103 protein-coding genes, 5 tRNA genes and 4 pseudogenes (1 of these 112 cut by a window edge) are annotated in these 113,725 nt (G+C 71.6%); 33 read left to right on the top strand and 79 right to left on the bottom strand.

Annotation, left to right across the window (positions count from 1 at the left end; all coding sequences use genetic code 11):
- The 5 genes in view from OO54_RS19785 to OO54_RS19765 are tightly spaced (at most 49 nt apart) and all read right to left on the bottom strand, a layout consistent with a single transcriptional unit that may run on beyond the window.
- Positions 1-18: the start of an ABC transporter permease gene (locus OO54_RS19785; RefSeq protein WP_017235893.1), read on the bottom strand. It extends 777 nt beyond the left edge of the window; the window shows 18 of its 795 coding nt (coding positions 1-18); its start codon is at positions 16-18; its stop codon lies beyond the left edge, outside the window.
- On the bottom strand, positions 18-944 hold the full coding sequence (locus OO54_RS19780) for an ABC transporter permease (RefSeq protein WP_017235894.1): 927 nt from the start codon (positions 942-944) through the stop codon (positions 18-20). Before OO54_RS19780 ends, OO54_RS19785 begins: the two co-directional genes overlap by 1 nt.
- On the bottom strand, positions 941-2,110 hold the full coding sequence (locus OO54_RS19775) for an ABC transporter ATP-binding protein (protein WP_033204823.1): 1,170 nt from the start codon (positions 2,108-2,110) through the stop codon (positions 941-943). Before OO54_RS19775 ends, OO54_RS19780 begins: the two co-directional genes overlap by 4 nt.
- Before the next feature lie 44 nt (positions 2,111-2,154).
- On the bottom strand, positions 2,155-3,402 hold the full coding sequence (locus OO54_RS19770) for an ABC transporter substrate-binding protein (protein ID WP_033204822.1): 1,248 nt from the start codon (positions 3,400-3,402) through the stop codon (positions 2,155-2,157).
- Between the two features lie 49 nt (positions 3,403-3,451).
- Positions 3,452-4,966: a gamma-aminobutyraldehyde dehydrogenase gene (locus tag OO54_RS19765; protein ID WP_033204820.1), complete on the bottom strand. Its 1,515-nt coding sequence runs from the start codon at positions 4,964-4,966 to the stop codon at positions 3,452-3,454.
- 175 nt (positions 4,967-5,141) lie between these two features.
- On the opposite strand from OO54_RS19765, the gene OO54_RS19760 reads away from it, so the two are divergent.
- Positions 5,142-5,690, top strand: coding sequence for a riboflavin biosynthesis intermediates N-glycosidase (locus OO54_RS19760; protein ID WP_033204818.1), 549 nt, complete (start codon positions 5,142-5,144; stop codon positions 5,688-5,690).
- A 174-nt stretch (positions 5,691-5,864) separates the two neighbouring features.
- Here the strand turns inward: OO54_RS19760 and OO54_RS19755 are convergent, their stop codons facing one another.
- Positions 5,865-6,554, bottom strand: coding sequence for a DUF4190 domain-containing protein (locus OO54_RS19755; protein ID WP_033204816.1), 690 nt, complete (start codon positions 6,552-6,554; stop codon positions 5,865-5,867).
- 75 nt (positions 6,555-6,629) lie between these two features.
- Between OO54_RS19755 and OO54_RS19750 the strand changes: the two genes are divergently transcribed.
- From OO54_RS19750 to OO54_RS19725, 6 genes are all read left to right on the top strand, one after another.
- Positions 6,630-7,661 (top strand): adenosine deaminase, encoded by a 1,032-nt coding sequence (locus OO54_RS19750; protein WP_033204815.1) that lies wholly within the window; start codon positions 6,630-6,632, stop codon positions 7,659-7,661.
- A 19-nt stretch (positions 7,662-7,680) separates the two neighbouring features.
- On the top strand, positions 7,681-8,370 hold the full coding sequence (locus OO54_RS19745) for a glycerophosphodiester phosphodiesterase (protein ID WP_033204813.1): 690 nt from the start codon (positions 7,681-7,683) through the stop codon (positions 8,368-8,370).
- Complete coding sequence (locus OO54_RS19740) at positions 8,367-9,158, top strand: SAM-dependent methyltransferase (protein ID WP_033204812.1); 792 nt, start codon at positions 8,367-8,369, stop codon at positions 9,156-9,158. Before OO54_RS19745 ends, OO54_RS19740 begins: the two co-directional genes overlap by 4 nt.
- Positions 9,158-10,324 (top strand): sensor histidine kinase, encoded by a 1,167-nt coding sequence (locus OO54_RS19735; protein WP_033204810.1) that lies wholly within the window; start codon positions 9,158-9,160, stop codon positions 10,322-10,324. Before OO54_RS19740 ends, OO54_RS19735 begins: the two co-directional genes overlap by 1 nt.
- Positions 10,321-11,004, top strand: coding sequence for a response regulator transcription factor (locus OO54_RS19730; protein WP_017235903.1), 684 nt, complete (start codon positions 10,321-10,323; stop codon positions 11,002-11,004). The genes OO54_RS19735 and OO54_RS19730 overlap by 4 nt, the downstream gene beginning before the upstream one ends.
- Before the next feature lie 129 nt (positions 11,005-11,133).
- Entirely contained in the window at positions 11,134-12,309 is a 1,176-nt protein-coding gene (locus tag OO54_RS19725; RefSeq protein WP_033204808.1) for a serine hydrolase domain-containing protein, read from the top strand.
- 39 nt (positions 12,310-12,348) lie between these two features.
- On the opposite strand, the gene OO54_RS19720 is transcribed toward OO54_RS19725, so the two are convergent.
- The 4 genes from OO54_RS19720 to OO54_RS19705 all read right to left on the bottom strand — a co-directional run bounded on the left by OO54_RS19720 (position 12,349) and on the right by OO54_RS19705 (position 16,205).
- Positions 12,349-12,885: a hypothetical protein gene (locus OO54_RS19720; RefSeq protein ID WP_033204806.1), complete on the bottom strand. Its 537-nt coding sequence runs from the start codon at positions 12,883-12,885 to the stop codon at positions 12,349-12,351.
- 30 nt (positions 12,886-12,915) lie between these two features.
- Entirely contained in the window at positions 12,916-13,449 is a 534-nt protein-coding gene (locus OO54_RS19715) for an HXXEE domain-containing protein (RefSeq protein WP_033204805.1), read from the bottom strand.
- Between the two features lie 12 nt (positions 13,450-13,461).
- A complete protein-coding gene (locus OO54_RS19710; protein WP_033204804.1) occupies positions 13,462-14,625 on the bottom strand; it encodes a polyamine ABC transporter substrate-binding protein in 1,164 nt (387 codons plus the stop codon).
- 143 nt (positions 14,626-14,768) lie between these two features.
- On the bottom strand, positions 14,769-16,205 hold the full coding sequence (locus OO54_RS19705; RefSeq protein ID WP_033204803.1) for a gamma-aminobutyraldehyde dehydrogenase: 1,437 nt from the start codon (positions 16,203-16,205) through the stop codon (positions 14,769-14,771).
- A 190-nt stretch (positions 16,206-16,395) separates the two neighbouring features.
- Between OO54_RS19705 and OO54_RS19700 the strand changes: the two genes are divergently transcribed.
- From OO54_RS19700 to OO54_RS19675, 6 genes are all read left to right on the top strand, one after another.
- The gene (locus OO54_RS19700; protein WP_033204802.1) at positions 16,396-16,902 is read left to right on the top strand and encodes an Lrp/AsnC family transcriptional regulator; all 507 of its coding nucleotides are present in this window, start codon (positions 16,396-16,398) and stop codon (positions 16,900-16,902) included.
- Positions 16,887-18,266: an aspartate aminotransferase family protein gene (locus OO54_RS19695; protein WP_193384142.1), complete on the top strand. Its 1,380-nt coding sequence runs from the start codon at positions 16,887-16,889 to the stop codon at positions 18,264-18,266. The genes OO54_RS19700 and OO54_RS19695 overlap by 16 nt, the downstream gene beginning before the upstream one ends.
- A gap of 231 nt (positions 18,267-18,497) precedes the next feature.
- Complete coding sequence (locus tag OO54_RS19690) at positions 18,498-19,226, top strand: ABC transporter ATP-binding protein (RefSeq protein ID WP_033204906.1); 729 nt, start codon at positions 18,498-18,500, stop codon at positions 19,224-19,226.
- Complete coding sequence (locus OO54_RS19685) at positions 19,208-20,356, top strand: hypothetical protein (RefSeq protein WP_033204800.1); 1,149 nt, start codon at positions 19,208-19,210, stop codon at positions 20,354-20,356. Before OO54_RS19690 ends, OO54_RS19685 begins: the two co-directional genes overlap by 19 nt.
- A 49-nt stretch (positions 20,357-20,405) precedes the next feature.
- Complete coding sequence (locus OO54_RS19680; RefSeq protein WP_033204904.1) at positions 20,406-21,545, top strand: LOG family protein; 1,140 nt, start codon at positions 20,406-20,408, stop codon at positions 21,543-21,545.
- 101 nt (positions 21,546-21,646) lie between these two features.
- Complete coding sequence (locus OO54_RS19675; protein ID WP_033204798.1) at positions 21,647-22,717, top strand: hypothetical protein; 1,071 nt, start codon at positions 21,647-21,649, stop codon at positions 22,715-22,717.
- A gap of 39 nt (positions 22,718-22,756) precedes the next feature.
- On the opposite strand, the gene OO54_RS19670 is transcribed toward OO54_RS19675, so the two are convergent.
- The 10 genes from OO54_RS19670 to rpsB all read right to left on the bottom strand — a co-directional run bounded on the left by OO54_RS19670 (position 22,757) and on the right by rpsB (position 34,183).
- Positions 22,757-23,776 (bottom strand): ABC transporter ATP-binding protein, encoded by a 1,020-nt coding sequence (locus OO54_RS19670; protein WP_033204797.1) that lies wholly within the window; start codon positions 23,774-23,776, stop codon positions 22,757-22,759.
- The gene (locus tag OO54_RS19665; protein ID WP_033204795.1) at positions 23,776-25,389 is read right to left on the bottom strand and encodes an ABC transporter permease; all 1,614 of its coding nucleotides are present in this window, start codon (positions 25,387-25,389) and stop codon (positions 23,776-23,778) included. The genes OO54_RS19670 and OO54_RS19665 overlap by 1 nt, the downstream gene beginning before the upstream one ends.
- Before the next feature lie 38 nt (positions 25,390-25,427).
- Complete coding sequence (locus tag OO54_RS19660; RefSeq protein ID WP_033204902.1) at positions 25,428-26,507, bottom strand: thiamine ABC transporter substrate-binding protein; 1,080 nt, start codon at positions 26,505-26,507, stop codon at positions 25,428-25,430.
- 237 nt (positions 26,508-26,744) lie between these two features.
- Entirely contained in the window at positions 26,745-27,851 is a 1,107-nt protein-coding gene (rlmN, locus tag OO54_RS19655; RefSeq protein ID WP_033204794.1) for a dual-specificity RNA methyltransferase RlmN, read from the bottom strand.
- Between the two features lie 64 nt (positions 27,852-27,915).
- Positions 27,916-29,535, bottom strand: coding sequence for an MFS transporter (locus OO54_RS19650; RefSeq protein ID WP_033204793.1), 1,620 nt, complete (start codon positions 29,533-29,535; stop codon positions 27,916-27,918).
- A gap of 131 nt (positions 29,536-29,666) precedes the next feature.
- Entirely contained in the window at positions 29,667-30,770 is a 1,104-nt protein-coding gene (locus OO54_RS19645) for a phosphatidate cytidylyltransferase (RefSeq protein WP_033204791.1), read from the bottom strand.
- Positions 30,770-31,327 (bottom strand): ribosome recycling factor, encoded by a 558-nt coding sequence (gene frr / locus OO54_RS19640; RefSeq protein ID WP_026057589.1) that lies wholly within the window; start codon positions 31,325-31,327, stop codon positions 30,770-30,772. Before frr ends, OO54_RS19645 begins: the two co-directional genes overlap by 1 nt.
- Before the next feature lie 97 nt (positions 31,328-31,424).
- Positions 31,425-32,189, bottom strand: coding sequence for a UMP kinase (gene pyrH, locus OO54_RS19635; RefSeq protein WP_026057590.1), 765 nt, complete (start codon positions 32,187-32,189; stop codon positions 31,425-31,427).
- A gap of 164 nt (positions 32,190-32,353) precedes the next feature.
- Entirely contained in the window at positions 32,354-33,190 is an 837-nt protein-coding gene (gene tsf, locus OO54_RS19630) for a translation elongation factor Ts (RefSeq protein ID WP_017235922.1), read from the bottom strand.
- Between the two features lie 102 nt (positions 33,191-33,292).
- Positions 33,293-34,183 carry a 30S ribosomal protein S2 gene (gene rpsB / locus OO54_RS19625; RefSeq protein ID WP_033204790.1) on the bottom strand — a complete coding sequence of 297 codons (891 nt, stop codon included), beginning with the start codon at positions 34,181-34,183 and terminating at the stop codon, positions 33,293-33,295.
- 254 nt (positions 34,184-34,437) lie between these two features.
- On the opposite strand from rpsB, the gene OO54_RS19620 reads away from it, so the two are divergent.
- Positions 34,438-34,917: a murein hydrolase activator EnvC family protein gene (locus OO54_RS19620; protein ID WP_033204789.1), complete on the top strand. Its 480-nt coding sequence runs from the start codon at positions 34,438-34,440 to the stop codon at positions 34,915-34,917.
- On the opposite strand, the gene OO54_RS19615 is transcribed toward OO54_RS19620, so the two are convergent.
- The 17 genes from OO54_RS19615 to OO54_RS19535 form a co-directional block, all read right to left on the bottom strand.
- On the bottom strand, positions 34,898-35,446 hold the full coding sequence (locus tag OO54_RS19615) for a TetR/AcrR family transcriptional regulator (RefSeq protein WP_033204900.1): 549 nt from the start codon (positions 35,444-35,446) through the stop codon (positions 34,898-34,900). The genes OO54_RS19620 and OO54_RS19615 overlap by 20 nt on opposite strands.
- 71 nt (positions 35,447-35,517) lie before the next feature.
- Positions 35,518-36,354, bottom strand: coding sequence for an RNA polymerase sigma factor WhiG (gene whiG / locus OO54_RS19610; protein WP_033204788.1), 837 nt, complete (start codon positions 36,352-36,354; stop codon positions 35,518-35,520).
- Between the two features lie 239 nt (positions 36,355-36,593).
- The gene (gene dprA, locus OO54_RS19605) at positions 36,594-37,826 is read right to left on the bottom strand and encodes a DNA-processing protein DprA (protein WP_033204787.1); all 1,233 of its coding nucleotides are present in this window, start codon (positions 37,824-37,826) and stop codon (positions 36,594-36,596) included.
- Positions 37,823-39,436: a YifB family Mg chelatase-like AAA ATPase gene (locus tag OO54_RS19600; protein WP_033204786.1), complete on the bottom strand. Its 1,614-nt coding sequence runs from the start codon at positions 39,434-39,436 to the stop codon at positions 37,823-37,825. Before OO54_RS19600 ends, dprA begins: the two co-directional genes overlap by 4 nt.
- On the bottom strand, positions 39,436-39,801 hold the full coding sequence (locus tag OO54_RS19595) for a YraN family protein (RefSeq protein ID WP_033204785.1): 366 nt from the start codon (positions 39,799-39,801) through the stop codon (positions 39,436-39,438). The genes OO54_RS19600 and OO54_RS19595 overlap by 1 nt, the downstream gene beginning before the upstream one ends.
- A gap of 130 nt (positions 39,802-39,931) precedes the next feature.
- The gene (locus tag OO54_RS19590; RefSeq protein WP_005311352.1) at positions 39,932-40,240 is read right to left on the bottom strand and encodes a DUF2469 domain-containing protein; all 309 of its coding nucleotides are present in this window, start codon (positions 40,238-40,240) and stop codon (positions 39,932-39,934) included.
- Positions 40,241-40,295: 55 nt separating this feature from the next.
- Positions 40,296-40,769: an NUDIX hydrolase gene (locus OO54_RS19585; protein ID WP_033204899.1), complete on the bottom strand. Its 474-nt coding sequence runs from the start codon at positions 40,767-40,769 to the stop codon at positions 40,296-40,298.
- 80 nt (positions 40,770-40,849) lie between these two features.
- Positions 40,850-41,614: a signal peptidase I gene (gene lepB, locus OO54_RS19580; RefSeq protein WP_033204897.1), complete on the bottom strand. Its 765-nt coding sequence runs from the start codon at positions 41,612-41,614 to the stop codon at positions 40,850-40,852.
- A gap of 54 nt (positions 41,615-41,668) precedes the next feature.
- The gene (lepB, locus tag OO54_RS19575; RefSeq protein ID WP_033204784.1) at positions 41,669-42,565 is read right to left on the bottom strand and encodes a signal peptidase I; all 897 of its coding nucleotides are present in this window, start codon (positions 42,563-42,565) and stop codon (positions 41,669-41,671) included.
- Complete coding sequence (gene lepB, locus OO54_RS19570; protein WP_033204896.1) at positions 42,534-43,523, bottom strand: signal peptidase I; 990 nt, start codon at positions 43,521-43,523, stop codon at positions 42,534-42,536. The genes lepB (OO54_RS19575) and lepB (OO54_RS19570) overlap by 32 nt, the downstream gene beginning before the upstream one ends.
- Positions 43,516-44,292, bottom strand: a complete 777-nt coding sequence (gene lepB / locus OO54_RS19565) for a signal peptidase I (protein ID WP_033204782.1) — start codon at positions 44,290-44,292, stop codon at positions 43,516-43,518. The genes lepB (OO54_RS19570) and lepB (OO54_RS19565) overlap by 8 nt, the downstream gene beginning before the upstream one ends.
- A 69-nt stretch (positions 44,293-44,361) precedes the next feature.
- Entirely contained in the window at positions 44,362-44,712 is a 351-nt protein-coding gene (gene rplS / locus OO54_RS19560; protein ID WP_017235933.1) for a 50S ribosomal protein L19, read from the bottom strand.
- A 126-nt stretch (positions 44,713-44,838) separates the two neighbouring features.
- Positions 44,839-45,660, bottom strand: a complete 822-nt coding sequence (trmD, locus tag OO54_RS19555; protein ID WP_033204780.1) for a tRNA (guanosine(37)-N1)-methyltransferase TrmD — start codon at positions 45,658-45,660, stop codon at positions 44,839-44,841.
- The gene (gene rimM, locus OO54_RS19550; protein WP_017235935.1) at positions 45,657-46,214 is read right to left on the bottom strand and encodes a ribosome maturation factor RimM; all 558 of its coding nucleotides are present in this window, start codon (positions 46,212-46,214) and stop codon (positions 45,657-45,659) included. The genes trmD and rimM overlap by 4 nt, the downstream gene beginning before the upstream one ends.
- 119 nt (positions 46,215-46,333) lie before the next feature.
- The gene (locus OO54_RS19545) at positions 46,334-46,573 is read right to left on the bottom strand and encodes an RNA-binding protein (RefSeq protein ID WP_005311361.1); all 240 of its coding nucleotides are present in this window, start codon (positions 46,571-46,573) and stop codon (positions 46,334-46,336) included.
- 2 nt (positions 46,574-46,575) lie between these two features.
- Complete coding sequence (rpsP, locus tag OO54_RS19540; protein ID WP_015036470.1) at positions 46,576-47,019, bottom strand: 30S ribosomal protein S16; 444 nt, start codon at positions 47,017-47,019, stop codon at positions 46,576-46,578.
- Positions 47,020-47,173: 154 nt separating this feature from the next.
- Positions 47,174-47,767 carry a hypothetical protein gene (locus OO54_RS19535; protein WP_033204778.1) on the bottom strand — a complete coding sequence of 198 codons (594 nt, stop codon included), beginning with the start codon at positions 47,765-47,767 and terminating at the stop codon, positions 47,174-47,176.
- Between the two features lie 403 nt (positions 47,768-48,170).
- Here OO54_RS19535 and OO54_RS19530 point away from each other — a divergent pair, with 403 nt between their 5' ends.
- Positions 48,171-48,896 (top strand): class I SAM-dependent methyltransferase, encoded by a 726-nt coding sequence (locus OO54_RS19530; protein WP_033204776.1) that lies wholly within the window; start codon positions 48,171-48,173, stop codon positions 48,894-48,896.
- A gap of 52 nt (positions 48,897-48,948) precedes the next feature.
- Here the strand turns inward: OO54_RS19530 and ftsH are convergent, their stop codons facing one another.
- From ftsH to nsdA, 6 genes are all read right to left on the bottom strand, one after another.
- Entirely contained in the window at positions 48,949-50,868 is a 1,920-nt protein-coding gene (gene ftsH, locus OO54_RS19525) for an ATP-dependent zinc metalloprotease FtsH (RefSeq protein WP_033204775.1), read from the bottom strand.
- A 133-nt stretch (positions 50,869-51,001) separates the two neighbouring features.
- On the bottom strand, positions 51,002-52,555 hold the full coding sequence (gene ffh / locus OO54_RS19520; protein ID WP_017235939.1) for a signal recognition particle protein: 1,554 nt from the start codon (positions 52,553-52,555) through the stop codon (positions 51,002-51,004).
- Positions 52,556-52,673: 118 nt separating this feature from the next.
- Positions 52,674-55,121, bottom strand: coding sequence for a [protein-PII] uridylyltransferase (locus OO54_RS19515; RefSeq protein ID WP_033204773.1), 2,448 nt, complete (start codon positions 55,119-55,121; stop codon positions 52,674-52,676).
- Positions 55,122-55,142: 21 nt separating this feature from the next.
- Positions 55,143-55,481 (bottom strand): P-II family nitrogen regulator, encoded by a 339-nt coding sequence (locus OO54_RS19510; protein ID WP_004924863.1) that lies wholly within the window; start codon positions 55,479-55,481, stop codon positions 55,143-55,145.
- Positions 55,478-56,824 carry an ammonium transporter gene (locus OO54_RS19505; RefSeq protein WP_033204770.1) on the bottom strand — a complete coding sequence of 449 codons (1,347 nt, stop codon included), beginning with the start codon at positions 56,822-56,824 and terminating at the stop codon, positions 55,478-55,480. The genes OO54_RS19510 and OO54_RS19505 overlap by 4 nt, the downstream gene beginning before the upstream one ends.
- A gap of 326 nt (positions 56,825-57,150) precedes the next feature.
- On the bottom strand, positions 57,151-58,626 hold the full coding sequence (gene nsdA, locus OO54_RS19500) for a transcriptional repressor NsdA (RefSeq protein ID WP_026057597.1): 1,476 nt from the start codon (positions 58,624-58,626) through the stop codon (positions 57,151-57,153).
- A 427-nt stretch (positions 58,627-59,053) separates the two neighbouring features.
- On the opposite strand from nsdA, the gene OO54_RS19495 reads away from it, so the two are divergent.
- Complete coding sequence (locus OO54_RS19495; RefSeq protein ID WP_033204768.1) at positions 59,054-59,707, top strand: bifunctional DNA primase/polymerase; 654 nt, start codon at positions 59,054-59,056, stop codon at positions 59,705-59,707.
- 66 nt (positions 59,708-59,773) lie between these two features.
- On the opposite strand, the gene ftsY is transcribed toward OO54_RS19495, so the two are convergent.
- Positions 59,774-60,991 carry a signal recognition particle-docking protein FtsY gene (ftsY, locus tag OO54_RS19490; RefSeq protein WP_033204766.1) on the bottom strand — a complete coding sequence of 406 codons (1,218 nt, stop codon included), beginning with the start codon at positions 60,989-60,991 and terminating at the stop codon, positions 59,774-59,776.
- An 87-nt stretch (positions 60,992-61,078) separates the two neighbouring features.
- On the opposite strand from ftsY, the gene OO54_RS19485 reads away from it, so the two are divergent.
- The gene (locus OO54_RS19485) at positions 61,079-62,533 is read left to right on the top strand and encodes a cytosine permease (protein ID WP_033204765.1); all 1,455 of its coding nucleotides are present in this window, start codon (positions 61,079-61,081) and stop codon (positions 62,531-62,533) included.
- Positions 62,534-62,585: 52 nt separating this feature from the next.
- Complete coding sequence (locus OO54_RS19480; protein ID WP_033204763.1) at positions 62,586-63,557, top strand: LLM class flavin-dependent oxidoreductase; 972 nt, start codon at positions 62,586-62,588, stop codon at positions 63,555-63,557.
- Positions 63,558-63,631: 74 nt separating this feature from the next.
- Here the strand turns inward: OO54_RS19480 and OO54_RS19475 are convergent, their stop codons facing one another.
- The 4 genes from OO54_RS19475 to OO54_RS19460 all read right to left on the bottom strand — a co-directional run bounded on the left by OO54_RS19475 (position 63,632) and on the right by OO54_RS19460 (position 69,853).
- Entirely contained in the window at positions 63,632-65,065 is a 1,434-nt protein-coding gene (locus tag OO54_RS19475) for a sugar porter family MFS transporter (protein WP_033204761.1), read from the bottom strand.
- 180 nt (positions 65,066-65,245) lie between these two features.
- Positions 65,246-68,797: a chromosome segregation protein SMC gene (gene smc, locus OO54_RS19470; RefSeq protein ID WP_033204759.1), complete on the bottom strand. Its 3,552-nt coding sequence runs from the start codon at positions 68,795-68,797 to the stop codon at positions 65,246-65,248.
- Positions 68,798-68,963: 166 nt separating this feature from the next.
- Positions 68,964-69,182, bottom strand: a complete 219-nt coding sequence (locus tag OO54_RS19465) for a hypothetical protein (protein ID WP_015036455.1) — start codon at positions 69,180-69,182, stop codon at positions 68,964-68,966.
- Between the two features lie 389 nt (positions 69,183-69,571).
- A complete protein-coding gene (locus tag OO54_RS19460; RefSeq protein WP_078905263.1) occupies positions 69,572-69,853 on the bottom strand; it encodes an acylphosphatase in 282 nt (93 codons plus the stop codon).
- Between the two features lie 180 nt (positions 69,854-70,033).
- Here OO54_RS19460 and OO54_RS19455 point away from each other — a divergent pair, with 180 nt between their 5' ends.
- Positions 70,034-70,969 carry a CAP domain-containing protein gene (locus OO54_RS19455; protein ID WP_033204758.1) on the top strand — a complete coding sequence of 312 codons (936 nt, stop codon included), beginning with the start codon at positions 70,034-70,036 and terminating at the stop codon, positions 70,967-70,969.
- Between the two features lie 114 nt (positions 70,970-71,083).
- Here OO54_RS19455 and OO54_RS19450 read toward each other — a convergent pair whose 3' ends face one another.
- Positions 71,084-71,668: a flavodoxin family protein gene (locus tag OO54_RS19450; RefSeq protein WP_033204756.1), complete on the bottom strand. Its 585-nt coding sequence runs from the start codon at positions 71,666-71,668 to the stop codon at positions 71,084-71,086.
- Positions 71,669-71,790: 122 nt separating this feature from the next.
- Here OO54_RS19450 and OO54_RS19445 point away from each other — a divergent pair, with 122 nt between their 5' ends.
- Positions 71,791-72,177, top strand: a complete 387-nt coding sequence (locus OO54_RS19445; RefSeq protein WP_017235952.1) for a winged helix-turn-helix transcriptional regulator — start codon at positions 71,791-71,793, stop codon at positions 72,175-72,177.
- Positions 72,178-72,190: 13 nt separating this feature from the next.
- Here OO54_RS19445 and mutM read toward each other — a convergent pair whose 3' ends face one another.
- The 9 genes from mutM to OO54_RS19400 all read right to left on the bottom strand — a co-directional run bounded on the left by mutM (position 72,191) and on the right by OO54_RS19400 (position 81,153).
- The gene (gene mutM / locus OO54_RS19440) at positions 72,191-73,048 is read right to left on the bottom strand and encodes a bifunctional DNA-formamidopyrimidine glycosylase/DNA-(apurinic or apyrimidinic site) lyase (protein WP_033204754.1); all 858 of its coding nucleotides are present in this window, start codon (positions 73,046-73,048) and stop codon (positions 72,191-72,193) included.
- 114 nt (positions 73,049-73,162) lie between these two features.
- A complete protein-coding gene (rnc, locus tag OO54_RS19435; RefSeq protein WP_033204752.1) occupies positions 73,163-73,957 on the bottom strand; it encodes a ribonuclease III in 795 nt (264 codons plus the stop codon).
- A gap of 19 nt (positions 73,958-73,976) precedes the next feature.
- A complete protein-coding gene (gene rpmF, locus OO54_RS19430) occupies positions 73,977-74,150 on the bottom strand; it encodes a 50S ribosomal protein L32 (protein ID WP_015036448.1) in 174 nt (57 codons plus the stop codon).
- 2 nt (positions 74,151-74,152) lie between these two features.
- Positions 74,153-74,878, bottom strand: a complete 726-nt coding sequence (locus OO54_RS19425) for a YceD family protein (RefSeq protein WP_234439328.1) — start codon at positions 74,876-74,878, stop codon at positions 74,153-74,155.
- A gap of 64 nt (positions 74,879-74,942) precedes the next feature.
- A complete protein-coding gene (locus tag OO54_RS19420; RefSeq protein ID WP_033204750.1) occupies positions 74,943-76,007 on the bottom strand; it encodes a F0F1 ATP synthase subunit B in 1,065 nt (354 codons plus the stop codon).
- Positions 76,008-76,117: 110 nt separating this feature from the next.
- Positions 76,118-76,597 carry a pantetheine-phosphate adenylyltransferase gene (coaD, locus tag OO54_RS19415; RefSeq protein ID WP_193384147.1) on the bottom strand — a complete coding sequence of 160 codons (480 nt, stop codon included), beginning with the start codon at positions 76,595-76,597 and terminating at the stop codon, positions 76,118-76,120.
- Between the two features lie 26 nt (positions 76,598-76,623).
- A complete protein-coding gene (rsmD, locus tag OO54_RS19410; protein ID WP_017235958.1) occupies positions 76,624-77,205 on the bottom strand; it encodes a 16S rRNA (guanine(966)-N(2))-methyltransferase RsmD in 582 nt (193 codons plus the stop codon).
- A 67-nt stretch (positions 77,206-77,272) separates the two neighbouring features.
- Positions 77,273-79,474, bottom strand: a complete 2,202-nt coding sequence (gene recG, locus OO54_RS19405; RefSeq protein ID WP_033204748.1) for an ATP-dependent DNA helicase RecG — start codon at positions 79,472-79,474, stop codon at positions 77,273-77,275.
- A gap of 59 nt (positions 79,475-79,533) precedes the next feature.
- Entirely contained in the window at positions 79,534-81,153 is a 1,620-nt protein-coding gene (locus OO54_RS19400; RefSeq protein ID WP_033204746.1) for a DAK2 domain-containing protein, read from the bottom strand.
- 236 nt (positions 81,154-81,389) lie between these two features.
- Here OO54_RS19400 and rpmB point away from each other — a divergent pair, with 236 nt between their 5' ends.
- Positions 81,390-81,575: a 50S ribosomal protein L28 gene (gene rpmB / locus OO54_RS19395; protein WP_003957616.1), complete on the top strand. Its 186-nt coding sequence runs from the start codon at positions 81,390-81,392 to the stop codon at positions 81,573-81,575.
- A gap of 136 nt (positions 81,576-81,711) precedes the next feature.
- Here rpmB and thiD read toward each other — a convergent pair whose 3' ends face one another.
- Together thiD and OO54_RS19385 are read right to left on the bottom strand one after the other, a co-directional pair.
- On the bottom strand, positions 81,712-82,512 hold the full coding sequence (gene thiD, locus OO54_RS19390) for a bifunctional hydroxymethylpyrimidine kinase/phosphomethylpyrimidine kinase (protein ID WP_033204743.1): 801 nt from the start codon (positions 82,510-82,512) through the stop codon (positions 81,712-81,714).
- Positions 82,509-83,471, bottom strand: a complete 963-nt coding sequence (locus tag OO54_RS19385; protein ID WP_017235962.1) for a thiamine-phosphate kinase — start codon at positions 83,469-83,471, stop codon at positions 82,509-82,511. The genes thiD and OO54_RS19385 overlap by 4 nt, the downstream gene beginning before the upstream one ends.
- 233 nt (positions 83,472-83,704) lie before the next feature.
- On the opposite strand from OO54_RS19385, the gene OO54_RS19380 reads away from it, so the two are divergent.
- Together OO54_RS19380 and OO54_RS19375 are read left to right on the top strand one after the other, a co-directional pair.
- Positions 83,705-83,938, top strand: coding sequence for an Lrp/AsnC family transcriptional regulator (locus tag OO54_RS19380; protein WP_017235963.1), 234 nt, complete (start codon positions 83,705-83,707; stop codon positions 83,936-83,938).
- Between the two features lie 23 nt (positions 83,939-83,961).
- The gene (locus OO54_RS19375; protein WP_051787041.1) at positions 83,962-84,453 is read left to right on the top strand and encodes a DUF3515 domain-containing protein; all 492 of its coding nucleotides are present in this window, start codon (positions 83,962-83,964) and stop codon (positions 84,451-84,453) included.
- A 30-nt stretch (positions 84,454-84,483) separates the two neighbouring features.
- Here OO54_RS19375 and OO54_RS19370 read toward each other — a convergent pair whose 3' ends face one another.
- From OO54_RS19370 to OO54_RS19360, 3 genes are all read right to left on the bottom strand, one after another.
- A complete protein-coding gene (locus OO54_RS19370) occupies positions 84,484-85,623 on the bottom strand; it encodes a D-alanine--D-alanine ligase family protein (RefSeq protein WP_017235965.1) in 1,140 nt (379 codons plus the stop codon).
- 97 nt (positions 85,624-85,720) lie between these two features.
- Positions 85,721-86,722, bottom strand: coding sequence for an NAD(P)H-dependent glycerol-3-phosphate dehydrogenase (locus tag OO54_RS19365; protein WP_033204741.1), 1,002 nt, complete (start codon positions 86,720-86,722; stop codon positions 85,721-85,723).
- The gene (locus tag OO54_RS19360) at positions 86,719-87,471 is read right to left on the bottom strand and encodes a lysophospholipid acyltransferase family protein (RefSeq protein WP_033204740.1); all 753 of its coding nucleotides are present in this window, start codon (positions 87,469-87,471) and stop codon (positions 86,719-86,721) included. The genes OO54_RS19365 and OO54_RS19360 overlap by 4 nt, the downstream gene beginning before the upstream one ends.
- Before the next feature lie 127 nt (positions 87,472-87,598).
- Between OO54_RS19360 and cofC the strand changes: the two genes are divergently transcribed.
- Both cofC and OO54_RS19350 read left to right on the top strand, forming a co-directional pair.
- On the top strand, positions 87,599-88,246 hold the full coding sequence (cofC, locus tag OO54_RS19355; RefSeq protein WP_033204738.1) for a 2-phospho-L-lactate guanylyltransferase: 648 nt from the start codon (positions 87,599-87,601) through the stop codon (positions 88,244-88,246).
- 10 nt (positions 88,247-88,256) lie between these two features.
- A complete protein-coding gene (locus OO54_RS19350; RefSeq protein WP_017235969.1) occupies positions 88,257-88,466 on the top strand; it encodes a hypothetical protein in 210 nt (69 codons plus the stop codon).
- A gap of 92 nt (positions 88,467-88,558) precedes the next feature.
- Here OO54_RS19350 and OO54_RS19345 read toward each other — a convergent pair whose 3' ends face one another.
- The 4 genes from OO54_RS19345 to leuC all read right to left on the bottom strand — a co-directional run bounded on the left by OO54_RS19345 (position 88,559) and on the right by leuC (position 91,763).
- Positions 88,559-89,263 (bottom strand): HU family DNA-binding protein, encoded by a 705-nt coding sequence (locus tag OO54_RS19345; protein WP_033204736.1) that lies wholly within the window; start codon positions 89,261-89,263, stop codon positions 88,559-88,561.
- 143 nt (positions 89,264-89,406) lie between these two features.
- A complete protein-coding gene (locus tag OO54_RS19340; RefSeq protein WP_015036430.1) occupies positions 89,407-89,634 on the bottom strand; it encodes an SCO5555 family protein in 228 nt (75 codons plus the stop codon).
- A 104-nt stretch (positions 89,635-89,738) separates the two neighbouring features.
- Complete coding sequence (gene leuD / locus OO54_RS19335; RefSeq protein WP_033204734.1) at positions 89,739-90,332, bottom strand: 3-isopropylmalate dehydratase small subunit; 594 nt, start codon at positions 90,330-90,332, stop codon at positions 89,739-89,741.
- 6 nt (positions 90,333-90,338) lie between these two features.
- Positions 90,339-91,763, bottom strand: a complete 1,425-nt coding sequence (leuC, locus tag OO54_RS19330; RefSeq protein ID WP_033204732.1) for a 3-isopropylmalate dehydratase large subunit — start codon at positions 91,761-91,763, stop codon at positions 90,339-90,341.
- Between the two features lie 140 nt (positions 91,764-91,903).
- On the opposite strand from leuC, the gene ndgR reads away from it, so the two are divergent.
- Positions 91,904-92,620 (top strand): IclR family transcriptional regulator NdgR, encoded by a 717-nt coding sequence (gene ndgR / locus OO54_RS19325; protein ID WP_017235973.1) that lies wholly within the window; start codon positions 91,904-91,906, stop codon positions 92,618-92,620.
- A 146-nt stretch (positions 92,621-92,766) separates the two neighbouring features.
- On the opposite strand, the gene OO54_RS19320 is transcribed toward ndgR, so the two are convergent.
- The 9 genes from OO54_RS19320 to OO54_RS19280 form a co-directional block, all read right to left on the bottom strand.
- Positions 92,767-92,839: transfer RNA gene (locus tag OO54_RS19320), tRNA-Glu, on the bottom strand.
- A gap of 40 nt (positions 92,840-92,879) precedes the next feature.
- Positions 92,880-92,951, bottom strand: a tRNA-Gln gene (locus OO54_RS19315).
- 14 nt (positions 92,952-92,965) lie between these two features.
- Positions 92,966-93,038, bottom strand: a tRNA-Glu gene (locus OO54_RS19310).
- 84 nt (positions 93,039-93,122) lie between these two features.
- Positions 93,123-93,195, bottom strand: a tRNA-Glu gene (locus OO54_RS19305).
- Positions 93,196-93,237: 42 nt separating this feature from the next.
- Positions 93,238-93,309, bottom strand: a tRNA-Gln gene (locus OO54_RS19300).
- Between the two features lie 94 nt (positions 93,310-93,403).
- Positions 93,404-94,123: an HAD family hydrolase gene (locus tag OO54_RS19295; RefSeq protein ID WP_033204730.1), complete on the bottom strand. Its 720-nt coding sequence runs from the start codon at positions 94,121-94,123 to the stop codon at positions 93,404-93,406.
- Between the two features lie 52 nt (positions 94,124-94,175).
- The gene (gltX, locus tag OO54_RS19290; protein WP_033204728.1) at positions 94,176-95,651 is read right to left on the bottom strand and encodes a glutamate--tRNA ligase; all 1,476 of its coding nucleotides are present in this window, start codon (positions 95,649-95,651) and stop codon (positions 94,176-94,178) included.
- A complete protein-coding gene (locus tag OO54_RS19285) occupies positions 95,644-96,429 on the bottom strand; it encodes a fumarylacetoacetate hydrolase family protein (protein WP_017235976.1) in 786 nt (261 codons plus the stop codon). Before OO54_RS19285 ends, gltX begins: the two co-directional genes overlap by 8 nt.
- Before the next feature lie 119 nt (positions 96,430-96,548).
- Positions 96,549-96,752, bottom strand: coding sequence for a hypothetical protein (locus OO54_RS19280; protein WP_017235977.1), 204 nt, complete (start codon positions 96,750-96,752; stop codon positions 96,549-96,551).
- Positions 96,753-97,320: 568 nt separating this feature from the next.
- On the opposite strand from OO54_RS19280, the gene OO54_RS19275 reads away from it, so the two are divergent.
- From OO54_RS19275 to OO54_RS41615, 7 genes and pseudogenes are all read left to right on the top strand, one after another.
- The gene (locus OO54_RS19275) at positions 97,321-101,124 is read left to right on the top strand and encodes a sensor histidine kinase (RefSeq protein ID WP_033204892.1); all 3,804 of its coding nucleotides are present in this window, start codon (positions 97,321-97,323) and stop codon (positions 101,122-101,124) included.
- Positions 101,121-101,513 carry a roadblock/LC7 domain-containing protein gene (locus OO54_RS19270; RefSeq protein ID WP_033204890.1) on the top strand — a complete coding sequence of 131 codons (393 nt, stop codon included), beginning with the start codon at positions 101,121-101,123 and terminating at the stop codon, positions 101,511-101,513. Before OO54_RS19275 ends, OO54_RS19270 begins: the two co-directional genes overlap by 4 nt.
- A gap of 157 nt (positions 101,514-101,670) precedes the next feature.
- Positions 101,671-101,979: pseudogene (locus OO54_RS43685) on the top strand (DUF742 domain-containing protein); the annotation flags it as partial.
- A gap of 1 nt (position 101,980) precedes the next feature.
- Positions 101,981-102,412: pseudogene (locus tag OO54_RS41620) on the top strand (GTP-binding protein).
- A gap of 351 nt (positions 102,413-102,763) precedes the next feature.
- Complete coding sequence (locus OO54_RS19260) at positions 102,764-106,342, top strand: nitrate- and nitrite sensing domain-containing protein (RefSeq protein ID WP_078905262.1); 3,579 nt, start codon at positions 102,764-102,766, stop codon at positions 106,340-106,342.
- Between the two features lie 92 nt (positions 106,343-106,434).
- A pseudogene (locus OO54_RS43680) lies at positions 106,435-106,932 on the top strand (DUF742 domain-containing protein); the annotation flags it as partial.
- Positions 106,925-107,398 (top strand): annotated as a pseudogene (locus OO54_RS41615) (GTP-binding protein). The pseudogenes OO54_RS43680 and OO54_RS41615, both read left to right, overlap by 8 nt.
- A 203-nt stretch (positions 107,399-107,601) precedes the next feature.
- Here the strand turns inward: OO54_RS41615 and OO54_RS19250 are convergent.
- The 3 genes from OO54_RS19250 to OO54_RS19240 all read right to left on the bottom strand — a co-directional run bounded on the left by OO54_RS19250 (position 107,602) and on the right by OO54_RS19240 (position 113,492).
- Positions 107,602-107,796 carry an acyl-CoA carboxylase subunit epsilon gene (locus tag OO54_RS19250; RefSeq protein ID WP_386252385.1) on the bottom strand — a complete coding sequence of 65 codons (195 nt, stop codon included), beginning with the start codon at positions 107,794-107,796 and terminating at the stop codon, positions 107,602-107,604.
- Between the two features lie 15 nt (positions 107,797-107,811).
- The gene (locus OO54_RS19245; RefSeq protein ID WP_078905261.1) at positions 107,812-109,395 is read right to left on the bottom strand and encodes an acyl-CoA carboxylase subunit beta; all 1,584 of its coding nucleotides are present in this window, start codon (positions 109,393-109,395) and stop codon (positions 107,812-107,814) included.
- A 236-nt stretch (positions 109,396-109,631) separates the two neighbouring features.
- Positions 109,632-113,492 carry an endo-alpha-N-acetylgalactosaminidase family protein gene (locus OO54_RS19240; RefSeq protein ID WP_033204723.1) on the bottom strand — a complete coding sequence of 1,287 codons (3,861 nt, stop codon included), beginning with the start codon at positions 113,490-113,492 and terminating at the stop codon, positions 109,632-109,634.
- Positions 113,493-113,725 lie beyond the last annotated feature (233 nt).

Raw genomic sequence — 113,725 nt, 5'->3', positions numbered from 1 at the left:
CTTGCGGATCCAGCGCATCAGACCAGGTCCTCCGTTCCGGCACGGCGGATGTACACGGTGACCATGCCGAGCACGATCGCCATGAGGATGAAGGAGAGCGCGGCCGCCGTCGGGTAGTCGAGCACCCGCAGGAACTGCGACTGGATGACGTTTCCGACCATCTTGGTGTCGGTCGAGCCGAGCAGTTCGGCGTTGACGTAGTCGCCGCTCGCCGGGATGAAGGTGAGCAGGGTGCCGGAGACGACGCCGGGCATCGACAGCGGGAAGGTCACCTTGCGGAAGGTGGTCGCAGGGGAGGCGTACAGGTCCTGCGCGGCCTCGTGCAGCCGGCCGTCGATCCGCTCCAGGGAGGTGTAGAGGGGCAGGATCATGAAGGGCAGGAAGTTGTACGTGAGGCCGCAGACCACGGCCATCGGCGTCGCGAGGACGCGGTCGCCCTCGGTCCAGCCGATCCAGCTGGTGACGTCCAGGACGTGCAGCGCGTTCAGCGCGTCGACCACGAGGCTGTCGTCGGCCAGGATCGTCTTCCACGCGAGCGTGCGGATGAGGAAGCTGGTGAAGAACGGCGCGATGACCAGGACCAGGAGCAGGTTGCGCCAGCGGCCGGCCTTGAAGGCGATCAGGTACGCCAGCGGGTAGCCGAGCAGCAGGCACAGCAGGGTCGCGGTCCCGGCGTACAGCACGGAGCGGACGAACTGCGGCCAGTACTCCTGGAAGGCGTCCCAGTAGGTCTGGAAGTGCCAGGTGACCTCGAAGCCCTTCTCCAGGGAGCCGGTCTGCACCGAGGTCGAGGCCTGGTAGACCATCGGCAGCGCGAAGAAGACGAGCAGCCAGATGATGCCGGGCAGCAGCAGCCAGTACGGGACGAGCCGCTTGCGCGTGGAAGGCTTGCGCAGAACCGGTTCCTCTATGGGGGGAGCCTCTTTCGTCAGGGTCGCGGTCACGAGGCGTCCTCCACCGTCTCCACACCCGCGTCGATGTCCTGCGCCGCGTCGAGCCCGAAGGTGTGCGCCGGGTTCCAGTGCAGGACGACCTCGGCACCGGGCACCAGGCGGGTGTCGCGCTCGATGTTCTGCTCGTACACCTGGAGCTCCGCGCCGGCGGGCGAGTTCACCACGTACTGGGTGGAGACGCCGATGAAGGAGGAGTCGGCGATCCGGCCGGTGACCCGGTTGCGGCCGTCGGCGATCGAGCCCGCGTCGTCGGCGTGCGCGAGCGAGATCTTCTCGGGGCGGACGCCCACGAGGACCTTGCCGCCCTGGCGGACGGCGGAGGTACAGCGGTCGCCGGGGACCCGGAGCTTGCCGCCGCCGGCCGTGACGAGCACGTCGGAGCCGGTCTCCAGGACCTCCGCCTCGATCAGGTTCGAGGTGCCGAGGAAGTTGGCGACGAAGGTGGTCTGCGGGTTCTCGTACAGGTCGGCGGGGGCGCCGAGCTGCTCGACCCGGCCGCCGTTCATCACCGCGACCTGGTCGGCCATCGTCATGGCCTCCTCCTGGTCGTGGGTGACGTGCACGAAGGTGATGCCGACCTCGGTCTGGATGCGCTTGAGCTCCAGCTGCATCTGACGGCGCAGCTTGAGGTCGAGGGCGCCGAGCGGCTCGTCGAGGAGCAGCACCTGCGGGTGGTTGATGAGCGCGCGGGCCACGGCCACGCGCTGCTGCTGGCCGCCGGAGAGCTGGTGCGGCTTGTGGTGCGCCTTGTCGCCGAGCTGGACGAGCTCCAGCATGTCGTCGACCTGCTTCTTCACCGACTTGATGCCGCGCCGGCGCAGGCCGAAGGCGATGTTCTCGGATATGTCCATGTGCGGGAAGAGCGCGTAGGACTGGAAGACGGTGTTGACCGGCCGCTTGTACGGCGGAAGGTCGGTGACGTCCTTGTCGCCGAGGAAGACGGTGCCGGTGCTCGGGTCCTCCAGGCCGGCGATCATGCGCAGCGTGGTGGTCTTGCCGCAGCCGGAGGCGCCGAGCAGGGCGAAGAAGGAGCCCTGCGGGACGGTCAGGTCGAGCGGGTGGACGGCGGTGAAGGAGCCGTACGACTTGCTGATCCCGGTGAGACGGACGTCGCCGCCGCCCGTGTTCTTTCCAGTGTGAGCAGTCTTGTCAGTCATGGGTTGCGGTCCCAGGGGAGTGAGAGAGGTGGACGACGTCGGGCTCAGGCGCCGATGAGCTTGGCGAACTTCTCCTCGTACGCCGTCTCCTCCGCGCTGGTGAGCGAGCGGAAGGCGTGCGACTTCTTGGCCATGGCCTTGTCCGGGAGGATCAGCGTGTTGTTCGCGAGCTCGGGGTCGATCTTGGCGAGCTCGTCCTTCACCCCGTCGACGGGGCAGACGTAGTTGATGTACGCGGCGAGCTGGGCGGCGACCGGGAGCTCGTAGTAGTAGTCGATGAGCTTCTCGGCGTTCGCCTTGTGCCGGGACTGCGCGGGGACGAGCAGGTTGTCGCTGGAGGTGATGTATCCGGCGGACGGGATGGAGTACCGGATGTCCGGGTTGTCCGCCTGGAGCTGGATGACGTCACCGGCCCAGGCGAGGCAGGCCGCCAGGTCGCCCTTGTCCAGGTCCGAGGTGTAGTCGTTGCCCGTGAAACGGCGGATCTGCTTCTTGTCGACGCCCTTCTGGAGCCGCCCGATCGCCTCGTCGTAGTCGGCGTCCGTGAACTTCCCCGGGTCCTTGCCGAGGTCGAGCAGGGTCATGCCGACGGAGTCGCGCATCTCCGTGAGGAAGCCGACCCGGCCCTTGAGGGAGGGGTCGTCCAGGAGCTGGGTGACCGAGTCGACCTTCTTGCCGCCGGTCGCCTTGACGTTGTACGCGATGACGGTGGAGATGCCGGTCCACGGGTACGAGTAGGCGCGACCCGGGTCCCAGTCGGGGCTGCGGAACTGGGCGGAGAGGTTCGCATAGGCGTGGGGCAGGTTCGAGGCGTCGAGCTTCTGCGCCCAGCCGAGCCGGATGATCCGGGCCGCGAGCCAGTCGGTCACGCATATCAGGTCGCGGCCGGTGTCCTGGCCGGCCGCGAGCTGCGGCTTGATCTTGCCGAAGAACTCGACGTTGTCGTTGATGTCCTCGGTGTACTTGACCTTGATCCCGGTGCGCTTGGCGAACGCCTCCAGGGTCGGGCGGGACTTCTCGTCCTCGCTGATGTCCATGTACTCGGTCCAGTTGGAGAAGGCGACGCTCTTCTCCTTGGCCGACACGTCGATGGACGCGGGGCCCTGGCCCTCCCGCTTGGCCGGCGGGATGCCACAGGCGCTCAGGCCGGCGAGGCCGCCGACGGTGAGCGCTCCGACGCCGCCCGCGCGCAGCATCGAACGGCGGCTGAGGGCGCCCCGGCCGCTCGTCATGCTGCGCCGTATCGCCGCGAGCTGAGCGGCGGACAGGCTGTCGGGCTCGTACTGCTCCATGCGCTGTGCCCTTTCGGGATGGGTGGGCCGCTGGTCGGGCGGCGAGCTTCTATCGGTCCCCGAAGATCGTGCGGTGCCAATCCTTTGCCGCCACCGCCGTGTTGTCGAACATCACATGCTTGACCTGCGTGTACTCCTCGAAGGAGTACACCGACATGTCCTTTCCGTAGCCGGATGCCTTGGTGCCGCCGTGGGGCATCTCGCTGATGATCGGGATGTGGTCGTTGACCCACACGCAGCCCGCCTTGATCTCCCGCGTGGCACGGTTGGCGCGGTAGACGTCGCGGCTCCAGGCGGAGGCGGCGAGGCCGTACGGGGTGTCGTTGGCGAGCCGGATGCCCTCGTCGTCGCCGTCGAAGGGCAGGGCCACCAGGACCGGGCCGAAGATCTCCGACTGCACGACCTCGCTGTCCTGTGCGGCGCCGGTGATCAGGGTCGGACGATAGTACGCACCGTCCTTGAGGTCGCCGCCCGGGGCTTCGCCGCCGGTGACGACGGTGGCGTAGTCGCGGGCGCGCTCGACGAAGCCGGCGACGCTGTCGCGGTGGCGGTGGCTGACGAGCGGGCCGAGGTCGGTGCCCGGCGCGAAGGGGTCGCCGACGCGGACGGTCTCCATCAGCTCGGCGACGCGGGCGACGAAGGCGTCGAAGAGCGGACGCTGGACGTACGCGCGCGTGGCGGCGGTGCAGTCCTGGCCGCTGTTGATGAGGGAGGCGGCGACGGCGCCGTGGGCGGCGGCCTCCAGGTCGGCGTCGTCGAAGACGACGAAGGGGGCCTTGCCGCCGAGTTCGAGGTGCAGCCGCTTCACGGTGGCGGTGGCGACCTCGGCGACCCGCTTGCCGACCGGGGTGGAGCCGGTGAAGGAGGTCATGACGACGTCGGGGTGGCCGACGAGGTGCTCGCCGACGACGCGCCCGGAGCCGCTGACGATGTTGATCACACCGTCGGGGATGCCGGCCTCCTTCGCCGCCTGCGCGAACATCAGCGAGGTCAGCGGGGTGAGCTCGGCGGGCTTGAGGACGATCGTGTTGCCTGCGGCGATCGCCGGGAGGATCTTCCAGGCGGCCATCTGGAGCGGGTAGTTCCAGGGGGCGATGGAGCCGATGACACCGATCGCCTCGCGCCGGACGTACGAGGTGTGGTCGCCGTCGTACTCGGCGGCCGACTGGCCCTGGAGGTGACGGGCGGCGCCCGCGAAGAACGCCGTGTTGTCGATCGTGCCGGGCACGTCGAACTCGGTGGTGAGCTTCAGCGGCTTGCCGCACTGGAGCGACTCGACCCGCGCGAGGTCGTCCGCCCATTCGGCGAGGACGCCGGCGAGGCGGTGCAGCGCGTCGGAGCGCTCGCCCGGGGTGGCGCCCGCCCAGCCGGGGAAGGCGGCCTTGGCGGCGGCGACGGCCTCGTCCACGTCCGCCGTGGAGGCGAGCGCGTAGGTGTAGACGCTCTCTCCTGTCGCCGGATCGATCACGCTGTGTTCCCGACCGGAGGTTCCGGCCCGGAGCCGCCCGCCGATGTACTGTGCGCCGTCCGCGAAGCGGTCCGTCACCTGGAAGCGGTTGCCCATGACGCTCTCCGTTGTCCCAGCTCGAATTGAGTGCCGATCCTGACATGGGGAAGGTGCCTCAACAAGTGATTCCGTTGTTGCCTTTTGGTTACGCGACGGAATCGGTCGACCATGTGTCGAGGCAGCCGGAAAATCTCCGTACGGAGTGTCAGTGGCGGCTGCCAGACTCGCATGCATGAACAAGATCGATGAGCTGACACAGCAGGTCAACAGGGGTGACCGTCTGAAGTGGCTGCTCTTCTGGGGTCACCGTCCCCACCCGGACGGGCGCCTCTCGGCGAGCTGCCTGAGCCAGTGGTGGCCGGCGCCCTTCACGGTCGACGGAGTGGCGTACGCGACCGCCGAGCACTGGATGATGGCCGCCAAGGCCCGCCTCTTCGGGGACGCCGAGGCCGAGCGGGCCGCACTGGCCGCCCGTACCCCCGCCGAGGCCAAGAAGGTCGGCCGGCTCGTGCGGGGCTTCGACGACGCCGTGTGGCAGCGGGAGCGGTTCGGGATCGTCGTCGAGGGCAGCGTCCACAAGTTCTCCTCGAACGAGGGCCTGCGGGCGTTCCTCCTCGGCACCGGGGAGCGGATCCTCGTGGAGGCCAGCCCGGTGGACCGCGTCTGGGGCATCGGGCTGGCCGCCGACGACGCCGGCGCCCACGACCCGGCCCGCTGGCGCGGCCTGAACCTCCTGGGCTTCGCCCTCATGGAGGCCCGGGACCGGCTGCGCGGCTCCTGACGCACGAGCGGGCGCGGAAGGGGCGGATCTCCCTGACGCGCGAAAGGAAGGGGCGTCCCTTCCTGGCGCACGACAGGAAGGGACGGCGCTTCCTGTCGCACGACCGGACACGGGAAGCACGCGAAAGGGCCCCGCACCTCGGTGAGGTGCGGGGCCCTTGCCGGCCGTACGGCCTCAGCGCTGGATCTCGAGCACCAGGTTCGACGAGTACGGGTCCCCGTCGGTGGAGTCGTCGAAGCTCGAGGAGTCCTGGGCGATGGCCCAGATGATGAAGCCCAGGAAGACGGCGCTCACCAGGATGCCGATGGAGCCGAGCACGACGCCCGCGAGGGCCATGCCCCGGTTCGTCGCCTCGCCCCGGGCCGCCTTCTTCATGCCGATGATGCCGAAGATCAGGGCGAGGACGCCGAGGATCACCCCGAGGCCGTACATGCAGAACCCGGCCACCGCGATGATGCCGAGCACCATCGCGGTCGTGCCCATGCCGTTGGACGGCGTCGGCTGCCAGCCCGGCTGGGCGTAACCCGAGCCGTAGCCCGGGTAGCCGTAGCCGGACACGGCCGGGGGCGTCGGCGCGGCCGGCTGCGGGGCCGGTGCGGCCGGGTAGCCGTAAGCGCCGGGCGTGGCCGGCGGGTAGCCGTACGCGTCGGGCGTGGCCGCCGGGCCGCCCGGGGCGACCGGGGGCGGCGGCACCTCGCCGCCGGGGCCGGTGGCGGCCGGCATCGACGTGACCGTCATCTGGTCGTGCACGGGCGGTGGCGTCGGCGTAGGCGACTTGCTCAGTTCCACCCCGTCGCGGTTCGGCGGAGCCCACGGGTCCGCCGGGTCGTACCCGCCCTGCGGCTGGTCTCGGTTGTCAGACATGGGCCTCCCCCATCGTGGTCACGCCATGCTACGACCTCACCCTTGCGAGGGACCCGACCGGCCTACGATGATCCGATGACCGACCTCCACCCCTTCATCGCCGGCCTTCCCAAGGCCGAGCTGCACGTACACCACGTGGGCTCCGCCTCTCCGCGGATCGTCGCCGAGCTCGCCGCCCGGCACCCCGACTCCAAGGTCCCCACGGACCCCGAGGCGCTGACCGACTACTTCACCTTCACGGACTTCGCGCACTTCATCGACGTCTACCTGTCCGTCGTCGACCTGGTCCGCACGCCAGAGGACGTCCGGCTGCTGACGTTCGAGGTCGCCCGGGACATGGCCCGGCAGAACATCCGGTACGCCGAACTCACCATCACCCCGTACTCGTCGACCCGCCGCGGCATCGACGAGCGCGCCTTCATGGCGGCCATCGAGGACGCCCGCAAGGCGGCCGAGGCCGAGTTCGGCACCATCCTGCGCTGGTGCTTCGACATCCCCGGCGAGGCCGGCCTCGCCTCCGCCGAGGAGACCGCGCGGCTCGCGACGACCGACGGGATCCGCCCGGAGGGCCTGGTCTCCTTCGGCCTCGGCGGCCCGGAGATCGGCGTGCCGCGCCCGCAGTTCAAGCCGTACTTCGACCTGGCCCGCGCGGCCGGGCTGCACTCCGTCCCGCACGCCGGCGAGACCACCGGCCCGGAGACCGTCTGGGACGCGATCCGCGACCTCGGCGCCGAGCGCATCGGCCACGGCACCAGCTCGGTCAAGGACCCGGCGCTCCTGGCGTACCTCGCCGAGCACCGGATCGCCCTGGAGGTCTGCCCGACGTCGAACATCGCGACCCGGGCGGTCGCCACCCTGGAGGAACACCCGATCCGGCAGATGGTGGACGCGGGGGTCCTGGTCACGGTCAACAGCGACGACCCGCCGATGTTCGGCACGGACCTGAACAACGAGTACGCGGTCGCCGCCCGTCTCCTCGGCCTGGACGAGCGCGGTGTCGCCGACCTCGCCAAGAACGCGGTGGAGGCCTCGTTCCTCGACCCGGCCGGCAAGGCCCGGATCGCCGCCGAGATCGACACTTACACGAACGCGTGGCTGGCGCGCTGACGGCGACGAGAATGGGGCCATGCGCTCCGTCACTGTCGTAGGCCATCGCGGCGACCCGTACCGCATCCGTGAGAACACGCTCCCCTCGATCGCCTCGGCGATCGAGCGGGGGGCGGACGCCGTCGAGATCGACGTGCGGCTGACCGAGGACGGCGTGCCCGTCCTCCTCCACGACGACACCCTGAAGCGACTGTGGGGCCACGACCGGCCCCTCGCCTCGCTCACGCACGACCAGGTCCGCGAGCTGACGCACGACGGGGTGCCGACCCTCCGCGAAGCGCTGATCGCCGCCGGGGACCACCGGCTGATGCTCGACCTGCCGGGCGGGAACGAGGACTCGGTCCGCCGGATCGTCGGCACGGTCCGCGAGTGCGGCGCCGGCGAGCGGGTGTACTACTGCGCCGGGGCCGTCGCCATGCTCCAGGTGCGGGCCGCCGACCCGGCCGCCGAGATCGCCCTCACCTGGACCACGCTCGCCCCGCCCCGGCGGGTGCTGCTCGACGCGGTGCGACCGCGGTGGCTCAACTACCGTTTCGGGCTTGTGAGTCGGGAGCTGAGCGAGCGGGTGCACCGGGACGGGCTGCTGGTCTCCTCCTGGACGGCCGACACCAAGCGCACCATGCGTAAGCTGATCTTGAACGGGGTGGACGCCATCACCACGAACCGCGTCGACGCCCTCTCCGCCGTCCTGCGAAAGGCTCACGCGTGAACGACCGGATCCGGACCGACATCGCCCACAACGCCCGGGTGTGGAACTACTGGCTGGGCGGCAAGGACAACTACCCGGTGGACCGCGCCGTCGGCGACCAGGTCACCGGCTTCTACCCAGGCATCGGCGAAGTCGCCCGCGCGGACCGGGCGTTCCTCGGCCGGGCGGTGACCCATCTGGCCGCCGACGCGGGCGTCCGCCAGTTCCTCGACATCGGCACGGGCCTGCCGACCGCCGACAACACCCACGAGGTCGCCCAGCGGGTCGCCCCGGACGCCCGGATCGTCTACGTCGACAACGACCCGATCGTCCTCACCCACGCCCGGGCGCTCCTGACGAGCGCGCCGGGGGGCGTCACCGAGTACGTGGACGCGGACGCGCGGGACCCGGAGAAGATCCTCGCGTCGGCCGCCGCGACCCTCGACCTCTCCCGCCCGGTCGCGGTGCTGATGCTGGGCATCCTCAACTTCGTCCTGGACACCGACGAGGCGCGGTCGATCGTGCGGACGCTGATGGCGGCCGTCCCGTCCGGCAGCCACCTGGTCCTGACCCACCCGACCCTGGAGCCGGAGCTCGGCGGCGAGGGCAACAAGGCGGCGATGGCGTTCTGGAACGAGCACGCGACCCCGCCGATCACCGCCCGCACCCGCACCGAGTTCGCCTCCTTCCTGGACGGGCTCGACGTCCTGGAGCCCGGCATCGTGTCGTGTGCGCGCTGGCGCGCGGACGGGACGGACGGGGCCGCGCACGAGGTGGCCCAGTTCGGCGCCGTGGGCCGCAAGCCGTAGTGGACATACGGGGGGACCTGCGGAGCCGCTGGGAGCAGGTGCGGGGCTGGGGCACGGCGAACCCGTGGGCGGTGGACATCGGGATCGCGCTGCTCGTTCAGGCGGCGATGACGATGCCGTTCGTGGTGCCGCGCGGGCCGGAGCTCGAACCGGCGACCTGGCCCGCGTACGGACTGACGACGCTCACGGTGCTGCCGCTGGTCTGGCGCCGGCGCGCGCCGCTCGCCGTCCTGCTCGCGATCCTGGCCGCGAGCGCGCTGTACAAGCTGGCCGTGGAGGGGCCGGGGCAGCCGCTGCCGTACACCGGGCTCGTCAGCGTGTACACGATCGCCGCGCTGTCGCCGGCGTGGCAGCGGCTCACGACGGCGGCCCTGCTCGTGGTCGCGGTGCCGGCCTCGGTGTGGCTCAACACCAAGTCGGCGCGCGAACTGACTTTCTCGCTCTTCGTGTTCGGGGCGGCGTACGTCTTCGGACGACTCCAGGACGCCCGGCAGCGGGCGCACCGGGTCGAGGCCGAGCAGGCCGCCGCGCGTGAACGGGCCCGGATCGCCCGGGAGATGCACGACATCCTGTCGCACGCGGTGAGTCTGATGGTCGTGCAGGCCGAGGCCGGGCCGGTGGCGGTACGGGCGGCGCCCGCGCGCGCGGAGGCCGCGTTCGAGGCGATCTCCGAGACGGGCCGGGAGGCGATGGCCCAGCTGCGCCACATGCTGGGGGTGCTGCGCGAGGGCGACGAGGGCACGGCCCCTCGACGGCCTCAGCCGGACCTCGCCGGCATCCCGGACCTGGTGGCCCGGGTCCGGGCCGGCGGCCTGACCGTCGACTACGAGACGGAGGGCGGGGTGCGGGCCCTGCCGGCGGCGACCGGCGCGAGCGCGTACCGGATCGTCCAGGAGGCGCTGACGAACGTGGTCAAGCACGCCCAGGCCCGCAGGGCCGACGTCCGGCTGGCCTACGCGGACGGGGTCCTGCGGGTCACCGTCACGGACGACGGGCGCGGCCCGCGGCCCGGGTCCGGCGGGCACGGTCTCGTGGGGATCCGGGAGCGGGCCGCCGCACACGGCGGGACGGCGGCGATGGGTCCCGGCCCGGCCGGCCGGGGTTTCGAGGTGCGGGTGCTGCTGCCCGTGCCTTCCGGGACGGAGACGGCGGAGGCGGGGAGATGACGATCCGGGTGGTGGTGGCGGACGACCAGGAACTGGTCCGCAGCGGTTTCGCGATGATCCTGGACGCGCAGCCGGACATCGAGGTGGTCGCGGAGGCCGGGGACGGGGCGGAGGCCGTCGAGGCGGTGCGGAGGCTCGCGCCGGACGTGGCACTGCTCGACATCCGGATGCCCCGGACGGACGGCATCGAGGCCTGCCGGGCGATCAGCGCGGAGTCCGGCTGCCGGACGGTGATCCTGACGACGTTCGACACCGACGCGTACGTGTACGAGGCGCTGCACGCGGGCGCGAGCGGTTTCCTGCTCAAGGACGTGCGCCGGGACGACCTGGTGCACGCCGTACGGGTGGTGGCGGCGGGCGACTCGCTGCTCGCGCCGTCGGTGGCCCGGCGGCTCGTGGAGCAGTACACGGCGGGTGGTCCGCGCCCGGCGGCCCCGGGCCCCGACCCGCGGCTCGACGTGCTGACCGGCCGCGAGCGGGAGACGCTGCTGCTGCTCGCGCGCGGGCTGTCGAACGCGGAGATCGCGGCCGAGCTGGTGGTCAGCGACCACACGGTGAAGACGCACGTGGGGAACGTCCTCGCCAAGCTGGGGCTGCGCGACCGGATCCAGGCGGTGATCTGCGCGTACGAGACGGGGCTCGTGTCGGCGGGCTCTCCCCCGCCCGGGGGAGGCGGGTAGCCCGGCCCTCCCCCTCGTCGGCGAGGAACCGGTCCCCCGAAGACCGCCGACGCGGGCGATCCGCGGATCGCCCGCCGGTCATCAGGATGGAGCCATCGAGAACAACGGCTCACACCAACGGAGTTGACCATGAGGAAGTCCACCCGCACGCTGCTCGCCGCCGCCCTCGTCCTGGGCGTCGCCTCGGGTCCCGCGCTCGCCCCGGCCTTCGCCGCGGCGCCCCCGGCGGCGGCCGCGTCCCCGGCGGCCGCGCCGTCGAGCCCGGACCTGAGCGCGGCGATCGCCGGTCTCCCCCGCGCCGACGCGACGGCGGCGCTGGTCCGAGTGGGCGGCACCGAGGGCTCCTGGCAGGGCAGTTCGGGTGTCCACGATCTGGAGACGAACGCCCCCGCGGACCCGGCCGCCCGCTTCCGGGCCGGTTCGGTGACGAAGGTGTTCACGGCGGCGACCGTCCTCCAGCTGGCCGCCGAGGGCCGGATCGACCTGGACCGCACGGCCCGCTCGTACCTGCCGGACCTGATCCCCGGCCGGTACGCGACGGTGACCGTGCGCCAGCTCCTGAACCACACGCACGGCATCCCGGCCGCCGCCATGCCGGGCGAGACGGTGGAGGAGTGGTACGCGAACCGGTTCGTGGTCCACCGCCCGGAGGAGACGGTCCGTTCGGCGACGGCGCAGCCGCGCGAGTTCCGGCCCGGCACCCGTCAGCACTACCTCAACATCGGCTACACGGTCGCCGGCCTGATCGTGGAGCGGGTCACCGGCGACACGTACGAGCACCAGGTGGAGCGCCGGATCCTGCGGCCGCTCGGCCTGCGCGACACGTACTTCCCGGGCGAGGCGGCCGAGATCACCGGGCCGTACAACCACGGCTACCAGACCATGCGGCTCGACGACGGCGCGACGGGGCTCCGTGACGTCTCGGTGTGGGGGACGACGGACGGCTGGGCCGCCGGCGACATCGTGTCGACCACCGCCGACCTGGAGCGTTTCACCCGGGCCCTGTTCGCGGGCCGGGTGGTGCGCGGTCCCCTCCTGGAGGAGATGTTCACCCTGCCGAAGGTGACGGACCTGAAGTCGGGCGATCCGGCCGCGTACTCCGCCGGGCTGTCCATGAAGCGGCTCGGCGGTCGCGAGGTGTGGGGCAAGACCGGCGGCCGCTGGGGGTACAACGCGGCCGTCGCCTCGACCCGCGACGGCTCGCGCACCCTCGTGTACAGCGTCAACGCCACGGACGCCAAGGGCCAGGACATGAACCGCACCGCCCTGACCCTGATGGTGGCGGCCTACGGCCTGCCCGGCTAGGGCCTGTCCGGCGGATCAGGGCCGGACAGCCCCTGGGGCTCAGGCGGGCACGGCCACGGCCGTCGGCGCCGTCGCGGCCTCCAAGCGCTTGATCATCCGGCGTACGTGGAGCAGCGGCAGGATCCCGATGACGCCGAACGACATGTCGATGACCGACCACCAGAAGGGGATGCCCCGGATCGGGCCGCAGATCAGGGCGAGCGGGATGATGCCGACGCAGGCGATCATCCCGAACTCGACGACCCAGATGTTGCGGACGGGGTCGCGGTACACGCCGTAGAAGGCGACCGCGATGACGAGGTGCGCGAAGGCCAGCCAGTCGGTGCCGTAGAGGACGTACGGGGCCTCGCGGTCGGTGGCCTCGACGCCGTCCCGCACCCGGTGGATCCACTCGGCGAGACCGGGGAGCAGATCGGCCACGGGCGCGGCCCAGCCGGTCAACGCGGAGTCGAGAAAGCGGAGTTCGGTCACGAGCGGGAAGGCGGTGGCCCCGCTCAGGACCAGGCAGACGACGAAGACGACCAGCCAGACGCGGATGCTCTTGAGAAGGGCTCTCGGCCCGTTCGTGTCGTTCACGGGAACAGCGTACGCCCCTCTTGAACGTGTTCAGAAACGGGGTGCGAGTCTCCGCGCGACGGCGTGCGAGGCCACCGTCGCCCCGGCCGCCACCGCGAGACCCGCCACCACTCCCCCGAGTCCCGCGGGCCGCAGCACCCCGGCCCGCCGCAGCCGGCCCCGGGCCCACAGGGAGAAGGGGACGACGACGAGCGGCGAGGTGACCGAGCCGGGGGTCACCCCCCGCACGGCGGCGGCCTGCACGAGATGGACGAGACCGTGCAGTCCGAAGCCGTTCACCGCGCCCTGGTAGAAGGCGGACCGGCCGCCCGAGCGGGCGCCCGCCACGGAGGCCGCCCCGACGATCACCGCCATCGCCCCGACGGCCAGGGCGAATTCGCGGTCGTCGACCCCCTCGGCCGCCCGCCACACGGCCTCCGGGACTCCGGGGAAGCGCTCGCGCAGTCCCGGCAGGTTCTCCCGGAGCCAGCGCGGACCGAACGCCAGCTCCTCGGCGTCGTGCACGGCCCAGGCGAGGAACAGCCCATAGGTGACAAGCGGGTTCGGCTTCGATGTGGTGGTCACATCCCGCTCAACTCACAGCCCGACGATGGCGTTCCACCTCTTCGCGAAGTCCTGGCGCTCGCCGGCGCCGATGTCCCGGGCGATGGCGAGCCGTCCCCGCATGGCGCTGTCGGGGAAGATCAGCGGGTCCTCGGCGAGGGCCGCGAGCTCCTCGTCGCCGGAGTCGGCGAGGACGGCCTGGGCGGCCGGCACCGGGCAGACGTAGTTGACCCAGGCGGCGAGTTCGGCGGCGACCTCGGGCTCGTAGTAGTAGTCGACGAGCTTCTCCGCGTTGCCCTTGTGCTGGGCGAGGTTGGGGATCAGCAGCGACTCGGCCCAGAGCTCGGCGCCCTCCTCGGGGACGACGAACTCGATGTCCGGGTTGTCGGCCTGGAGCTGGATGACGTCGCCCGAGTACGCCTGGCAGGCCAGCACGTCGCCGGTGGACAGGTCCTTGATGTAGTCGTTGCCGGTGAAGCGCCGGATGTGCCGCGCCCGGACGAGGCCCTCGACCTGCTCGCACAGGGCGTGGAAGTCGTCGGCGGTCCACCGGGTCACGTCGACGCCGTTGCCCATCATGAGCAGCGCGAACGACTCGTCGAGGCCGGAGAGCAGGGTGACCTTGCCGCGCAGGTCGTCGGCCCAGAGGTCCTTGGTCGAGCGGAGTTCGCGGCCGAGCTTCCTGCGGTTGTACGCGATGCCGGTGACCCCGGACTGCCAGGGCACGCTGTGCAGCCGGCCCGGGTCGAAGGCGGGCGAGCGGAGCTGCGGGCCCAGGTGCCGTGCGACGTTCGGCTGGGCGGCGCGGTCCATCTCCTGGACCCAGCCGAGGCGGACGAAGCGGGCGGCCATCCAGTCGCTGACGACGATCAGGTCACGGCCCGTCACCTGGCCGTTCATGAGGGATGGGCCGATCTTGCCGAAGAACTCGTCGTTGTCGTTGATCTCCTCGGTGTACCGGACGGAGATACCGGTGCGTTCCCGGAAGGCGTTCAGGGTGGGGCGCGCGGACGTGTCGTCGTCGTCGGTGTCGATGTACAGCGGCCAGTTGGCGAAGTCGACCGTGCGGTCCCTCGCGGACAGGTCGCGCCCGGCCCGCTCGCCCTCGTCGACGTAGGCCGGGGGCACTCCGCAGCCGGCGAGCAGGGCCGCGGCCCCGACGCCGCCGGCGCCGCGCAGCAGGGACCGGCGGGACACGTGCTTGCTGACAGTCGCTCTCACCCGGCCAGCATCCCGGGCGGCCGTCACCTGCGGCAATGGACGGTCCGTCGAGCGACGGCGCGCGGCCCCGACACCCTGTCGATCAAGGTGTCGGGGCCGCGCGGGGGTCCGGGGCGGGATCAGCCCAGGGAGGTCATGACGTGCTTGATGCGCGTGTAGTCCTCGAAGCCGTAGGCGGAGAGGTCCTTGCCGTAGCCGGACTTCTTGTAACCGCCGTGGGGCATCTCGGCGACCAGCGGGATGTGGGTGTTGATCCACACGCAGCCGAAGTCGAGGGACTTGGACATGCGCATCGCGCGCGCGTGGTCCTTGGTCCAGACGGAGGAGGCGAGGGCGTACTCGACGCCGTTCGCGAACTCCAGGGCCTGGGCCTCGTCCGAGAAGGACTGGACGGTGATGACCGGGCCGAAGACCTCGTTCTGGATGATCTCGTCGTCCTGGTTCAGGCCGGAGACGACGGTCGGGGCGTAGAAGTAGCCCTTGTCGCCGACGCGGTGACCGCCGGCCTCGACCTTGGCGTGGGCCGGGAGGCGCTCGATGAAGCCGGTGACCTGCTTCAGCTGGTTGGCGTTGTTGAGCGGGCCGTACAGCACGTCCTCGTCGTCCGGCTGGCCGGTCTTCGTCTCGGCGGCGGCCTTGGCGAGGGCGGCGACGAACTCGTCGTGGATCGACTCGTGGACGAGGACGCGGGTGGCGGCCGTACAGTCCTGGCCGGCGTTGAAGAAGCCGGCGACCGAGATGTCCTCGACGGCCTTCTCGATGTCGGTGTCCTCGAAGACCACGACGGGGGCCTTGCCGCCCAGCTCCAGGTGGACGCGCTTGACGTCCTTGGCCGCCGACTCGGCGACCTGCATGCCGGCGCGGACGGAGCCGGTGATGGACGCCATGGCCGGGGTCGGGTGCTCGACCATGGCCTTGCCCGTCTCACGGTCCCCGCAGACGACGTTGAAGACGCCCTTGGGCACGATCTGCCCGATGATCTCGGCCATCAGGACGGTCGACGCCGGGGTCGTGTCCGAGGGCTTGAGGACGACGGTGTTGCCCGCCGCGAGGGCCGGGGCGAACTTCCACACGGCCATCATCATCGGGTAGTTCCACGGCGCGACCTGCGCGCAGACGCCGACCGGCTCGCGGCGGACGATGGAGGTCATGCCCTCCATGTACTCGCCGGCCGAACGGCCCTCCAGCAGCCGGGCGGCACCCGCGAAGAAGCGGATCTGGTCCACCATCGGCGGGATCTCCTCGCTCGCGGTGAGGGCGACCGGCTTGCCGGTGTTCTCGACCTCGGCGGCGATGAGCTCCTCGGCGCGCTCCTCGAACGCGTCCGCGATCTTGAGGAGTACCTTCTGGCGCTCGGACGGCGTGCTGTCGCGCCAGGCGGGGAAGGCCGCCGCGGCGGCCTCCATGGCGGCGTCGACGTCGGCCTGTCCGGAGAGCGGGGAGGTGGCGTACACCTCGCCGGTGGCCGGGTTGACCACCTCGATGGTGCGGCCGTCGGCCGCGTCGCGGAACTCCCCGTTGATGTAGTTACGCAGCCGGCGCAGCTCGGTGGTCACTTGCCACCCCTCCTGTCACGTTCTGTCTTCGCACGTCCTTGTGCGGTGTCCCGATGGGCGAGACACCTCAGCCTAGTCGCTCGACTGACGCTTTCAATAGCCCCGACCCCCCGCAACTTCGGATTCAGTGAGATCTAGAGCCCTTCACAACGAATTTCATCGCTTCGGGCTTGCACGACGGACAATCTCGGTGCACAGTGAAGCCGTGGCCAGTCGAAGCACAGACTCCAGAACCGGAACCGGTTCGTCCCCGACGATCGACGCCGTCTCCCTGGCGATCATCGAACAGCTCCAAGAAGACGGTCGCCGCCCCTACGCGGCGATCGGAAAGGCCGTGGGCCTCTCCGAAGCCGCCGTGAGGCAGCGCGTCCAGAAGCTGCTCGACCAGGGCGTCATGCAGATCGTCGCCGTCACCGACCCCCTCACCGTGGGTTTCCGACGGCAGGCGATGGTCGGCATCAACGTCGAGGGCGACCTGGACCCGGTCGCGGAAGCACTCACGGCCATGGCCGAGTGCGAGTACGTGGTGATGACCGCGGGCTCCTTCGACCTGATGGTGGAGGTCGTCTGCGAGGACGACGACCACCTGCTCGATGTGATCAACAAGCGGATCCGCACCCTCCCCGGCGTGCGCTCCACCGAGAGCTTCGTGTACCTCAAGCTCAAGAAGCAGACCTATATGTGGGGAACCAGATAACCGTGACCCAGGACCTCTCCAAGACCGCCTACGACCACCTGTGGATGCACTTCACCCGCATGTCGTCGTACGAGAACTCGCCCGTTCCCACCATCGTGCGTGGTGAGGGCACCTACATCTTCGACGACAAGGGCAAGCGCTACCTCGACGGGCTCGCGGGTCTCTTCGTGGTCAACGCCGGACACGGTCGCCAGGAGCTGGCCGAGGTCGCGTACAAGCAGGCCCAGGAGCTCGCGTTCTTCCCCGTGTGGTCGTACGCGCACCCCAAGGCCGTCGAGCTCGCCGAGCGCCTGGCGCACTACGCCCCGGGCGACCTCAACAAGGTCTTCTTCACCACCGGTGGCGGCGAGGCCGTCGAGACCGCCTGGAAGCTCGCCAAGCAGTACTTCAAGCTGCAGGGCAAGCACACCAAGTACAAGGTCATCTCGCGTGCGGTCGCCTACCACGGCACCCCGCAGGGCGCCCTGTCCATCACGGGTCTGCCGGCCCTCAAGGCCCCCTTCGAGCCGCTGGTCCCCGGCGCGCACAAGGTGCCGAACACCAACATCTACCGCGCCCCGATCCACGGCGACGACCCCGAGGCCTTCGGCCGCTGGGCCGCCGACCAGATCGAGCAGCAGATCCTCTTCGAGGGCCCCGACACCGTCGCGGCCGTCTTCCTGGAGCCGGTGCAGAACGCCGGTGGCTGCTTCCCGCCGCCGCCCGGCTACTTCCAGCGCGTCCGCGAGATCTGCGACCAGTACGACGTGCTGCTCGTCTCCGACGAGACGATCTGCGCCTTCGGCCGCCTCGGCACGATGTTCGCCTGTGACAAGTTCGGCTACGTGCCGGACATGATCACCTGCGCCAAGGGCATGACCTCGGGCTACTCCCCGATCGGTGCCTGCATCGTCTCGGACCGCATCGCGGAGCCGTTCTACAAGGGCGACAACACCTTCCTGCACGGCTACACCTTCGGTGGCCACCCGGTGTCCTCGGCGGTCGCGATCGCCAACCTGGACATCTTCGACAAGGAAGGCCTCAACCAGCACGTCCTCGACCAGGAGGGCAACTTCTTCGACACCCTGAAGAAGCTGCACGACCTCCCGATCGTCGGCGACGTCCGCGGCAACGGCTTCTTCTACGGCATCGAGCTCGTCAAGGACAAGGCCACCAAGGAGTCCTTCACGGACGAGGAGACCGAGCGCGTCCTGTACGGCTTCCTCTCCAAGGCGCTCTTCGAGAACGGCCTGTACTGCCGCGCCGACGACCGTGGCGACCCGGTCATCCAGCTGGCCCCGCCGCTGATCGCCGACCAGGGCACCTTCGACGAGATCGAGGGAATCCTGCGCTCGGTGCTCACCGAGGCGTGGACCAAGCTGTAGGACCGAGCTGCCAGGACCGGCCGACGAACGACGGTCCCACCAGCATCACGCCGCCCTCACGGCGTGACCCCGGCCCGGGCATGCCGCCATCCGAGTGGATGGCGGCGGCCCGGGCCGCGTGCTGTCCGTATGAGCGGATCTGAATCCTTACGGTGCCGAGTGACCCACAGGCCCGTCTCCTCGTTCCCCCGTACGGGGGAACACATCAGATCCGACATCGAGGTGTACGCGATGGCCCCACCGGACAACGACGTGCTCTGGGCGCGTTCCCTGCACTGCGCCCTCGGCGGCACGGAGGCGCTCACCGGCGTCTCCCTCGGCGTCCGCGAAGGCGAGATCCTCGCCCTCGCCGGCCCCCGCGGCAGCGGCAAGACCACCCTCATGCGCTGCCTCTCCGGCCAGCTCGTCGCCCAGCAGGGCGAGGTCTGGTTCAACAGCAGCCCCGTGCACACCCTGAGCCCCGCCCAGCGCGAACGGCTCCGCCGCGACCGCTTCGGCTGGATCGGCCCCGAACCCGGACTCGTCCCCGAACTCACCGGCTGGGAGAACGCCGCCCTGCCGCTGCTGCTCCGCGGGGTCTCCCACCGCGCCGCGAAGACCGCCGCCCTGGAATGGCTCGACCGGCTCGACATCGGCACCAGCGCCCTCAAGCGGCCGCACGCCCTCACCCAGTCCCAGCGCCAGCGGATCGCGATCGCCCGCGCCCTCGTCACCACCCCCTCGGTGCTCTTCGCCGACGAACCCACCGCCGCGCTGCACCAGGCCGACGGCGCCCAGGTCCTGCGCACCCTGACCGCCGCCGCCCGCTCCCACGGCATCACCGTGCTCCTCGCCACCCACGACGGCGACGTCGCGGCGCTCGCCGACCGCACGGTCGCACTCCTCGACGGACGCAGGGTGGGCACCGTACCCCCGGCGTCAGGGGCGGAGGGCGTCGCCGCGTGCTCGCTCTCCGTCTAGCCCGCGGGACCCACCCCCTCGTCCTGACGCGGCGGCTCCTCGTCGCCGCCGCGGCCGCGGGGGTCGGCTTCCTCCTGCTGTGCACCCTCGGATACGCCGTCGGGCACCCGGCGCACTCGTCGGCCTCCGTGCTGCGGCTCCTGTGGTGCGCGCTGCCGCTCGCCGCCACGGTCCAGTTCGCCGTGGCCGTGGCCCGTACCGACCCCAGCACCCGGCCGCGCCCCGGACTCTCGGCGGTCGGCCTCGGCCCCGCCCGGCTCACCGCGATCGCCGCCGCCTCCACGGCCGTCACCTGCACGCTCGGCTCCTTGGTCGCGCTCCTGTTCTACCTGCACCTGCGGGGCGACATCACCGGCCTGCCCTTCGACGGGGCAGCCGCCGAACTGCTCGCCGCGGACCAGCCGCTGCCGCTCGCGGCGGCCCTCACACTCCTCGCGGTCCTGCCGGTCGTCGCCGCCACGGCGGCGGGCCTGGCCCTGCGACCGCGCCCGGCCGCCGAAGCGCCGGAAGGCGCCGAGAAGCCGGTGCCGTCCGGGCTGCCCTGGGGGGTCGCCCTGGTCGCGGTCGGCCTCGCGGTGGAGACGTACGCGGGCCGCGGCGGCGGTGACGGCGTCCCGCTGCCCGGCCGCTTCGACGGCAGCCCCCTCGGCGTCCTCGCCGGCTGGGTGCTCACCGCGGTCGGCCTCGCGATGGCGGGCCCCGGCCTCGTCCACGGCTGCGGCCGCCTCCTCCAGGCGGTCAGGCCCGGCGCCACCCGACTGCTCGCCGGCCGCGTCCTCATGGACGAGTCCCGCCGCATCGGCCGCCCGCTCGGCGTCGTCAGCGCGGTGATCTCCGGCACCCTCGCGGCCGCGACCCTCTACGACGCGGACCGCGGGCCCACCGCCTTCGGGCCGCTCACCGGCCTCGGCGCGGCCCTCGTCCTCGCCTGCACGACCGCCACCCTCCTCACCGCGGCCCTGGAGTCCAAGCAGTGCCGCACCCACACCACCGAGGCACTCCTCCGCCTCGGCGCACCGCCCACGGTCCTGCGCACGGCGGCCCTGATGCGAGCCGGCGCCCTGCTCGCCGTCTTCCTGCCGCTCACCTGGGCGGTGGCGAGACTCGCCGCCCTGCCGCTCACCGGCTGAGCCGCCCTCAGGAGGGGCCGCCCCGCGCGGCGGCCCCTATCGTGTGCCCATGGCGACGCTCCCCCCGGCCCACCGCCCGACCGGCCCCCGCGGGCACGGCCACGAGATCCACACGCTCGGCGAGTTCGACGCGGCGCTCGCCCGGCCCGGCTCCCTCACCGGCCTCCGGATCCAGTCGCTCGACCTGACCGACCGGACCTTCGCCCTGCTCTCCGCGACCACCGCCGACGCCGTCTTCCTCGGCTGCGCCATGCAGCCGGAGGCCGCCGCCAAGGTCCGCGCCGACGGGGCGCTCGTCTTCCCGCCCGTGCCCGACCTGCCCTTCGACCCGTACCGGGCACGGCTCTACACCCCGGCCGAACTCTTCGAAGGTCTTGCGACCGGGGGGTACGAGGCAACGCCGGACGCGCGCGCGTACGCCTGGTTCGGCCGGACCCGGGCTGACGGCGACATCCTCTCCTCGATGCTCCGCTCGCTCCACGACGACGCCGTCTCCGACGCCCTCGACGAACTCCTCGTCGGGGCCCGCGTCGTCGGCGTCATGGGCGGTCACGCGATGGGCCGGGGCACCGAGGCGTACGCGGGCGCCGCCCGGCTCGGCCGGTCCCTCGCCCGCGCCGGCCTCACCGTCGCGACCGGCGGCGGACCGGGCGCCATGGAGGCCGCGAACCTCGGCGCCTACCTGGCCCCGCTCCCCGACCCCGCCCTGCCCGAGGCCCTCGCGCTGCTCGCCGAGGCACCCTCCTTCGTCCCCTCGGTGACGGAATGGGCCCGCGCCGCCTTCCGCGTCCGCGACCGCCTCCCGGAAGGCGGCGACTCGGTCGCCATCCCCACCTGGTTCTACGGCCACGAGCCGCCGAACCCCTTCGCCGCGCACATCGCCAAGTACTTCGCCAACGCCCTCCGCGAGGACGGCCTCCTCGCCCGCTCCACCGCCGGCGTCGTCTTCCTCCCCGGCGCCGCCGGCACCGTCCAGGAGATCTTCGCCAACGCCACCCCCAACTACTACGAGTCCCTCGGCTCCCCCACCCCGATGGTCCTCGTCGACCGCGCCCACTGGACCGAACACCTCCCCGCCTGGCCCCTCCTGCGCTCCCTGGCCACCGACCGCCCCATGGCGACCCGCATCGCCCTCGTCGACTCGATCGACGAGGCCCCGGCGGCGCTGGAACGGCTCGCGGAGGAATAGGCCCCGCCCTCCGGGCTGTGCCCCGGGCCTCCGCCGCGCGGCGGAGCGGGACCCGCCCACGGGCGGACGCGATCGGAGTCCCGCGCCGGAAAGCTCGGGTCATGACACCGAAGACACCGGCGGCCGCATGGCCGTCCTGGGCGGGCCGCGCCGCTGTCGTCTGGTCGCTGCTGTACGCCACCGGGGCGGCGCTCGCCGCCGTCACGGCCCCCGCGTTCGGCTACTCGCTTCTCGGCAAGGGCACCGGCACGGGACCCGAGGCGGCCGCGGCGGCGCTCTACGGGACCGCCGCCGTCCTCGCGTACGCGCTGCTCCGCCGGCCGGGCGTCCGATGGCTCTCGACGGCCGCCTGGGCGGTCGTCGCGCTCTGTCTGACCTCGGGCTTCGCCGCCCTCCTCAGCCCCCTCCACCTGCTGTTCTTCCTGTCCCGCAACCAGCCTCCGGTCGACTGGGCGGCCCTGGCCAACCAGACCGCCGCCGTCCTCGGCGGGATCCTCTGGGCCTGCGCCGCCCTCGCCCACCGCCGCCACGCCCTCGGCACCTGCCCCTACTGCGGCCGCCACCCCGGCGGCCGCCGTGCGGGCGACCGTCCCACGGGGCGGGACGGGTGGGCACACGGGACGGCGCCCTCGGCCGCGCCTCCGCACCCGGCGCCCGCACCCCGCGCCGACCTCGCCCCCCGCGCCGGCCTCGTCGCCGTCGCCGCCCTCGTTCCGTACACCGTCCTGAAGACGGCCTGGGCGCTGGGCGTCACGCCCGGCTACACGGGCACGGGACGCCCCGGCGTCGATCCGGAGTACACCAGCGACCTGGGCATCCGGCTGTACGACCACGGCGTGGACGTCACCGCGGTCCTCGCCCTCCTGGGCATGACCCTCGCACTCGCGCTGACCCGCCCGTGGGGCCGGCGGCTGCCCCGGCTGCCGCTGCTCGCGCTCGGCTGGGCGGGGGCGGGCGCGCTCGCCCCGTTCGGGGTCTTCCTGGCCGCCGTCGGCGCCCTCGCCTGGGCCGGCGCCGTCGACGTCGGCATGGCGGACCACGCCCCCTGGGTCGTCGCCGTCGCCTACGGCTCCGGGCGCCCTCGTAGCGGAGCTACTGGGGCGTTTCGGCCGTGCGGCGAGCGTGCGTGCCGGGCGGGCCGGACCCGACGGGAATCGTCAGACAGGCCCTAGGTCCTGCCGATCAGGCCGGGCCGGCCTACAGGGCACCCCCTAGGCGGCGGCCTCCAGCACCACCACGTCCTCCACCCGGAACTCCACGGCGACCCGGGCCCCCTCGGCGGGTGCCTCCCGCAGCGGGAGGTCGGCCTCCAGGGCGGGGCCGTCCGCCGGGCGGAGGCGTACGGCGACCCGGTCGCCGCGGAAGGTCCGGGACTCGACGGTCCAGGCCTCCCCGTCCCCCTCGATCCGTACCCCGCCGGGGCGGACGAGGAGGACACGGTCGCCCTGCGGGGAGCCGTCCGGCACGGGCACCGGGCCCCAGACTGTCTGCGCGAGCGTCCCGGTGACCCGCGCCGCCACCACGTTGTCGAAGCCGAGGAAGCGGGCGACGAACTCCGAGGCGGGGCGGGACCACACGTCGACGGGGGTGCCGGACTGGGCGATCCGCCCGTCCCGCATGACCACGACCCGGTCGGCGAGGGCGAAGGCCTCGCCCTGGTCGTGGGTGACGGCGAGGACCGTCGTCCCCAGCCGTCCGAAGAGCTGCCGAAGCTCGACGACGAGCCGCTCGCGCAGGCCGCGGTCGAGCTGGCCGAGCGGTTCGTCGAGCATGAGCAGCCGGGGCCGGGGTGCGAGCGCGCGGGCGAGCGCCACCCGCTGCTGCTCGCCGCCGGAGAGCGCGGCGACGGACCGCCGCTCGGCGCCGGGCAGACCGACGAGGTCGAGCAGCTCCCGCACCCGCTCGGCCTGCGCCGCCTTCCCGGCCCCCCGCATGCGCGGCCCGAAGGCGACGTTGCCGCCGACGTCCCGCTGCGGGAACAACTGGTGGTCCTGGAACATCAGCCCGACGCCCCGCCGGTGCACCGGCACCCCCGCCTGGTCGGCGCCGGCGAGCAGCACCCGGCCGGAGTCGAGCGCCTGGAGCCCGGCGACGGCCCGCAGCAGCGTGGACTTGCCGCTGCCGCTGGGGCCGAGGACGCACACGATCTCGTGCTCGGCGACCTCCAGGTCCACGGCGTCGAGCACGGCCCGCTCCCCGAACCGTACGGTCGCGTCCTCGATCGAAAGCATCAGAACTCCCCGGAGGTCCGGTCGGTGCGCAGCCGTTCGAGCAGCAGCAGGGACACCGCGCACACCACCATCAGAATCGTCGAGAGGGCCATCGCCTGGCCGTAGTTGAGCTCGCCCGGCCGGCCGAGCAGCCGGGCCACCGCCACCGGCAGCGTCGGGCTGTCGGGCCGGGCGATGAAGACGGTCGCGCCGAACTCGCCCAGCGAGACGGCGAAGGCGAACCCGGCGGCGATGAGCAGCGCCCGCCGCACCATCGGCAGGTCCACCTCCCGCCAGGCCCGCCACGGCGAGGCGCCGAGCACGGCCGCCGCCTCCCGCAGCCGCTCGTCCACGGCCCGCAGCACCGGCAGCATGGTCCGTACGACGAAGGGGACGCCGACCAGCGCCTGCGCGAGGGGGACGAGGATCCAGCTGGCCCGCAGGTCGAACGGCGGCTCGTCGAGCGTGATGAGGAAGCCGAAGCCGACGGTGACGGCAGAGACCCCGAGCGGCAGCATCAGGAGCGCGTCGAAGCCGCGCACGAGCCGTCCGGCCCGCCGGGTGAGGGCGGCCGCCGCGAGCCCGCCGATCACGACCGCGATCGCGGTGGCGGCCACCGCGTACCGCAGCGAGTTGCCGATCGCCTCCAGCGGCGGCACCAGGAACGTGCCGCTCTCGTCGAGCGAGCCGAGCGCCCGGTAGTAGCCGAGCCCGTACCCGCCGGGCCCGGCGAACGAGCGCTCCACCAGGACGCCGAGCGGCAGCAGGATCAGCAGCGCCACGGAGAGCAGGACGCCCGCGAGCAGCGCCCACTGGCCCGCCCCGCGCGGCCGGCGGGCGGTCCGCTCCGGGGCGACGAGCCGCAGCGCGGTCTCCCGCCGCCGTACCGTCCACGCGTGCACGCCGAGGATCGCGCCGACCGCGACGAACTGCACGAGCGTGAGCACGGCGGCCGTCGGCAGGTCGAGGAGCCGGGCCGTCTGGCGGTAGATCTCCGCCTCCAGGGTGGAGTACGCGTCCCCGCCGAGGATCTGCACGACACCGAACGAGGTGAAGGTGAAGAGGAACACCATCAGCGCGGCCGCCGACACCGCCGGCACCAGCGCGGGCAGCGTCACCGTCCGCCAGGCCGTCCAGCGCGAGGCGCCGAGGACCCGGGCGGCCTCCTCCTGGCGCGGGTCGAGCTGGGACCAGAGGCCGCCGACGGTCCGTACGACGACGGCGTAGTTGAAGAAGACGTGGGCGAGGAGGATCGCCCACACGCTGGTGTCGAGCCGCAGGCCCCACAGCTCGTCCGTGAGCCCGCCCCGTCCGACGACCGCCAGGAACGCGGTGCCGACCAGCACGGTCGGCAGCACGAACGGCACCGTGACCACGGCCCGCAGGACGTTCTTGCCGGGGAAGTCGAAGCGGGCGAAGACGTACGCCCCCGGCAGCGCCAAGAGCAGCGTCAGCGCGGTCGAGGCGAGCGCCTGCCACACGGTGAAGCCGAGCACGTCGAGGATGTCGGGCCGGCTCAGCGTCTCGCCGATCCGCCCGAACCGCCAGGAGCCGTCGGGGCGCAGCCCGCGCTCGACGATCGACGCGACGGGCCAGGCGAAGAAGACGCCGAAGAACGCGACGGGCAGGGCCATCAGCCCCAGCCGCGCCGCGCTCCGCTTGATGTCGCGCCCTACTTCAGGACGAGCGACGACCACTGCTGGATCCACGGGTCACGCTTCTCGGCGATCTTCTCGGGTGCCATGGTCTCGGGCTTGTCGACCACCACGCCGTGCTTCGTGAACAGCTCCGGCAGCGCCGCGTCCGTGGCGACCGGGTTCACGAACATCTGCAGCGGCATGTCCTCCTGGAACTTCTTGGAGATCAGGAAGTCGATCAGCGCCTTGCCGCCCTCGGGGTTCTTCGCCCCGTTCAGCAGACCGGCGAACTCCGTCTGCCGGAAGCACGTGCCGGTGGAGACGCCGGTGGGCGCCACCTTCGGCTGCGGCTCGCCGTACAGCACCTCGACGGGCGGGCTGGAGGCGTAGGACACGACGAGCGGCCGGTCGCCCTTGGCCTGCTTGCCGCCGGCCGAGCCGGAGAACTCCTGGTTGTAGGCGAGCTCCCAGCTGTCGACGGTCTTCACGCCGTTGGCCTTGAGCTTCTTCCAGTAGTCCTGCCAGCCCTCGTCGCCGTACTTCGCGGCGGTGCCGAGGAGGAAGCCGAGCCCCGGCGAGGACCGCTCCGGGTTCTCGACGACGAGCAGGTCCTTGTACGCCGGCTTCGCCAGGTCGTCGAAGGTCACCGGCGGCGCCAGCTTCTTGTCGGCGAAGTACTTCTTGTCGTAGTTGACGCAGATGTCGCCGGAGTCGACCGGCGTCACCCGGTGCTCCTTGTCCAGCTGGTACGCGGCCGGGACCCGGTCCATGCCCTTCGCCTCGTACGGGACGAAGATCCCGTTGTCGAGGGCGCGGGACAGCAGCGTGTTGTCGACGCCGAAGAAGACGTCACCCTGCGGGGAGCCCTTGGTGAGGATCTCCTTGTTGACGGCCTCGCCCGCGTCGCCGCTCTTGAGGATCTTGACCGTGAACCCGGTCTGCTTCGTGAAGTCGGCCAGCACCTCCTTGGAGGCGTTGAACGAGTCGTGGCTCACCAGCGTCACGGTCTTCGGCGCGGGCCGGTCGGTCTTGCCGGCCGCGCCCCTGACGTCGTCGGTGCCGCAGGCGGCGAGGGTGGTGACGCCCAGCGCCGCGACGAGCGCGGCGGCGGCCATCTTCTTGGTGCTCACTGAGATTCCTCCTGGGTGTGACCAGGAAGAGACGCGGCCCTGCCCGCGTCCGGCGGAACCGGCGCGGGCAGGGCGCAACAGCTTGAGTTACGACCGAACTTCCTACCCAGAATGACCTGGGCAAGGTTCAGAGGGTCTGCGGTCCTACGGTGACCGCACTCTCAGCGCTGTGGCGCTCCCCTGTCGGAATATTGGAGATGTGTTCGAGCTCAGACTACAAGGTCAGCGCTCGGCCGCGGCCAGCTGTCCACAGGCACCGTCGATCTCCTGGCCCCGGGTGTCCCGCACGGTCACCGGAACACCGTGGCGCGCGATGGCCTCGACGAACGCCTTCTCGTCCTCGGGACGCGACGCCGTCCACTTCGAGCCGGGCGTCGGGTTCAGCGGGATCAGGTTGACGTGCACCCGCTTGCCCTTGAGGAGCCTGCCGAGCAGGTCTCCGCGCCAGGCCTGGTCGTTGATGTCCCGGATGAGCGCGTACTCGATGGAGATCCGGCGGCCCGACTTCTCCGCGTACTCCCAGGCCGCGTCGAGGACCTCCCGCACCTTCCAGCGCGTGTTCACGGGCACCAGGGTGTCGCGCAGCTCGTCGTCCGGCGCGTGCAGCGAGACCGCCAGCCGGCACTTGAAGCCCTCGTCGGCGAAGCGCAGCATCGCCGGCACGAGGCCGACGGTGGACACGGTGATCCCGCGCTGGGACAGCCCGAGGCCGTCCGGCTCCGGGTCGGTCAGCCGCCGGATGGCGCCGACGACCCGCTTGTAGTTGGCGAGCGGCTCGCCCATGCCCATGAAGACGATGTTGGACAGCCGTGCCGGTCCGCCGGGCACCTCGCCGTCCCGCAGCGACCGCATCCCGTCCACGATCTGGTGCACGATCTCGGCGGTCGACAGGTTCCGGTCGAGCCCCGCCTGCCCGGTCGCGCAGAACGGGCAGTTCATCCCGCAGCCGGCCTGCGAGGAGATGCACATCGTCACGCGGTCCGGGTAGCGCATCAGCACCGACTCGACGAGCGTGCCGTCGTGCAGCCGCCACAGCGTCTTGCGGGTGGTGTCGTCGTCGCACGAGATGTGCCGGACCACCGACATCAGGTCGGGCAGCAGCTCCCCGGCCAGCTTCTCCCGCGACGCGGCCGGGATGTCGGTCCACTCGGCGGGGTCGTGCGCGTACCGCGCGAAGTAGTGGGTGGACAGCTGCTTGGCGCGGAACGGCTTCTCGCCGATCGCGGCGACGGCCTCCTTCCGCTCGGCGGGCGAAAGGTCGGCCAGGTGCCGCGGCGGCTTCTTGGCTCCGCGGGGGGCGACGAAAGTGAGTTCTCCGGGCTTGGGCATGGTGCTACCAGTGTCGCAGACACGCGCGGGTGTCCCGGCGCGTGAAGGGTAAGGGTGAGGGGCCTCACGGCGCGGGGCGGCCCGGTGGGGTGCGGGGGATGCGGGAGGTGAAGAAGAGGGAGACGACGGAGGCGGCGGCGAGGATCGCGAGGGCCCCGCGGATGCCGTCGAGGCGGGCTGAGGCGTTGGCCTCCAGGGCGGCGTCGGTGACCTGCGGGGAAGCGCCGGCCTCCTCGAGGGCGTCGGTGAGCTGGGCGTCCGAGAGGAAGGGGATACCGCTCTGGAGTTCCACGGCCGCCCGCTGCTTCACGTCGGCCGGGACCGCCGGGTTCTGTTCGATGCTCGCCAGGAACGAGGAGGTCAGCGCGGCGATCATGAGCGAGCCGGCGAGGGCGGTGCCGATGGAGGCACCGAGGTTCGTGGCGGAGTTCTGGATGCCGCCGACCTCCGCGCTCTGGCTGTCCGGCACGGCGGACACGGTGACCGCGCCGAGCTGGGAGGCCAGGGCGCCCATGCCGAACCCGACGAGCAGCAGGGGCACGGCGACGATCTCAGCCCCGGCGTCCGCGTCGAGCGCGGCCATCAGCACGATGGCGCCCGCGAGCAGTGCGAGCACCCCGATCCGTACCACCCGGCGCGGGGACGCGTCGGGGAAGAACCGGGGGATCAGGAGCGCGGCGGCCAGCAGGGTCACCGACAGGGGCAGGATGCGGACGCCGGTGGCGAGCGCGGACAGCCCCAGGGCGACCGACAGGTAGAGCGGGACGACGAAGAAGACGCCCATCTGGACGAGGTACTGGAAGAAGAACATGGTCAGGCCGCCGGTCAGCTGCCGGTTGCGCAGCATGTCCGGGTGGATGAGCGGCTCCCGGTGGCGGGCGACGAGCCGGGCCTCCCAGCGCAGGAAGCACCACATCAGCAGCAGTCCCGCCAGCATCAGCCAGACGACCAGCGACACCCCGAGCCAGGCGGGCGCGTCGGCCTTCGGCCGCACCCAGCCCCACTCGCTCGAGCGGAGCACGCCGTAGACGAAGGCGCCCAGTCCGGCGGCGCAGAGCAGCGCGCCCAAGAGGTCGATACGCGGGCGCTCCTCGCTGACGGCGTCGGCGATGCGGCGGGCGAACACGAGGATCACCAGCACCACCAGGACCTCGCCGGCGAAGACCCAGCGCCAGGAGAAGTACGTCGTGGCGATGCCGCCGATGAGGGGCCCGGCCGCGATGGCGACGGCTCCCGCCGACGCGACGACGCCGTACGCCATCGGGCGGCGATCGGTGGGGAAGTTGCCGGCCACCAGGGCCACGATGGCGGGCATGATGAGCGCCGCCCCGACGCCTTCGAGGAACGACCAGCCGAACATCAGCACCGGGAGGTTCGGGGCGAGGGCCGTGGTGAGGGAGCCGGCGCCGTAGATGCAGCAGCCGATCATGAAGGCCCGCTTGCGGCCGATCAGGGTGCCGACCTTGCCCCCGGGGATCATGAGCATCGCCATCACCAGTGTGTACGCGGTGATGGCGCCCTGGATGCCGGTGATGGTGGTGCCGACGTCCTCGGCCACCGTGGCGATGGAGACGTTCATGACGGAGCTGTCGAGCGCCATGAGGAACTGCCCCGCCGCGAGGGTCAGCAGGACCGAGAGGGCCCCGGAGGGCCGTTCGGCGGAGCGGGCCGTGGGTGCTGTCATGCTCGGCATCCTTCCCGCGCGGGGGCTCCGGGCCGCCGATCCACCGTCCGCTTCCCCCACATGGTGGACACCGGAACGAAGACGGGCCCGCTGCCGTGAAGGCAGCGGGCCCGTCCCACGGAACGAACGGTTCAGCCGGTCCCGACGAACAGCGCCAGCAGCAGCCACACCACCGGCGCCGTCGGCAGCAGCGAGTCCAGCCGGTCCATGATGCCGCCGTGGCCCGGCAGCAGCGTGCCCATGTCCTTGATGCCGAGGTCGCGCTTGATCATCGACTCGCCCAGGTCGCCCAGGGTCGCGCTCACGGCCACCGCGAAGCCGAGGATCAGCCCCTGCCACCAGGCACCGTCGTCGATCATGAACTCCATGCACAGCGCACCCGCCGCCATCGCGAACGTCACCGCCCCGAGCAGACCCTCCCGGGTCTTCCCGGGACTGATCCGCGGAGCCAGCTTGTGCTTCCCGAAGCGCCAGCCGATCGCGTACGCCCCGGTGTCGCTGACCACGGTCAGGATCAGGAACGTCAGCACCCGCTGCGGGCCGTCGTCCGCGGTCAGCAGCAGCGCCACGAAGGTCGCCAGGAACGGCACGTAGAACGCGGCGAAGACACCCGCCGTGACGTCCTTCAGATACCCCTCGGGGGGCTCCGTCATCCGCCACACGAGGACGGCGAGCGCGGTCAGCGCCATCGCCACCCAGGCGCCCTCGGCACCCCGGACGTAGCCGGCGACGACCATCGCCGCGCCGCCGACCGCGAGGGGCACCAGCGGCGCCTTGATCTCCCTGCGCTCCTGGAGGCGGGAGGTCAGCTCCCAGAGCCCGACCACCACGGCGACCGCTATCACCCCGATGAACGCCGGCTTCCAGATGAACAGCGACGCGATGATGACGGCGCCGAGACCGACTCCGACCCCTATGGCCGCGCCCAGGTCGCGCCCCGCGCTCTTCTTCTGCCGTGGCGCCGACGGCGCGGGCGGCGGAGGCGGGGTGGGGCTGGACATGGGCTCCTGCGGGTGCTCGTGCGGCGTCTCGTCACGGAACAGGGGGCCGCTCGGGTGAGCGGCCCCCCGACCGTGACCGTCCTGGAATCCGCCGGCGGGAACGTCGGGCACGATGGGCATGGGCCGAGTCTGCGCCGCCTGATGCCGATCGTATGCGGGACCCGCCGGGACGGGCCCCTGGTCGGGTCCCCTACGGCCGGAACCGGCCGGGGCCCCCCAGGAAGAGTCGTTCATCAGACCTCGAGCAGCTCGGCTTCCTTGTGCTTGAGCAGCTCGTCCACCTGCGCCACGTACTTCGCGGTGGTGTCGTCGAGCTCCTTCTCGGCACGGCGGCCCTCGTCCTCGCCGACCTCGCCGTCCTTGACGAGCTTGTCGATGGTCTCCTTGGCCTTGCGGCGCACCGAGCGGATCGAGATCTTCGAGTCCTCGGCCTTGCCCTTGGCGACCTTGATGTACTCGCGGCGGCGCTCCTCGGTCAGCTCCGGGAACACCACACGGATGATGTTGCCGTCGTTGCTCGGGTTGACACCGAGGTCCGAGTCACGGATGGCCTGCTCGATGTTGCGCAGCGCGCTCTTGTCGAACGGGGTCACCACGGCCATCCGCGGCTCCGGCACGGAGAAGGAGGCCAGCTGGTTGATGGGGGTGATGGCACCGTAGTAGTCGGCCACGATCTTGTTGAACATCGCCGGGTGCGCACGGCCGGTGCGGATCGCGGCGAAGTCCTCCTTGGCGACCACGACGGCCTTCTCCATCTTCTCCTCGGCCTCGAGGAGGGTCTCTTCGATCACCACATGCTCCTGCGTGTCGTCGCGTTGTGTCCTGCACGGTGGGTACGACCGGCAGGGCTCTGTCCATCCCCTTGCGGGGCGGTTCCCGGTTCGGGTGTCAGGCCCGGGTGCCCTGGTCGCTCACGAGCGTGCCGATCTTCTCACCCTTCACCGCGCGAGCGATATTGCCCTCGGTGAGCAGTTCGAAGACGAGGATCGGGAGGTTGTTGTCCCGGCACAGGGTGATGGCGGTGGCGTCGGCGACCTTGAGGTCGCGGGAGAGCACCTCGCCGTACTCGAGGGCGTCGAACTTGACCGCGTCGGGGTTGGCCTTCGGGTCGGAGTCGTAGACGCCGTCCACGCCGTTCTTGCCCATCAGCAGGGCCTCGGCGTCGATCTCCAGGGCACGCTGCGCGGCGGTGGTGTCCGTGGAGAAGTACGGCATGCCCATGCCCGCACCGAAGATGACCACACGGCCCTTCTCCAGGTGGCGCACGGCACGCAGCGGAATGTACGGCTCGGCGACCTGACCCATGGTGATGGCGGTCTGGACGCGCGAGTCGATGCCCTCCTTCTCCAGGAAGTCCTGGAGGGCGAGGCAGTTCATCACGGTTCCGAGCATGCCCATGTAGTCGGAGCGTGCCCGGTCCATGCCGCGCTGCTGGAGCTCGGCGCCGCGGAAGAAGTTGCCGCCGCCGATCACCACCGCGATCTCCGCGCCGTCGCGGACGACCGCCGCGATCTCACGCGCGATGGCGTGCACGACGTTGGGGTCGACACCCAGGCCGGTGCCGCCGGAGAAGGCTTCCCCGGACAGCTTCAGCATGAAGCGGCCGACCTTTTTGCCGTTGTTGTCGTCGCCCTGTACGGCGCCCTGGTTCATGGAGATCTCCTCGTGCACATACGAAGGAGGCCATTGCCTTGGGTCCTCGCGGTATCCCGTGCGGCAATGGCCTCCTCGTCAGATCTGCGGTCGTCCTGCGCGGGCGCGGACGACTGCCTCAGACCCTACCTGGGGTCCGGCGTCCGTCGCGTTCGCGTACGGACTCAGATGCCGACCTTGATGCGGGTGAAGCGCTTCAGGGTGACACCGGCCTCGTCCAGGACCTTCTGGACGGACTTCTTGTTGTCAAGGGCGTACGGCTGGCCGAGCAGCGTCGCGTCCTTGAAGAAGCCGTTGACACGACCCTCGACGATCTTGGCGATCGCGGCCTCGGGCTTGCCCTCGGCGCGGGTGGTCTCCTCGGCGATGCGCCGCTCGGACTCGACGACCTCGGCCGGAATGTCTTCCTTGGTGAGGTACTTCGGCGCGAAGGCGGCGATGTGCTGGGCGACACCCTTGGCGACGTCGGCGTCGGCCTTGTCGAACTCGACGAGGACACCGATCTGCGGCGGGAGGTCCGGCATCGTGCGGTGCATGTACGCGAAGACGAAGCCGTCGGCGTACTGCGCGAAGCGGTCCAGGACGATCTTCTCGCCGAGGTTGGCGTTGGCCTCGTCGACGAACGCCTGCACGGTCTTGCCGGCCTCGATCTCGGAGGCGAGCAGCGCCTCCAGGTCGGCCGGGGCGGTGGCGGCGACGTGCTCGGCCAGCTGGGCGGCGACGGCCTGGAACTTGTCACCCTTGGCGACGAAGTCCGTCTCGCACTTCAGCTCGACCAGGACACCGGAGGTGTTGTCGTCGGCGATGAGGGAGACCACGGCACCGTTCTCGGCAGAGCGGCCCTCGCGCTTGGCGACGCCCTTCTGGCCCTTGATACGGAGCGCCTCGACGGCCTTGTCGACGTTGCCGTCGGCCTCGTCCAGGGCCTTCTTGCAGTCCATCATGCCGGCGCCGGTGAGCTCGCGGAGCTTCTTGACGTCAGCGGCGGTGTAGTTCGCCATGAGTCTGTTTCTCTCTCGAAGTCTGAAAGATTCGGGCGGGTCCACGGGGTGACGGCGGGGGCTTCGTGGGCCCCCGCCGTCTCACCCGAAGGTCCTGGAGGGTCAGGCCTGCTCGGCGTCCGCGGCCGGAGCCTCGGTGGCCTCGGTGGCCTCGGCAGCGGCCTCGGCGGCGGGGGCCTCGGCAGCGGGGGCCTCGACGGTCTCGTCGGCCTTCTTCTCGCCCTCGAGCAGGTCGCGCTCCCACTCGGCGAGGGGCTCGCCGGCGGCCTTCTCGCCCGGCTTCGAGTCGCCGGTCGCGGCGCCGGAGCGGGCGATGAGGCCCTCGGCGACGGCGTCGGCGATCACGCGGGTGAGCAGGGTGACGGAGCGGATCGCGTCGTCGTTGCCCGGGATCTTGTAGTCGACCTCGTCGGGGTCGCAGTTGGTGTCGAGGATCGCGACGACCGGGATGTGGAGCTTGCGCGCCTCACCGACGGCGATGTGCTCCTTCTTGGTGTCGACGATCCAGACGGCGCTCGGCACCTTCTGCATCTCGCGGATACCACCAAGGGTCTTCTCCAGCTTGGCCTTCTCGCGGGAGAGGACCAGGAGCTCCTTCTTGGTGAGGCCGGAGGCGGCCACGTCCTCGAAGTCGATCTGCTCGAGCTCCTTGAGGCGCTGCAGACGCTTGTAGACGGTGGAGAAGTTGGTGAGCATGCCACCGAGCCAACGCTGGTTGACGTACGGCATGCCGACGCGCGTCGCCTGCTCGGCGATGGCCTCCTGGGCCTGCTTCTTCGTACCCACGAACATGATGGAGCCGCCGTGCGCGACGGTCTCCTTGACGAACTCGTAGGCGCGGTCGATGTACGACAGCGACTGGAGCAGGTCGATGATGTAGATGCCGTTGCGCTCGGTGAAGATGAAGCGCTTCATCTTCGGGTTCCAGCGACGGGTCTGGTGACCGAAGTGGACGCCGCTCTCCAGCAGCTCCCGCATCGTGACGACGGCCATGGCCATCTCCTTGGTTTCTCGGTTTTGTGTTCCTGACGCCCCGGCGCGCCATGCCCACGAGGGACCGAAAGGCGCTGCCACGTCCGGTGAGGGCAGTGGCGGGGCGTGCGAAGTCGACCCGGTGACCCGGGTCGCCATAGAAAGTGTACGGGAACCCGGGAGCGACGGGTGACGGCCCTGTCCACAACCGACGAGTAGTCCACAGAAAACGTCACGGAACCGTCCGGAACGGTCAGCGGGAGAAGTCTTCCCTCATGTACCTCACCACGCTGCTCCTCGTTCTCGGGCTGCTCTGGCCGGTGGGCCCGCCGCCGCCGGAGATCCTCCGCGGCTGGCGCCCGCCGCCCGGCCCGTACGCCGCCGGACACCGGGGCGTCGACCTCGCCGCGGCGCCGGGCGCTCCGGTCCTCGCCCCCGCCGCGGGCACGATCGCCTTCGCGGGGCCGGTCGGCGGTCGCGGCGTCGTCACCCTCGCCCTGCCGCCCACGGGCGGTCCGCCGCTCCGCACCACGTTCACGCCCGTCACCCCGCTGCTCGCGGCGGGCACCCATGTCCGCGCGGGCACCCCGATCGCCCGGGTCGCCGCCGGCACCCACTGCGCCCGAACCTGCCTGCACTGGGGGCTCCTGCGCGGCGGCACGTACCTGAACCCGCTGCTCCTGACGCGTCGGGCGCCCTCGCGGCTGCTGCCGCTTTCGGGCGGGGAAGGCGGGGTCAGGCCGTGGCGCCGTTGACGCCGTGCAGGGCCATCGAGACCGCCGCCTCGGCGATCTCCTCGGGGTTCTCGGCGGCGCCGAGCTCGATGCGACGGACGGCCGCGTCGACGACGCCCTGGAGGAGCATGGCGCCGAGGCGGGGCTGCGGCTGGCCGAGCGCGGCGAGGGCCTCGACGATCATGGCGACGAGTCCGCCGTGGGCCGCTCGGATCTTCTCGCGGGCGCCGTCGTCGAGCTCGCTCGCGGAGATGGCGACGACGGCCCGGTGACGCCGGTCCCCGACCAGCTCCAGCTGCTTGCGGACATAGGCCTCGACCTTGCCGCCGGGCGTCTCGGCGCCGGCCATGGCGGCCTCGACCTCGGCGGCCCACACGGGGAAGTCGACGGCGCACAGCTCTTCGACGACGGCCGCGCGCGACCGGAAGTACTCGTACACCGACGAACGGGCGAGGCCCGTTCGCTCGGCGAGTGCGGGGAAGGTCAGCGCCTCCGTCCCGCCCTCGGACAGCAGGGATCGCGCGGCGTCCAGGAGGGCGCCGCGCTGCATCGTCCGGTGCTCGGCCACCGAGGCCGCTCGAATCCTGGGCACGGCTCCACTGTACGACCGGCCCCCGGCGGTCAGCGTCCGACGTCGGCCAGCTTGGCCCGGAGCTGCAGCACGGATTTGGTGTGGATCTGGCTGACCCGGCTCTCGGTGACACCGAGGACGTTGCCGATCTCGGCGAGGGTGAGGCCCTCGTAGTAGTAGAGCGTGACCACGGTCTTCTCCCGCTCGGGGAGCGTGTTGATGGCGCGGGCGAGCAGGCGGCGCAGCTCCCGGTCCTCGGCGACCTCGACCGGGTTGTCGGCTGCGGTGTCCTCCAGGGTCTCCATCAGGGACAGCCGGTCGCCCCCTTCGCCGCCCACGTGCAGCAGCTCCTCCAGGGCCACCACGTTCGCCAGCGACAACTGGCTGAAAACGGCGTGCAGGTCCTCCAAGGTGATGTCCATCTCCGCGGCCACCTCGCTCTCCGAGGGGGTGCGCCGGAGCTGGGCTTCGAGGGTGGCGTAGGCGCGCTCGACGTTGCGCGCCTTCTGCCGGACGGAGCGGGGGATCCAGTCCAGGGCCCGGAGCTCGTCGATCATCGCGCCGCGGATGCGGGTGATGGCGTACGTCTCGAACTTGATCGCCCGCTCGACGTCGAACTTCTCGATGGCGTCGATGAGGCCGAAGACTCCGGAGGAGACGAAGTCGGCCTGCTCCACGTTGGACGGCAGCCCCACGCTGACGCGTCCGGCAACGTACTTGACGAGCGGCGAGTAGTGGAGGATCAGCTGCTCCCGCAGCCGCTCGTCGCCCGTGTCCTTGTACGACCGCCACAGTTCGTCGAGCGACGTCGGTGCGGGCGGTCGCACGGTGCCCCGGGCCGCTGGGGGCACCGCAGCGCGGTCAGACCCGGAGGTGTGCTGGGGCATGCGTTGCCTTGAGCCGTTCTGCCGTCGGGTGTGTCGGTGTGGGTGTCCTGGTGGGAATTCTGGTGAGCGTAGCGTGAGTGAGCTGTCGCGGTGCGCGAACATCGGCGGATCGCGCCGCTCCGGGTGGACGCCGTCGGTCGCATCTTCGAACCCGGGCCGTGGCGCGTCTCGGCCCCTCGGGTGCGGCCGAGAGAACTCGATTGTTCATCGCCTCAACCCTTTCACCCGAATGCGCCAGGTCAAGCACCGCCTCGCCGCGCGTTCGACGGCCGAGTCCTCCTGTTCGTCAACTGCCAGCCCTCTCCGTGACGTTCGACGAAGCCGAGCGAGTGGAGTTCGTACAGCCTGGCGAGGGTCTCGTCGGGGGTGGTCCCGGCGCGGTGGGCGATGACGGTGGCGGGAGTGGGACCGCCGGCGGGTACGGCTTCCAGGACGTGCGCCGCGGCGGGGGCGAGGAGGTCGCGGGGCAGGACGGGGCCGCGGCGGGCGGGGGCGAGCTGCCCCATGTCTCCGACGAGTTCGATGATCTCGTCGGCGTCGGTGACGAGGGTGGCGTCGCCGCGCAGCAGTTCGTGGACGCCCGCGGAGAGGGCGCTGGTGACGGGGCCGGGTACGCCCATGGTGTGACGGCCGAGCCGCGCGGCGGCGCGGGCGGTGACGAGCGAGCCGCTGCGGTGCTGGGCCTCGACGACGACGGTGCCCCGGGTGAGGGCCGCGATGACGCGGTTGCGGAGGATGAAGCGGCCGGGGGTGGGATGGCTTTCGGGTGGCAACTCCCCGATGACGAGTCCCTGTTCCGCCACGCGGCGGATGAGCCCGTCGTGGCCGCGGGGGTAGGAGGAGTCGACGCCGCAGGCGAGGACGGCGACGGTGGCCCCGCCCGCTGCGAGTGCGCCGCGGTGGGCCGCGCCGTCGATGCCGTAGGCGGCTCCGGAGACGACGACCCAGCCGTGCCTGGCGAGGCCGGTGGCCAGCTCGGCGGCGGTGTGGGCGCCGTACGGGGTGCAGGCGCGGGCGCCGACGAGCGCGACGGAGCGCAGGGCCCAGGTGCGCAGGTCGGCCGGGCCTCTGACCCAGAGCCCGAGGGGCCGGGCGTCTCCGAGGTCGTCGAGCTGCCGGGGCCATTCGATGTCGCCGGGGATGAGGAAGCGGCCGCCGAGGCGGTGGACGGTGTCGAGGTCCCGGGCGGGCTCGGCGGCCTGGGCGCGCCGCCGCCAGCCGTCGACCCGTTTCGCGCCGGTCCCGGGGAACGGGTCGTCCCCCGGACCGTCGCCGGCGACTTCGCGCAGCGCCCCGCCGAGCACGTCGCTCGTGGGTGCGCCCGGGTGGAGGAGGCGGTCGAGGAAGCCGGCTGCGCCGTGGTGGCGGATCCACCGGCCGGCGTGCTCGTCGCCGGGTTCGACGGCCCGGGTGAGGGCGGCGCGCGCCAGTCGCTCGTCCGTGGCGGCGGGCGGGGAGGGGGTGACGGTCATGCGCGCTCCCCCGCTCCGACCGGTACGCCGCGGGCGATGCCGGTGCGCAGTTCGAGGGCGAGCGCGATGTCCTGGCCGTCGGGCCGGTCGTGCCCGGCGAGGTCGGCGATGCTCCAGGCGACGCGGAGGACCCGGTCGAGACCGCGGGCGGTGAGGAGCCCGCGCTCGATGTCGCGCTCGGCTGAGGCCAGGGCGCCCGGCGCGGCGAGATAACGCGTACGGAGCTCGTGTCCGGGGATCTCGCCGTTGACGTTCCAGGGGGTGTCCGCGAGGCGGACCGCCGCACGGGCCCGGGCCTCGCGGACCCGTGCGGCGACGTCGGCGGTCGTCTCGCCCCGGCCGCCCTGGCCGAGGAGGTCGGCGCGGGTGACGGGCTCGACCTCGACGCGCAGGTCGACGCGGTCGAGCAGGGGTCCGGAGAGGCGTGCCTGGTAACGCCGGATGAGCGCGGAGGGGCATTCGCAGCCGGCGCCCTGCAGTGTGTGCCGCCCGCAGGGGCAGGGGTTGGCGGCGAGGGCGAGGAGGAAGCGGGCGGGGAGGCGGACGACACCGGCGGCGCGGGCAATGACGACGTGCCCGGATTCGAGCGGCTGGCGGAGCGCGTCGAGGACCTTGCCGGAGAACTCGGGGGCTTCGTCGAGGAACAGCACTCCGCGGTGGGCGAGGGAGACGGCGCCGGGCCTGGGAAGGCCGTTGCCGCCGCCGACGAGGGACTGGGTGGTGGCCGAGTGGTGGGGCGCGCAGTAGGGGGCCCGGCGGACGAGGGGCTCGCCGGGCGGGAGGATGCCTGCGACGGAGTGGACGGCGGTGACCTCAAGGGACTCCTGCCGGGTGAGGGGCGGGAGGATGCCGGGCAGCCGTTCGGCCAGCATGGTCTTACCGGCGCCCGGTGGGCCGGAGAGCATGAGGTGGTGGCCGCCGGCGGCGGCGATCTCCAGGGCCCTTCGGGCCCGGTGCTGGCCGGCGACGTCGGCGAGGTCGGGCCCGTCGGCCTGGTCGGCGGCGAGTCCGGTGCCGAGGCCGGCGCCGGGGACGAGCAGTCCGGCGAGCATCGCGTCGGGCCGGCCCGGCTCGGTGGTCTCCTCGTCGGGCACGGGTTCGTCGCTGAGGACGGCGATCAGCTGGCGCAGGCTGCGGACGCCGAGGACGGAGATGCCGGGGACGAGCGCGGCCTCGCCCGCGGTGCGCTCGGGGACGACGACCTGTTTGTAGCCGGCGTCGGCGGCGGCGAGGACGGCGGGCAGGACGCCGCGGACGGGCCGGACGCGTCCGTCGAGTCCGAGTTCGCCGATGAGGACCAGGTCGGCGATGGCACGCGGGTCGATGCGCTCGGCGGCCCCCAGTACCGCCGCGGCGACGGCGAGGTCGAATCCGCTGCCGCCCTTGGGGACGGAGGCCGGGCTGAGTCCGACGGTCAGTTTCTTCTGGGGCCATTCGGCCCCGGAGTTGACGACGGCGGCGCGGACCCGGTCCCGGCTCTCGCTGAGACTCTTGTCGGGGAGGCCGACGAGGGTGAAGGCGGCGACGCCTGGTTCGAGGTCGGCCTGGACCTCGACGACGACGCCTTCGACGCCGACGAGTGCGACCGAGCAGGTGCGGGCGAAGCCCATCAGGCCACCCCCTGGGCGTGGGTGAGGACGGGGCCGCCGCGCTGGGGCAGGACGATGCCGACCAGGTCGATGCGGACGCCGCCGGCGGGGGCCGGGGTGTCGCTGCGGTCGAGCCAGCAGGCGGCGAGGCGGCGGAGCCGCTCGGCCTTGCGGGGTGTGACGGCGGCCATCGGGTGTTCGTAGGTGCCGTGGCGCCGGGTCTTGACCTCGCAGATGACGAGGGTGTCGCCGTCGCGGGCGACGATGTCGATCTCGCCGGTGCGGCCGCAGCGCCAGTTGCGGGCGAGGATCTGCATGCCGGTCGCGGTGAGCCGGCGGGTCGCCAGCTCTTCTCCGTACCGTCCGAGGGCTTGGGTCTTGTTCATGCGGTACCACCTCCGTCACCGAATGTGACGGAGTGCGGAGGACCGCGTGCGGCGCTGTGGACGGCCGGGAGGCTGTGGAGAACGGCGTCACTCGTGAGGGTGATTTCCCGTCCTCGGCCTCCTGGCGGATTCAGCTGCCGGGGAGTTCGAGGTCGCTCTTGTTGAGCTCCTCGATGTTCACGTCCTTGAAGGTGAGGACGCGGACCTGCTTGACGAACCTGGCCGGCCTGTACATGTCCCAGACCCAGGCGTCAGCCATGCTGACCTCGAAGAAGACCTCGCCCTGGACCGAGTGCACCTGCATCTCGTAGTCGTTGGTGAGATAGAAGCGACGTTCGGTCTCGATCACGTATTTGAACAGGCCGACGACGTCGCGGTACTCCCGGTAGAGCTTCAGCTCCATCTCGGTCTCGTACTTCTCGAGGTCCTCGGCGCTCATGGCATGTTCCCCTTCAGCCGTGCGTCCCCCTATTGTGCGCCAGCCGTGCGCGCCCCTAAACGATTTCCGGGGCGAGAACCAGCGGTGCACCGGGAGGTCCCTCGTCGAGCAGCGTGTGCAGCAGCTCGGCGAGCCTGGTCGGGTACACCGTCTCACGCGCCGCCGACAGTTCGGCGGAGGTCCACCATCTCAGGCCGGCCAGACTCCGGGTCTCCAGCTCCGTGAGCGCCTGCGGCCGCAGCGTGGCCTCGGTCCCTCGGGTGCGGGCGAGGTAGTACCACTCGTCCTGGTCCCAGCGGCGCCCGTCGAAGGGGAAGGAGCAGTACCGCTTCCACAGCACGGGGCCGAGGTCGACGTCGGTGATGCCGGTCTCCTCGGCGAGCTCGCGCAGCGCCGCCTGCTCACGCGTCTCCTCGCCCTCCAGGCCTCCGCCCGGGGTGAACCACCAGGTCTCCGCGGGGTCGTCCGGCTCGTAGCCGTGCATGAGGAGGATGCGGTCGTCGGGGTCGAGCAGCACGACCCGCGCCACCCGGCGCGGAGCGGCGCCCTCGGGGCCGGCGCCACCGGCCGCCGGTTCCGGGGCCGTCCCGGCTCCCGTCCCGCGTTCCGTCACGCGCCCACCTTCTCCCGCTTCCCGGACCGCGCCCCGGCCGACCGCCTGGTCAGCAGGTTCGCCACGGGACCGTACGCGGCCCCCGCGAGGATCAGTACACACCCGGCGACGATCGCCGTGAAGAGGGCCTCGAACGGTCCCGGTCGCGAGGTGCCGCCGGGGAGGTCCGCGAAGCCCGTCGGCGGCTCCAGGAGGCCGTTGGCGGGCCAGACCACCGCGTCGACCCTGCCGACCACGGTGGAGCGGGGCACGGAACCCTGTCCGGCCTCCTCGAGGTGCGTACGGGAGTCGAGCGAGGTGTGCCGGTCGTCGCCGAGGAGGAACAGGCTGCCCTGCGGGACGGTCACCGAGAACTCCTTGTCCGACGCGACCGTCCGGCCGCCCGCCCCCGGCGTCAGGTACGGCTCGACGACGGCCTTGCCGTCGACCGTGAGCCGCCCGTCCCGGTCGCAGCAGGCGACGGTGTCGCCGCCGACGCCGGCGACCCGCTTGACCATGGGCGAGTCGCCCCAGAGCGGGTCCTTGAAGACGACGACGTCGCCGCGGCGCACGTCGTCGCCGTCGATGCGCTGGGCGAGGATCTTGGAGCCGTCGTCGATGGTCGGCGTCATGGAGTCGGTGGGGACGGTGTACGGCTGGTAGATCAGCGCTCCCCCGACGAAGCCGCCGAGGAACAGCAGACAGCCGACGGCCACGGCCAGCCCCGACAGCACGCTGCCGAGGCGGCCGCGGCCGCCCTGGGTCCCTGTGTTTCCGCTCATGTGCATCCCCAGAGGTCCGACGACGGTCCGGGACGGCACCCTACCCGCGGGTTGCTACTCGGCGGTATGCCCCGAGGTGCGCTTCTTGCGGCGCCACAGCACCAGCGGCAGCGCTCCGGCCACGCTCGCCGCGCCGACGGGGGCGGCGGCCAGTGCCTGGTTGAGGGCGGGCTGGTCGAAGACGTCCGGGACGGGGAGCGTGGCCCAGCGGGTGACCGGCCAGGCGATGACGACGGCGCGGCCCACGACCTCGTCGTTGGAGACGGTGCCGCCACCCGGCAGCTGCTGGTGGAAGCGCGAGTCCAGCGAGTTCTGCCGGTTGTCGCCCATGACCCAGATCCGGTTCTCGGGGACCTTGATCGGGCCGAACGAGTCCTGGCAGGGCACGGAGCCCGGGTAGAGGTACGAGGTCTCGTCCAGCGCCACTCCGTTGAGGACGACCTTGCCGCCCTCCTTGCAGGAGACGGTGTCGCCGCCGACGGCGATGACGCGCTTGATGAGGTCCTTCTCCTCGGCGGACGGCATGAGGCCGATGAAGCTGAGGAACTTCTGCACGGCGTTCGGCTTGGGAGCCTGCTGGCCCTCGAGCCAGCCGCCCGGGTCGTGGAAGACGACGACCTCGCCGCGCTCGGGCTCGGAGCCGAACCAAGGGGTCAGCTTGTCGACGAGAACCCGGTCGCCCTTCTGGAGGGTGTTCATCATCGACTCCGAGGGAATCGAGAACGCCTGCACCAGGAAGGTCTTGATCAGAAGGGCGAGCACCAGGGCGATGCCGACGAGGAGCGGCAGCTCCTTCCAGAAGGAACGCTGCTTCTTCGGGCCCCTGCCGGGGCCGTCAGCCGCGTCGTGCGACACCTCGTCATCCGTCACGTCGTCACCCGTCACATCGCCGGTGGCCTCGTCGGCCCTCTTCTCGGGCTCATCGTGTCCGGATCGTGCGCCGACGGCCAAATCCCCCACATCCACTCCTCAATCCGTGCGAACGCCTGCCCCGGAACAGGGACAGGCCCACCACTCCCATAACGAGCAGAAGTTCCGCAGGGGTCGGGAGCCCGGGCAATCCGTTCAGATTCCGCTGGGACACACTATGCGACAGACCGGGCGTGGACTCGGAACTCGTACTGGCGTCCGGTACCGCGCTGAAGGTCTGCCGCTCCTCCAGGCGCCGCCAGTGCCCGAAGGGCCAGGCGATCACCACGGCACGCCCCACGACCTGCTCCTCGGAGACGGTTCCGTGCCCCTCCTCGTCGAGGTGGAAGCGGGAGTCGGCCGAGTCGGACCGGTGGTCGCCGAGGACGAAGATGCGGCCTTCCGGCACCTTCACCTCGAAGGGGATCTCGGACGGCTGGTTGCCGGGATGCAGGTACGGCTCGTCCAGCGGTACGCCGTTGACGGTGATCCGCCCGTCCTTGTCGCAGCAGCGGACGGTGTCGCCGCCGACGGCGATCACCCGCTTGATGAGGTCCCGGTCGTCGGCCGAGGGCAGCAGCCCGATGAAGGTCAGTGCCTGCTTGGCCTGCTTGATCCCGATCGGGTCGTCGGCGGGCGGCGTGGTGTCCTGCTGGAGCCAGTTGCCGGGGTCCTTGAAGACGACGACGTCGCCGCGCTGCGGGCGGGAGCCGAACCACGGGGTGAGCTTGTCGACCAGGACCCGGTCGTCGATCCGGATCGTCTGCTCCATGGAGCCGGAGGGGATGACGAACGCCTGGACCAGGAAGGTCTTGAGGACGAGGGCGATGAGGACGGCCACCGTGATCAGGACCGGGATCTCGCGGATCGCGGAGCGCTGCCGGCGCCGCTTGACCTTGCGGGCGAGCCTGCGCCGCTCGGCGCGTCCGGGCAGGGCCGGGCCCTGGCCGGAGTCCCCGCCGTGGGCGGCGCCGCCGGGCGGACGGCCGCGGCTACCCATGGGCCCCCGCCCCGTGTCCGCCGGCCGGCGGCGCCGGCACGGCGTCGAAGGCCTCCGTGGCGGGCAGGGCGGACCAGCGGCCGAAGGGCCAGGCGATCCAGCCGGCGCGTCCGACGACCTTGTCGACGGGGACCATCCCGCCGCCTGGGCTGCCCAGGTGGTCGCGGGAGTCGCTGGACTGGCTGCGGTGGTCGCCCATCACCCAGAGCCTGCCCGGGGGGACGACGATGTCGAAGGCCACGCTCGACGGCTGGTCGCCGGGCATCAGGTATCGCTCCTGGACGGAGACGCCGTTGACGGTGAGCCGGCCGTCCTTGTCGCAGCAGACGACCCGGTCGCCGCCGGTGCCGACGACCCGCTTCACGAAGTCGGTCTCGGCGGGCTCGGCGAGCCCGAGGGCGGCCCCGGCGCCGCGCAGGAGTCCGGTGACCGGATCGCCCTCCGGTTCCTCCCGCACGAAGGAGCCGGTGCCGTCGAAGACGACGACGTCGCCCCGGCGCGGCTCACTGCCGAAACGGTACGCCAGCTTGTTGACCAGGATCCTGTCGCCGACCCGGAGCGTCGGTTCCATGGAACCGCTGGGGATCAGGAAGGGCTGCATCACGAAGTGGCTCAGGAGGAGCAGGAAGGCCATGCAGGCGGCGCCCACGAGGACCGTCCGGCGCCACGAGGGCGCGGTCCCGGAATCCTCGGAAACGCGCGCGGAGCGCGACCCCTCCTCCGTGTCGGAGGAGGGGTCGCGCTCCGTGTGCTGTGCTTCGGTGTCCATCGCTGGCAGAGCCTATCCGGCGAGCCTGTGCGAGGACTCGGAAGCTTCGAGCGTGCCGGGAGCCGAAGCTCAGCGGTCGCGCTTCTCCTTGATCTTGGCAGCCTTGCCGCGCAGCTCACGCAGGTAGTAGAGCTTGGCGCGACGGACGTCACCGCGGGTCACGAGCTCGATCTTCTCGAAGATCGGGCTGTTCACCGGGAAGGTGCGCTCGACGCCGACGGAGAACGAGACCTTGCGGACCGTGAAGGTCTCGCTGACGCCCGAGCCCTGGCGGCGAATGACGACACCCTTGAACTGCTGGATGCGGGAGCGGCTGCCTTCGATGACGCGCACGTGGACGTTCACGGTGTCGCCGGGGCGGAAGGCGGGGAGGTCGGAGCGGAGCGCGGCCGCGTTGACCTGGTCGAGCAGGGAGGCCATGGAGGTCTCTTTCCTCACTGATGCCACAGGTCATCAGCGGTACGTTGGGATGATCGGGATGCCGTACGTCTCTGGCGGCGTCGTTCCCCCTGTGGCAGGGGCGCACGCCGGACGGACGACAGCGGCCTATTCTTCCACGTCTTCGAGCTTGCGCCAAAATCGGCCGCCGGGCTCGGGCGCCCACCCCATCATCGAGAGGATCTCGCGGTCCTTCTTGTCGAAGGCCGCCGGATCGCAGCGCTCGATGAGGTCGGGCCGGTGGGCGGCGGTGCGGCGGAAGGCCTCGTCGCGCCGCCAGCGGGCGATCTTGCCGTGGTGCCCGCTGAGGAGGACGTCGGGGATGCCCCGGCCGCGCCACTCGGGGGGCTTGGTATAGACGGGGCCCTCCAGGAGGTTGGCCATCGCCCCGGGCGCGAAGGAGTCGTCGCGGTGGGACTCGGCGTTGCCGAGGACACCGGGCAGCAGGCGGGCGACGGCCTCGGTGACGACGAGGACGGCGGCCTCTCCGCCGGCGAGCACGTAGTCGCCGATGGAGACCTCGTAGACCGGCATCCGGGTCGCGTACTCGTCCATGACGCGGCGGTCGATGCCCTCGTAGCGGGCCGGAGTGAAGATCAGCCAGGGCCGCTCGGAGAGCTCGACGGCGAGCTCCTGGGTGAAGGGGCGGCCGCTGGGGGTCGGGACGACGAGGACCGGGCCGTGGGCGCCGCCCTCGTAGCCGTCGGCGAGCGTCTGGTCGAGCGCGTCGCCCCAGGGGTCGGTCTTCATGACCATGCCGGGGCCGCCGCCGTACGGGGTGTCGTCGACCGTGTTGTGCCGGTCGTACGTCCAGTCCCGCAGGTCGTGGACGTGGACGTCGAGCTGTCCGCGCGCGCGTGCCTTGCCGACGAGGGAGACGTTCAGCGGTTCGAGGTACTCGGGGAAGATCGTGACGACGTCGAGCCTCATGCGTCGTCACCCTGCTCGGCGTCGCGGGAGGAGACGATCTCGGCGCGGTCGTCGATGAGGCCGGGCGGCGGGTCGATCACGGCCCGCTGCTCCTCCAGGTCGATCTCGGTGACGATCTCGGAGACGAAGGGGATCATCAGCTCGGTGCCGTCGGGCCGCTCGACGATGAAGAGGTCCTGGGACGGCAGGTGGGAGATCTCGGTGATCCGGCCGATCTCGGTGCCGTCGGCGAGGACGACGTCGAGGTCCATGAGTTGGTGGTCGTAGTACTCGTCCTCCTCCTCCGGCAGTTCCTCGGGGTCGATCTCGGCGATGAGGAGGGTGTTGCGCAGGGCCTCGGCGGCGTTGCGGTCGCGGACGCCCTCGAAGCGCAGCAACAGCTTGCCGCTGTGGACCTTGCCGGACTCGATGGTCAGCGGCCCGGCGGAGGCCGGGTCGGTCAGCAGTACGGCTCCGGGGCCGAGCCTGAGCTCGGGCTCGTCCGTCCGCACCTCGACGGTGACCTCGCCCTTGATCCCGTGGGCGCGGCCGATCCGCGCGACTACCAGCTGCACTGCTCCACACTCTCCTGTCACACAGCTCGTACGACGAAAAACGACAACGGGCCGGGGTGGGCTCGTAAGCCCTCCCCGGCCCGTGCCGGCACATCATTCAACCGATGTGGCCGACTTGTTCAGCGGACCTGGTCCACGTCGACGAGGTCGACACGGATTCCACGGCCGCCGATGGCGCCCACGACGGTACGCAGCGCACGCGCGGTGCGGCCGTTGCGGCCGATCACCTTGCCGAGGTCGTCGGGGTGCACCCGGACCTCAAGCACGCGGCCACGACGCAGGTTGCGCGAGGCGACCTGCACATCGTCGGGGTTGTCGACGATGCCTTTCACGAGGTGCTCGAGAGCCTCCTCGAGCATGATCAGGCCTCGGTCGACTCGGTCGACGCGGCCTCGGCCTCGTCAGCCTTCTTGTCGGCCTTCTTGGCCTTCGGGGTGATGGCCTCACCCTTGTCGTCGCCGCCCTCGAGGGTCTTCGCGAACTCGTCGAACGAGGCGCGCTTCGCCTCCTTGGTGGCGGGGACGAGCAGCGCCTTCTCGGGGGCCGGGAGGCCCTTGTGCTTCTGCCAGTCGCCCGTGAGCTTCAGGATGGCGAGGACGGGCTCGGTCGGCTGGGCGCCGACGGACAGCCAGTACTGCGCACGCTCGGAGTCGACCTCGATACGCGACGGGTTGTACGTCGGGTGGTAGAGGCCGATCTCCTCGATCGCGCGACCGTCGCGGCGGGTGCGCGAGTCGGCGACGACGATGCGGTAGTGCGGCTGGCGGATCTTACCGAGGCGCTTGAGCTTGATCTTGACTGCCACTGGAGTGGTGTCTCCTGGTCTTGACGTGGTTGGGCACTTGAGATGCCACGTGGGGTTGCGGTACTCGGATGCCCGATGGACGCGTCAGCCGGAGGAGAGAGGGGTCCTGTGCGACTGTCGAGTACAGCTAGCCATTGTGCCACACGCCGCCGGGTCAGGTGGCGGCGCCCACGGTCTCCGGGATCCGGAAGGGCTTGCCGCAGCCGCCGCAGACGATGGGGGCCTGGGCCAGCACGGACGGCACCACGCGCACGTTCCGCCCGCAGTCGCAGACGGCCTTGACGCGGACGCCTCCGCCCGAGGAGCCGTGCCGGGCGGCCGGTCCGCGGAAGGAGCGCTTGGTGTCGGCGGCCGTGGCGACCGTGTGGGCCTTCAGCGCCCGCTGGAGCCGCTCGATGGTGGGGCGGTAGCGGCGCCTCGCCTCCGGGTTGAGCGTGACCAGGGAGAAACCGCTGCTCGCGTGGGGTTCCTCGGGGTGGTCGAGACCCATCTCCTCGGCGATCGCGAGGAATCTGCGGTTGTGATAGCGGCCGGCGCGGGAGGTGTCGCGGACCCCCCGGGCGGCGGCGATGCCGTGGACTGCCTCGTGGAGCAGTCGTTCGAAGGAGAGTTCGGCGCCACAGGCGGACGAGGACTCTCCGATCAGGGACTCGGGCGCGGCAAGATCCGGCAGCTCGGGGTGGTGCCGCTGAATGTCGGCCCACGCCTGTGCCAGCTCTGCGGCGAGAACAGGTGGTGTCGTGCTCACGTCGCGTACAACGAGCCGAAGTGCCCCCGGGTTCCATTCCGGGGCATCCCAAATATTTTGCACGTACCCGTCAGTTGCCGTTGATGCGTCCTGACGAGGGCCAGTGCGCCGATCTGCGGAGAAGCCACGCAGGGGGCGTCAAGCTGGTGCGTAGTAGCGCATACGCGCCGGCGCGTAGCCGCGCTACGCGCGCCCCCCGGAAGGGGCTCCTCGAAACCGGGCCGATGCCGGGGACGGGTCACACCCGGAAGTGTTGCAGGGACATTACCGGGTCCGGTCACGGGACCCGGCACCGCCCCTCCCCCGGACGAATCGGTCCGGCGCGAGCACTGGACGCCGCCCGGGATGCGCAGTTCCCTGACTACGGGGGGCTGTCGTCCAGGAACGGATTGGGGCTCTTTCCATGACACCTACGCTCGTCCCGCACCACCCCGCGCGCGACTGGGCCGAGATCCAGGAACGCATGCTCGTCCCCCTCTACGAGGCGGTGTACGAGCGCCTCGGCGTGGGAGCCGGCTCCCGGGTGCTCGGCCTCGGCTGCGGCTCAGGCCTGGCGCTGCTCATGGCGGCGGCGAGGGGCGCGCGGGTGGCCGGCGTGGACCGGGACCACGCGCGCGTGGAGCTCGCCAGGGAGCGGCTGCCGGAGGGCGTCGCGGTCACGGAGGGGGTGCCCGAGGACCTCCCGTACGACGTGTTCACGGCCTTCCACGCGACGGACCGGATCCTGCCGGAACTCACCGCCCTCACCCGTTCGGCGCAACCGGGCTCGACCGTCGTCCTCGGCGGCTGGGGCCCCGCGGAGCGGTGCGCCACAGAACCGGTGCTGCGGGTCGCGGCCCGGCTCGCCGACCGCCGGCCGGGGTTCAGGACGGATCTGGACGGCCTGGTGGCCGCCTCGGGACTGCGGTCGGCGAGCTCCGGCCGCGTGGCCTGCCCCTTCGGCTACGCGAGCGAGGGCAGCGCGGTGCGCGGGCTGCTCTCGACGGGCGCCTTCGACGAGGCCGTGCGGGCCACCGACCTCTCCCAGGTCGAGAAGGAGATCGCCGAGGCACTGGCGCCGTACGTCCGCGCGGACGGCACGGTCTGGATGCCGAACGTCTTCCGCTACGTCGTCGCCCGCGTGCGGTAGGGGGTGTCCCGCCGGTCAGACCCGGCCGGGCCCTCCCCCAGCGCGCCCCCGCTCAGGACTCCTTGTCCAGTCGCGTGATGCCCGCCGCGCGGTAGGCCGCGGCCTCCTCCAGGGTCTCGTTCGCGAGGAGGGCCTCGGCCAGGGCGTCCAGCTGGGAGCGGTGCTCGCGGAGCTGGCGCAGGGCGCTCTCGTAGCACTCGTCGACGATGCGGCGCATCTCCTCGTCGACGGTGTCGAGGGTCGCGGGGGCCGCCGACAGGCCGTACGCCTGCTGGGCGTCGCCCGGGATGGCGGTGAGGCGGCCGACGCGCTCGCTCATGCCCCAGCGGCCCACCATGCCCCGGGCGATGCTGGTGATCTGTTCGAGGTCGCTCTCGGCACCGGTGGTGATGACGCCGAACACGACCTGTTCGGCGGCCATGCCGCCGAGGGCCCCGATGATCCGGCCGCGGAGGTAGTCCTCGGTGTAGGCGTACTTGTCGGAGTCGGGGGTCGACAGCGTGACGCCGAGGGCCCGGCCGCGCGGCACGATGGTGATCTTGCGGACGGGGTCGGCGCCGGGCTGGAGCATGCCGAGCAGGGCGTGGCCGCTCTCGTGGTACGCGGTACGGCGCCGCTCCTCCACCGGCATCACCAGCGGTCGTTCCGCGCCGAGCTGCACCTTCTCCAGGGCGTCGGAGAGGTCGGACTGGGTGACCGCCTTCTGCTCGCGCTTGACCGCGAGGAGGGCGGCCTCGTTGGCGAGGTTGGCGAGCTCGGCGCCGGTCATGCCCGGGGTCGTCCGGGCGACGTGCTCCAGGTCGACGTCCTGGGCGAGCGGGATCTCGCGGGTGTGGATCTTGAGGATGGCCTCGCGGCCGCCCCGGTCCGGCGGGTTGACGTGGACGATGCGGTCGAAGCGGCCCGGCCGGGTGAGGGCGGGGTCGAGCACGTCGGCGCGGTTGGTGGCGGCGAGCACGATCACGCCCTCGGAGCCGGTGAAGCCGTCCATCTCGGTGAGGATCTGGTTGAGGGTCTGCTCGCGCTCGTCGTGCCCGCCCATCCCGGAACCGCCGCCGCGGGCCCGGCCGATGGTGTCGATCTCGTCGATGAAGATGATCGCGGGCGCGACCTTGCGGGCCTCGGCGAACAGCTCGCGGACCCGGGAGGCGCCGACGCCCACGATCATCTCGATGAACTCGGAGGCGGAGGCCGAGAAGAACGGCACCCCGGCCTCGCCGGCGACCGCCCGCGCCAGCAGGGTCTTGCCGGTGCCGGGAGGACCCGCGAGGAGCACACCGCGGGGCATCTTGGCGCCCATCTCGCGGTAGGCCTGCGGGTTCTTGAGGAAGTCGACGACGTCGTTGAGCTCGCCCTCGACCTCGTCGATGCCGGCGACGTCGGCGAACGTCGTGCGCTTGCCGCCCTCCAGCTCCACCGGCTTGGGCGGGGTCTTGCGGCCGAGCATGCCCCCGGCGCCGCCCATGCCGGCGCTCATCCGCCGGGCGATGAACACCCACAGCACGATGAGCAGCAGCATCGGGGCGAGCGAGATGAGCAGGTTGGCGAGGAAGCTGCGCTCCTTGACGACCGGCTCGGCGGTGACGACCACGTTCTGCTTGGTCAGCTGGGCCCACAGATCGTCGTCGGCGAACGCCGGCCGCTGGGTGGTGAACTTGGTGTAGTCGCCTTCGCCGTCGGGGACGGGCTGCTTGTTCTTCAGCTGCCCCTGGATCGCGTCGCCCTTGGAGTAGATCTTCGTGACGTTCCCGGCGGCGACCTGCTTGTCGAACTCGGTGTACGAGATCGTCGGCCCGTCGCCGTCGTTGAAGAACGACAGGACGATGTTGGCGATCAGGTACACGACGAGTGCGGTGAGGATGAGGCTGCCCCAGCGCCCCGGCATGCGCTTCTTCGGCGGCGGGGGTGGCGGGGCCCCCTCCGAGCGCCAGGGCTGATCGGTCCGATCGCGCGGGGGTACGGGGTTGGCCACGTGGCTCTCCTCGGGGCGGCAGTGGCCCCAGTATCGAAGAGCGGGACGAACCCGGCATCGCGGGCGGTCCGGAGGGATGAAAAGGGGCCCGGGGCGGTTTCGCGCCGCCCCGGGCCCCTCCTCGTACGAGCCGTCAGCTCATGAACTTCTTGAACTCGTCCGGGAGCTCGAAGTCCTTCGGAGTCTGCCCGGCGGCCGGGAGACCGAAGGCGCCGCCCGCCTGCGCCTGCTCACGACGCTCGGCGGCGGCCTGCTCCTCGGCCTTCCGCTTCATCGGGTTGCCGCTCTTGCGCTTGCCCTTGGCCTGCTTGACCTGCTTCTTCTGCCGGCCGGGACCGCCGCCCATGCCCGGGATGCCCGGCATTCCCGGCATGCCGCCGCCCTGCGCCATGCGGGACATCATCTTGCGGGCCTCGAAGAACCGCTCGACCAGGCCCTTGACCGCGCTGACCTCGGCGCCCGAACCCTTGGCGATACGGGCCCGGCGGGAGCCGTTGATGATCGTCGGGTCCTGACGCTCGGCCGGGGTCATCGACTTGATGATGGCGGCCATGCGGTCGACGTCCCGCTCGTCGATGTTGGCGATCTGCTCCTTCATCTGACCCATGCCGGGGAGCATGCCGAGGAGCTTCGAGATGGAGCCCATGCGACGGACCTGGTCCATCTGCGCCAGGAAGTCGTCGAGGGTGAACTCCTGGCCCTTCTTCGACGCGAGCTTCGAGGCCATCTTGGCGGCCTCTTCCTCGTCGAAGGTCTGCTGGGCCTTCTCGATGAGGGAGAGCATGTCGCCCATGCCGAGGATGCGGGACGCCATGCGGTCCGGGTGGAACGCGTCGAAGTCGTCCAGCTTCTCGCCGTTGGAGGCGAACATGATCTGCTTGCCGGTGACGTGCGCGATGGAGAGCGCGGCACCACCGCGGGCGTCGCCGTCGAGCTTCGAGAGCACGACGCCGTCGAAGCCGACGCCGTCGCGGAAGGCCTCGGCCGTGTTGACCGCGTCCTGACCGATCATCGCGTCGACGACGAAGAGGACCTCGTCGGGGCTGACGGCGTCGCGGATGTCCGCGGCCTGCTGCATCAGCTCCTGGTCGATGCCGAGGCGGCCGGCGGTGTCGACGATCACGACGTCGTACATCTTGGTCCGCGCGAACTCGATCGAGTCCTTCGCGACCTGGACCGGGTCACCGACGCCGTTGCCCGGCTGCGGCCCGTAGAAGGCCACGCCCGCGCGGTCGGCGACGACGGACAGCTGCGTCACGGCGTTCGGCCGCTGGAGGTCGCAGGCGACGAGCAGCGGCGAGTGGCCCTGGCCCTTCAGCCACAGACCGAGCTTTCCGGCGAGGGTGGTCTTACCGGCACCCTGGAGACCGGCGAGCATGATCACGGTGGGCGCGGTCTTGGCGAACCGCAGCCGGCGGGTCTCGCCGCCGAGGATGCCGATGAGCTCCTCGTTGACGATCTTGATGACCTGCTGCGCCGGGTTGAGGGCCTGGGAGACCTCGACGCCGGTGGCGCGCTCCTTGACCTGCTTGATGAAGGACCGGACGACCGGCAGGGCGACGTCCGCTTCGAGCAGTGCGATGCGGATCTCACGGGCGGTGGCGTCGATGTCCGCCTCGGACAGACGGCCCTTGCCACGGAGGTTCTTGAAGGTCGCTGCAAGGCGGTCGGAGAGGGTATCGAACACGGCGGTCGCGGATCCTCGGTGTCGGGGGCGGTCGGATTGCCCTCCAGGGTATCCGGCCGCTCGAAGTGTGTGCCCCCGCCCGCCCGATCCGGCGTGCGGGGGCGGGTCGGTCATCGGCTCACCGCAGCGCCTCCTCCAGCGTGCGGGCCAGGTCGATCGCCTCCTCGTCCGGGAGGAGGGAGCCGTCGGGGCGGGTCACGTAGAGGGTGTCGACGGCGTTGGCCCCGAGGGTGGAGACGTGGGCGCTCCTGACGCGTACCGCGGCTCCCTCCAGGGCGCGGCCGATGCGGTGGAGGAGGCCGGGGGCGTCCTGCGCGCGGACCTCGATGACGGTGGCGAGGCGGGAGTCGGCGGCGGCGACGGTGACGCGGGGCGGCGGGGCGGTGAGGCCGCGCCGGCGCGGGTAGGCGGCGTCGCGTTCGGCGAGGCGGGCGGGGACGTCGAGGGTGCCGTCGAGGGCGCGGACGAGGTCGGCGCGGAGCCGGGCGGCTTCGGGCAGGGAGCCGTACTCGGCGGCGACGCGCCAGTCGAGGACGAGGACGGAGCCGGAGCCGAGCGCGGTGGGCAGTTCCACGGCCCTGAGGTCGGCGGCGCGGACGGTGAGCCGGTGGAGGGCGAGGACGCCGGCGACGGCGGGGAGGACGCCGGGCTGGTCGGGCAGGGCGATGAGGAGTTCGACGCCGACGGGCTCGGGCTCCTCGGGCTCCGCCGCGACCGGTTCGGTGTGCAGGGCGAGCACGGGTTCACCGGTGCGGAGGGCCTCCACGGCGAGGCGTTCCTGCTCGGCGCTGGGGGCGGCGGCCTCGGGGTCGGGCGGGGTCTCGCCCGCGAGGACGCCGGCGACGCGTTTGACCAGGTCCGCGACGAGTGAGGCGCGCCAGGACGACCAGGCGGCGGGGCCGGTGGCGAGGGCGTCGGCCTCGGTGAGGGCGTGGAGGAGTTCGAGGGTGCCGAGGGTGCCGACGGCCTGGGCGACGGACTGGACGGTGGCGGGGTCGTCGAGGTCGCGGCGGGTGGCGGTCTCGATGAGGAGGAGGTGGTGGCGGACGGCGGTGGCGATGACGCCGACGTCGGTGCGGTCGAAGCCGATGCGGGCGGCGACGTCGCGGGCGATGGTCTCGCCGGCGACGGAGTGGTCGCCCGGCCAGCCCTTGCCGATGTCGTGGAGGAGGGCGGCCACGAGGAGGAGGTCGGGGCGGCCGACGCGGCGGGTGAGGGAGGCGGCGCGTACGGCGGTCTCGACGAGGTGGCGGTCGACGGTCCAGGTGTGGACGGGGTTGCGCTGGGGCCGGCAGCGGACCCGTTCCCAGTCGGGGAGCAGCAGGGTGATCAGGCCTTCGGCCTCCAGGGCCTCCCAGACGGGCACGGTGGCCTCGCCGGCGCCGAGGAGGGTGACGAGTTCCTCGCGTGCTTCGGCGGGCCAGGGCACGGGGAGGGGTTTGGCGGCCGCGGCGAGGCGGCGTACGGCGTGCAGGGAGATCGGCAGGGCGGACTGGGCCGCCGCGGCGGCGGCCCGCAGGGGCAGCACGGGGTCGCGTTCGGGCCTGGCGCTGAGGGCGAGGACGGCTTCGCCGTCCATCTCGACGACGCCTTCGGCGAGCGGGGTGCGCTCGACGGGCGGTTTCGTGCCCCCGGTGCGGCTCAGGAGGGCGCGCAGCCGGGGCCGGGCGGAGCGGGCCTTGAGGACGCGGTTGACCTCGCGCCAGGTGACGTCGGCGGCGTACGAGATGGTCCGGGCCGCCTCGTACACCTCGCGGAGCAGGGTGTCGGCGTCGAGGAGGCCGAGTCGGGCGGCGACGGCGTCCTGCTCCTGGAGGGCGAGCCGGTCGGTGGCCCGTCCCGTGGCCAGGTGGAGGGCGTCGCGGGCGTCGAGGAGCCGGCGGCGGGCGTCGTCGAGGCCTTCGCGGGGGGCGTCGGCGAGCCAGGAGGCGGCGACGGCGCGGAGGGCCTGGGCGTCGCGGAGGCCTCCTCTGGCCTCCTTGAGGTCGGGTTCGAGGAGGAACTGCAGCTCCCCCATGCGTTCGGCCCGCTCGCGGCAGAGTTCGTCGAGTTCGGGGAGGCGCTTGGGTGCCTGGTTGCGCCAGTCGGCGAGGACGGTGGTGCGCAGGGCGGCGACGAGCCCGTGGTCTCCGGCGACGGGCCGGGCGTCGAGGAGGCCGAGCTGGACCTTGAGGTCGTCGCCCGCGGTGGCGCGGGCCTCGGCGGGGGTGCGGACGGAGTGGTCGAGGGCGAGGCCGAGGTCCCAGACGGGGTACCAGACGCTGTCGGCGAGGGCGGCGACGGCGGCCTTGTCGGCGGTGCCGTCGTGGAGCAGGAGGAGGTCGAGGTCGCTGCGCGGGGAGAGTTCGGCTCGGCCGTATCCGCCGACGGCGACGAGGGCGACCCCGCGGGGCGGTGCGGCGGCCGCGGCGAAGAGGCCGGCCAGCCATTCGTCGGTGAGGCGGGCCAGGGCGGAACGGCGCGGCGGCCCGGACCGCTCCTTCTCGTCGAGAAGGAGCAGCCGGGCCGCCGCGTAACCGCCGGGTCCCGAATCTTCGGTCTCTGTACTCGCTTCGAGGCTCGTCACCCGGCGGCTCCTCACGTGTGATTACAGTGCGTCCGGACCGCGCTCGCCGGTGCGGACCCGTACGGCGGTCTCGACCGGCACGCTCCACACCTTGCCGTCACCGATCTTGCCGGTTCGGGCCGCCTTGACGACGACGTCGATGAGCTGTTCGGCGTCGTCGTCCTCGACGAGGACCTCGATGCGGATCTTGGGGACGAGGTCGACGGTGTACTCGGCGCCCCGGTAGACCTCGGTGTGGCCGCGCTGGCGGCCGTAGCCGCTGGCCTCGGTGACGGTGAGGCCGTGGACGCCGAACGCCTGGAGGGCCTCCTTGATCTCGTCGAGCCGGTGCGGCTTCACGACCGCGGTGATGAGCTTCATGCGTCCACCTTCTTGTTCTCCGTGACAACCGGGGCGGGGGCGGCGGTGGAGCGCGAGGAAGCGCCGCCGCCGGCTCCGCTGAAGTCGTACGCGGTCTCGGCGTGCTCGACCTGGTCGATGCCGGAGACCTCGTCGTCCTCGCTGACCCGCATCCCCATCGTCTTGTCGATGATCAGGGCGAGGATCGCGGAGACGATCAGAGAGTAGGCGAGGACGGCGAAGACGCCGACGGCCTGCTTGCCGAGCTGTTCGAGGCCGCCGCCGTAGAAGAGGCCCTTGGCGTCGGACTGGACGCCGCCGGTGGCGAAGAAGCCGACGAGGAGGGAGCCGACGATGCCGCCGACGAGGTGGACGCCGACGACGTCGAGGGAGTCGTCGTAGCCGAACTTGTACTTGAGGCCGACGGCCATGGCGCAGAGCAGACCGGCGATGGCGCCGACGGCGATCGCGCCGAGCGGGCTGACGGCGCCGCCGGACGGGGTGATCGCGACGAGTCCGGCGACCGCGCCGGAGGCGGCGCCGAGGGTGGTGAAGGCGCCGTGGCGGATCTTCTCGTAGAACAGCCAGGCGAGCATGGCGGCGGCGGTGGCGACCTGGGTGTTGACGAACATCACGGCGCCCACGCCGTCGTCGTTGCCGAGCCAGGAGCCTGCGTTGAAGCCGAACCAGCCGAACCAGAGGAGACCGGCGCCGAGCATGACCAGCGGGAGGCTGTGCGGGCGCATCGGGTCCTTCTTGAAGCCGACGCGCTTGCCGATGACGAGGATGACGCCGAGGGCGGCGGCGCCGGCGTTGATGTGGACGGCCGTGCCGCCGGCGAAGTCGATGACGCCCATCTCGAAGAGCCAGCCGCCGGAGCCCCAGACCCAGTGGGCGACGGGGAAGTAGACGATCGTGACCCAGAGGGTGATGAAGAGGGCCCAGGCCGTGAACTTCACGCGGTCGGCGAGGGCGCCGCTGATCAGCGCCGGCGTGATGATCGCGAACATCAGCTGGAAGACGGCGAAGACGTACACCGGGATGGTGTAACCGTCCCAGAGCTCGGTGAGGCCGATGCCGCTGAGGCCGACGTACTCGGAGGACCAGCCGATGAGCGATCCGGAGTCGGTGCCGAACGCGATGCTGAAGCCGTAGAGCACCCACAGGATCGTGACGATCCCGAGGCTGATGAAGCTCATCATCAGCATGTTGAGGGTGGACTTGACGCGGACCATGCCTCCGTAGAAGAAGGCGAGGGCCGGGGTCATCAGCATGACCAGGGCGGAGCAGATGAGCATGAACCCGGTGTTGGCGGCGGACAGCTCGGGGGCGTCTGCTGCCAGGGTCGTGATGGCTGGTGCCATCGGCGTCTCCTCGTCGTCGGTACGGCCTGTGCGGGGCGGGGCCGGAGAGAGCGGCCGGCCGCGAGGGGCGTGGCCGGTTATGGGCCAGAGATTCGCGCAGCGCGGTTTCCGTCGATGCCGCTCGATGTTTCGGCCCAGTGACGAAGGGATGGGGCGTGTTACGCGGCCGTGAACGGCCGGGTCACGAGGAGGTAACGTCCGTATCCTCCGCACGAGAAAAAGCCGGCCGCGCCGGCGTCCGTGTGACCTTGCGGCGGGGGAGCCGAGTCGGGCAGTACGGGACGTCCGGCGCGGCCGGGGTCTGTGCGGGCCGCGGGGGCCCTGGGTCAGACCGCTTCGGCGGCCTCGGGCAGGAGCTGGGTGAGCCGGTCGGTGAGCTGGACGACCTCGGCGACGTCGCTGTAGTTGCGGGCGGCGTGGTCGACGGTCTTGCGCAGGCGGGTGTTGACCCGCTCGGAGCGGATGCTGCGGGCGACCCCGAGGGCCTTCTCGGCGAGGACGACGGACTGCTCGGGCTCGCGCTTGAGGAGGTGGACGGTGGCCATGCCGATGAGGTTGAGCGCGTACGACCGCTGGTGGTCGGGGTCCTTCTCGAAGAGCTCGACGGCCCGCTCCATGACGGGCTCGGCGAGCGAGGCGTAGGTCGGGGAGCGTCCGGCGACGTAGGCGAGGTCGCGGTAGGAGTGGGAGTTCTCGCCGTTGAGCTCGGCCTCGGAGAAGAAGCCGATCCAGTCGGGCTCGGGCTCGCCGTCGAGGCCGACGTCGGCGAAGGTGTCCTCGGCCATCCGGACGGCCCGCTTGCACTTGGAGGGCTGGCCCATGTTGGCATAGGCCCGGGCCTCCATCGCATACAGCATGGCCTGGGTGCGCGGGGTGGCGCAGTCCCGACTGCCGTACTGGGCGAGGTGGATGAGTTCGAGGGCGTCGTCGGGCCGGCCGAGGTGGATCATCTGGCGGCTCATGGACGACAGGATGTACGAGCCGAGGGGCTTGTCGCCGGCTTCCTTGGCGGCGTGCAGGGCGAGCACGAAGTACTTCTGGGCGGTGGGCTGGAGGCCCACGTCGTAGCTCATCCAGCCGGCGAGTTCGGCGAGTTCGGCGGCGCAGGTGAAGAGGCGCTTGGCGGTGGCGGTGGGCTGGGGCTCCTGGAGGAGGTCGGTGACCTCGTGGAGCTGTCCGACGACGGCCTTGCGGCGCAGTCCGCCGCCGCACTGGGCGTCCCACTTGCGGAACATGGCGGTGGTGGACTCCAGGAGGTCGAGTTCGACCTCGGAGAGCCGGTTGGGGCGGCGGACGTCGGCGAGGGGGTCGGGCCGCTCGATGTCACCGGCCGGGGTGGGGACGAGCCAGCGCTGCATCGGTTCGATGAGGGCGGGTCCGGCGGCGAGCGACAGGGACGAGCCGAGGAAGCCGCGGCGGGCGAGCATGAGGTCGCTGCGGGAGAACTCGCTGAGCAGGGCGACTGTCTGCGGCCCCGCCCAGGGCAGGTCGACGCCGGAGACGGACGGCGACTGGTGGGCGGTGCGCAGGCCGAGGTCCTCGACGGCGACGACGGATCCGAAGCGCTCGGAGAACAGCTCGGAGAGGATGCGCGGGATGGGTTCGCGCGGCTGCTCGCCGTCGAGCCAGCGGCGCACCCGCGAGGTGTCGGTGGAGATGTGGTGCGCGCCCATCTGGCGCGCCCTGCGGTTCACCTGCCGCGCGAGTTCGCCCTTGGACCAGCCGCTGCGCACGAACCACGAGCCCAGCTGCTCGTTCGGGCGCTTGCCGGCAGTCGTACCGTCTGCGCCGTTGCCGCCCACTGGAACGCCCCCATCCACCTGATTGCCTGTCGTGCGAACCCCTATCAGAATGCCGCGTCCCGCGGCACACGTCCGGCGTTCGCGCTCCTTCGAACTGGAAACCGGGTTGCCTCCGGCATACCCGCGCGTGCACGTGGCCCCCGGGGTTCGAGTACCGAAAGTAATCCTACGATCACCCCTCTACGAGGGCGATTCAAGAAACGCCACCATTCGCCACCCCTTCGAATGAACTCGCCGCCCGTGGAACGCGATTCACTTGACATGCGACGAACCGGAGTCGGCGGACGGAAGCGCGGAGAGGCGCGCGCGGCGGCCCGCACCACCCCCCGCACGACCGCGCGCCACATTCGGCGACGGAAACGTGACGAAGGGTGACGACGGTGCTCCGGGTCGTAACCACCGGCGCGCTCGACCCGTTGGAGGGGGCATGGGTTTCACGATCGGCGGCATTCGTGAGATGCGGTCCGGCGCACGCCGCCGCGTACGCACCACGGAGTGCACAGCGGTGGCGGAGTACACAGGACTGTGGGGCTGGGACGTGGCCCCCGGAGCTCGGGCCGTGTCCGGCCAGTGCTCCTGCGGGGACCGGGCGTGCGCGGCCCCGGGCGCACACCCCCTCTCCTTCGCGGAACCGGTGCCGGCCGGCGCCGGCCTCGACGACGCCGTGAAGGCGTGGTCCGAGTACCCGGGCGCGGCGCTGCTGCTGCCGGTGGGCAAGGCCTTCGACGTGATCGAGGTCGCCGAGGCGGCGGGCCGGCGGGCGCTGGTGCGCCTGGAGCGCATGGGGCTGCCGCTCGGCCCGGTGTGCGCGACCCCGACCGGCCGGGCGCGGTTCTTCGTGGCGCCGGGCGCGGCGGCCGAGCTGCCCCAGCTGCTGTACCGGATGGGCTGGGACGACGCCGATCTGGACCTGCACTGTCTGGGTCCCGGCAGCCACATCACCGCTCCCCCGTCGGACCTGGGCGGGCTCGGGCCGGTGCGCTGGCTGCGGCCGCCGACCCTCGACACGGCGGGGGCGCCGCCGCAGGCACGGCTGCTGCTCGGCACGCTGGCGTACATCTGCCACCGGACGCACTTCTGACCCCAGGTACACGGAAGGGCCCCCGCCATCGGATGGCGGGGGCCCTTCCGTGTGCCGTACGGGGTGTCAGTCGCCGATCAGGGCGTCGACGAAGGCGCCGGGCTCGAAGGGAGCCAGGTCGTCCGGGCCCTCGCCCAGGCCGACCAGCTTGACCGGGACGCCCAGCTCGCGCTGGACGGCCACGACGATGCCGCCCTTGGCGGTGCCGTCGAGCTTGGTCAGGACGATGCCGGTGATGTCGACGACCTCGGCGAAGACGCGCGCCTGGATGAGGCCGTTCTGGCCCGTGGTGGCGTCGAGGACGAGGAGGATCTCGTCGAGCGGGCCGTGCTTCTCGACGACGCGCTTGACCTTGCCGAGCTCGTCCATGAGGCCGGTCTTGGTGTGGAGGCGGCCGGCGGTGTCGATGAGGACGACGTCGGCGCCCTCGGCGATGCCCTCCTTGACCGCGTCGAAGGCGATCGACGCCGGGTCGCCGCCCTCGGGTCCGCGCACGGTGCGGGCACCGACGCGCTCGCCCCAGGTCTGGAGCTGGTCGGCGGCGGCGGCGCGGAAGGTGTCGGCCGCGCCGAGGACGACGGACTTGCCGTCGGCGACGAGGACGCGGGCCAGCTTGCCGGTGGTGGTGGTCTTGCCGGTGCCGTTGACGCCGACGACCATGACGATGCCCGGGACGTCCGCGGGGCTCTCGGTCTTGACCGTGCGGTCGAGGTCGGGGCCGAGGAGGGCGACGAGCTCCTCGCGGAGCAGGCCGCGCAGCTCGTCCGGGCTGCGGGTGCCGAGCACCTTGACCCGCTCGCGGAGCCGGTCGACGAGCTCCTGGGTGGGGGCGACGCCGACGTCGGCGGTGAGGAGGGTCTCCTCGATCTCCTCCCAGGTGTCCTCGTCGAGGTGCTCGCGGGACAGGAGCGTCAGCAGCCCCTTGCCGAGCGAGTTCTGGGAGCGGGCGAGGCGGGCCCGGAGCCGTACGAGACGGCCCGCGGTGGGCTCCGGGACCTCGATCTCGGGGGCGGCGGGAGCCTCGGGCTCCTCGACGGCGACCGGGGCCTCGGGGGCCTCGGTCGGGGGAAGGTCGACCTCCTCGACGGTGCGCCGTGGTTCTTCCCGCGGCGTCTCCGCCTCGTCGCCGACGTGCGGTTCGGCGGGCGGAGCGGTGATGGTCGGCGTGGTGGACGGCGGCTCGGCCGGCGGCAGCTGCTTCTTCTTGCGACCGCTGATCACGAGCCCGCTTGTCACGGCGACCGCGACGACCAGGGCGATGACTACAGCAAGGATGAGTTCCATAACGGGTCCAGTATCGGCCACGAAGGCGCCGTGGGCGGAGCACGTAGAGTGGGTGGTTCCCCCACATCTGTCCAACGGAGTACCCCTATGCCCCACGCCTCCGATGCCGAAGGCGCGACGCTCGACGGCGCCATGGAGACCCGCGGTCTCGAACCCGTCCCCGACGCCGAGCGGACCGGCCGGGTCCACGAGCTCTTCCCGACCTGGGTCGCGGCCAACATCAGCGTGCTGCTGCTCACCATGGGCGCCGGGCTCGTCGTCTTCAACGGCCTGAACTTCTGGCAGGTCCTGACGGTGGCGATCGTGGCGCCGGTCCTGTCGTACGGGATCGTCGGAGTGATCTCGATCGCGGGCAAGCGCGGCGGGGCGCCCGGCATGGCGCTGTCGCGGGCCGTGTTCGGTCAGCGCGGAAACCTTTTTCCCGGTGCGCTCATCTGGGTGGCCCGCTGGGGGTGGGAGACGATCAACGCGGTCGCGGGGGCGTACGCGGTGCTGACCGTGCTCGACCTGCTCTTCGGCGTGAAGTCGAACACGCTCCTCATCGTGGTGACGCTGCTTCTCTTCGTCACCTGCACGTTCCTGGTGTCGGGGCTGGGGATCCAGGCGCTGCGGGTGTGCAGCAAGTGGTCGACGTACCTCTTCGGCGCCTTCTCGGTGCTCGTCCTGGTCTACCTGGCGGCGAACACCGACTGGTCGGCGGTCTTCGACAAGCCGGCCGGTTCGACCGCGATGCTGGTCGCGGGCATCGGCACCATCGCGGCCGGCGGCATCAGCTGGGTGCCGTCGGGCCCCGACTTCACCCGCTACCTGCCCCGCACGGCCTCCTCGCGGGCGATGGTCGGCTCGACGATCGGCGGCGCCGGGATCGTGGTGCTCCCGATGGTGCTGATGGGCGCGGTGATGGCGGTGTCCACGCCGGACCTGGCGGCGGCACAGGACCCGGTCTCCTTCATCGGCGAGCTGCTGCCGATGTGGATCTCCGTGCCGTACCTGGTGATCGCCCTGATCGGAATGCTGCTGATCAACTCGATGTCGATGTACTCGGCCGGGTTCACCGCGCAGACCCTGGGCATCAAGGTGTCCCGTGCGGCGGCGGTGAGCGTCAACGCCGTGATCAGCCTGGTCTTCGGCTTCCTCCTGATGGTGGTGGCGACCAGCTTCATCGGCTCGTTCATCTCCTTCCTCACCCTGCTCGCGGTGGCGTTCTCGGCGTGGATCGGCGTCTTCGGCGTGGACATGCTGCGCCGGACGTCGTACGACGCCGCGGCGCTGATGGACACCACCAGGACCAGCGCCTACTGGTACCGGGGCGGTTTCGCCTGGCAGGCGATGACGGCGTGGGCCGTGGCGCTGATCGTGGGCCTGCTGTTCACCAAGGTCGACTGGTTCTCGGGTCCGCTCGCGTCCTCGTGGATCGGCGAGAACGGCCTGGGGTGGGCGGCGACGATCGTGGTCGCGGGCGTGCTGTACGCGGTGCTGCCGCGCACCGCGCCGAAGGCTCCGGCGGCGGTCGCCGAAGTGCGCGAGACCGTTTCCATCTGACGCTTCGTCAGCTACCGTCCCCCTTCCGCGCACCTGCGAAGGGGGACTTCCCATGCCGTTCAGCGTCGTACGGTTCAACCTCGTCGATCCCCGGGCGACCCCCGCATCCCTCTCGGAGCGCTACCGGGCCGCGCTCGCCATGACGGCGTACGCCGACGAGCACGGCGTCGACACCGTGCAGACCGAGGAGCACCACGGGGTCGAGAACAACTGGCTGCCCTCCCCCTTCGCCTTCGCGGGCGCGGTCTTCGGCGCGACGCGCAGGATCGCGGTCACCGTCTCGGCGATCATCGGCCCGCTGCACGACCCGCTCCGCCTGGCCGAGGACATCGCGGTCCTGGACCTGCTCAGCGGCGGGCGGCTGGTCACCGTGGCGGGCATCGGCTACCGGCCGGAGGAGTACGAGGAGCGCGGGGTCGACTGGGGCCGGCGCGGCCGGCTCCAGGACGAGCTCCTGGAGACCCTGCTCACGGCCTGGACCGGGGAGCCGTTCACGTATCGGGGCCGTACGGTACGGGTCACCCCGCGTCCCTTCACCCAGCCGCATCCGATGCTGCTCGTCGGCGGTTCGTCGCGGGCGGCGGCGCGGCGGGCGGCCCGGCTCGGGCTGCCGTTCTTCCCGAGCGCGCACCTGCCGGAGCTCGACGCGTACTACCGGGAGCGGTGCGCGGAGTACGGCACCGAGGGCTGGACGATGATGCCGGCCGAGGAGACCCCGCTGCTGCACCTGTCGCGGGACCCGGACCGGACCTGGGCGGAGTACGGGGAGCACTTCCTGCACGAGGCGCGGACGTACGCCTCCTGGCAGTCCAAGGACATCACCTCGGCGGTGCGGTCGTCCGCGACGACGGTGGCGGAGTTGCGGGCGGAGGGGGTGTACCGGGTCGTGACGCCCGAGGAGTGCCTGGCGCTCGGGCTGGAGAGCGTGGTGCTGCACCCGCTGTGCGGCGGGATGCCGGTGGAGGAGGGGTGGCGGAGCCTTCGGCTGTTCTGCGACGACGTGGTGCCGGGGCTCGGGGCCTGAGACGACGTACCGCCCCGGCCGGAGGCGTGAGGCCTCGGCCGGGGCAGTCGTCGCGAGGAGGGGGGCAGCGGGGATCAGCCCATCTCCTCCAACGCCTTGCCCTTGGTCTCCTTGACGTACCTGAGCACGAAGGGGATCGAGAGCACGGCGAAGACCGTGTAGATGATGTAGGTGCCGGAGAGGTTCCAGTCCGCGAGGGACGGGAAGCTGGCGGTGATGGCCCAGTTGGCGATCCACTGGGCGGAGGCGGCGACGCCGAGGGCCGCGGCCCGGATCCGGTTGGGGAACATCTCGCCGAGGAACACCCAGACCACCACGCCCCACGAGAGGGCGAAGAAGAGCACGAAGACATGGGCGGCGACGAGGGCCACGACGCCCTGGGTCTCGGGCAGCTTGCCGTCGACGAGGTCGGCGGAGAAGGCCCAGGCCTCGACGGCGAGGGCGATCGCCATGCCGACGGAGCCGACGAGGGCGAGCGGCTTGCGGCCGACCCGGTCGACCAGGACCATCGCGATCACGGTGCCGATGATGTTGATGATCGACGTGGTGAACGAGTAGAAGAACGAGCTCGACGGGTCGATGCCGACGGACTGCCAGAGGGTCGCGGAATAGTAGAACGCGACGTTGATGCCGACGAGCTGCTGGAAGACCGAGAGCCCGATGCCGACCCAGACGATGGGCAGCAGCCGGTACTTGCCGCCGGCGACGAGCAGGTCCTTGAAGGTGGACTTGTGCTCGCTGCGCATGGCGCGGTCGATCTCGGCGACGCGGTGGTCCAGGTCGACGCCGTGGCCCTCGACCTCGGCGAGGACCTCCTTGGCCCGGTCGGTCTTCCCGACGGAGATGAGGAAGCGGGGGGACTCGGGGATGGCGAAGGACAGCATCCCGTAGAGGAGCGCGGGGACGACCATCACGCCGAGCATCCACTGCCAGGCTTCCAGACCGCCGATCTCACCGCGCTGGTCGCCGTCGGCGAGCTGGAGGATGCCGTAGTTGACCAGCTGGGAGATGGCGATGCCGATGACGATCGCGGCCTGCTGGAAGGAGCCGAGGCGGCCGCGGTAGGCGGCGGGGGCGACCTCGGCGATGTAGGCGGGGCCGATGACGGAGGCCATGCCGATGGCGAAGCCTCCGACGATCCGCCAGAAGGCGAGGTCCCAGAGGGCGAAGGGGAGCGCGGAGCCGACGGCACTGACGGCGAACAGCGCCGCCGAGATCTGCATGCAGCGGATGCGGCCGATCCGGTCGGCGATCCGGCCGGCGGTCGCGGCGCCGATGGCGCAGCCGATCAGCGCGATGGCGATGACCTGGGCGAGGGTGCCGGAGCCGATGTCGTACCGGTCGCGGATCGCCTCGACCGCGCCGTTGATCACGGAGCTGTCGTAGCCGAAGAGGAATCCACCCATCGCGGCCGAGGCCGTGATGAAGATGACGTGGCCGAGGTGGTCCGGGTGGGCGGCTCGGCCTTCGGAAGGCGGCGGCGTGGGCGCCTGCGCGGTGTTGGTCACATGGACTCCTCGGTGGGGGGAAGCCCTTCCAGTGGCGCACAACTTCACGCCGCCCACCACGTGAAGGTAAAAGCAACGTTGCAGAGACTATGCCTTCAAGTTTCGAAGTCAATAGTCGATGTCATGTGACTTTAACGAGGCCATGGGGGCTCTTGAGTTCAAGACTTGAAGAAGGGGGGTTCAGCGAAGCCGCTGACTGATCACCTTCGAGACGCCGTCGCCCTGCATGGAGACGCCGTACAGCGCGTCCGCGACCTCCATCGTCCGCTTCTGGTGCGTGATCACGATCAGCTGCGACGACTCCTGGAGCTCCTGCATGATCCGGATCAGCCGCTGGAGGTTGGTGTCGTCGAGCGCCGCCTCGACCTCGTCCATCACATAGAACGGGCTGGGCCTCGCCTTGAAGATGGAGACGAGCAGCGCCACGGCCGTCAGCGACCGCTCGCCGCCCGAGAGCAGCGAGAGGCGCTTGACCTTCTTGCCCGGCGGACGGGCCTCCACGTCGACGCCGGTGGTGAGCATGTTGTCCGGGTCGGTGAGGATCAGCCGGCCCTCGCCGCCCGGGAAGAGCCGCGAGAAGACCCCCTCGAACTCCCGGGCCGTGTCCCGGTAGGCCTCGGTGAAGACCTGCTCGACGCGCACGTCGACCTCCTTCACGACCTGAAGCAGGTCGATCCGGGTCTTCTTCAGGTCCTCCAGCTGCTCCGAGAGGAACCGGTGCCGCTCCTCGAGCGCCGCGAACTCCTCCAGGGCCAGCGGATTGACCTTGCCGAGCTGGTGATACGCCCGTTCGGCGGCCTTGAGCCGCTTCTCCTGCTCCGAACGGACGAACGGCCGCGGCGAGGCGGCGGGGTCGTCGGAGCCGTTCCGGTCGGTGCCGTCCTCGACCGGCGACGCGGGCACGGGCTGGTCGGGGCCGTACTCCGCCACCAGGTCGGTCGTCTCGACGCCGAACTCCTCCAGCGCCTTCGCCTCCAGCTGCTCGATCCGCAGCCTCTTCTCGGCGCCGAGCACCTCGCCCCGGTGGACGGAGTCGGTCAGCTTGTCGAGCTCGGCCTTGAGGTCCCGGGCGCGGGTCCTTGCGGCCGTCAGCCCCTCCTCGCGGTCGGCCCTGGCGGACTGGGCCGCCACCCGCTCCTGTTCGGCGCGGACGAGCGAGACCTCGACGTGGGCGAGGAGCGCGCGGGCGCCCGCGGCGACCGCGCCCGCGACCCGCTCCTCGTGGCGCAGCCGTGCCCGGCGCTGCTCGGCACGCACGCGTGCCTCCCGTTCGGCGCGGGCGGCCCGGTCGAGCGAGTCGGCCCGTCCGGCGAGCCCCTTGACCCGCTCCTCGTGGGTACGGACCTGGAGCCGCGCCTCCATCTCGGTCTGGCGCGCGTTGGAGCCGTCGATGGCGAGCCGGTCGCGGACCGCGGTGTCGGGCTCGTCCTCGCCGTCCCCGAAGGCGGTGGCCTCCTGGGCGACGAGCAGCCGCTCGGCGAGCTCCTCGGCGTCGGCGGTGGCCTTCTCCAGCGCCTCCTGGGCACGGGCGGCGGCCGCCGCGGTCCGCTCGGCCTCCCCCGCCGCTCCCCTGGCCTGGCCGGCGAGCCGACCGAGCTGCTGGGCGACGGCGGACTTCTCGCGCTCGGCGGCCCGGCGGCGGGTGTCGAGCTCCTCGACGAGCGCGCCCGCGGTACGGCGCCGCTCGTCGGCCTCGCGCTGCTCGTCGGCCAACGCCTCGCAGCGGACGGTCAGTTCGTCGAGCTCTGCGGCGGCCTCGGCCACCGAGGCCTGGACTTCGAGCAGGCTGGGCGCCCCGGCGGAGCCGCCCTGGGCGAAGTGGGCGCCGAGGAGGTCCCCTTCGGCGGTGACCGCGGTCAGCGCGGGCCGGGCCCTGACCAGTTCGGCGGCCTCGTCCAGGCCCTCGACGACCACAACGCCGGCCAGCAACCGGCGTACGGCACCCATGAGTTCGGCGGGCCCCCGCACCAGCTCGGCGACCTGGAGGCACCCGTCGGCGATGGCGGGCGGCTGCTCGGGGGCGCCGGTCAGGAGCAGCGAGGCGCGGCCCGCGTCCTGCTTGCGCAGCAGGCGGAGTGCGTCGGCGGCGGCGGAGGGTCCGGTGGCCGCGACCGCGTCGGCGGCCGCGCCGAGGGCGGCGGCGACGGGGATCTCGTATCCCGGGGTGACGGTGAGGAGTTCGGCCGCCGGGCCGAGCAGTCCGGTGAGGCCGGCGGCGAGGAGCGCGCCCGTGCCGTCCTTGCGGCGCAGGCCGAGGGCGAGGGTCTCGTGCCGGGCCCGGGTCGCGGCGCGGCGGCGCTCGGCGGTGCCGGCCGCCTCGCGTGCGGCGCTCAGGGCGGCCTCCGCCTCGGCGAGTTCGCGGCGGGCGGCCTCGTACCGTCCGGCGTGCTCGGTGTCCTCCGCGTCGAGGCCGTCGACCTCGGCCTTGAGCTGCTCGTACTCCTCCTGGGCCGCGGTGGCCCGCTCCCCCGCCTCGTCGCGGGCGGCGGCGAGACGGTCGATCTCGGCCTGGGCGGAAGCGGCGCGCGAGCGGGCCGCGTTGACCTGGCCGTGGAGTCGCGCGAGGCCCTCGCGCCGGTCGGCGATGGCCCGGGCCAGGTCCTTGAGCCGGCGCTCCTCGGCCGTCAGCGCCCGCTCCAGTTCGGCGCGGTGGGCGACGGTGTCCTCCAGGGCGCGTTCGGCCGCCTCCAGGGCCGCTTCGAGCTCCGCCTCCTGTTCGCGGACCCGGGCCGCTTCCCGTTCCAGGTCCTCAGGGTCGCGGCCGCGCCGCTCCTCGGCGGGCGCGGTGGTGGCGCTCTTCACGCGCGCGTCGGCCAGCGAGACGGTGCCGCGGACGCGTTCGGCGAGCTGGGAGAGGGCGTACCAGCTCTGCTGGGCGCGCTCCAGGCGGGGCACGAGGGCGCGGGCCTCCGCTTCGAGGTCCGCCTCCCGGGCGAGCGCGGCGCGCAGCTCGGCCTCGGTGGCCTCCTTGCGGGCGAGCAGCGCCGCCTCGTCCGCGACCTCGGCCGTGAGGGCCCGCTGGAGGCGGACGAGGTCGTCGGCGAGCAGGCGGAGGCGCGCGTCGCGCAGGTCGGCCTGGATGACGACGGCCCGGCGGGCGACGGCGGCCTGCCGGCCGAGGGGCTTGAGCTGGCGGCGCAGCTCGTCGGTGAGGTCCTGCACGCGCGCGAGGTTGGCCTGCATCGCGTCCAGCTTCCGCAGCGCCTTCTCCTTGCGCTTGCGGTGCTTGAGGACGCCCGCTGCCTCCTCGATGAAGGCGCGGCGGCCCATCGGGTCGGCGTGCAGCACGGAGTCGAGCTGGCCCTGTCCGACGATGACGTGCATCTCGCGCCCGATGCCGGAGTCGGAGAGCAGGTCCTGGAAGTCGAGCAGTCGGCAGGTGTCGCCGTTGATCTGGTACTCGCTGCTGCCGCCCCGGAACATGATCCGGGTGAGGGTGACCTCGGCGTAGTCGATGGGCAGCGCGCCGTCGGAGTTGTCGATGGTCAGCGAGACCTCGGCGCGGCCGAGCGGAGGGCGCCCGGTCGTGCCGGCGAAGATGACGTCCTCCATCTTGCCGCCGCGCAGCGACTTGGCGCCCTGCTCGCCCATGACCCAGGACAGGGCGTCCACGACGTTGGACTTGCCCGATCCGTTGGGCCCCACGACACAGGTGATCCCCGGCTCGAACCGGAGGGTGGTGGCCGATGCGAACGACTTGAATCCGCGGAGGGTCAGGGCCTTGAGGTGCACCCCGGGGACTCTACCGGGGCCCGCGCGTTTCACCCGCGAAGGTGCAGGGAAGATCCTCGGGTGAGGAGGGGTGGGACGTGGGGGAAACGGCGGGTGAAAGAGAGAAGGGACGCCTAAGCGCCCCTTGCAAGGAGTGTTTCCCACCTGGCCCCTGGGGGCTGGGTTGTCAGGTGAGCGCAGGCTCCGCCTGGGGTACGTCGAGGTCGATGCTGTTCAGCAGCGACTCTCCCTGGTGCTGAGCGGCGGCAGCTGCGAGCGAGTCGTTCTCGGACTGAATCCGTACCAGCTCGGATTCGAGGTCCTGGACGCGCTGCTGAAGCCGTCGCATCTCGGCGAGGAGTCGCGGGTCGGAGCCGCCGACGTAACCGAGAAGCGCCTTTGCCATGATGGATGGTCCTCCACAATGAGTGACCGACCGTAGTGGTGTGGGTCGTGAGGGATTCGCACCCGCGGTGCTCGGCAGTACTGCTAGTGGTGCCGGTTCCACTGCCAAACAGCTAAGGTGCGCGGGGCTTCCAGAGTCTCACCAAAAAGTTTGACGGTCAACACGATCACGCCCCGTTTGAAGGGCCGACCGAGGGGGCCACCACCGCTCAGCACGCGGCGGGTCCTCGCAACTCGGTGCCTCGGGGCGTCGCGATCATCCTTAAGCGGCAGCCTTGCACGACGGGCGCATATTGGCAACCACCAGGGCGTTTTCCCCTCACGCGACCGTTACCGCGCGTCCGTTCGACGCCCCGCACGGTCACCGGACGGGGCGTCGGAGCATGACCGTCAGCGGATGGCGAAGCTCTCGTAACCGCCACGCGGGGTGTCCCAGATCTCAGTGACGCCGTCCACGCGCCCGGGTGTGTCGGCGGAATGCAGCCAGTCGAGCAGACGGTGGCAATTCTCACGCGGCCCCTCGGCCACCACCTGCACCCGGCCGTCGTCGAGGTTCAGGGCGAAGCCCACCAGGCCGCCGATCTCCAAGGCGTTTGCCCTGGTGAACCAGCGAAAGCCCACTCCCTGCACCCGGCCGCGTACCCAGGCGGTCATCCGTACGTCGTCACTCATGGCTGCACGCTAACGGGCGGAATGCCAGATGAGCACGTCGCCCCCTGGGTCTCATGGCGTACAGTCCCGACGAACGCGCCTCACCCGTTCGGGCGCGCACCGTTCGATGTCGAACCGGAACGGTACCGACAGCAAAGATCAGCAAAGACCCGGCAAGAGATCAGCAGGAAGGCAGAGCAGATGGGACGCCACCGTCGCTCCGGCGCCGCACCCGCCTCAGAAGATTACGCGGCCGGTTCGGGCCGCCGAAACCGGGGTGCCCTCCGCGGGCGGCCCGTGCGCACCGGGCTGCTCGGCGTCTCCGCGGCGGTCGCCGTCGGCGCCGTCGCCGTCACCTCGGGACTCCTGCCGGGCGGGGAGACCTTCACGATCGGCAGCGCCGCGAACAGCGAGCAGCGCACGCTGTCCCGCCAGGCCCCGGAACTGACCACGCAGGGCGGATCCACCCAGACCCCCGCCGGCGAAGCGGGCGGTACGGGCAAGGGCACGGGCACGGGGAAGCCCGGCGGCGGTTCCGCCTCCCCTTCGGCGACCCCGTCCACGAAGCCGAGCCCGAAGGCCACCCCGAAGCCGGAGCCGACCCCGTCGAAGACGGCCACCGCGAAGCCCAAGCCCTCCACGGCGCCGGCGAAGGCACCGACGACGAAGGCACCCACCACGAAGGCACCCGCGCCGAAGCCGGACCCGACGACCGCGGCACCGACCGAGAAGGCCGCGGTCACCTCCACCGCCGACCGCGGCGGGGCCGCCGAGGCGGAGGTCCTCCGGCTGGTCAACGCCGAACGCGCCAAGGTCGGCTGCACCCCGGTCCGCGCCGACGCCCGCCTCGCCGCCCTGGCCGGCTCCTTCAGCGCCGACATGGCCACCCGCGGCTTCTTCGACCACACCGACCCCGACGGCGACACCCCCTGGGCCCGGGCCCAGCAGGCGGGCGTCTCCGGCATGGGCGGCGAGAACATCGCCCGCGGCCAGGTGGACGCTGCCTCCGTCATGACCTCCTGGATGAACAGCGACGGCCACCGCGCCAACATCCTCAACTGCGACTTCAACACCCTCGGCGTCGGCGTCCACTTCGCCGACGGCGGCCCTTGGTGGACCCAGGACTTCGGCTACTGAGCCGCGCGGAACGCGAACGAGAGGGTCCCGTCACTCTGTGAGTGACGGGACCCTCTCGCGTACGGGTCTCGCACGGGCGGGCGATGCCGTGTGCGGCGCCGGGGCGTGGGGTGGTCAGGCGGCGGCCTTGCCGGCGGCGAAGGTGCGGGCGGTGAGGGCGACGCGGCGGCCGAGGTGTTCGGCGGTGGCGACGTCGGCCTTGTGGACGCCCTCGGGGCCGAGGTCGGTGTGGGTCTGGGCGCCGGCGCCGGCGAAGAAGCCGAGGCGGTTGAGGTCGTTCTCGGAGGCCTCGCTGCTGTTCCAGCCGGGCTTCAGGCCGAGGTTGACCCAGGTCATGCCGTGCTGGCCGGCGAGGGTCTGGAAGAACTGCAGGGTGTGCAGCTTGTCGCCGCTCTTGGAGCCGGAGTTGGTGAAGCCGGCGGCGAGCTTGTCCAGCCAGGCGTCGGTGAACCAGCGCTTGGAGGTGGCCTCGGCGAACTGGTGGAAGGCGCCGGAGGCGGTGCCCATGTAGGTCGGGGAGCCGAAGACGATCGCGTCGGAGGCGTCCAGGAGCTCCCACTCGGCGTCGCTGATCCCGTCGACGGCGATCAGGTGGACGGTGGCGCCCGCGTCGGCGGCACCGGCGCGGACGGCCTCGGCGAGGACGGCGGTGTGGCCGTAGCCGGAGTGGTAGGCGATGGAGACGACGGGGGTGGTCACAAGGGGCTCCTCGAAGGGGTCGCAGGGGAACGTCCAGAAGTAGAGCACTAACTTTTGGAAAGCGCAAGCCTCTGGAAAGCGCACTCCTGGCAGTAAGCGCTGCGCGGGAGTACGGTGGGCCCATGACCGATGACCTCGCCTACGACGTGTTCGCGCGTGCCTGCCCCTCGCGCGGCACGCTGGAGCACGTGACGGGCCGCTGGGGCAGCCTGACCCTGGGCGCCCTGTACGACGGGACGTTCCGCTTCAACGAGCTGCGGCGCCGGGTCGACGGCGTGAGCGAGAAGATGCTGTCGCAGACCCTGCACGCCCTGGAGCGCGACGGTCTCGTCCACCGCGACGCGCAGCCCACGAACCCGCCCCGGGTCGACTACCGGCTCACGCCGCTCGGCCGCGAGATCGCGGAGCGGCTGATCGGCCTGATCCAGCTGGTGGAGGGGCGGATGCCCCAGGTCGAGGCGGCGCGGGAGAGTTACGACGCGGAGCGCGCGGCCCCCGTGACGGGCTGACCGCCCGGCCGGCTCAGGCCGCCCGCGGCGGGCGCTGGCAGCGCGGGCAGAAGTAGCTGGACCGGTTCATCCAGGCCCGGCGGCGCATCGGCGTCCCGCAGCGGCGGCAGGGCTCGTCCTCACGCCCGTAGGCGTCGAGCGAGCGGTCGAAGTAGCCGGACTCGCCGTTGACGTTCACGTACAGGCTGTCGAAGCTGGTGCCGCCGACCGCGAGCGCCGCGTTCATCACGTCCCGGACGTGCCCGAGGAGCTCGGCCGAGCGCGGCCGGGTCAGGGTCGCCGTGGGCCGGTCGTAGTGCAGCCGGGACCGCCAGAGGGCCTCGTCGGCGTAGATGTTGCCGACGCCGCTGATCAGCGACTGGTCGAGGAGCGCCCGCTTGACGGTCGTACGGCGCTGCCGCAGCGCGGCCTGGAAGGCGGCGTCGTCGAACTCGGGGTCCAGCGGGTCACGGGCGATGTGCCCGATGACGTCGGGCAGCCCGTCGGGCGTCTGGTCGTGGAGCGAGAGCCCGCCGAAGGTGCGCTGGTCGACGAAGCGGAGCTCGGTGCCGGCCGCGTCGTCGAAGCGGAGGCGGATGCGCAGGTGCTTCTCGTCCGGGGCGTCCTCCGGCTGGACGAGGAGCTGGCCGCTCATGCCGAGGTGTCCGAGCACGGAGGTGCCGGTGTCGGCGAGCGGCAGCCAGAGGTACTTGCCGCGCCGCCGCGCCACCTCGAACCGCTGCCCCTTCAGCCGGGCCGCGAAGTCCTCGCCGCCCGCCGGATGGCGCCGTACGGCCCTCGGGTGCAGCACCTCGACCTCGGTCACGGTCCGTCCGGCGACCCAGCGCTCCAGACCGCGCCGTACGACCTCGACCTCGGGCAGCTCGGGCACGGGGACTCCTCCGGACGTCGTCGACAGCGCTTCAACCCTACCGGCGTGACGGTGCCGGAAAGACGAGAACCCCGCCCTGGGGCGGGGTTCTCGGGAAGCGGTGGGTGCGGGCCGTCAGGCCGACGCCCCGTGTGCGGTCGGAGAGGGGTCGGCGACCTCTCCCGCGCCCGCCTCGGCAGCGGCCTTGGCCGCCGCCGCGCGTTCGTCCGCGGCCGCGCGAATCTCGCGCCACGCGGACTCGGCGGCCTGCTGTTCCGCTTCCTTCTTGCTGCGGCCGGTGCCGGTGCCGTACGAGACACCACCGACGCGGGCGGCAGCCGTGAAGACCTTCTCGTGGTCCGGGCCCTCTTCGGAGACGAGGTACTCCGGCACGCCCAGGCCCTCGGCCGCGGTGAGCTCCTGGAGACTGGTCTTCCAGTCCAGGCCGGCACCGAGGTTCGAGGACTTCTCGATCAGCGGGTCGAAGAGCCGGTGCACCAGCTCGGACGCCACGTCGAGGCCCTGGTCGAGATAGACCGCACCGATCACCGCTTCGAGGGTGTCGGCGAGGATGGATGCCTTGTCCCGGCCGCCCGTGCCCTCTTCGCCCCGGCCGAGCCGGATGAAGGAGCCGAGTTCCAGGCCGCGACTGACCTCCGCCAGCGCACGAGAGTTGACCACCGCGGCCCGCAGTTTGGCCAGCTGGCCTTCCGGCAGATCGGGGTGGGTGCGGTACAGCGTGTCGGTGACCACCAGACCGAGCACCGAGTCCCCGAGGAACTCGAGACGCTCGTTGGTGGGCAGACCGCCGTTCTCGTACGCGTACGAGCGGTGCGTCAGCGCACGCACCAGAAGGGCGGACTCGAGCCGATAGCCGAGCCGCCCTTCCAGAAGCGTGTGGGACGAGGCTGCGCTGATGTTCTCAGACATCGTGCCTCTCACCAGCCACTCAGACCGAGAGGACCTGGCGCTTGTTGTAGGTGCCGCAGCTCGGGCACGCGATGTGCTGCAGCTTCGGCTCCTGGCAACGCTCACACGAAACCAGGGTGGGGACCGCAGCCTTCCACTGCGACCGGCGGTGGCGCGTGTTGCTGCGCGACATCTTCCGCTTCGGAACAGCCACGGCTACTTCTCCTGCTTCTCGGCGGCGCTTCGGACGTCCCCGTCAGAGGCTTTGCCGCTCATGTTGTCCTTCTCATCGGTTCCCAGCGAACCGGCGAGTCCCTGCAGTGCCGCCCAACGGATGTCGACGGCGTCATGGTGGTGGTCCGGGTTCTCGTTCAGGTCGGCCCCGCATTCGGAGCACAGACCCGCACAGTCCTCCCGGCACACCGGCTGCATCGGCAGTGCGAGCACCACCGCATCACGCAGCACGGGTTCGAGGTCGAACATGCCGTCCTCGAGGGGGATCATGTCCTCGTCTTCCTCGGCTTCGTCGTCCGCGGCCGCCTTGGAGCGGCCCCGGTCGTCGGAGTCGGGGTACGAGAACATCTCCTGGAAGTCCACGTCGAGATCGAGCTCGACGGGCTCCAGACACCTTACGCACTCCCCCTCGGCCGATGCACGGGCGGTGCCTGTGACGAGCACCCCTTCCATGACCGACTCAAGACGGAGATCGATTTCCACCGGAGAGCCCTCGGGCACCCCGATCACTCCTTCGACGCCGAGGGCCGCGGGGGCCTCGACCGAACGCGAGATCCGCTGGAGGGCACCAGGACGCCGCCCCAGCTCGTGTGTGTCGAACACGAGGGGGTTGCGGTGGTCGAGGCGCGTGCTCAGGGTTCTTCCTGCTTTCGGATCGTTCTCAACGTGAGGAGGCTGCCAGAAGCGGGCAGCAAGGATCGCGGACATACGCGCGACCGAAGAGCCAGGATACTGGACGCTTCGCTCAGGGCCCAATCCGGGCCCCGTGCCCCTACTGTCCCTGTTCGTACTGCCCCTGCTCGTAGCGGCGCAGCTGCTCCAGGTCGATCATGCTCGTGTCGAAGAAGCTGGTCTCGTCGAGCGCGGCGGCCTGCTGCGGCTGGTGGGCCTGCTGGACCCGGGGGTCGTACTGCTGCTGTTCGTAGCCGTACTGCCCCTGGTAGGCGTACGGGTCCTGCTGCTGGTACGCGTACGGGTCGGCCTGCTGGTGCTGCTGCTGGTAGGCGTACGCGGGGTCCTGCTGCGGCTGCTGGTACCCGTAGGGGTCCGGCTGCTGCTGGGCGGGGATCTGCGCGGAGGGCTGGGTCTGGGCCTGGGCCGGCTCGGGGTCGGCGAGCTCCGCGAGGCCCGCCAGGTAGTCGGCGTCGCTGGTGTGCACCGCGGCACCGAGGCCGTCCTGGGCCGCCATGTGCTCGCCGAGGTCGTCGGTGGCGATCCGGCCGTGCAGCTTCTGCCGGCCCCGGCCGACCGCCTCCAGGGTCTTGCTGAGCACCGCCTCGAAGGCGCCGAGCTTGGCGTCCACGTACTCGTCGGCCCGCCGGATCAGGGTCTGCGGGTCCGAGCTGTACTCCGGGGCGTCCGGGTCCGCGTAGCCGTCCTGGTCGAGGCCGGGGCCCCGGCCGAGGAGCTTCTCGCGGCCGCGGTCGACGGAGCCGATCGTCTTGTTGAGGACGACCTCGAAGTTGGCGAGCTTGGAGTCGACGTAGTCGTCGGCCTCGGCGCGGACCTCCTCGGCCTCGCGGTGGGCCTCGGCGAGGATCCGGTCGGCCTCCTCCTGCGACTGCCGGGCGACCTGGGTGTCGGAGACGATCGAGCCCCGCTCGGCGTGGGCGGCCTCGATGATCCGGTCGGCCTCCTGGCGGGCCTGCTCGACCACCTGCTCGCGGCCGCCGATCAGCTCCTGGGCCTGGGCGAGGGAGCCGGGCAGGGCCTCCCGCACCTCTTCGAGCAGGGCGAGCAGCTCGGCTCGGTTGACCACGCAGGATGCCGACATGGGCATGGAGCGGGCGCCCTGCACGGTCGCGACGATCTGGTCGAGCTTCTTCTGCACGTCCACCGGGTGCTCGCCACTCTCTACAGCTGGATGGAGACGGACGGGACGACTTTAAGGGCAGTCGGCTCCCGTCCGACACCAGGTGACGGAGCGTCAGCGGCGGTGGCCGCGCGTCACTTCTGCGCGAGCCGCTCGGTGAGCCGGGGAAGGACGGTCGGCGGGACCAGATGGGAGACGTCGCCGCCCCAGGCCGCCACTTCCTTGACCAGCGAGGAGGAGAGGAAGCTGTAGGTCGGGTTGGTGGGGACGAACAGCGTCTCCACGCCCGTGAGGCCGTTGTTCATCTGCGCCATCTGCAGCTCGTAGTCGAAGTCGCTGACCGCGCGCAGGCCCTTGACGATGGCGGGGATGTCGCGCTGCTTGCAGAAGTCGACGAGGAGGCCGTGGAAGGACTCCACCTCGACGTTGCCGAAGTCCGCGGTGACCTCGCGGATCAGCTCGATCCGCTCGTCGACCGTGAACAGGCCCTTCTTCGACTGATTGATCATCACCGCGACGTGCACGACGTCGTACAGCTTGGAGGCGCGGGCGATGATGTCGAGGTGTCCGTTGGTGATGGGGTCGAATGACCCCGGACAGACGGCGCGGCGCAACTTGGGTCCCTCGCTCTCCGGTCCGGTCATCGTGCGTCTTCGCACGTAGAGGCGGCGCGACCGTACCAAAACGTTCCCTCGCCGTAACGACGGGACCGCAGGGGTTCGAAACCGGCCGGCCAGCCGAATTCACCGCCTCGAGTGCTGCGCTCCACGGTGACGAGGGCATCCTCGCTCAGCCAGCCCCCCGAGCGCAGTGTGAGGAGAATCTCGCGGAGATCGGCGTCCCCGACGGCGTACGGCGGGTCGAGGAAGACCAGGTCGTACGGGTCGGCCGGGGCCGGTCCCGTCACGATCTGCTCCGCCTTGCCGGTGCGGAGTTCGGCGCCGGGCAGGCCGAGCGAGGCGATGTTCTCGCGGACGGTCCTGGCGGCGCGGGGCTCGGCCTCGACGAGGAGGGCGTGGGAGGCGCCGCGGGAGAGCGCTTCGAGGCCGACGGCGCCGGAGCCCGCGTACAGGTCGGCGACCCGGGCCCCGGCGAGGCCGTGGAACGCCTCCCAGGTGGAGAAGAGGCCCTCGCGCGCCCGGTCGGAGGTGGGGCGGGTGCCGTTGCCTGGCGGCACGGCCAGGCGGCGCCCGCCGGCCGTGCCGGCGATCACGCGGGTCATCGGTGTCCTCGTCCTGCGTCGTCCAGTGCGTACGTCTCAGGATATGACCGCCGTCGGCGGGTCGTGGTCAGCCCTTCTCCAGGTACTCCTCCCGCTCCTCGCTGAGCAGGGCGTCGAGCGCGGTGCGCAGACCCGGGTGGCCGGTGAGGTCCGGGTCGGCGAGGACGAGGGCGGTGGCCTCCTCGCGGGCGGCGGTGATGACCTCCTCGTCGTCGATGACGGTGAGCACCCGCAGCGAGGAGCGGACGCCGGACTGGGCCTGTCCGAGGACGTCGCCCTCGCGCCGCTGTTCGAGGTCGATGCGGGAGAGCTCGAAGCCGTCGAGGGTGGCCGCGACGGCGGCCAGACGCTGTCGGGCGGGGCTCGCCTCGGGCATCTCGCTGACGAGGAGGCAGAGGCCGGGTGCGGAGCCTCGGCCCACGCGGCCGCGGAGCTGGTGGAGCTGGGAGACGCCGAAGCGGTCGGCGTCCATGATCACCATGGCGGTGGCGTTGGGGACGTTGACGCCGACCTCGATGACGGTGGTCGCGACGAGGACGTCGAGCTCGCCGGCGGCGAAGCGGCGCATCACGTCGTCCTTGTCGTCGGGGTGCATGCGGCCGTGCAGGACGGCGATCCGCAGTCCGGCGAGGGGGCCGGCGCCGAGCTGCTCGGCGACGTCGAGGACGGCGAGCGGCGGGCGCTTCTCGGCCTCGTCCTCGGCGGAGGCCCTGGCCTTCTTCTTCTGGTCCTCCTCGTCGCCGATGCGGGGGCACACCACGTACGCCTGGTGGCCGTTCCCCACCTCCTCGCGGACCCGTTCCCAGGCGCGCGCGAGGAAGTGCGGCTTGTCGGCGGCGGGGACGACGTGGCTGGCGATCGGCGAACGGCCGGCGGGCAGCTGGTCGAGGACGGAGGTCTCCAGGTCGCCGAAGACGGTCATGGCGACGGTGCGCGGGATGGGCGTGGCGGTCATCACGAGCAGGTGGGGCGGCTGCTTCCCCTTGCCCCGGAGGGCGTCGCGCTGCTCGACGCCGAAGCGGTGCTGCTCGTCGACGACGACCAGACCCAGGTCGTGGAACTGCACCTTGTCCTCGATCAGGGCATGGGTGCCGATGACGATCCCGGCCTCGCCGGTGACCAGGTCGAGCAGGGCATGGCGGCGGGCGGCGGCGCCCATGGAGCCGGTGAGCAGGACGACCTTGGTGGCGCGCTCGGCGCCGCCGAGCATCCCTCCCTCGGCCAGCTCGCCCATCATCTCGGTGACGGAGCGGTGGTGCTGCTGGGCGAGGACCTCGGTGGGTGCGAGCATCGCGGCCTGTCCCCCGGCGTCGACGACGGCGAGCATGGCGCGCAGGGCCACCATCGTCTTCCCCGAACCGACCTCTCCCTGGAGCAGGCGGTGCATGGGGTGGTCGGTGGCGAGGTCGTCGAAGATCTCCGCGGAGACCTTCGACTGGCCGTCGGTGAGGGTGAAGGGGAGCTTGGCGTCGAAGGCGTCGAGGATGCCGTCGGGGGTGGGGCGGCGGGGGACGGCGGGGAGCTGGGTGTCGGCGTGCCGGCGGCGGGCGAGGGCGACCTGGAGGACGAAGGCCTCGTCCCACTTGAGGCGTTCGCGGGCGTCGGCGATGTCGGCCTTGGTGCGGGGCCGGTGGATCCTCCGCAGGGCGTCGGGCAGGTCGGTGAGGCCGCGACCCTCGCGCAGGGCGGGCGGGAGGGGGTCGACGGCGTCCCCGGCGCTGGGCAGGACCGCGTCGACGGCCTTGGCGATCTTCCAGGACTCCAGCTTGGTGGTGGCCGGGTAGATCGGGATGAGGGCTCCGGCCCAGGTGCCCACGCTGTCGGCGGACTCGTCGCCGTCGCCGCGGAGGAGTTCGTACGCGGGGTGGGCGAGCTGGAGGCGGCGGTTGAAGAGCGACACCCTGCCGGAGAACATCGCGCGGGTGCCGGGCAGCAGGTCCTTGTGCGGCTTGTGGACGCCCTTGCCGAAGAAGACCAGCTGCAGGCGGCCGCTGCCGTCGGTGATGGTCACTTCGAGGCGCTGGCCGCGCCCCTTGGCGCCGTTGAAGGTGAGCACGCGGGCGTCGGCGACCTGGGCGACCACCGTGACGTGCTCGTCGAGCGGCAGGTCGGCGAGGGTGGTCAGCTCCCCGCGCTCGGCGTACCGGCGGGGGTAGTGGTGGAGGAGGTCGCCGACCGTGTGCAGGTCGAGTGCCTCGGCCATGACCTTGGCGGTGGCGGGGCCGAGTGACTTCTTGAGTGGTTCGTCGAGCGCGGGCACGCGTTCCATTCCACACCAAGGGACCGACAGTCGGCGCGAAGGCTGTGGACGACCGCCCGGAACGGGGCCTATTCCACCCCGATGAGCAGCGGCGGCGCCCCCGCGCCCGCGTGGTACGTGGTGGTGTCGACCGCCAGGTAGCCGCGGCGGACGTGCCGTTCCAGGTCGGGGGCGAGGTCGGGCGGGGTGTCGTCGGCGACGACGAGGGTGACGAGTTCGCCGCCCGCCGAGAGCATGCGGTCCAGGACGGTGCGGGCGGTCTCGGCGAGGTCCGTGCCGATGACGGCGACGTCGCCCTCGATGAGGCCGAGGACGTCGCCGGCCTGGCAGACGCCGGCCGAGGTGAAGGACTGGCGTTCGGCGACGGCGAGTTCGGCGTAGCGGGTGGCTCCGGCGGCGGCGGTCATGGCGACGACGTCCTCGTCGAAGCGCCGGTCGGGTTCGTGGACGGCGAGGGCCGCGATGCCCTGGACGGCGGCGCGGGTCGGGATGAGGGCGACGCGGATGCCCTCGGCCCTGGCGCGTTCGGCGACGGCCGCGGCGGTCTGCCGCAGGTCGGTGTCGTTGGGGAGGAGGACGACCTCGCGCGCGTGGGCCCGCCTGATGGCGTCGAGGAGCTCGTCGCCGGCGGGCTGTTCGCCGGGGCGGGTCCGGACGGTGGTGGCGCCGGCCTCGGCGCAGAGTCCGGCGAGGCCTTCGCCGGGGACGACGGCGACGACGGCGCGCTGGGCGCGTTCGCCGCGTCCGGTGGCGGCCGCGGAGTCGGCCGCGAAGTGGGTGATGCGGATGCGGTGCGGCCGGCCGGCCTCGATGCCCGCCTCGACGGCGGCTCCGGCGTCGTCGACGTGCACGTGGACGTTCCAGAGTCCGTCGCCGCCGACGACGACCAGGGACTCCCCGAGGGCGTCGAGCCGCCCGCGGAGCAGTTCCACGGCGGTGTCGTCGGCTTCCAGGAGGTAGATCACCTCGTAGGCGGGCCCGCCGTCGGTGGCGCACTCCTCGTGCGGTTCGGGTGCGGCGGGGCGGCGGGGCGCCGTCGCCGGGTCGGGCGGGGTCTGCCCGGTCACGGTCTGGAGGAGGGCGCCGAGGACCGTCACGAGGCCCTGTCCGCCCGCGTCCACGACTCCGGCGCGTTCGAGGACGTCCAGTTGCCCCGAGGTGGCCGCCAGGGCGGTCCTGGCCCCCTCGTAGGCGTTCCTGGCCACGTCCACGAGGGTGCCGCCCGTGGCGCAGGCGCCGGCGGCGGCGGTCGCGACGGTGAGGATGGTGCCTTCCACGGGGTGGGCGACGGCCCGGCGGGCCGAGGTCGCGGCCTCGGCGAGGGCGCGGGCGAGGTGATCGCCGTCACATCCGTCGGCGAGGACGCCGGCCATGCCGCGCAGGAGCTGGGAGAGGATGGTCCCGGAGTTCCCGCGGGCGCCGAGCAGGGCGCCGTGGGCCATGGCCCGTACGGTCTCGGCGGTGTCGGGCGCGGAGGCGGCGAAGACCTCTTCGACGGCCTGGTGGGCGGCTTCCGCCGTCAGGTACAGGTTGGTGCCGGTGTCCCCGTCGGCGACCGGGTAGACGTTGATCGCGTCGATGTCCTCGCGCTCCCGGCCGAGGGCGTCCAGCGTCCGCGCGCACCAGGTCCGGAGCGCCTCCGCGTCGAGCTCGACGAGCTCCTCGAAAGGCTGAAGGGCTCGCGACAACGGGGGTCCTCCTTCTGCGGTGAGCTCACCGCAGGGTAGACCCGGGGTGTCCGGGTCGTGACCTGGGCCCGGGGCGAGGTCGGCGGAGACCATGGTAGTTTCGTTCCACCGAGGCAGGCGTTGTATGCTGCTTCGGTTGCCCGGTCCACACCGGGCCGTTCCCCGGCAAGCCACTTCAGACTCCTGATTCCGGTGCGCCGGATTTCACCGTAATTCTGAAGTCTTTGGAGTGACCCGTGGCTGCCAACTGCGACGTCTGCGGCAAGGGGCCGGGCTTCGGCAACAACATTTCGCACTCGCACCGCCGTACGTCCCGTCGCTGGAACCCGAACATCCAGCGCGTGCGTGCCGTGGTCGGTCGGACGCCGAAGCGGCTCAACGTCTGCACCTCGTGCATCAAGGCCGGCAAGGTCTCGCGCTAATTGCGACGTTCTGTCGTAGCGCAGCCCCTGCGGTTGCCTTGAAAGGCCGGTTCACCTAGGTGAACCGGCCTTTTGCCATGCCCGGAGAACCCTGCCCGCCGCCGGGGCCCGTCCGGCGGATCAGGGCCGGACGGGCCTAATCGCGGAAGCGCCAGCCGTGGTCGACCGGGCCGATGCCCTCGCCCAGGGCGAATCCGGCGGCGATGGCCCCCGTCACGTACTCCTTGGCCCCCCGTACCGCCTCCGGTACGGGCAGGCCCTTGGCGAGCCCCGAGGCGACGGCCGAGGCCAGGGTGCAGCCCGTGCCGTGGGTGTGCCGGTTGTCGTGGCGCGGGGCGCGCAGCCAGTGCTCCTCGGAGCCGTCCGTGAGCAGGTCGACGGCGTCCCCGCCGGAGGGCAGGTGCCCGCCCTTGATGAGGGCCCAGCGCGGCCCGTACGACAGGACGGCCCCGGCGGCCGCCCTCATGTCGCCCTCGTCCACGACGTGCACGCCTGTGAGCTGTGCCACCTCGTCCAGGTTGGGGGTGGCGACGGTCGCGCGGGGCAGCAGCTTCGTACGGACGGAGTCGAGGGCGGCCTCGGCGAGGAGGGAGTCTCCGTGCTTGGAGACCCCGACCGGGTCGACGACGACGGGGGCGCCGGTGTCCGCGAGCAGTTCGGCGACGGTCTCCACGAGCGCGGCGGAGGCCAGCATGCCGGTCTTCACGGCCTGGACGCCGATGTCGTCGACCACGGCCCGGTACTGGGCGCGTACGGCGTCCACGGGCAGCTCCCAGACGCCCTGGACGCCCCGCGAGTTCTGGGCGGTGACGGCGGTGAGCACGCTCATGCCGTGGACGCCCAGGGCGAGCATCGTCTTCAGGTCGGCCTGGATGCCGGCGCCGCCGCCGGAGTCGGATCCGGCGACGGTCAGCACGAGGGGAGGCCCGGAGGTCACTCCGTCTCCCCGAAGTGGTCCCAGCCGCCCACGCTGTGCCAGGGCGCCCCGTCGACGGTGACCTGCGGCAGCGCCGAGGGGTTGAGGACCTCGCCGATGACCTTCCAGCGGGCGGGGAGCTTCACGTCGGGCGGGAAGGTGGCCACGATGGCGTGGTCCTCTCCCCCGGTGAGCACCCACTGCATGGGGTCGACGCCGACGGCCTGGCCGATGTCGTTCATCTGGGTGGGGATGTCGATGAGTCCGGAGCGCAGGTCGATGCGGACCTTGCTGGCCTCGGCGATGTGGCCGAGGTCGGCGATGAGGCCGTCGCTGACGTCGCACATGGCGGTGGCGCCGAGCCCGGCGGCCGCGGGGCCCGCGTGGTACGGCGGCTCGGGCCTGCGGTGGGCCTCGACGAAGGCGCGCGGGGACCGGAAGCCGCGGGACAGGACCGCGTATCCGGCGGCGGACCAGCCGAGCCAGCCGGTGTAGGCGACGACGTCGCCGGGCTGGGCGCCGCCCCGGGTGACCGGGTCGTGGTTGCGCAGATCGCCGAGGGCGGTGATGGAGACCATGATCGTGTCGCCGCGGACGACGTCGCCGCCGACCACCGCCGCGCCCGCGACCTGACATTCATCGCGGAGTCCGTCCATGAGTTCGGTGGCCCAGGTGACGGGGAGTTCGGCGGGTACGACGAGGCCGAGGAGGAGCGCCGTGGGGACCGCGCCCATGGCCGCGATGTCGGCGAGGTTCTGCGCGGCGGCCTTGCGGCCGACGTCGTACGCCGTCGACCAGTCGCGGCGGAAGTGACGTCCTTCGAGGAGGATGTCCGTGCTGGCCACCACCCGCCGGTCGGGGGCGGAGACGACCGCTGCGTCGTCACCGGGCCCGATCCGCACCGCGGGGGTGGAGGTGAGCCGGGACGTGAGCTCCCTGATGAGCCCGAACTCGCCCAGCTCTCCGACTGTGCCCTTCACCGCGTCTCACCTCGTGTCTTCGTGCCGGCCGGCGGGCGGGGGCGCGTCTGGGCGCGCCGCGGGTCGCGGGCCGTCACCGTGCTGGGTACCGTCAAGTAGACCGTCAACTTCTGTGCTGCGTACGCCACACCCCGGGTGCCCCGGGACGCGCGGGTCTCCCCGCGGCCCGCGGCGACGCGGTACCGTGGCGTCCCTTTCTCCCACAAGATCCTCGTGGTCGCCCTGGAGGTTCCGTGGTTCAGGCGTACATCCTCATCCAGACCGAGGTGGGCAAGGCGTCGACCGTCGCCGACACCATCTCCAAGATCCCGGGGGTGCTCCAGGCGGAAGACGTGACCGGTCCGTACGACGTCATCGTCCGCGCACAGGCGGACACGGTGGACGAGCTCGGCCGCATGGTGGTCGCCAAGGTCCAGCAAGTGGAAGGCATCACGCGCACGCTCACCTGCCCGGTCGTTCATCTGTAGCCCCCGTCTACCCTTGGCCGGTGATGTCTGCCCACCGGCCTTTCGGCCTGCCCGCCGCCGTGTCGGCCGCTGTCCTGCTGCTGGCCGTCGCCGGCTGCTCCTCGACGGGCGCCGCGGCGTCCGTCGAGGTTCCCAGCCCCCCGGTGGAGGAGGCCGCCTTCTGCCAGGCTTTGGCGAAGGAGCTTCCCGACACCGTGGCGGGGCTGGAACGGAGTGATCCGGAGCCCGGCTCCGAGCTGACCGCCGGGTGGGGTGACGGTGCGATCGTACTGCGCTGCGGGGTCCCCCGGCCCGAAAAGATGAGCGATCCGAAGGCGCAGGGCGTCTCCGTGAACGGCGTGCGCTGGATGCTGGAGCCCACGGACGGCGGCCCCCGCCTCACCACCGTGTACCGGAAGACCTACGTCGAGGTCGGCCTCGACGAGCGGTACGCGCACGACATCGGGCCGCTCGTGGATCTCGCCGCCCCCGTGGCGAGGACCGTCCCCTGCGGCCTGGACCCGGAGTGCGGCTAGCCGCACTCCGGACCGGGTGTTCCGCCGTGCCTAGCGCAGGCCGGTGGAGCGGTTCAGCGCCGCCTGGATGAGGCGGTCGACGAGCTCCGGGTAGCCGACGCCGCTCTCCTGCCACATGCGCGGGTACATGGAGATCGGCGTGAAGCCCGGCATGGTGTTGATCTCGTTGATGACGAACTCGCCGTCCTCGGTGAGGAAGAAGTCGGCGCGGACCAGGCCCTCGCAGGAGACGGCCTCGTAGGCCGCGACGGCCAGGCGCTGGACCTCGGCGGTGGCCTCGTCCCCGATCGGGGCGGGCACGATGCCGGAGGCCGAGTCGATGTACTTGGCCTCGAAGTCGTAGAAGTCGTGGTTCGTGACGGGCGGGATCTCGGCCGGCACGCTGGCGCGCGGGCCGTCCTCGAACTCCAGGACGCCGCACTCGATCTCGCGGCCGCGCAGCAGCGACTCGACGAGGATCTTGGGGTCGTGGCGGCGGGCCTCCTCGATGGCCTCGTCCAGGCCGGAGAGGTCGTCGACCTTGGTGATGCCCATGGACGAGCCGCCGCGGGCCGGCTTCACGAAGAGCGGCCAGCCGTGCTCGGCGGCGAACTCGACGATCTTCTTGCGGGCGGCGGCGGGGCTCTGCTCCCACTCGCGCGGCCGGATGACCTCGTACGGGCCGACCGGGAGGCCGAAGGAGACGAAGACCCGCTTCATGTACTCCTTGTCCTGGCCGACGGCGGAGGCGAGGACGCCCGCGCCGACGTAGGGGACCCCGGAGAGCTCCAGGAGGCCCTGGAGGGTGCCGTCCTCGCCGTAGGGGCCGTGGAGCATGGGGAAGACCACGTCGACCTCGCCGAGGGCCTTCGGCACGGCGCCGGGCTCGGTGAGGACGACCTCGCGGTTGGCGGGGTCGACGGAGAGGACGACGCCGCCCTCCTCGGACTCGGCCAGGTCGGCGACGTTCGGCAGGGCGCGGTCGGCGATGGCCATGCGCTCGGGGGCGTCGGCGGTGAGCGCCCAGCGCCCGTCCGTCGTGATGCCGATGGGCAGCACGTCGTACTTGTCCCGGTCGATGGCGCTCAGGACGGCGCCCGCCGTGACGACGGAGATGGCGTGCTCGGAGCTGCGTCCGCCGAAGACGACGGCCACGCGCGGCTTGCGGGGGCTCTGGGTGTTCTCGCTCATATCGCGATGAGCGTACCCTGCGACTCCCGAACTCCTGAGCGCCCCGCTGCCGCCTCGCGCGTACGGCGCAGCGGGGGCGACACCGGCCCGGTGGGGTTCAGCGGCGCTCGGGCTTGGCCGAGCGCGACATGAGCTCCTTGAGCGCGACGATCGGCGGCTTGCCGTCGTGGACGATCGAGACGACGGTCTCGGTGATCGGCATGTCGACGCCGTGGCGGCGGCCCAGATCGAGCACGGACTCGCAGGACTTGACGCCCTCGGCGGTCTGCTTGGTGGCCGCGATGGTCTCCTGGAGGGTCATCCCGCGGCCGAGGTTGGTGCCGAAGGTGTTGTTCCGGGAGAGCGGCGACGAGCAGGTGGCGACCAGGTCGCCGAGGCCGGCGAGGCCGGAGAAGGTGAGCGGGTCGGCGCCCATGGCGAGGCCGAGGCGGGTGGTCTCGGCGAGGCCGCGGGTGATGAGCGTGGCCTTGGAGTTGTCGCCGAGGCCCATGCCGTTGGCGATGCCGACGGCGAGGCCGATGACGTTCTTCACGGCGCCGCCGAGCTCGCAGCCCACCACGTCGGTGTTGGTGTACGGGCGGAAGTACGGGGTCATGCAGGCGGTCTGGAGGCGCTGGGCGACGGTCTCGTCGACGCAGGCGACGACGGCGGCGGCGGGCTGCCGGGCGGCGATCTCCTTGGCCAGGTTGGGGCCGGTGAGGACGGCCACGCGCTCGGCGGGCACGTCGGCGACCTCGGTGATGACCTCGCTCATGCGCTTCGCGGTGCCGAGTTCGACGCCCTTCATGAGGGAGACGAGGACGGTGTCCGGGGCGAGCAGCGGCTTCCAGGCGGCGAGGTTGCCGCGCAGGGTCTGGGAGGGGACGACGAGGACGGTGAAGTCGGCGCCGTGGGCGGCCTCGGCCGGGTCCGCGGTGGCCGTGATCGTCCCCGGGAGTTCGACGCCCGGCAGGTAGTCGGGGTTGGTCCGGGTGGCGTTGATCTCCTTGGCGAGTTCGGCGCGGCGGCCCCAGAGGCTCACCTCGCATCCCGCGTCGGCGAGCACCATGGCGAAGGCGGTGCCCCAGGATCCGTTGCCGAAGACGGCTGCCTTGGTCACTTGGTGCGCTCCTCGGCGGCCTTGCGCCGCTGTTCCAGGCGGGCCTTGCGGTGGTCGTACGGTTCGGCGGGCGCCTTCTCGCCGCGGACCTCCTCCAGGAGGGCGGTGATGGCGGCCATGATGGTCTCGGTGGCCTCGCGGAGTACCTCGGGCGTCGGCTCCAGGCCGTGGAAGCGGGAGAGGTCGACGGGCGGACCGGCCTGCACGATCAGCGTCTTGCGGGGGAACAGGCTGAGCTTGTTCTCCTTGGCGTACGGCGGCATCGCGAGGTTGGCTCCCCACTGGGCCACCGGGATCACGGGGGCCTGGGTGAGCAGGGCGACGCGGGCGGCGCCGGTCTTGCCCGCCATGGGCCACATGTCGGGGTCGCGGGTGAGGGTGCCCTCGGGGTAGAAGGCGACGCACTCGCCGCGCTCGATGGCGTCGACGGCGGCGCGGAAGGCGTCCAGCGCGTTGGTGGTCTCGCGGTAGACCGGGATCTGCCCGGTGCCGCGCAGCATCATGCCGACGAAGGGGGCCTTGAAGAGGCCCGCCTTGGCCAGGAGGCGCGGGACACGGCCGGTGTTGTACTGGTAATGCGCGTACGACAGCGGGTCCAGGTAGGAGTTGTGGTTGACCGCGGTGATGAATCCGCCGTCGGCCGGGATGTGCTCCATGCCGCGCCAGTCCCGCTTGAACAGAACCACCAGGGGGGGTTTGGCGATGACCGCCGCGAGGCGGTACCAGAAGCCGATTCTGCGGCGGGGCACTCGGACACCTTTCTCCGGGACTGGCTGGCAGGGGGTCAAGTGTCGCCCCGTGCTCCTGGTCTGTCGAGTGACACCGTACGCCCCGGGGCCCCCGGCGGACCGCGTGGGCGGGACAGAATGGGCTCCGATGAACACGGATACGGACGACGACTGGTCGCTGGTCGTACCCCTGAAGCCCCTTGCCCTGGCGAAGAGCAGACTGGCAGCGGCGGCGGGAGCCCGGTTACGCCCCCGGCTCGCGCTGGCGTTCGCCGAGGACACCGTGGACGCGGTGCTGAACTGCGCGCGCGTACGGGATGTGGTGGTCGTCACGGACGATCCCGCGGCCGGTGCGGCGCTGGCGGCGCTGGGCGCGCGGGTCGTGCCGGACCTTCCGGCGGAGGGGCTCAACGCGGCGCTCGCGCACGGGGTCCGTGCGGTACGGGCGGGGCGGCCGCACGCGCGGGTGGCCGCGCTCAACGCGGACCTGCCGGCGCTGCGGCCCGCGGAGCTGACCCGGGTCCTGGACGCGGCCCTGAATTTTCCGAGGGCATTTCTCGCGGATGCCGCCGAAATAGGTACGACATTCCTCTCGGCGGGTCCGGGGGTGGAATTGGAACCGGCATTCGGGGGCGCGTCGAGGCTGCGGCATTTGTCGTCGGGAGCGGTGGAAATCCGGCTCGCAGGGGTGGATTCCGTACGCCGGGACGTGGACACCGGGGCCGATCTGGAGGAGGCCAGGGCGCTGGGGCTCGGCCCGCGGACGGCCGCCCGGTGGCTGCCGGTGGCCGGATAGGCTGCGGACCATGCAGGCGACCGCGTTCACGTACGACCCCGAGACCCGCAGCGGCAGTGTGCTGCTCGACGACGGCACCCCCGTGGAGTTCGGGGCGGCGGCCTTCGAGGCGGGCGGGCTGCTGCTGCTGCGGCCGGGCCAGCGGGTGCGGATCGAGACGGAGCCCGGCACCTCGGGTGCGGGCTCGCGGATCACGCTGGTGACCCTGCAGACCTTCTGACCGGCCTTTCGCGCGTCCCGGAGACGCGCCGACGCGCCGCGGGCCGGGCTCCCTGAGGAGAGCCCGGCCCGGCAGATGTGTACCGCACGTCCTTACTTCTTGGCGGCGGCCTTCTTGGCGGTCGTCTTGCGCGCCGTCGTCTTCTTGGCGGGCGCCTTCGTCGCCGTGGCCTTCTTGGCCGCCGGCGCGGTCTTCTTCGCCGCGGCCTTGGTGACCTTCTTGGCGGCGGCCGTGGTGGCCTTCTTGGCGGGGGTCGCCTTCTTCGCGGCGGCCGTGGTGGCGGTCTTCTTCGCCGGCGTCGCCTTCTTCGCGGCGGCCGTGGTGGTCTTCTTCGCCGGCGTCGCCTTCTTCGCGGCGGCCGTCGTCGTGGTCTTCTTCGCCGGCATCGCCTTCTTCGCGGCGGCCTTCTTGGCGGTGGTGGCCTTCTTCGCGGCGGCCTTCTTCACCGTCGCGGAGGCGCCACCGGTGAGGCTGCCCTTGGGGGCCTTCTTGACGGAGACCTCGCCTCCCTTGGGGAGCTTCTTCGAGCCGCTGACCAGGTCCTTGAAGCCCTGACCTGCACGGAAGCGCGGGACCGAGGTCTTCTTGACCCGCACGCGCTCACCCGTCTGGGGGTTGCGGGCGTAGCGGGCCGGACGGTCGACCTTCTCGAACGAGCCGAAGCCCGTGACCGAGACCCGGTCGCCGGCGACCACGGCACGCACGATGGCGTCGAGCACGTGGTCGACGGCTTCGGCGGCCTGCTGGCGACCGCCCATCTTGTCGGCAATCACTTCTACGAGCTGCGCCTTGTTCACGTCTTCCCCTTCGGAGACATTGCCAGAACGAAAGTGTTCAAGCTTTTTCGCACGTTAGGCATGTATATACCGCAAATCAAACACGAAACGGGCTAATCACCCTAGTGCCGCAACGTGGAACAGCCGCTGCGGAGTTCCTGGTGTCAGTCGTCCTCTGGGAATCGGCCCTCGTCGAGGTCCTTCATCAACCGGTCCAGACGCGTTGCCGCGTCCTTGAGATCGTGCTTCGCCGCGGCCGTCACGACCAGCAGCTTCCGGGACAGCGCCATCCTTACGCCCTCCGGGACTTGCAGTGAGCGCACCCTTGTGTGCGCTTCCTTCAATCGGGCGGCGACTGCCTCGTAGAGCTCGAGTTGGCTGTCGCGTTCCATGCACCGATTGTGCCATCTAGGGCGAGTTGTCGCCCGACAGGGTCCCAACAAGCGACTGCGCCCCCCACCTTGAGGTGGGGGGCGCAGTCTTGGAAAAGCGCTGCTCAGACCGTAATTGTACGGGGCTTGTAGGACGGCCTGGCCGCCTCGTAGGCCGCGATGTCGGCTTCGTTCTGAAGGGTGAGGCTGATGTCGTCGAGGCCGTTCAGCAGACGCCAGCGGGCGTTCTCGTCGAGCTCGAAGTCGGCGTCGATCCCGGCGGCGAGGACCTTGCGGCGCTCCAGGTCGACGGTGATCTCGGCGGTCGGGTCGGCCTCGGTCAGCTCCCAGAGCGCGTCCACCGTCTCCTGCGGCAGGACGACGGTCAGCAGGCCGTTCTTCAGCGAGTTGCCGCGGAAGATGTCGGCGAAGCGGGAGGAGACGACCGCCTGGAAGCCGTAGTTCTGGAGCGCCCAGACGGCGTGCTCGCGGGACGAGCCGGTGCCGAAGTCGGGGCCGGCGACCAGGACCGTCGCGCCCTGGCGCTCGGGGCGGTTGAGGACGAACTCGGAGTCCTTGCGCCAGGCCTCGAAGAGGCCGTCCTCGAAGCCGTCGCGGGTGACCTTCTTCAGCCAGTGCGCCGGGATGATCTGGTCGGTGTCGACGTTGCTGCGGCGCAGCGGGACGGCCCGGCCGGTGTGCGTGGTGAAAGCTTCCATGGTTCCTCAGACCCCCGCGGTGGTGGCGACGTCGGACAGATCGGCCGGGGAGGCCAGGTGGCCCAGGACGGCGGTGGCGGCGGCGACCTGGGGAGAGACCAGGTGGGTCCGGCCGCCCTTGCCCTGCCGGCCCTCGAAGTTGCGGTTGGAGGTGGACGCGGAGCGCTCACCGGGCGCCAGTTGGTCGGGGTTCATGCCCAGGCACATCGAGCAGCCCGCGTGCCGCCATTCGGCGCCGGCCTCCTTGAAGACCTTGTCCAGGCCCTCCTCGACGGCCTGCAGGGCGACCCGGACCGAGCCGGGGACGACCAGCATGCGGACGCCGTCGGCGACCTGGCGGCCCTCCAGCAGCGAGGCCGCGTTGCGCAGGTCCTCGATGCGGCCGTTGGTGCAGGAGCCTACGAAGACGGTGTCGACCTTGATGTCGCGCAGCGGCTGTCCGGCGGTCAACCCCATGTACTCCAGGGCCTTTTCGGCGGCCAGGCGCTCCGAAGCGTCCTCGTACGAAGCCGGGTCGGGGACGTTCGCCGAAAGCGGCGCGCCCTGGCCCGGGTTGGTGCCCCAGGTGACGAACGGCGCCAGGGAGGCGGCGTCGATGACGACCTCGGCGTCGAAGACCGCGTCCTCGTCGGACTTCAGGGTCTTCCAGTACGCGACGGCGGCGTCCCAGTCCTCGCCCTCGGGGGCGTGGGCGCGGCCCTCCAGGTAGGCGAAGGTGGTCTCGTCGGGGGCGATCATGCCCGCGCGGGCGCCGGCCTCGATCGACATGTTGCAGATGGTCATCCGGGCCTCCATCGAGAGCTTCTCGATGGCGGAGCCGCGGTACTCCAGGATGTAGCCCTGGCCGCCGCCGGTGCCGATCTTGGCGATGATCGCCAGGATCAGGTCCTTGGCGGTGACGTCCTCGGGCAGTTCGCCGTCGACCGTGATGGCCATGGTCTTCGGACGGGCCAGCGGCAGCGTCTGGGTGGCGAGCACGTGCTCCACCTGGCTGGTGCCGATGCCGAAGGCCAGCGCGCCGAAGGCGCCGTGCGTGGAGGTGTGCGAGTCGCCGCAGACGACGGTGGTGCCGGGCTGGGTCAGGCCCAGCTGCGGCCCCACGACGTGGACGACGCCCTGCTCGACGTCGCCCAGCGGGTGCAGCCGGACGCCGAACTCGGCACAGTTCTTCCGGAGGGTCTCCAGCTGCGCGCGGGAGACCGGGTCGGCGATCGGCTTGTCGATGTCGAGGGTCGGAGTGTTGTGGTCCTCGGTGGCGATGGTGAGGTCGAGGCGCCGCACCTGCCGGCCGTTCTGGCGCAGGCCGTCGAAGGCCTGGGGGCTGGTCACCTCGTGCAGCAGGTGCAGATCGATGAAGAGGAGGTCGGGCTCGCCCTCGGCGCGCCGGACGACATGGTCGTCCCAGACCTTCTCCGCGAGTGTCCTACCCATCGCTTTCCCTCCGGCCGACGTCTACGCCGGCACAACTAGAGACCCGTTTCGCGGGCCGTTGTGCGGCCGCATCACCAGAGTGCCAAGGTCCTCGGAAAATTGAACTTGCGTTTCACAGAGTGAGACGCGAATATCGTTGCATGGACAACTCTAGCGGCGTAGGCGTTCTCGACAAGGCAGCCCTTGTCCTGAGCGCCCTGGAGTCCGGTCCGGCCACCCTCGCAGGACTGGTCGCGGCGACGGGACTCGCACGACCCACGGCACACCGACTGGCCGTGGCATTGGAGCACCACCGGATGGTGGCGCGTGACATGCAGGGCCGGTTCATCCTCGGACCGCGCCTCTCGGAGCTCGCGGCCGCGGCCGGCGAGGACCGCCTGCTCGCGACCGCCGGCCCCGTGCTGACGCATCTGCGCGACGTCACCGGCGAAAGCGCCCAGCTCTACCGCCGGCAGGGTGACATGCGCATCTGCGTGGCGGCGGCCGAGCGGCTCTCGGGCCTGCGGGACACCGTGCCGGTCGGCTCGACGCTGACCATGAAGGCCGGCTCCTCGGCGCAGATCCTGATGGCCTGGGAGGAGCCCGAGCGGCTGCACCGCGGCCTCCAGGGCGCCCGCTTCACCGCGACGGCCCTGTCGGGCGTACGGCGCCGCGGCTGGGCCCAGTCGATCGGCGAGCGGGAGCCGGGCGTCGCGTCCGTCTCCGCGCCCGTACGGGGCCCCTCGAACCGCGTGGTGGCCGCCGTGTCGGTCTCGGGTCCCATCGAGCGCCTGACGCGCCACCCGGGCCGTATGCACGCCCAGGCGGTCATCGACGCCGCCGCCCGTCTCTCCGAGGCGCTCCGCCGCAACGGCTGACCTGCTCCGTCCCTCTGTTCGTCCCGGCCCACCGCTTCAACGCCGCAGCGGTGGGCCGGAGTTGTGTCCGCGTGCGGTCGGGGTTCCGCGTACGGCACCGAACAGCGAAGAAGCCCTCCCCCGAAGGGAAGGGCTTCCTCGATTTGTACCCCCGACCGGATTCGAACCGGCGCTACCGCCTTGAGAGGGCGGCGTGCTAGGCCGCTACACAACGGGGGCCTCGCGGATCAGATCCGCTGTTGCAGATGAGCTCTGCGAGCTGGCCTACCTGGACTCGAACCAAGACTAACGGAACCAGAAACCGTCGTGCTGCCAATTACACCATAGGCCATGGTGGTTGCACCGTACCCCCGACCGGATTCGAACCGGCGCTACCGCCTTGAGAGGGCGGCGTGCTAGGCCGCTACACAACGGGGGCCCTAGCGATCCCACCCGGCATGCGCCGGGTGATGTCACCGCGAATGCACCGGGAGCTACCCAGGTGATCCGCAGGATGGATCTGTACCCCCGACCGGATTCGAACCGGCGCTACCGCCTTGAGAGGGCGGCGTGCTAGGCCGCTACACAACGGGGGCTTTGTGGATGCCATCCACAGGTTGCAGATAAAGCTCTGCGAGCTGGCCTACCTGGACTCGAACCAAGACTAACGGAACCAGAAACCGTCGTGCTGCCAATTACACCATAGGCCACCGTGACAACGTCCCCCACCAGGGAGGATCTTGCTCGGCTTGCGCTTTCCGGGTTCTTGCCTTTCGGCTTGTTCCCCTCGGCGCAGAAAGAACATTACCCGAAGGTGGACGGTGCTCCAAAACGGGTATGCCCGCCCAGCAGGCCGGGGAGCTGATGGAGGCCCGTGATCCGGTTCAGCTCGGGGCGGCCGCCGGTGCCCGCGCGGTCCAGCCAGATGCCCAGGAGCCCCGCCTCCACGGCACCGCGCGCGTCGATGTCCGGCTGGTCCCCGACGTACGCCACCTGGTGCGGGGGCAGGTCAAGGGCGGCGCAGGCGGCGTGGAAGGCCTCCGGGGCCGGCTTGGCGACACCGAGCTCGGCGGCGCACAGGACGGCCTCGAAACGGTCGCGCACGCCCAGGACCCGGAGCTTGCGCTCCTGGTTGTGGATGCTGGCGTTCGACAGGATCCCGTGACGGTAGTCACGGGCCAGCAGGTCGAGCACGGGCACCGCGTCGGGGAAGAGCTCCCAGGCGGCCTCGTACCGCGCCACGTACCGCTCGAACCAGTCGTCGGCCTCGGCGGCGGTCAGCGGCTGCCCCAGGAAGTCCCGGACGCGCTCCCTGCGCTGGTCCTGGAAGTCGACCCCGCCGGCCTCGAAGCGGCGCCAGTGGAGCGCGGTCAGCTCCCGCCAACGACGGAGGGCCTGGTCGACGGAGTCGTATCCGTCCACCAGGCCCTCGGCCGTCAGGTGCTCGCTCATGCCGACGCGGTCGGCGCGGGCGTAGTCGAAGATCGTGTCGTCGACGTCCCAGAGGACCGCGCGGATGGTCATGGAACGACCGTAGCGCGCGGCCCCTACGCCCGGGCCCCGACGGCGGAATCCCTTACGCGGCGAGCTTCGCCAGCGCCGCGTCGATGCGGGTCAGGGTCCGCTCCTTGCCCAGGATCTCCAGGGACTCGAAGAGGGGCAGGCCGACCGTGCGGCCGGTGACCGCGACGCGGACCGGGGCCTGGGCCTTGCCGAGCTTGAGGCCGTGGGCCTCGCCGGCGGTCAGGACCGCGTTCTTCAGCGACTCGGGGTCGCTCCAGTCGGCGTCCACGAGCTTCTCGCGGGCCGTGGTGAGCAGCGCGGCCGGCTCGCCCTTCATCGCCTTGTCCCACGAGGGCTGGTCGAAGACCGGCTCCGGGAGGAAGAGGAAGTCGACGTTGGCCGTGATGTCCGAAAGGACGGTGATGCGGGTCTGGGCGTGCGGCGCGATGGCCTCCCAGGCGGCGCGGTCGAAGTCCTCGGGCGCCCAGTCGGCGTGCGGGGCCCGCAGCCAGGGCTCGCAGGCCTCGGTGAAGGCCTTCACGTCCAGCATGCGGATGTGGTCGCCGTTGATCGACTCGGCCTTCTTGAGGTCGAAGCGCGCCGGGTTGGCGTTCACGTCGGCGATGTCGAACTTCGCGACCATGTCCTCGATCGAGAAGACGTCCTGGTCGGCGGAGAACGACCAGCCGAGGAGCGACAGGTAGTTCAGGAGGCCCTCGGGGAGGAAGCCGCGCTCCCGGTAGAGGTTGAGGGAGGCCTGCGGGTCGCGCTTGGAGAGCTTCTTGTTGCCCTCGCCCATGACGTACGGCAGGTGGCCGAACTGCGGGATCTCCTTGGCGACGCCCAGCTCGATCAGCGCCTTGTAGAGCGCGATCTGGCGCGGGGTGGAGGAGAGCAGGTCCTCGCCGCGCAGGACGTGGGTGATCTCCATCAGGGCGTCGTCGACCGGGTTCACCAGGGTGTACAGCGGGGCGCCGTTGGCGCGGACGATGCCGTAGTCGGTGACGTTCTCCGGCTGGACGGTGATCTCGCCGCGGACCAGGTCGGTGAAGGTGGTCGCCTCGTCCGGCATCCGGAAGCGGACGATGTGGCTGCGGCCCTCGGCCTCGTAGGCCTGCTTCTGCTCGTCGGTGAGGTCGCGGCAGTGGCCGTCGTAGCCGGAGGCGCGGCCGGCGGCGCGGGCGGCCTCGCGGCGCTCGTCGAGCTCCTCGGCGGTGCAGTAGCAGGGGTACGCGTAGCCGCCGGCGAGCAGCTTGTCGGCGACGTCCTTGTAGATGTCCATCCGCTGCGACTGGCGGTACGGCGCGTGCGGGCCGCCGATCTCGGGGCCCTCGTCCCAGGTGAATCCGAGCCAGCGCATCGAGTCGAGCAGCTGCTGGTACGACTCCTCCGAGTCGCGCGCGGCGTCGGTGTCCTCGATGCGGAAGACGAACGTGCCCTCGTTGTGCCGGGCGAAGGCCCAGTTGAAGAGGGCGGTGCGGACCAGGCCCACGTGGGGGTTGCCGGTCGGCGAGGGACAGAAACGGACGCGGATGTTCGCGTTAGCCACGCTTGATCACCTTATTGGTGAGAGTGCCGATGCCTTCGATGGTGACGGCGACCTCGTCGCCGACGTTGAGGGGGCCGACCCCGGCGGGGGTGCCGGTGAGGATGACGTCGCCGGGGAGCAGCGTCATGGCCTCGGTGATGTGGACGACCAGGTCCTCGATGGAGCGGATCATGTCGCTCGTACGACCCAGCTGGCGCTGTTCGCCGTTGACCGTGGCCTGGATGGCCAGGTCGCTCGGGTCGAGGTCGGTCTCCACCCAGGGGCCCAGGGGGCAGGAGGTGTCGAAGCCCTTGGCGCGGGCCCACTGCTTCTCGCGCTGCTGGGCGTCGCGGGCGGTGACGTCGTTGGCGCAGGTGTAGCCGAAGACGACGTCCTTCACGCGCTCGCGGGGCACCTCACGGCACATGCGGCCGATGACCACGGCCAGTTCGGCCTCGTGGTGCAGCTCGTTGGAGAAGGAGGGGTACTCGATGGCGTCGCCGGAGCCGATCACCGAGGTGGTGGGCTTGAAGAAGGCGACGGGGACGTCGGGGACCTCGTTGCCGAGTTCGGCGGCGTGCTCGGCGTAGTTGCGGCCGATGGCCACGACCTTGTTGGGGAGCACGGGCGGCAGGAGCCGTACCTTGCTCAGCGGGACCTTGGTGCCGCTGAGCTCGAAGTCGGTGTACGGGATGCCCTTGATGATGTCGAGGACGAGGCCGCCGGACTCGACGGTTCCCTCGCCCTCGACGGCGCCGAAGGCCACATTGCCGTCGATGGAGAATCTGGCGATGCGCACGAGTGCTGTCGCCCCTCACTTGGTACTGGCTGGAGTCTGACGCTCCAGGCTAACGCGGCGCGGGGGCGGCCGACCGGCGATATCACCGGGGCGGATGAGGCGGGCGGGGGCCGGTCGGGTCAGCGGGAGGCGCTGGCGTACGGCTGCGGCTCGTAGGGGGCCGGGGCCTGCATCAGGACGGTGCGGCGCGGGTTGGCCGTGTTGCCCGGCAGTTCCGCCGCGTACTCCGGCTGGGCGCCCCGGCCGAGCTGTGCGGCGTCCGCGAGGTGGGCGAGGGTGGAGCGGCGCGGGTTGGCCGTGGTGCGGAGCGTCGTCGTGTTCATCGCGGTGATCAGCCCTTGTTCCGGGACGGGCGCCCGTGCGGGCGCGAAGGGGTGTAAAGCGTCAGGCTAAACATGCGATTCCCTTCGAATGCATGGCTGAGACATCGATTCGCGTGTGAGTTTGCTCACCCGTTGACGCACATTCCAGGCATTACGGACTGTTGCCGGTCACTACGGAAAGGGACATTCCGCCACTGAATGCTCTATTCCGCTCCTGATCATGCCGACTGGGACACACGAACACCGCAAACCATTCGAGGGCAAAAGTCCGAATCCTCCGTGATCATCTTCTACATGGGGTGACACTTCGTGCACAGGTTGTCATTCCCCTCACAGTGCGACACGCGGCCCTTGTTGGAGATCCGGCACTGTGCTGGAATTCCACGCACCGCCGCGGGTTCACAAGCCGGCGCGCAGAGGAGGCGCAACAGCGCCGGCCGAGTGGCGGGGAAGGGGGAACTGCGCCGGTCACCGATGACCACCTGGGGTACGCCACGTACCCCGACGACGCCGACACCGTCCGCTCCGTTCACCCGGAAGGACGCCTGGTCAAAAGGTTGCGACGCTAGTGCAGGGACGTTTCAAGAGGGATGGCTCGGGGTCTCCCCAGGCCCGCCAGAGCCGAGCGGAAGCTCAGGCGGAGCAGGAACCGCGCGCCGGGACCGACCGCGGTCCCTCGGCCCCGCACACCCCGAACCAGGGTCAGGGCCCGGCCGGCGAGGCCGGCGACGGCGGCGGCAGGCGCGCGGGCGGCAGGACGAGCGGCAAGGCCGCGCCCGCCGAACCGGCGGCCGCCCCCGCCAAGCCCCGTTCCGAGAACGAGGTCGGCCCGCGAATAGCGCTGCGCAACTGGCGCATCTCCACGCGCCTCGTCGCCCTCCTCACCCTTCCCGTGGTGGCGGCGACCACCCTGGGCGGCATCCGTATCAGCGAGTCGCTCCAGGACATGGAGCAGCTCGACCACATGCAGCTGCTCACCAAGCTGACCCGTGAGGCGACCGACCTCGCGCAGGCGCTGCAGTCCGAGCGCGACCTGTCCGCCGGTCCGCTGGCCAACGGCCGCCCGGTCAGCGACTACCAGGTCGCCAACCCGCGCCGGAAGACGGACCGCGAGTACAAGGCCTTCCTCGACGCCACCGAGGACATCCCGACCACCGAGGGCGACGAGGCGCTGCGGAGCATCCGCCAGAACGTCAGCCAGATCGCCTCCCAGGTCATCCAGCTCAACACCATCCGCGGCAACGCCTACGAGAAGGGCGTCGCCCACTCGGTGACGGTCGAGGCGTACAGCCGTCTCATCCGCTCGCTGCTCAGCCTGTCCCAGGACATGGCGCAGGCGACCAGCAACCCGGAGATGATCAAGCGGACCCGCGCGCTCGCCGCGTTCTCGTCCGCCAAGGAGTACGCCTCCATCCAGCAGGCGATCATCGCCGCCGCGCTCCCGCCGAACGACAAGACCCCGGGCCGCATCCAGCAGGGTGACCGCCTGTACGCCGACGCCGCGCTCAACAGTGAGGGCGTCGAGTTCAAGTCGTTCCAGGCGATCTACGAGTCGACCGGTGGCGACGCCGCCGAGCGGACCGCGTCCCTGACCGGTGCCAACCCGTCGATCGTCGCCGCCGACAAGTACGCCGAGCGCGTGCTGAACGCGGACGACGCCATGCCGGGCGGCACCCGCCGCGGTCACCTGAACTTCACCGACGAGTACGGCATCAAGATCAACGCCATGAACGTCATCGAGGACGGCCTCCTCGGCGACATGGAGACGATGGCCCGTGAGCTGCGCCAGGAGTCGCAGCGCGAGGCCATCATCAACGGTGCGCTGATCCTGCTCGTCCTCGGCGTCTCGCTCATCGGCGCCTTCGTCGTGGCCCGGTCCATGATCCGCTCGCTGCGCCGCCTCCAGGACACCGCGACCAAGGTCGCCCAGGACCGTCTGCCCGAGCTCGTCAAGCAGCTCTCCGAGTCCGACCCGCAGGACGTCGACACCTCCGTCGAGTCCGTCGGTGTGCACTCCCGGGACGAGATCGGCCAGGTGGCCGCGGCCTTCGACGACGTGCACCGCGAGGCCGTCCGCCTCGCCGCCGAGCAGGCCCTCCTCCGGGGCAACGTCAACGCGATGTTCACCAACCTCTCGCGCCGTTCCCAGGGCCTCATCCAGCGTCAGCTGTCGCTCATCTCCGAACTGGAGTCGCGCGAGGCCGACCCGGACCAGCTCTCCTCGCTCTTCAAGCTCGACCACCTCGCGACCCGTATGCGCCGGAACGGCGAGAACCTCCTCGTCCTCGCCGGCGAGGAGCCGGGCCGCCGGTGGACCCGCCCGGTCCCGCTGGTCGACGTCCTCCGTGCCGCCGCCTCCGAGGTGGAGCAGTACGAGCGCATCGAACTGGCCGCGGTCCCGGCGACCGAGGTCGCCGGCCGGGTCGTCAACGACCTCGTGCACCTCCTCGCCGAGCTGCTCGAGAACGCCACCTCGTTCTCCTCGCCGCAGACGAAGGTCCGGGTCACCGGTCACGCGCTGCCCGACGGCCGCGTGCTCGTCGAGATCCACGACACCGGCATCGGCCTCTCCCCCGAGGACCTCGCCGCGATCAACGAGCGGCTCGCCTCGCCGCCCACCGTGGACGTCTCGGTCTCCCGCCGCATGGGTCTCTTCGTGGTCGGCCGCCTGTCCCTGCGACACGGCATCCGCATCCAGCTGCGCCCCTCGGACTCGGGCGGCACCACCGCGCTCGTCATGCTCCCGGTCGACGTCGCCCAGGGCGGCAAGAAGCCGATGCCCAAGCCGGGCGCGGGCGGCCAGGGCGCGATGCCGCAGGGTGCCTCCGCCCCCGGCGGCCGGCTCCCCGGCGGTCCCGGCGCGACCGGTGGCCCCGGCGGTGGACGTCCGGGCGGCGCCCCGTCGGCGGCGGCCGGACGGGTCGGTGCCGGTGCCGCGCGCGGTCAGGTCGGCACGAGCGGTCCCCGGGCCGCGCTGCCCGCCCGTGACGGTGCTCCGCAGGGCGCCCCGCAGTCGCGCACCCCGCAGCCGCAGAACGCGCAGTTCGACCAGACCGGTCAGCTGCCGCAGACGCCGCAGGCCCCGCAGAACCCGGACGCGCTGCGCCCGGGCCCCGGTGGCGGCGGTCTCATCGGCGGCGCGGCCAGCGCCATCCCGTCCCGTACGGACGTGTGGGGCAACCAGGGCAACCAGGGCAACCAGGGCGGCGGCCAGACCGGCCGACCGGCCGGCCCCGGCGCGCCGCAGCACGCCCCGCAGGGTCAGACCCCGCAGGGCGACCAGCCCGGCGGCTACGACTTCCCGCGCGCCGAGCTGCCGGGTGGCAACCCGCAGCCGCAGCGCCCGCAGGCCGCGAGCTGGGGCAACGACCCGGCGCAGCAGCCGGTGCGCCGCCCGCAGCAGGAGATGTCCCCGCTGGACGCCCCGCGCGGCCACGAGGACCCGGAGGCGGCCGGCCTGTTCGGCGCTCCGCAGGGTCCCGGCTCCACCGGCCAGTTCCCGGCCCCCGACTTCGGCGCCCCGCAGGCGGCTCCGCAGCAGGGTCGTCCCCTCCAGGGCCGTCCGGCGCCGCAGGGGTACCAGGGCGGTGTCCAGGACCCGGCGTCGACGGCGCAGTTCCCGCGCCCGGACTTCGGCGCCCCGCAGGGTCCCGGCTCCACCGGCCAGTTCCCGCGCCCGGACTTCGACGCGCCGCAGGGTCCCGGCTCCACCGGCCAGTTCCCGCGCCCGGACTTCGGCGCCCCGCAGACGGCTCCGCAGCAGGCCCCGCAGCAGGGCCGGCAGGCTCCGCAGGGGTACCAGGGCGGCCAGCAGCAGCAGTTCGGCCGGCAGCCCTTCGTACCGCAGGCCCAGCAGGCTCCGCAGCAGGCGCAGGCGCAGGCCCCGGCTCCGCGGCAGCGGACCGGCGGCGAGTCCGGGCCGCAGCAGCCGGCGCTCCAGCAGCCGCGCCGTCCGGAGGCACTGCCGCCGGCCGGTACCGGTGACGGTCGTACCCCGCTGTACGACACGCTGGAGACCAACTGGTTCCACCAGGACCAGGCCCAGCAGGCCCAGCAGCAGGCGCCGGCGGACGTGGCGCAGACGACGCAGACCCCGGTCGTCGCCCAGCCGTCCGCCCCGGCGCCCGCCGACGGCGGCCGGCAGAACGGCGCGGCCGCATGGCGGACCTCGCCCAACGACGAGCTGGTGCGCCAGGCCGAGCGGGTGCGCAAGCCCGCGGCCGGCGGCGTCACCACCTCCGGTCTTCCCCGGCGCGTGCCGAAGGCCAACCTCGTACCCGGGACCGCGCAGGAGCAGGCCCACACGGCCGGCCCTCAGGTCTCGCGTGCACCCGACGACGTCCGCGGCCGGCTGAGGCGGCGCAGAATCTGAACTGGTTGATCACCAACTTCGTGGACAACACCCCCGGGGTGTCGCACACGGTGGTGGTCTCCGCCGACGGACTCCTGCTGGCCATGTCCGAAGGATTCCCCCGCGACCGCGCCGACCAGCTGGCGGCGGTCGCATCCGGACTGACCTCGCTGACCGCGGGCGCGTCCCGGATCTTCGAGGGCGGACCCGTCGCCCAGACGGTGGTGGAGATGGAGCGCGGCTTCCTCTTCCTCATGTCGGTCTCCGACGGTTCCTCGCTGGCCGTACTCGCCCACCCCGAGTGCGACATCGGCCTCGTGGGCTACGAGATGGCGCTGCTGGTCGACCGGGCCGGCAGCGTGCTCACCCCGGATCTCCGTGCGGAGCTCCAGGGCAGCCTGCTCCACTAGCCGGTCCTGCACCGGACAGCCAATCCGAAACGACTGACCGACAGGGCGGTACGCCCCTCCGTACCGCCCCGTCACCGTTCACCGTCCGGCCGCCCCACCCGGCCCCCCACCGGCCCCATCAGACGGCAGAGAGTTTGCTGTCACGCCCGGAGGATTCATGACCCCGCCCCCCGCCTCTCACGATCCGTACGGCGCCTCAGTCGACGAGTACGGACATGAGGGCGACCAGCCGCTGGTGCGTCCTTACGCGATGACCGGCGGCCGGACCCGGCCGCGCTACCAGCTCGCCATCGAGGCGCTGGTCAGCACCACGGCCGACCCGGCACACCTCGCCACGCTGCTGCCCGAGCACCAGCGGATCTGCCACCTGTGCCGCGAGGTCAAGTCGGTCGCCGAGGTGTCGGCCCTCCTCTCGATGCCGCTCGGCGTCGCGAGGATCCTCGTCGCCGACCTGGCGGAGGCCGGCCGTGGTGGCGGGTGGCTTCGGCGTGGGCAAGACCACGTTCGTCGGCGCCGTCTCGGAGATCAACCCGCTGCGTACCGAAGCCGTGATGACGTCCGCCTCGGCGGGCATCGACGACCTCACGCACACCGGTGGGAAGACGACCACCACGGTGGCGATGGACTTCGGCCGCATCACGCTGGACCAGGATCTGATCCTGTACCTCTTCGGTACGCCCGGACATGTGGGACGACCTGGTCCGCGGTGCCATCGGCGCCGTCGTCCTCGTCGACACCCGCCGTCTCGCCGACTGCTTCCCGGCGGTCGACTACTTCGAGAACAGCGGCCGATCGGCCCCGACACCCCGATCATCACCACCGACGCCCGCCACCGCGCGGACGCCAAGAGCGCGCTCATCACGCTCGTCGAGCACGCCCTCATGGCGCGGCTCAAGTAGGACGACGGAGCGGGGACCGGCCGGGGCACCTGTCATATGCCCCTGCCGGCGGCCGTCTGTGTCCTTCGACACGACCGCCCTCCCGTTCATAACGTTTCGACAGAGAATTGGGGCGCCCCGGACACCCGACGCATCCGATCGGTGTCACTGCGCTCACCTGAGCCCCGCCATTTGGCGGGGCTCGCTCTTTATGCCCGTTTTACGTGCGGTCCGGATCACGAGAAGAGGGTCTGTCCCACTGTTTGGAAGGGACCCCCTTCACGTGCTGCAATTCATGAACTCCCGAGTAGTACGGCCCTGAACGAAACACCGGCACAACGTAGGTGCCGACGCCGAGAGGTTGTTGGTCGAGTGAGGCGCAGCAAGGAAAGCTCCGCGGAGCAGGAGGCGCGGGGCAACTTCACCCCGCCGTCGCGTGCGGCGATGTCGCCCGCGGACGTGCCCGTGACGCCGCCGCCCACCGCGGCCGCCACGGGCAGCACCAGCAAGCTCTCGCCCCGCAACTGGCGGGTGCCGACCAGGCTGAACGCGATCCTCCTCATACCCGTGCTCGTCGGCCTCGTCATGGGCGGCTTCCAGGTCAAGGGGTCCATCGACACCTGGCAGGAGGCGCAGGACGCCGAGAAGACGGCGCTCATCGTGCGCGCCGCCTCGGAGTACAGCACCGCCCTGCTCAACGAGCGGGACCTGACCGCCGCTCCCCTGCTCGCCGCGAAGTCGGCCGAGGACCGCAAGAGCGACGAGGTGACGCAGGCGTACGCCGCCACCGACGCCGCCCGCGCCAAGTTCGACGAGGCCGCCAAGAACCTCCCCTCGGGGCAGGGCCTGGAGCGCCGTCTGCGCCTGTTCAAGGACGAGGAGCCCAAGCTCGACGCGCTCCGCAAGGCCGCGTACACGCGCTCCCTCGACCCGGTGAACACCCAGCTCGGGTACACCTCGGTCCAGCACTACCTCACCGAGTTCTCCAACGAGCTCGGACTGGGCACCGGCAACGTCACCAGCTACGGCCGCAGCGTCTACGCGGTCCAGCTGGCCAAGGGCGCCGAGTCCCTCCAGCGCTCCATCGGCACCCAGCTCCTGGTCCGGCCCAGCCGCCAGGAGACGGTCTTCGCCCAGCAGTCCGTGGCGTTCAACTCGTACAACTACCTGGAGCAGATCGCCCTCGGCGAGTTCAGCTCCGGCGGCATGCCCGAGGACGTCGAGCTGCTGAAGAAGGTCATGGCGGGCAAGGCCGCCGACGGCGCGAAGCAGATGCAGGCCGCCGGCGTCGAGCTGCCGAAGGGCAAGGACGGCTCCGTCTACTCGGGCGTGGCCTCCGCCATCGGCACCGCCAAGGACCCGGACGGCCTGGCCGCCCTGAAGTCCAAGGGCATCACGGCCGAGACCTGGATGGCCGTCGCCACCGCCAAGTTCGAGGGCTACACCGAGGTCGAGAAGGCCCTCGTCGACAAGGCCGTGGCCGAGGCCGTGCGGATCTCCGACGAGTCCAAGACGGACGCCTGGGTCAACGGCGGCATCGTCGTCGTCGCCCTGCTCGCCGCCTTCATCCTGGCCGGCATGATGGCCCGCCAGATGAGCCGCTCGATGCAGCAGCTGCGGACCGCCGCCTTCGGCATCGCCGAGCAGCGCCTGCCGATGCTGGTCGACCAGCTCTCCCGTACCGAGCCCGGCCGGGTCGACACCCGGGTGCAGCCGATCCCGATCGACACGCAGGACGAGATCGGCGAGGTCGCCCGCGCCTTCGACCAGGTCCACCGCGAGGCCGTCCGGCTCGCCGCCGAGCAGGCCATGCTCCGGGGCAACGTCAACGCGATCTTCACGAACCTCTCGCGCCGCAACCAGTCGCTGATCGAGGGCCAGCTGACCCTCATCACCGACCTGGAGAACAACGAGGCCGACCCGGACCAGCTGGAGAACCTCTTCAAGCTGGACCACCTGGCCACCCGTATGCGCCGCAACGGCGAGAACCTCCTCGTCCTCGCCGGCGAGGAGCCGGGCCGCCGCTGGGACCAGCCGGTCCCGCTGGTCGACGTCATGCGCGCCGCCTCCTCCGAGGTGGAGCAGTACGAGCGCATCGAGCTGGCCGGTGTCCCGGACGCCGAGATCCACGGCCAGGCCGTGACCGACCTCGTGCACCTGCTCGCCGAGCTCCTGGAGAACGCCACCACGTTCTCCTCCCCGCAGACCAAGGTCCGCGTCACCGCGACCCGTCTCCCCGACGGCCGTGTGATGGTCGAGATCCACGACAAGGGCATCGGCCTCACCGCCGAGGACTTCGCGGACATCAACCACAAGCTGGCCAACCCGCCGACCGTGGACGCGGCCGTCTCGCAGCGCATGGGCCTCTTCGTGGTCGGCCGGCTGGCCGACCGGCACGGCATCCGGGTCCAGCTCCGTCCCTCGGGCGAGCAGGCCGGGACGACCTCGCTCGTCATGCTGCCGGACGCCATCACCCACGGCGGTGGCGGCGAGCAGCCGCTCCAGGACGACTTCACCGTCTCGCAGATCATTCCGCGGCAGCAGCAGAACGCCTTCGAGGCCGCTCCGCAGCAGCAGATGCTGACCGCCGCCGACCTCGGCTTCGACGACTCGCGCTACGAGCAGCCGGCCGAGGAGGAGCTCCAGCTCGACCCGGTCAACCGCTCGCTGAACCGCGAGGAGCGTCGTGCCGCCCTGGGCGCCCAGGCGCAGGCCGGCGACCGGCCGCTGTTCGGCGACGAGGCCGAGCAGGCCGAGGAGTACGCGCAGCAGCCCCAGGAGTACGGCCAGGAGTACGCGCCGCAGCCGGTGCAGGAGTACCCGGCGGAGCAGTACCAGGCGCAGGACTACGGGCAGCCGCAGCAGGCGCAGGAGTACGGCCAGGAGTACGCGGCCGGCTACCCGCAGCAGGACGGCTACGAGTACCCGCAGCAGGGTTACGAGGCGTACCCGCAGCAGGCCTATGCGGAAGCTTCGTACGAGACACCGGGAACCGAACACCAGCAGTACGGCAACACGTTCGATCCGCAGTCTCACCAGGCAGAGTGGCCGGATCAGAGCGCTTACCAGAGCGGCTACGGCCAGGAGTACGGAGCGGAATCGGAATCTGCTCCGAGCGCTCCCGAACAGGCCCGCGAACGCGTAGGCTTCGACCGTCCGGGCCCGGCCCCCACGCCCGTCCCGGATGCCGGCCACGCGCTGACCGACGCCGGTCTGCCGCGCCGCGGCAGCGTCGCCCCGCAGGGCCGGCCGGTGCCGCAGCAGGCGCCGCAGCAGCCGAAGCCCGTGCAGCCGGAACAGCAGAACGAAGCCGACGGTTCCGACGAATGGCGCTCGACCAACGACGAGCGCTGGCAGCGGGCCGGGAAGCTCAAGGACCCGAAGGCGGGCGGGGTCACCTCGTCCGGTCTTCCCCGACGGGTCCCGAAGGCCAACCTGGTCGAGGGCACGGCGGAGCAGACGCCGCAGGGCGGCCCCCAGGTCTCCCGCGCTCCCGAGGACGTACGGGGCAGGTTGAGCAACCTGCGCCGGGGCGTCCAGCAGGGGGCGGCGCAGAATCTGAACTGGTTGATCACCAACTTCGTGGACAACACCCCCGGGGTGTCGCACACGGTGGTGGTCTCCGCCGACGGACTCCTGCTGGCGATGTCCGAGGGGTTCCCCCGCGACCGCGCCGACCAGCTGGCGGCCGTCGCCTCGGGACTGACCTCGCTGACCGCGGGCGCGTCCCGGATCTTCGAGGGCGGTGCGGTCAACCAGACCGTCGTGGAGATGGAGCGCGGCTTCCTCTTCATCATGTCGATCTCGGACGGTTCCTCGCTGGCCGTACTCGCCCACCCGGAGGCCGACATCGGTCTCGTGGGCTACGAGATGGCCCTGCTCGTGGACCGCGCGGGCACCGTACTGACTCCTGACCTCCGTGCGGAGCTTCAGGGAAGTCTGCTCAACTAACAGACGGACAGTGCGTTTCGCGCCACCGCACCGTAAGGTGCGGTGGCGCGGCTCCAAGGGACATGGACCGCGAGGCAGTCGGAGGAGGAGACGTGGGAACACCACCGGGCGCGAGCCCTTACAACGGTTATGACGCGCACCAGGCGCCGCTGGGCGACACCGCGCACAACCGGTTCAACTTTCCCTCCGCCCCCAGCAGACAGGGCGCGGCACAGCCCTTCCCGCAGCCCCACGCCCCGTCCACGGCGGCGGGCTCTCCGAGCGCCTCGCGCGCTCCGTCCTCCGCGGGCGGTTCGGGCGGGCACAACCCGCTCGTGCGTCCTTACGCGATGACCGGCGGCCGGACCCGGCCGCGCTACCAGCTCGCCATCGAGGCGCTGGTCAGTACGACGGCCGATCCGTCCCGGCTGCAGGGGCAGTTGCCCGAGCACCAGCGGATCTGCCGGCTGTGCTTCGAGATCAAGTCGGTCGCGGAGATCTCGGCTCTTCTCTCCATTCCCCTCGGCGTCGCCCGAATCCTCGTCGCCGACCTGGCCGAGGCCGGACTCGTCGCCATCCACCAGCCGGGCGGCGACGAGCGTGGTGGCGGGTGGCTTCGGCGTGGGCAAGACCACGTTCGTCGGCGCCGTCTCGGAGATCAACCCGCTGCGTACCGAAGCCGTGATGACGTCCGCCTCCGCGGGCATCGACGACCTCACGCACACCGGCGACAAGACGACGACGACTGTCGCCATGGACTTCGGCCGCATCACCCTGGACCAGGACCTGATCCTGTACCTCTTCGATGTGGGACGACCTGGTCCGCGGTGCCATCGGCGCCGTCGTCCTCGTCGACACCCGCCGTCTCGCCGACTGCTTCCCGGCGGTCGACTACTTCGAGAACTCGGGCCTCCCGTTCGTCATCGCCCTCAACGGCTTCGACGGACACCAGCCGTACCAGCCGGAGGGATCGGCCCCGACACCCCGATCATCACCACCGACGCCCGCCACCGCGCGGACGCCAAGAGCGCGCTCATCACGCTCGTCGAGCACGCCCTCATGGCGCGCCTGCGGTAAGTCCCGGACGGACGTACGGCGAGAGGCCCCGCACCACTTCCGGTGCGGGGCCTCTCGGGTGCGGGCACCTAAGGCGGACGCGCCCGCCAGGGCGCCGTTCCGTCGTGCCCACCCGTTCCGCCCCAGCGGAACGAATGCCCACGACGGAACGCAGGAGGGCCCCGCACCGGTGTCGGTGCGGGGCCCTCGCGTGCCGCTGGGTCTCAGCGCCAGCTGTGGGGGGCGCGGAAGCCGTGCTCGCGCTCCAGGCGGCGCCAGCCGGCCGTGGTGCGGCCGTGGTGGGCGTTCTCGGCGGGCTGGGAGGCGGCGCGGGCGAGGAGCACGGCCGTTATGGCGGCGAGCTCCTCGGGGTCGGCGTGGCCCTTTTCGACGCGGAGGAGGTTGGCAGACGTTGTCACGTGGATGGCTCCCTCTTACTGAGGCGGGTTGCCGTGCTTGCGGGACGGCAGGTCGGCATGCTTGGTGCGGAGCATCGCGAGGGACCGGATGAGCACCTGGCGGGTGTCGGCGGGGTCGATGACGTCGTCGACCAGGCCGCGCTCCGCCGCGTAGTACGGGTGCATCAGCTCGGCCTTGTACTCCTTGACCATGCGGGCTCGCATGGCCTCGGGGTCCTCGGCCTCGGCGATCTGCTTGCGGAAGATCACGTTGGCGGCGCCCTCGGCGCCCATGACCGCGATTTCGTTGGTGGGCCAGGCGTACGTCAGGTCGGCGCCGATGGACTGCGAGTCCATGACGATGTAGGCGCCGCCGTAGGCCTTGCGCAGGATCAGGCTGATCCGGGGGACGGTCGCGTTGCAGTACGCGTACAGCAGCTTCGCGCCGTGGCGGATGATTCCACCGTGCTCCTGGTCGACGCCCGGAAGGAAGCCGGGGACGTCCAGAAGGGTGATGATCGGGATGTTGAAGGCGTCGCACATCTGCACGAAGCGGGCGGCCTTCTCGGAGGCCTCGATGTCGAGGACACCGGCCAGCGACTGGGGCTGGTTGGCGACGATGCCGACGACCTGGCCGTCGAGACGGGCCAGGGCGCAGATGATGTTGCGGGCCCAGCGCTCGTGGATCTCCAGGTAGTCGCCGTCGTCGACGAGCTCCTCGATGACCTTGTGCATGTCGTACGGGCGGTTGCCGTCGGCCGGGACCAGGTCGAGCAGGACGTCGGAGCGGCGGTCCGCCGGGTCCTCGGAGGCGACGGTCGGCGGGTTCTCGCGGTTGTTCTGCGGGAGCATCGACAGGAGGTAGCGGACCTCGGCGATGCAGGTCTCCTCGTCGTCGTACGCGAAGTGCGCGACGCCGCTGGTGCCGGCGTGGACGTCGGCGCCGCCGAGGCCGTTCTGGGTGATCTCCTCGCCGGTGACCGCCTTGACGACGTCCGGGCCGGTGATGAACATCTGCGAGGTCTCGCGGACCATGAAGACGAAGTCCGTGAGGGCCGGCGAGTAGGCCGCGCCGCCGGCGCACGGGCCGAGCATGACCGAGATCTGCGGGATGACGCCGCTGGCGCGGGTGTTGCGCTGGAAGATGCCGCCGTAGCCGGCGAGGGCGGAGACGCCCTCCTGGATACGGGCGCCGGCGCCGTCGTTCAGGGAGACCAGCGGGGCACCGGCCGCGATGGCCATGTCCATGATCTTGTGGATCTTGGTGGCGTGCGCCTCGCCGAGGGCACCGCCGAAGATCCGGAAGTCGTGGGCGTAGACGAAGACCGTGCGGCCCTCGACCGTGCCCCAGCCGGTGATGACACCGTCGGTGTACGGCTTCTTCGCCTCCAGGCCGAAGCCGGAGGCGCGGTGTCGGCGAAGCTGCTCGACCTCGCTGAAGGAACCAGGGTCGAGCAGCAGCTCGATGCGCTCACGCGCCGTCAGCTTGCCCTTGGCGTGCTGGGCCTCGGTGGCGCGGTCACTCGGGCCGCGGAGCGCCTGCTCGCGCAGGACGTGCAGCTCGGCCACTCGGCCACGGGCGTCAGCGGGCTCGCTCGGGATCTGGTCCACAACGGTCATGTACCGACCCTACGAAGTCAGCCGAGAAAACTCCGCCGTCGACTCACTACAGTCTCCCGTGTCGAATCCTGGTGGGGCTGGACAGAACCATCACCTGCCCCGAGCGAGTCGACAGCCAGACACCCCCTGTGTTTGTAGGGGTCCCACATAGACGCACACGACGGAAAGACGGCCGCCTCCCGGGTACCGGGAGAGCGACCGCCTGACCATAACGCCTTCGGGGCGCCGGGGTGTGCTCAGTCCGCGCAGTGGAAGCGCGCGTTCCCCCAGTCGGCGTGGTCGTTGCCGTTGCCGTCGCCGCCGTCGTCGACCACCAGGTCGACGTAGGAGGCGCCGGTGACGTCGGCGGTGAGCGACCAGGCACTGTCGGCGGCCTTGAGGACCGGCGACGTCACCTTCTCGGCTCCGTCGGCGAGGACGCTGAACCGGACGCTGCCGCGGCTGGTCTGCACGTCGTCGACGCCGACCTCGGCGGTGAGGGAGGTGCACCGGCCGCCCAGGTAGTAGCGGATCCGGGCGGGGGCGTGGCTGCCGAGCCCCTTGGCGTACGCCACTCCCCCGATGCGCAGCGGGGAGCCGTCTCCGGTGCCGGTCTCGCCGTTGGAGAGGTCGCGCTCGACGGGTCCCCAGCCGTTGGTGGCCGAGGTCCAGTCCAGGTCGCTCGCCCAGCTGTCGGCGGTGGGCGGCGGGGGCAGGGTGCGGACGGTGGTGGTGCGGGTCAGCTTCCGCGTGCCGTCCCCGACGGCGTACGTGAGGTCGGCCCCCAGGGCGTACGGCCGGTAGGCGGCGTCCACCGGGGGTGTGACCTGCCAGGTGGCGGTGGCCTGCCCGCCCGGCGCGACCGTGCCGAGGGAGATCGGCGCGGCCGGCTGCGCGGTCCAGCCGTCGGGGAGGTTCAGGGCGGCGAGGGCGCCGGTGACGTCGGCGGCCTCGTCGTTGCCGAAGGTGGCCGTGACCCGGTTCGGGCGGCCGGGCTCCAGGGTCTCGGGCGCGGTGAGGGTGAGCGTGCCGCAGGCGGCGCGCTCGGCGGCCGGGCCGAGGTCGGTGACGGTGAAGGCGTCGAGGACGAAGTCGGCGCCGTCGGGGGCGTCGGCCCGCTTGCGGAGTCCGGTCCAGGTGTCGCCGCAGCCGGCGGTGACGGTCTCGGCGAAGTGCCCGGTGGTCCGCTGCTGCCCGATCGGGGTGCGGCGGGTCTCGACGCTCGTCCCGGTGCCGTTCGTCCGGTCGTAGCCGGTGATCCACTCGTACGCGCCCGCGTGGCTGGACTGGTAGTCGTACTCCACGCGGTAGCGGTGGCCGTCCTTCATCGGGACGGTCCAGGGCGCGGTCCGGTAGACCAGGCCGCTGTTCTCGTCGTGCGACTTGAGGGACTCGGCGCCGCCGAGGACGTCGTCGACGAGCTTCCCGTTCCAGCCGGCCTGGGTGTAGGGGGCGTGGAGCTGGGCTATGTGGGTGCGCGGGTCGGTCGTGCCGCCGGCGTCGCCCTTCAGGAACGGGCCCCAGCCCTGGTCGACGGCCTCGAAGTCCTCGTACACGGCCGCCCCGGCCCGGGTGGCGGGGTCGCCGGCCACGATCCGCACGTCGTCGATCCGGACCGTCGCGTCACTGCCGCCCGCCGCCTGGATCCGGAGCGGGGTGGAGCCGTCGGCCGGAGCGGTGAAGGTGACCTTGGCGCGCTGGAGGCGGGTTCCGTTCCAGTCGGAGGCGGCGACCCGGTCCTCCAGGGAGGACCGTTCGACCGTGACGGCCTTCCCGCCGATGGACAGGGTGGTGGGCCGGGTGGCGCCGGGCTCGACCTCGATGAGGGCGGAGGCGGTGTAGCGCCGGCCGGGTACCAGTCCGGTGATCTGCTGGCGGACCGAGGCGGTGGCGGTGCCGGCGAGCTTCGCGCTGTTGCGGCCCTGGGCGTCGGTGTCGCGGGTGACGGTGCCGGCCTTGTTCCAGCCGGCGAGCCGCGCGTCGTTGAAGCCGGGGTCCTTCACCGGGGTCCCCTGGCCCCAGCGCGGGGCGGTCTGCGCGGGGGCCGCGGCCGGGTAGAGGACGTAGGGCTGCCCGGCGACGGCGTCCAGGGTGATGCGCCCGTCCACCGGCCGCACGGTGGCGGTCCGCACGCGGCCGTTGTCGGTCAGCTTGTACACGGCGTACGAGCGGACGCCCGCGGGGACGGCCCAGCTGGTCGTGCCACCGGACTTGTCGTAGTGGTAGAGCTTCTTCCCGCCGTCCCAGGGGAGCAGGTAGTCCTCGCCGTCGAGGACCTTGCGGCCGTCCTCGTAGAAGGTGCGGCGGCCGTTCTCGACGGTGCCGCGGACGCCACCGGTGAAGGTGATGTCGTCGCCGTCCCAGCGGGTGATCCGCTGCTGCTGGAGGTACTTGGCGGGCAGGTTGCGCTGCCAGATGTTGGCGGAGAAGGCGTTCCAGTCGGTCTCGCCGGTCCAGCCCTCGAAGTCGACGAGGGCGGTCTGGCCGAGGACGGGGTGGTCGTTCCAGACGTCCTTCTCGCCGTTGCGGATGAAGCGGATGATCCGCGAGTTGAGGCCCTTGTTGGTGGCGCCGCCGTAGTCGAGGTCGTTGGCCCAGTGGGACCAGAGGGAGGCGTGCTCGAACTTCTCCGACCACTCGGTGGCGACGTTCCAGCCCTGTGCCTGGACGGCCTGCATCGTCTTGTCGGCGATCCAGCCGTGCGTGTAGTAGACGTCGATGTAGAGCATCGACAGGTTGGGGTCGGTCTCGTCGCGGAGCTGCTGGAAGCGGCGGGCGAGGTCGCCGCTGTTCACGTCCCTGCGCTGGTCGATGTAGTAGCTCTGGTTGAGCCAGTTCCAGCCCGGCTTCGTCTTGTCGACGAGGGTCTCGCTGAAGTTCTTCGCCTCGGGGTACGACTCGGTGGCGTTGACGTGGACGCCGAAGCCGGCGCCCCACTTCCTGCCCTCGCGGAGCAGGGTGTTGAGGTCGTCGAGGCCGCCGGCCCGCTTGTTGTAGTTGCCGCCGTAGTCGGGGTGGGCGGAGTCGTGGCCCTCGGAGCCGTACCCCTTGAGCAGGGCGAACTGGCCGAGTCCGTCGGTGGAGAGGGAGATCCGCTTGACGTCGTCGAGGGTGCGCAGGAAGGGGTGCGTGGCCTGGGAGGCGAAGTTGAACGGGATGTGGGCGACGACCCGGTCCGGCGTCCCGTCGCTGCCGGGGGCCTTGATCCCGATGGTGCGGAAGGCGACGGCGCCGTCCTGCCAGTCGGTGGTGCCGTCGGCGTTGGCGTCGGGGGTGACGACGACCTTGGCCCAGGGCAGGCCGTCGCCGCTCTCGGGGGCCGGGGCGCCGGCGCCCCGGTAGGTCCACTGGCCGGACCATACGCCGACGCGGGTCTCCGTGCCGTTCTTGCGGGCCTGGTGCCAGAAGCGGGCGCCGTCGCGGGCGGAGGCGCCGGAGGGCTTGTCGTAGCTGGAGTTGGACTCGACGGCGGCGGCCAGCCGTCCGGTGTTGACGATCGCGTAGCTCGCGCCGACGGGGTTCGCCTCGGCGGCGGTGGCGTCGGTGACCTGGGCGAAGACGTCGGCGGTCCGGGTGGAGTCGGGGTCGAGCCGGGTGAAGGCGGTGGCGGCGGCGCCGTCCGATGAGCCGACGGAGACGAGGTCGTGGCCGGGTATGTCGAGGGTGCCGACCCGGAAGGCCTCGGTGTCGCGGACCGCGGTCACCCGGAACGTGGTGGTCCGGCCCTCCACCCCCAGGACCGCGTCGATCTCGACGCCGGGCAGGTCGGGGAAGGACAGCGTGTACGCGGCGGACGTGGCGGTCAGGACGGGGGCGCCCTCGACCCGGACGGTGTGGCCGGTGCCGTTGAGGACCACCTGGGTGACCGGGGCCGTACTGCCGAGGAGGCGGGCGCCCGTGGCGCGGTCGGTGTACGAGAGGACGCGGGGGAAGTCCTCGGCGACGGCGACGGAGAGCTCGGCGGAACCGATGACGGCGGACGCGGCGGTGGTCGCCGCCGGGGCGGTGGCGACCGCGCCGGCGTCGGCGAGGGCCGGCCCGGTCAGGGCGAGCACGGTCGCCGACGCCGCCGCGAGCGCGCAGGCAGCGCGGATTCTGGAGGAGAGGGGGAGGGACATGCGGAACAGTCAGCCGCGCCCCGGCGGCACCGTCAACGAGATCGCGCCGTACGGGCCCCTCCAGTCCAAGAACCCCCTTCGGTTAGTCCAAGTGACCGTCGAAGGGGGCTCCTTGGGGCGGCGGCGGTCAGCAGCCGCCGCAGTTGTAGAAGGTCACGTCCCAGTGGTTGCCCTCGTCGGCGTAGACGTTGCCGGCGCCGGACTTCCACTGCGGGGCTCCGTCGCCGCGCAGC

Source organism: Streptomyces wedmorensis (assembly GCF_000716445.1).
In the GTDB taxonomy this organism is placed as follows: Bacteria; Actinomycetota; Actinomycetes; order Streptomycetales; family Streptomycetaceae; genus Streptomyces; species Streptomyces wedmorensis.
This window is presented reverse-complemented; position numbering and strand designations above follow the sequence as displayed.

What these genes read in the sequence shown, in the direction of transcription:
- OO54_RS19775 (WP_033204823.1), bottom strand. Translation starts at nt 2,110, where the DNA reads ATGACTGACAAGACTGCTCACACTGGAAAGAACACGGGCGGCGGCGAC.
- OO54_RS19770 (WP_033204822.1), bottom strand. Translation starts at nt 3,402, where the DNA reads ATGGAGCAGTACGAGCCCGACAGCCTGTCCGCCGCTCAGCTCGCGGCG.
- OO54_RS19765 (WP_033204820.1), bottom strand. Translation starts at nt 4,966, where the DNA reads ATGGGCAACCGCTTCCAGGTGACGGACCGCTTCGCGGACGGCGCACAG.
- OO54_RS19760 (WP_033204818.1), top strand. Translation starts at nt 5,142, where the DNA reads ATGAACAAGATCGATGAGCTGACACAGCAGGTCAACAGGGGTGACCGT.
- OO54_RS19755 (WP_033204816.1), bottom strand. Translation starts at nt 6,554, where the DNA reads ATGTCTGACAACCGAGACCAGCCGCAGGGCGGGTACGACCCGGCGGAC.
- OO54_RS19750 (WP_033204815.1), top strand. Translation starts at nt 6,630, where the DNA reads ATGACCGACCTCCACCCCTTCATCGCCGGCCTTCCCAAGGCCGAGCTG.
- OO54_RS19745 (WP_033204813.1), top strand. Translation starts at nt 7,681, where the DNA reads ATGCGCTCCGTCACTGTCGTAGGCCATCGCGGCGACCCGTACCGCATC.
- OO54_RS19730 (WP_017235903.1), top strand. Translation starts at nt 10,321, where the DNA reads ATGACGATCCGGGTGGTGGTGGCGGACGACCAGGAACTGGTCCGCAGC.
- OO54_RS19725 (WP_033204808.1), top strand. Translation starts at nt 11,134, where the DNA reads ATGAGGAAGTCCACCCGCACGCTGCTCGCCGCCGCCCTCGTCCTGGGC.
- OO54_RS19690 (WP_033204906.1), top strand. Translation starts at nt 18,498, where the DNA reads ATGGCCCCACCGGACAACGACGTGCTCTGGGCGCGTTCCCTGCACTGC.
- OO54_RS19680 (WP_033204904.1), top strand. Translation starts at nt 20,406, where the DNA reads ATGGCGACGCTCCCCCCGGCCCACCGCCCGACCGGCCCCCGCGGGCAC.
- OO54_RS19675 (WP_033204798.1), top strand. Translation starts at nt 21,647, where the DNA reads ATGACACCGAAGACACCGGCGGCCGCATGGCCGTCCTGGGCGGGCCGC.
- OO54_RS19670 (WP_033204797.1), bottom strand. Translation starts at nt 23,776, where the DNA reads ATGCTTTCGATCGAGGACGCGACCGTACGGTTCGGGGAGCGGGCCGTG.
- OO54_RS19665 (WP_033204795.1), bottom strand. Translation starts at nt 25,389, where the DNA reads ATGGCCCTGCCCGTCGCGTTCTTCGGCGTCTTCTTCGCCTGGCCCGTC.
- OO54_RS19660 (WP_033204902.1), bottom strand. Translation starts at nt 26,507, where the DNA reads ATGGCCGCCGCCGCGCTCGTCGCGGCGCTGGGCGTCACCACCCTCGCC.
- rlmN (WP_033204794.1), bottom strand. Translation starts at nt 27,851, where the DNA reads ATGCCCAAGCCCGGAGAACTCACTTTCGTCGCCCCCCGCGGAGCCAAG.
- OO54_RS19650 (WP_033204793.1), bottom strand. Translation starts at nt 29,535, where the DNA reads ATGACAGCACCCACGGCCCGCTCCGCCGAACGGCCCTCCGGGGCCCTC.
- OO54_RS19645 (WP_033204791.1), bottom strand. Translation starts at nt 30,770, where the DNA reads ATGAACGACTCTTCCTGGGGGGCCCCGGCCGGTTCCGGCCGTAGGGGA.
- pyrH (WP_026057590.1), bottom strand. Translation starts at nt 32,189, where the DNA reads ATGAACCAGGGCGCCGTACAGGGCGACGACAACAACGGCAAAAAGGTC.
- tsf (WP_017235922.1), bottom strand. Translation starts at nt 33,190, where the DNA reads ATGGCGAACTACACCGCCGCTGACGTCAAGAAGCTCCGCGAGCTCACC.
- rpsB (WP_033204790.1), bottom strand. Translation starts at nt 34,183, where the DNA reads ATGGCCGTCGTCACGATGCGGGAGCTGCTGGAGAGCGGCGTCCACTTC.
- OO54_RS19620 (WP_033204789.1), top strand. Translation starts at nt 34,438, where the DNA reads ATGTACCTCACCACGCTGCTCCTCGTTCTCGGGCTGCTCTGGCCGGTG.
- OO54_RS19615 (WP_033204900.1), bottom strand. Translation starts at nt 35,446, where the DNA reads ATGCAGCGCGGCGCCCTCCTGGACGCCGCGCGATCCCTGCTGTCCGAG.
- whiG (WP_033204788.1), bottom strand. Translation starts at nt 36,354, where the DNA reads ATGCCCCAGCACACCTCCGGGTCTGACCGCGCTGCGGTGCCCCCAGCG.
- dprA (WP_033204787.1), bottom strand. Translation starts at nt 37,826, where the DNA reads ATGACCGTCACCCCCTCCCCGCCCGCCGCCACGGACGAGCGACTGGCG.
- OO54_RS19600 (WP_033204786.1), bottom strand. Translation starts at nt 39,436, where the DNA reads ATGGGCTTCGCCCGCACCTGCTCGGTCGCACTCGTCGGCGTCGAAGGC.
- OO54_RS19595 (WP_033204785.1), bottom strand. Translation starts at nt 39,801, where the DNA reads ATGAACAAGACCCAAGCCCTCGGACGGTACGGAGAAGAGCTGGCGACC.
- OO54_RS19590 (WP_005311352.1), bottom strand. Translation starts at nt 40,240, where the DNA reads ATGAGCGCCGAGGACCTCGAGAAGTACGAGACCGAGATGGAGCTGAAG.
- lepB (WP_033204897.1), bottom strand. Translation starts at nt 41,614, where the DNA reads ATGAGCGGAAACACAGGGACCCAGGGCGGCCGCGGCCGCCTCGGCAGC.
- lepB (WP_033204896.1), bottom strand. Translation starts at nt 43,523, where the DNA reads ATGGGTAGCCGCGGCCGTCCGCCCGGCGGCGCCGCCCACGGCGGGGAC.
- lepB (WP_033204782.1), bottom strand. Translation starts at nt 44,292, where the DNA reads ATGGACACCGAAGCACAGCACACGGAGCGCGACCCCTCCTCCGACACG.
- rplS (WP_017235933.1), bottom strand. Translation starts at nt 44,712, where the DNA reads ATGGCCTCCCTGCTCGACCAGGTCAACGCGGCCGCGCTCCGCTCCGAC.
- trmD (WP_033204780.1), bottom strand. Translation starts at nt 45,660, where the DNA reads ATGAGGCTCGACGTCGTCACGATCTTCCCCGAGTACCTCGAACCGCTG.
- OO54_RS19545 (WP_005311361.1), bottom strand. Translation starts at nt 46,573, where the DNA reads ATGCTCGAGGAGGCTCTCGAGCACCTCGTGAAAGGCATCGTCGACAAC.
- OO54_RS19530 (WP_033204776.1), top strand. Translation starts at nt 48,171, where the DNA reads ATGACACCTACGCTCGTCCCGCACCACCCCGCGCGCGACTGGGCCGAG.
- OO54_RS19510 (WP_004924863.1), bottom strand. Translation starts at nt 55,481, where the DNA reads ATGAAGCTCATCACCGCGGTCGTGAAGCCGCACCGGCTCGACGAGATC.
- OO54_RS19505 (WP_033204770.1), bottom strand. Translation starts at nt 56,824, where the DNA reads ATGGCACCAGCCATCACGACCCTGGCAGCAGACGCCCCCGAGCTGTCC.
- OO54_RS19495 (WP_033204768.1), top strand. Translation starts at nt 59,054, where the DNA reads ATGGGTTTCACGATCGGCGGCATTCGTGAGATGCGGTCCGGCGCACGC.
- ftsY (WP_033204766.1), bottom strand. Translation starts at nt 60,991, where the DNA reads ATGGAACTCATCCTTGCTGTAGTCATCGCCCTGGTCGTCGCGGTCGCC.
- OO54_RS19485 (WP_033204765.1), top strand. Translation starts at nt 61,079, where the DNA reads ATGCCCCACGCCTCCGATGCCGAAGGCGCGACGCTCGACGGCGCCATG.
- OO54_RS19480 (WP_033204763.1), top strand. Translation starts at nt 62,586, where the DNA reads ATGCCGTTCAGCGTCGTACGGTTCAACCTCGTCGATCCCCGGGCGACC.
- OO54_RS19465 (WP_015036455.1), bottom strand. Translation starts at nt 69,182, where the DNA reads ATGGCAAAGGCGCTTCTCGGTTACGTCGGCGGCTCCGACCCGCGACTC.
- OO54_RS19460 (WP_078905263.1), bottom strand. Translation starts at nt 69,853, where the DNA reads ATGAGTGACGACGTACGGATGACCGCCTGGGTACGCGGCCGGGTGCAG.
- OO54_RS19455 (WP_033204758.1), top strand. Translation starts at nt 70,034, where the DNA reads ATGGGACGCCACCGTCGCTCCGGCGCCGCACCCGCCTCAGAAGATTAC.
- OO54_RS19445 (WP_017235952.1), top strand. Translation starts at nt 71,791, where the DNA reads ATGACCGATGACCTCGCCTACGACGTGTTCGCGCGTGCCTGCCCCTCG.
- rnc (WP_033204752.1), bottom strand. Translation starts at nt 73,957, where the DNA reads ATGTCTGAGAACATCAGCGCAGCCTCGTCCCACACGCTTCTGGAAGGG.
- OO54_RS19425 (WP_234439328.1), bottom strand. Translation starts at nt 74,878, where the DNA reads ATGTCCGCGATCCTTGCTGCCCGCTTCTGGCAGCCTCCTCACGTTGAG.
- rsmD (WP_017235958.1), bottom strand. Translation starts at nt 77,205, where the DNA reads ATGACCCGCGTGATCGCCGGCACGGCCGGCGGGCGCCGCCTGGCCGTG.
- recG (WP_033204748.1), bottom strand. Translation starts at nt 79,474, where the DNA reads ATGGAACGCGTGCCCGCGCTCGACGAACCACTCAAGAAGTCACTCGGC.
- OO54_RS19375 (WP_051787041.1), top strand. Translation starts at nt 83,962, where the DNA reads ATGTCTGCCCACCGGCCTTTCGGCCTGCCCGCCGCCGTGTCGGCCGCT.
- OO54_RS19370 (WP_017235965.1), bottom strand. Translation starts at nt 85,623, where the DNA reads ATGAGCGAGAACACCCAGAGCCCCCGCAAGCCGCGCGTGGCCGTCGTC.
- cofC (WP_033204738.1), top strand. Translation starts at nt 87,599, where the DNA reads ATGAACACGGATACGGACGACGACTGGTCGCTGGTCGTACCCCTGAAG.
- OO54_RS19350 (WP_017235969.1), top strand. Translation starts at nt 88,257, where the DNA reads ATGCAGGCGACCGCGTTCACGTACGACCCCGAGACCCGCAGCGGCAGT.
- OO54_RS19340 (WP_015036430.1), bottom strand. Translation starts at nt 89,634, where the DNA reads ATGGAACGCGACAGCCAACTCGAGCTCTACGAGGCAGTCGCCGCCCGA.
- leuD (WP_033204734.1), bottom strand. Translation starts at nt 90,332, where the DNA reads ATGGAAGCTTTCACCACGCACACCGGCCGGGCCGTCCCGCTGCGCCGC.
- leuC (WP_033204732.1), bottom strand. Translation starts at nt 91,763, where the DNA reads ATGGGTAGGACACTCGCGGAGAAGGTCTGGGACGACCATGTCGTCCGG.
- ndgR (WP_017235973.1), top strand. Translation starts at nt 91,904, where the DNA reads ATGGACAACTCTAGCGGCGTAGGCGTTCTCGACAAGGCAGCCCTTGTC.
- OO54_RS19295 (WP_033204730.1), bottom strand. Translation starts at nt 94,123, where the DNA reads ATGACCATCCGCGCGGTCCTCTGGGACGTCGACGACACGATCTTCGAC.
- OO54_RS19280 (WP_017235977.1), bottom strand. Translation starts at nt 96,752, where the DNA reads ATGAACACGACGACGCTCCGCACCACGGCCAACCCGCGCCGCTCCACC.
- OO54_RS19245 (WP_078905261.1), bottom strand. Translation starts at nt 109,395, where the DNA reads ATGACCGTTGTGGACCAGATCCCGAGCGAGCCCGCTGACGCCCGTGGC.
- OO54_RS19240 (WP_033204723.1), bottom strand. Translation starts at nt 113,492, where the DNA reads ATGTCCCTCCCCCTCTCCTCCAGAATCCGCGCTGCCTGCGCGCTCGCG.